The sequence below is a fragment of the Kitasatospora mediocidica KCTC 9733 genome (assembly GCF_000744225.1).
GTDB classification, from domain to species: Bacteria; Actinomycetota; Actinomycetes; order Streptomycetales; family Streptomycetaceae; genus Kitasatospora; species Kitasatospora mediocidica.
Map to the genome: position 1 here is coordinate 454,924 of NZ_JQLN01000001.1, position 114,531 is coordinate 569,454.

Below are 114,531 nucleotides of genomic sequence, written 5' to 3' on the forward strand. Positions count from 1 at the left end.
GGCCGGGGTGCGGACGGTGCGCGGCAGCAGCCGGACGCCGACGGTCAGCGCGGCGATCCCGGCCGGCACGTTGATCAGGAAGGCGGCCCGCCAGCCGCTGCCCAGCAGGTCGGCGGAGACCAGCACGCCGCCGAGGATCTGGCCCAGCGCGGCGCTGCCGGACAGGGTCGCGGCGTACAGGCCGACCGCCTGGCCCCGGCGCTCGGCCGGGAACCACTGGTGGATGCCGATCAGGACCGAGGGCACCATCAGCCCGGCCCCCACGCCCTGCACCAGGCGGGCGGCGATCAACGCCCCGGTGCCGGGGGCCAGTCCGCACAGCAGCGAAGCGGTGGTGAACAGCGCGAGGCCGCCCAGGAAGGCCCGGCGGACGCCGAGCCGGGCCGCCAGCCGGGCGCCGGTCACCAGCGTCAGCGCGTAGAGCAGCACGTATCCGGTCACCACGAGGGTGAGGTCGCCGGCCGAGGTGCCCAGGTCGGCGCGGATCGAGGGCGCGGCGACATTGGCCACCGCGGTGTCGATGTTGGCCATGGCCTGGCCCGAGAGCAGGATCAGCAGGAGCCAGGCGGCGGCCCGGGGCGGCGGGTGCACGCCCGCCCGGTCCACGGCGGGCGCGACGGCGGCGCGGGCCTGCTCGGTCATGGTGCTCCTTGCCTGCGGGACCCTGCGGCGGCGCGCAGAGGCTGTCGTGTACACGTGTCCGCGCGGACGTGCGCGGGTATCGCAGGGTGGAACACCGGTGGGGTCCGTTCGGTTGCGCGACACCGCGACTCCGCCTGCGCGAGTACAACGTCGGCCCTTCACGTTCAAGCCTTCCGATCGGCTTGCCCGGCTGGCTATGGTCTGAACATCGCTAGTGGTCTAGACCTAGAGGGGATAGGCAGCAGGAATCATGGGCAACCCGGGTCTGCACATCGACGCCTCCTCCGAACTCGCCAAGCTGGTGGCTCCGCTCTTCAGTCGCTCCGAACCACGGCGGCAGGCTCTCGCCTACATCGACGGCCTGCTGAACGCCGCCGAACGCGGGAACAGCAGGCTGCTCGCGGAGCACGCCGGCGCCCCCAGCGTCTGGAGCACTCAGCGCCTGCTCACCCGGGCCCGCTGGGACGCGGAGGAGCTGCGGGACCGGATCCGCGACTTCCTCGGTGAGCAACTGGGACGCCCGTCAGCCCAGTTGGTGCTGTGCCAGTACGAAACTCGGCGCACCGGCAACCAGGCGGTGGCCGTCGCGCGGCAGTCCACCGAACGCGACCCCCGCCCGCACAACAGCCAGGTCGCGGTCCTGCTCTGCTACGTCTCCCCTCACGGCAGCGCGCTGGTGGACCGGGAACTGTTCCTGCCGCCGGAGTGGGCCGAGGACCCGGCCCGCTGCGCCGACGCCGGCATCCCCGAGGGGCAGACCCGCTACCGCTCCAAAGCCGCACTGGGACGCGAGATGGCCGAGCGCGCGTCGGCCGGCGGACTGCCCTTCTCCTGGGTGGTGGGCGGGCCGGGCTTCGGCCGGGACTCCGCCCTGCGCGACTGGCTGCGCCGGCGCCGGCTGCCCTACGTCCTCGAACTGCCGCCCGAGATCGCCCATTTGACCCAACTGTCGTTCCGGGCGATCGAGGCCCCCCGCCCCGCCGGGATCAACTCGCCCCACCTGGAGGGCAGCTGGCAGGTGGTCGGCAGCGACACCGCGCTCTCCCGACGGCTCTGGGGACCGCCCGCGGACGGCTTCCGGTACACCGTCCTGCTGAGCCGGAATACGGCCGGCGACGAGCACGTCCACCTGGTTCACGCGCCCGAACCGACCCCGCTGGTGTCCATGGCGTACGCGGTCCTCTCGCGCCGGACCGCCGATCTGACGATCCGTCGGGCCGAGGAGGACGCCGGCCTCGGCAGCCACCAGGTTCGGGGCTGGGTCGCCTGGTACCGGCACACCACCCTGGCGCTGGCGGCAGCGGCCGTCCGCGAGACCCGGCCGACGGCGCACCGAGCGCCCTGAGCACGGGAATTGGCGCCAAGTACCGTTCCCGGCATTGATCCCTTGCCGCCCGCCGATGCGGCTGGTGTACTCAAATCATCGGTGGACAAGCAACTCCTCTGTACACCGAGTCATTCACGCTGTGCTTTTCCGGACGTCCGCCGCCGTTCAGCACCATTCGTCAGGCACCTCCCGGCGCACCTGAGCCGGCACAAATCGCACGGGTAATTCTCCGCATTGCGGCACTGCCCGACCCACCGAAACGGCCGCCGCAATTCCGCCCCCTTTTCAGGAGTGTTCACACCGCGATGGCCGAGACCACCACTCATCTTGACGCAGTCGCCGACCCGCAGCCGAGCGCGGGGCACCGCACCGCGGCGGCCGACCCCGCCACCGACCCGCATGCCCGGATCGCACTGGCGGGCCTGCACACCAGAGCCCAGGAGCTGGGCCGACTCGCCAACGTCACCATCGACGCGTTGGCCGATCCCGCCGCCGCCCTGAGGACCACCGGCCCCGACTTCGCCGAGCTGGCCCGGGAGACCGTGCCTCGCTGGCACTTCGCCATGCTCAACGACCACGAGCGCAACGACGCGCTCGCGGTGGCGCTGGAGCGGGTGGTCCCGCCCGGCGCCACGGTGCTGGACATCGGCGCGGGCACCGGACTGCTCGCGATGATGGCCGTGCGGGCCGGTGCGAAGCACGTCTACAGCTGCGAGGCCAACCCGATGATGGCCGAGGTGGCCCGCCAGGTGGTCGCCGAGCACGGGTTCACCGACTCCGTCACCGTCCTCGCCAAGCGCTCGACGGAGCTGGTGGTCGGCCAGGACCTGCCCGACCGGGTGGACGCGGTGATCTCCGAGATCGTCGACTGCGGCCTGATCGGCGAGGGGCTGCTGCCCTCCGTCCGGCATGCACGGGCCGAACTCCTGGCCCCGGGCGGCGTCCTGCTGCCGCGCACCGCGCGGGTGCTCGGGGCGCTGGTGCAGAGCGAGGCCGCGGCCCGGCTCAACCGGGTCGACAACGCCGGGGGCTTCGACGTCTCGCTGCTCAACACCTTCGCCACGGTGGGGCACTTCCCCGTCCGACTGCACACCTGGCCGCACCGCGTGCTCTCCGAGCCGGTCGAACTCGCCGCCTTCGACTGCGAGTCGGGGCCACTGGAGGCCGGCCGCCGGTCGCTGAGCGTGCCGGTGCACACCGCGGGCACCGCGCACATCCTGGTCGCCTGGTTCGAACTGGACCTGGGCGGCGGCGTGACCCTGCGCAACAGCCCGGAGAACGTCAGCTCGCACTGGATGCAGGCGATGATCCCGCTCCCGACGCCCGTCGAGGTGACACCGCAGAAGCCTCTGGCCCTCGAACTCCACTGGAGCGAGACCAAGTTCGAACTGCGCTGACCGCGCGCCACCCCCACTCCCCCGGATGGAAGGAACCCGATCGTGTCCCACACCCCGATCGCGCACGTGCCCTTCGCCCTGCACGGCGAGGAGCTGCGCCAGGCCGTCATCGCCTACGCGGCCAACCCCATCTACCGCGACAACGAGGAATGGGAGAACGCGGACAACCCGTACCACCGCCAGCTGCGTCCCCAGGTCCTGCCGCACCTGGACTTCGACCGGGTGCCCGCCCGCGACCGCGCCCTGGAATACAGCAGCCTGGCCGCCCAGCGGATCCTCACCAGCATCTACGAAGCCGACCTGGTGTTCTTCCCCAAGGCCGGCCTGGGCGAGTTGAACGACGACTTCCGCGCCTACTACAGCCCCGGCAACCGGGCCCGCGGCGAGCTGATCCGCCCGGCACTGGAGCGCTTCGCCTTCGGCTTCCTCGACGAGGAGGTCGAGGTCAGCGGCACGTGGGACCAGGCGGGCCTGGAGACCTACCTGGAGTCGCTGGACGTCGACGCGACCGGCCACGCCTCGCTCGCGGAACAGGCGATCCTCAACTCCTCGGACCCGCAGCGGGCCGCCCGGATGTGGCTGATCCAGTTCGCCCCCGATTTCCTCTCCGAAGCCTCCCCGATGGCCCGGAACGTGCTCGGCTACTACGGCAACACGCAGTCGGAATGGTTCAAGATCGTCATTGACGAATACGGCTACGGCGTCCACGACACCAAGCACAGCCAGCTTTTCGAACGCACCCTGGAATCGGTCGGACTGAGCTCGGAACTCCACCGCTACTGGCAGTACTACCTCGTCAGCAGCCTGGCGATGAACAACTACTTCCACTATCTCGGAAAGAACCACGAGCATTTCTTCCGCTACCTCGGCGCGCTGTACTACACGGAGAGCACGCTGGTCGATTTCTGCCGCCGGGCGACCTCACTGCTCGACAAGGTCTTCGAGGGGCAGGCCGACACCCGCTACTTCACCGAGCACGTGCACATCGACCAGCACCACGGCCGGATGGCCCTGGAGAAGCTCATCAAGCCGCTGATCGCCGAGCACGGCGACCAGATCATCCCCGAACTCGTGCGGGGCATCGAGGAGTTCCGGGCGCTGAGCACCCTGGCCGACGAGGACTTCGCCACCCAGATCGCCTGGATGGACGACGGCCCGCGCTACAAGGAACTGCACGGACCGGTCCACCGGGCGATCCTCGACGGCAAGGTCACCGCACCGGTCGCGCACATCGTCGAGCCGTTCGGCGAACTCTCCAACACCCACAGCCACGAGGGCGACGAGCTCTGCCACATCGTCTCCGGCACGATGCGCTTCGTCAGCGGCTTCAACTCCCACCAGATCCTGGAGGCCGGGGAGGGCACGGTGATCCAGCGCAACCGCCTGCACGGCGCGATCATCGAGTCGCACGAGTGCATCTACCAGATCCACTCCGTGGGGGACTACCAGGCATGCCTGTCCTGACCTTCGCGGTGAGCGGGCCGGGCAACTGCGTCGAGGTGGGCGGTGTGCCGTACGTCTACGCCCGTACGGCACAGGGCGGTTCGGTGATCCGGGCGTCCTGCCCGCACCGCGGCGGGCCGCTGCACCTGGCGACCCCGGACCCCACCGGCCGGCAGCTGGTCTGCCCCTGGCACGAGCGCGGCACCTCGCTGGGCCGACTGCGCAAGGAGATCCCCGCGGTGCGCCGGGGATCGGTCGTCACCGCCGTGATCCCCGGCGATCCCGGCAGCACGGTGGTCCACCGGCACCTGCCGCTCTCGCCCGGGCTCTCCGTGGGCTGTCGGGAACAGTTCTGACGATCAGTCACCATTGAATCCCTCCGGCCGGCCGCCGCACGCCCGGGCGGCCGGCCACCCACCGACAAAGGACTCGTCTTGGCCGTCCCCGACCCTCACCGACCCGCCGTCATCGTCGACCCGTTCTCCTCCGGCGGGATGTACGCCCCGGCCTTCACCGCGGCCGGTGTGCCCGTGATCGCGGTCACCTCCTACCCCGAGGTGCCGGCCGCCTACGCGGACTCCTTCCACCCCGGCGACTTCACCCGCGTCCTCGCCTTCGACGGCGACGTGGAGCGCCTGGTCGCCGAACTGCGCCCGTACGCCCCGCGCTGCGTGCTGCCCGGCGCCGAGAGCGGCGTCGAACTCGCCGACCGGCTCACCGAGCGCCTGAACCCCAGGACCGTCAACACCCCGGCGCTGGCCACCGCCCGCCGGGACAAGGGCGCGATGGCCCTGGCCGTCCGGGCGGCCGGGCTGCCGGGGATCCGGCAGATCTGCACCGACGACCCCGACGAGGTCGAACGCTGGCTGGCGGACGCTCGGTTGGGCGGCCGGGACCTGGTGGTCAAGCCCCCCAGGAGCGGCAGCACCGACGGCGTCACCCGGGTGCCCGCCGGACAGGACTGGCGGGTGCCGTTCAACGCCCAGCTCGGCCGGACCAACCAGTGGCGCAACCTCAACGACCGCATGGTGGTTCAGGAATACGCCGTCGGCACCGAGTACGTGGTGGACACCTTCAGCCACGGCGGCCGGCACACGGTGGCCGACGTCTGCCGCTACGGGAAGATCGACAACGGCGAGCAGATGGCCGTCTACGAGAGCCTGAACTGGGTCTCCCCCGAGGACCCGGCGGTCCCGGTCCTGACCGCCTACGCCGAGGCGGTGCTCGACGCGGTCGGCTTCCGGTACGGCGCCGCGCACATCGAGGTGATGCTCACCGCCGAGGGCCCCCGGCTGGTCGAGGTCAACTCCCGCCCGCACGGCGGCGGCCACCCCGACTTCTGCCGCACGGCCACCGGCGACAGCCAACTCCACCGCGCCGTCCGCTGGTTCACCGAGGGCAGCAGCATCCCCAAGAGCTATCAGCTGCTGCGCCAGATGACCGTGCTCTTCCTGATCGCGCGCAGCTCCGGCACCGTGCGCAACGTCGGCGCGCTGGCCGGGGTCGAGAAGCTGGCCTCGCACCACCGCTCCGCGGTCCGCCTCAAGGACGGCGACCGGGTGCACGCCACCCGCGATCTGCTGGACACCCTGCAGCTGGGGTTCGTGGTCCTCAGCCACCGGGATGAGCGGCAACTCAACGAGGACATCGCCGCCGTCCGCCGGCTGGAGGGCGAAGTCGTCATCGAGGAGGAGACGTCAGAGAAGCGTGGTGAGGGCTTTGTCGAGGAGCCTGCCGTCACGGAGACCGCCGAAGCGGTGGCCTCCGAGCGCGGGTGAGCGGTTCCGCGGCTCTGGCCGCCGCGTGCTCCGCGACCTTCCTCGGCAGCTGCGCGGCGGTGATCGTCACGCCGGGCCCGGACGCGGTGCTGGTGACCCAGCTGCTGCGGCGCCACCGCCGCCGGGGCCCTGCGCTGGCCGCCGCGGCGGGCATGCTCACGGCCGGCGCCGGGCACGCGGCGCTGGCCGTCACCGGGGTCGCGGCCCTGCTGGTGGCCGTGCCCGCGCTGCTCACGGTGCTGCGGGTGGCCGGCGCCGCGCTGCTGCTGTGGTGGGGCGCCCGGGCGGTGCACGGCGCGCTGCGCCGGCAGGGCGCGACGGCGGCGGCCGACGCGGCGCCGGGACCGGCCGCCGGGACCGGCCGCTGCTACCTGCTCGGGCTGGCCTCCACCGGCAGCAACCCCAAGGTCGGCCTCTTCCTGCTCGCGTTCCTGCCGCAGTTCGTCCCGCCGGGCGTCGCCCCCGCTCCCGCCATGACGCTGCTGGCCGGCGTCTACCTCACGATGGGCGCGATCTGGCTGAGCGTCCTGATCGAGTCCGGGCACCGCCTCGGCCGCTGGCTGGAGCGGCGCCGCTCGGTCCAGGCCGGGCCGCAGGCCTCGGCGCCGCGGGCGGCCCGGATCCTGGACGCGGTGGTCGGCGTGGTGTTCATCGCGCTGGCCGCCCGACTGCTTCTGGCGCCGTGAGCGCCCCCGTGACGCTGCGGTGCTCAGACGGGCAGGCCCTCCAGCGCGAGCAGCAGGCGCTTGGCGTCGGTGCCGCCCGCGTAGCCCGTCAGCGAGCCGGTCGAGCCGACCACCCGGTGGCAGGGCACGACCACGCAGAGCGGGTTGGCGCCCAGCCGCGCGCCGACCGCCCGGGCCGCCGTCGGCCGGCCGATCGCCCGCGCCAACTCGCCGTACGTCGCGGTGCGTCCGTACCCGACCCCGTCGAGCGCCGCCAGCACCTGGCGCCCGAACGCGGTGGCCAGCCGCAGGTCCAGCGGCAGCGCGAACTCCCGCAGATCGCCCGCCAGATACCCGTCGATCTGCCGGGCGGCCCGGTCGAGCACGGGGTGCGAGGCGACGGTGGCCGGTGCGGCCAGCCCCGCGCGCGCCAGCACGTCCGCCCGGGCGGGGGCGAAGGCGCAGTGGACGAGGTGCGTCTCGGTGGCGATCAGCTCCAGGGTCCCGATCCGGGTCTCGTGGGCGATGCGGAGGGTGTCGATCATTGCGGTCTCTTTCGGGTGGAACGGCGGGGAGGGCCGGAGGGTGCGGAGCGGGTGGAACAGCTTTCAGGCCGCCACCGGGCGGCAGCTCAGGCAGGCCCGGAAGCCGGCCGCCCCGGCCTGGTCCGCCGAGGCGAACGGCACCTCGTGCCGGGCGGTGATCCGGCGGGCGTGCGCACAGGTCGGATAGCAGAAGATCCGGGTGGTCCCGCTGCCGAGGAACCGGGCCCCGGCCCGCGCGAAGCGGTCGACGCGCTCCTCGTCGACGCCCTCGCGCTCCCGCAGCCGCTCGGCGAAGCCGGTGGGCAGCCCGCAGTCCGCCGGGGTCCCGTCGGGCAGGCTGAGCCGGTGGGTCGGGATCAGCGCCGGGGCCGGGTTGGCCCGCACCGCGCGCCACACCTCCTCGGGCGTCAGCGCGCCGCCGACCTCCCGGAGCAACCAGGCCGCGGGCCGCAGCTGACCGAACGGGATGGCCCGGACCGCCTCCAGCACCGCGATCTGCGTCGCGCCCAGCCGGCCGAACTCGTAGCGCAGCACTCTGTCCCGCCCGGTGCGCAGCGCGCCCAGCAGCCCCGGCGGCGGCTTGGTCACCGCCACCGCGGACCGGCCGGTCCTGGTCCGGTACGCCGTCTCGAACTCCTCCGCCGTCCCGAACCACTCCACCGCCGCCGACCCGGTCACCATGCCGCGCCCGTGCGCCACGTACAGCGCGCCGACCGGGCTCGGCACTGCCAGATAGCGGTCGTAGCGGTGCGCGGGGACGCCCGCGCGCTCCAGGATCAGGGCCGCGAACCCGGCCGGCGCGGGCTCGCGCAGCTCCGCCAGCCCGGCGACCAGCCCGGTCGCCGGCCCCGCGTCGTACGCCTCGGGCATCGTGCGGCCCAGCGGTGACCCGTTCACCCGCCGGCCCTCGTCCGACCCGTTCATCCCGTCACCTCCTCGCTGTACCGACCCTCTCCCCGACCGGACGTACCGGACCCGCCGGCGTCGGCGGCCAGCTGCGGCGCCGCCCGCAGGGCCGCCAGCCCGCGCGACACCTGGGCCTTCACCGTGCCCACCGGGCTGTCCAGGATCTGCGCGACCTCCTGGTAGCTCAGCTCGCCGATGTGCCGCAGCACCACCGGCAGCCGGTGGTGCTCCGGCAGGTCGGCCAGCGCCAGCACCAGCCGGTCGCGCCGCGTCCCGTCCAGCGCCCGCTGCTCGGGCCCGGGCGCGCGATCCGCCGGCTCGACGTCGCTCACCTGCACCCCGTCCGCCGTCGCCGGCCGGCGGGCCGCCGTACGGACGTGGTTGCGCCACACGTTGGCGGCGATGGTCAGCAGCCAGGCCCGGGGCTGGAGCTCCCGGCGCCGCTGCGGCGAGTAGTCGCGCAGCGCGCTGTAGGCGCGCAGGAAGGTGTCCTGTCCCAGGTCGTCGGCCTCCCGGGCGGACCCCGACAACCGCAGCAGCACCGCGCGGACGGCGCCGGCCTGGGTGCGGACGAGTTCGGTGAACCCGTCGTCCAGGTCGGTCGCCAGCAGCTCGGTGATCGGTGGGGGCATCTCGTCCATCACCTACCTCAACACCGCCGTCCCCGAACCGGTTGCAGCACCAGGAGCGGGTGGCAGCGGGCAGGCTACTGGACGAGCAGCGGCGCGGCGCCCGCGCGCGGGGTGGGGAGTGCCTGCGGGTCGGGGAGTGCCTGCGGGGCGGGGAGGCCGGTGGTCCGGCCGCGGTCGGGCAGCTCGATGATCGCGGTCCCGGCGGCGCGCAGGAAGTCGGTGACGGCGTCCGCCGTCCGGTCGTCCAGCGAGAAGACCCAACGGCCGGGGACCAGCAGCGTGCCGACCTGCCCCACGGCGGCCCGGGCGAGCAGCTGTCGCAGCTGGGGGCGCACGGCCCGGGAGGAGACGCCGTTGTCGAGGAAGACCTCGGGGGCGGGCAGGCCGAGCCGGGCGGCGTGCTCCTCCAGCGCGCGCAGATGGGGGGCCATCCGCCAGCTGTCGTACGGGAAGCAGCGCAGGTAGAGCGCGGTTCCCGCCGGGGTCCGCAGGGCAAGGCCGCCGGCCATGGTCGCTCCTCCTCGTCGTGCGGGCCGGTGCTGTGCGCGGCCCGCGGTAGATCCGGGCGCTGCCGGTTCTCGGCTGGGGATGCGTCCTGGGGTCCTCCGTGTGCGGACCATAGTGGCGTAGACCACTCCTCTTTGTCCACATCAGGACGGTGTGCTCACCACTCAGGACACTCGGTCATCGGGCTCAGGTCCCGTGAAGGTCCGCCGCAGGTGCTCGGCCGGCCCGCCGCCGTCGGCCGGGAGCAGCCGGGCGCCCAGGTAGCCGTCCGGGCGGACCAGGAAGGCCTCGCCGTCGCGGGCGCCGTAACCCGCGCGGAACGCGCCGTCGGCGTCGTGGACCACGGGCATCCGCAGGCCGTCCAGGCGGGCACCCGGGGCCAGGACCGCGTAGACGTCCAGCAGACCGTGCGCCGCCGCCACGGCCTCGGCCGCGCAGTCGTCCAGGACGGCCGGCCTGGCATCGGCTCCGCCGTACAGCAGGAGGGTGTGCCGCGGGCCGCGCAGCAGGTCGAACAGCCGCATCCGGTACCCGGCGAGATCGCGCAGCAGACCGCCGCAGTCCGGCGCCCGCTCGCCCGGCGCCGGGCCCGCCGCCGGTACCTCGCCCGGCGGCTCGCTGAGGGGGCTGTCCGGGTAGCCCACCAGCAGCTGCGCCTCGCGGCGCAGGAGCGTCCGCACGGACCCGGGGTCGGCCTCGATCCCGGCGCGCGCGTGCCGCACGGTGCGCCCGACCACCTCCTCGCCGACCGGGTGACGCTCGGCGTGGTAGCTGTCGAGCAGGCTTTCGTCAGCGACCAGGTGGAGCACCAGGGCGAGTTTCCAGGCGAGGTTGTAGGCGTCCTGAATGCCGGTGTTCATGCCCTGCGCGCCGGTCGGCGGGTGGATGTGGGCGGCGTCCCCGGCGACGAAGACCCGGCCGACCCGGTAGCGGTCCACCAGGCGGTGGCTGATCCGGAAGGCGGAGGACCAGCGCAGCGCGGATGCGGTGGCCGGCCGCGGTGCGAGCCGGTCGAGGACGGCCTGGAGCTGGTGCAGCTCGGGCGCGTTGGCGCTGTCCAGGCCGTGCCGGACCCCGGTTCCCCCGGCACCCCCGTGTTCGGCGACGCCGAGCTCGGGCGGCACCAGCATCGACATCCGGTAGCGCCCGTGGCCCGGCAGCGGGATGCAGACCAGGATGTCGTCGGGGCCGCCCACGGGGTCGCGGCGGGTGGCGCGGACGGCGTAGCCGGGCGGCATGTCCCAGTCGAGCTCCACATCGCCGAGCATGTACTGCTCGTCGAACGCGCCCCCCTCGAAGCTCAGGCCCAACGCCCGGCGCACCACACTGTGCGCGCCGTCGCAGCCGACCAGGTAGCGGCAGCGCACCGTCTCGACCCCCTCGGGCGAGCGGATGACGGCCCGCACTCCGTCCGCGTCCTGGTCGAGCGAGACCAGCTCGCGGCCGCGCTCGACCCCGCCGCCGTGGCTCACCAGGCAGTCGGCCAGCAACCGCTCGGTCGCGTACTGCGGCAACGCGGCGAAGCGGTACGGGACGTCGGGCGCCAGCTCCAGCTCCAGCTCCAGCCGCGAGACCTGCCGGCCGTCGACGAAGACCAGCTGCCCGCGCAGGAGCAGCGCACCGTCCAGCGCCTGGCGGGCCAGCCCCATGGCGTCCCAGATCTCCAGCGTCCTCGGCTGAACGCCCACGGCCTTGGCGTACAGCTGCGGGGCGGCCAGCCGGTCGACGACGCGGCACTCGACGCCACGGCGGCGTAACTCGGCGGCGGCCGTCAGCCCCACCGGGCCGGCGCCCACCACCAGGACATCAGTGTCGAACATGGCTGCCTCCCGGTCCGGTCGCTCCCCCGTCCAGCCTGCACCTGGCCGCGCGACCGTCGCCACCGCGACGGCCGCGTGTGCGGCCCCGGCTCTCCGCTGTCAGAAGACGATGACGTTCCGGTCCAACGGCAGCTCGTCGCGGTGCGGACCGGCGAACGGCGAGTCGTCGACCGGCAGCACGCCCGTGGGCTGCAGACCGAGGTTGTCGTCCCAGATCCGCGGCGCGACGTGGCCGACCACGTCGAACGCCCCGAACGTGTAAGGCGGGCTGTCGGTCGGGAAGAACTCCGCGGTCGTCATCACCTGGAAGTGCAGGTGCGGCGTGGTCGAGTTGCCGCTGTTGCCGATCAGCGCGAGCACCTGCCCGGGCTCGACACAGTCCCCCTCCCGCACCTGGATGGAGTCGTGCTCAAGGTGCGCGTAGAGCAGGAACCTCCCCGGCGCGACCTCCAGCGTGATGTGGTTGCCGACGGTGTCCTGGATCGGCGGCACGGTGGGCGGGACCGGCGGCGGGTTGTCCGCCAGGCCGTCCTGCACCTCGACCACCTTGGCGCGGGCCGCGGCGGTCACCGGCTGACGGAAGCTCAGGTAACTTTCCAGTCTGGCGGGATCGCCCTCCCAGACCTGGTCGTGGTCGCCGACCTTGAACCAGTCGACGGCGAAGCGCTGCGGCACGTCCAGCCGCCCGTTGATCGGCGCCAGCCCGCGCCGGTGGTGGGTGTTGCCGCAGCAGCTCTCGCTCGCGTACCAGGCACCCGGCTGCACCGGCGGCTCCAGGCGGAGCGGGGCCCGCGAGGAGAGCGGCACACGGCCGACCGTCTCCTCGAACGGCGCCGGGCCCGCGGGCGCCAGGACCGCGCCGGTGAGGTGGTGCTCCAGCGCGGTGGGCACGCTCGCGGCGGGGTCGAGCACCAGGTCCAGCCAGACCACCCACTGCTCGGACCCGGCCAGCACCGTCCCGGCCGTGGCATCCTGCCGTTCCTGCCGCTTCGGCCCGTCCGTCCCCTCCCCCGGGATCGGATCGCCGACCGGGTTCGCCGCCGCGGCGAGTGCGTCCCCGCTCAGTGACCCCACCACCTGCCCGGTCTGCGCGTCCTGGACCTCGACCCGGTCCAGCCGCACCGGCGTCCGGCTGCCGAGCGCGTTCGTCGTGAACAGCTCGTAGGACACGTGAACCCTGCCGTCGGAGGCCCTGAACGGCGCCGGCTCGGTGATCACCGACGTCACCAGCGGCGTGAACTGCGTCCCCGGCGGCAACGCCCGCGGCCCCGCCGCCTGCGCGGGCAACGCGGCCGCAGTCAGCACCGCCACCCCCAGCGCGGCCCTGGCCAGCCCGCGGATCAGCACTCCCCCGCAACGACGACGCTCCCGGTGCACCACGTCTTGCCCGCCTCTCCTCCCAGCCGGCCGACCCACCCCGGGCCGCCCACGCCCGCCGGTCCCACCGCCGCGACGCACTCACATGAAAGGCGACACCCCCCAACCCCACCCGCACGCCGCAACAGCACCCCGCGCCACACCACCCGTCCGGCGGACGGCAAGGGCACTCGGCCGACGGCGTGGACCGGGACGACGGCGACAGCCCCGGTCCGCCCGCGCAATGCCGTGGTCAGGCTCTGCGGTGGCGACCGGCGGCCTTGCGCGGGGCCGGGGCAGGCAGCATGTCCCGCATCACCCCATCGCCGATGATGCCGTTGACATGGCGCTGAGCGGCGGCGTAGTCGTCGGCGACAGTGACCGGAACCCACTGGACGCCGTCCCACTCCTGGATGAGGCGCGGGGCTCCGGGGTTGACGTGCGCGGCCCGCACGGTGCCGTCCAGAGCGACCACGCGCAGCTGTCCGACCGGACGGAGCCGCCTCTCCCACCGGGCTGCCCACTTCTCCAAGGGCTCGTCCTGGTCGTCCACCGGCTGGTCCTCTCCTCGGTACGCCGAGCGTAGCCGCAGGCTCAGGGGACGCAGGCTTCACCGGCCTACAGGCATGGGCCGAGGCGGTAGTTGGGGCGAAGACCAGGAAAGCGAGGGCTGAAAGTCACACCAGCTGCCGTCAAACGGAAACGCGCCAGCCTCGACCTGCTTCACGACGCGGATCCCTTCACCACGGATCTGTTCGGCTTCCTCGGCGGTCCAGTAGGACGGGTGGCCGATCTTGTCCGCTAAGGAGTCCTCGTCCTTCCACACCCAGGTTCGATCAACGGCGACGTTGATGTCCAGCTCTTGGTCACATGGCCCCGGAGCCGGGCACGGCAGGCTACTGCCTGTCGTGATCCACCTGTGTCGATCGGCCCCCACTACATGCCTGTTGCCCCGGCCCGCCCGATAACCCTGACCCTCGCGGAACGCGAACGACTGAAGAAGCTGGCCTACGGCCACAAGACCGAGCACCGGATGCGCCTACGTGCGCAGATCGTCCTGCACGCGGCGCGCGGACGCTCCAACGCGCGCATCGCCCGAGAGACCGGGCTGCACCTGGACACCGTGACCAAAGAGACAGAACCTAGGATTCCCCGGCCTCCTCGACGTTGGCGACCATCCTGCGCAGCACCTTGAGCGCGGCCACGTACTCTTCATCGCTGATGCCCTCGTGGACCACGGCGCGCAGCTCGGTCACCAGCTCGCGCAGCCGCACCCTGGCAGCCTCCCCGGCATCGGTAAGCTGCAGGCGCTGCCCGGCGTCGCTCCGGAGCCAGCCGCGGTGGAACAGCTGGTCGATGACACGAGCGATCTCATGCGGCCCGTCCGCGAGGGGCGTCAGCTGGATGACGACCTCCTCGCGACTCGGCGCCGCGGGGGCGCCGTTTACCCGGTTGAGCACCCAGTACTGCGGCTGCGTGACGTCGATCCTGGCCATAGCGTCACGCAGATGCCGGGTGACGGCTTCGTGGGCGAGGCCACTCCAGTAGCCAATGGGCTGGGTGGCCAGCATGTCGTCGGTGGCGGCCGGGTCAGCCGGCGCCTGGTCGGTGGTGATGTCAGTCAGCGGTCCCATGACCGCGACGCTATATCCCCCAACGCTCACACACCCCCATCCGAGGGACGAATAGTCGTACCGGGCAGGGAGGTGAACTGTCCGCGCACAAGGATCTGAGATGTCCGCTCACCCGGACGGCCCGCTGTCCGTTGACAGCGCCCTGGCCTACCTGGCCGCCTACGACGACCACCACGCGAAGGTGTTCAGCCGCACCGAACCACGAACCGGCATCGACCCGTTCATGAACCTGGTCACCGAGGACACCATGCTCCGACGCACCTTCACGGGCGGCATGTTGGCCGCCGCCGCCCCGATGCTCGATCTCGCGGCTTTGGACCACCTGACCGCCGCCGCCCGCGACGCCCACCGCCGCCCGCGATGCCAAACCGGCCATCCGCAGCGAACTCCTCGCCCTGGGCGCCCGAGCAGCGGAGCGCACCGCATGGTTGCACCGCGACGCAGGATCACCCGAGCAGACCACCTCCTACTGGTACGGCCGGTCGAAGGAGTGGGCCACCGTCACCGGCGATGGGGCGATGCACGCCTACGTGTTGCTCCGCCAGGCGCAGGCGCTGGGCCACGACGACCCGGTCCGGATGCCCGATCTGGCCAGGGCCGCGATCGCTGGTCCGTGGATGCTGCCACCCCGGCCGCGCGCCGAAACAATCCAGCAGGAGGCCCGGGGCATGGCGATGACCGGCGCAAGCGTGGACGAGATCGCTCGGGTTCTGGACCGGGCGCACGCGGCGCTCGATAAGGCCACCGTGCCACCCGGTCCGCCGAGTTGCACGGGGCCGCTCGGTGACGGCTACACGCGGGAGCGGCTCATGGTGCAGTCCGGGATCTGCCTTCGCGAGGCCAAACGCCCAGCTGACGCCGTCGTGGTGCGGCGACCCGCGTGCAGGGCGGCGGCACCTCCCGAGAACGAGGCCGCGATGACGTGCACCGGCCCCGGCTGCCCGGTGATCTCCGCCAGGTGATCGGATGCGGCCCGGACGTCGTTGGCCACTCCGGCGATGGTGACGTCCGAGAAGCGGCCTCCACTCGCACCATGCGCACGCAGGTCGAACCGCAGACACGTGATGCCGACGGCGGCCAGGGAGGCCGCGAGCCGAGTGAAGAAGCCCCCCTCCTCGCGGGTGACTCCGGCCCCGTGGGCGAGGACTGCCAAGGCTGCCGGAGGAGTTGGGGCAGGGGTGACCGTGCCGAACAGAACGGTGCCGTCCAAGGAGCGGACTTCCGTCTCGTAGTCAGTCATGCGCCGACGGTAGCCAGATGTCCGGCTGGAACCTGCCCCTGGGGGAGGTTCTACGGTTCGTCCGGCAGCACGGCAATGCTTGCGAGAAAGAGGTCAATCATGACGACGTTCCTGCTGGTCCCCGGTCTCTGCATGGGCGGGTGGGCCTGGGAGGCGGTGGCCGCCGAGCTGGTGGCGCGCGGGCACCGGGCGGTGCCGGTGACGCTCGCGGGGTTGGAGGGACGGGACGGCGCGGAGCGGGGGGCCGGTGGGCGTATCGGGCTCGCCGAGCATGCCGCGCAGGTGGTGGCGCTGCTCGACGCGCACGGGCCGGGGGTGGTGCTGGTGGCGCACAGCTACGGGATCTTCCCCGCGCTCACCGCCGCCGACCGGCGACCCGAGCTGGTCGGGCGGGTGGTGTTCGTGGACACCGGCATCCCGGAGGACGGCGAGTCGGTGGTGACGAGCCTGGTGGGCGCGGGCCTCGCCACCAGGATCGAGGACGGTGTGGTCCCGGTGCCGAGCGAACTGACCGGGTTCCCGGACGCGCAGCGGGAGCGCTACCAGCGCCTGGGCGCCCCGCACCCGGGCGCGACCCTCACCGACCCCGCCGAGCTGACCGGCGCCTGGTCCGGGCTGCCCACCACGGGTGTGTTCTGCCTGGAGAACGGCCTCAGCCTGGAGGTGGCCCGGGCCCTGCACGCCACCGGCGCCCCCAGGTTCGCCAAGCTCGCCGAGCCGGGGGTGACCTTCTTCGAGATGGCGACCGGCCACTACCCGATGTTCTCCGCCCCCGTCGAGCTGGCCGAGATCCTGGTCCGCGCGGCGGCCGGCGAGGGGGCGAGCCTCTACGGCGACTGAACGGCGAGCCCTCCTCCCCTGCCGGTCGGGACCTTCGGCCCGGCGGCCCGGTTGTCGTACCCGGGCGCTAGATTCCTTGCAGGTCAAGGCAGGTGAGGAGAACACAGGTGGGAGACGTCGAGCGCGCCGCGATCGCGGCCGCGTACCGGCTGGCGCAGCCGTCGGTGATCCGCGAGCTGCTGGAGCGGCTGCGCGCGGGCACGAGCGAGCTGCTGGAGCACGGGCAGGCGCTGCCGCGCGGGCTGACGGACGCGGTGATCGCCTCCGGGGACCGCGGGCTCCAGGTCGCGCTGGCCAAGGGCTACTACGGCGCGCCCGGGATGCGTGCGGCACACCTGGGGCTGGCCCGGCTGGGCGATCCCGTGGTGGGGCAGGCGCTCTACAAGGCGCGCCGGTGGGCGGACAGTTCGCCCGACATCCGGGCCGCCGTGCTGGCCGGCGCCGATCCGGCCGATCCGGGCTGGCGCGCGCCGGGCGGGCTGGTCGAGCAGCTGCTCGGACCGGACGGCGACAACGTCCTGGCGCCCGCCCTGCGGGCGCCCTTCCCCGAGCTGGTCGCCCACGCCCTGCAGCGGCACGGCGAGTTGCTGCCGCCGGCGATGGTCGAGGTGTCCTGCCGGGCCGTGCTCGACCACGGCGGCCGGGCGCAGCTCGCGTCGCTGGCCGATCTCGTCGAGCAGTGGGACGAGTTGGGGCATCCGGGGCTCGCCGCACTGCTGCGCCGGGCGGCGGCCGCGCCGGAGCCGGCCGCCCTGCTGCGCGGCGACCTGTCGGCGACCGACGAACTGCTCTTCGCGGTGCGCCACCGCTCCGGGCGCCGTCCGGACCTCACGGTGCGACCCGACTGGGCGCAGGTCTGGATGGAGCACCGCCGCCGGCCGCTCTCCGCCGATGCGATCATGACGCTCAACCGGTTCCCCGACTGCCCGCCGGACCTCGCGGTGGAGGGCTTCCGCTCCGATCCGTCCGGGACGCTGGCGCGCGGCACCGGCCCGCTGCCGCTGCCCGTCCTGCTGGGCACGGACCTCCCGGCGGACGTCGCGCTCGACCTGCCCGCCTACCGCCTGCACCAGGCCCTGCGGGCCGGCATCGAGGCGGGCTGGCTGCCCGTCGAGTGGATGCTGCGCGAGGTGCGGCCCGCGCAGCTCGCGCTGGAGAGCCTGCCGCAGGCCGCGGTGGCCGGCGACGCCACCCGCGCGGCGGTCGCGGGGCTGCTCGCGCCGCTGGGCGCCGACCCGGCGGCCTGGATATCCCTCTACCGCCTGGTCGGCAAGTTCCAGGGCCCGGCCGAGGAGTTGGTGGCCGCCGCCCGCACCGCGCCCGGTGGCGCCAAGGCACGGTCCTGGCCGCGCGCGCTCGACGCCACGTTCCCCTCCCGCGAGCCGGACGGCGCGCGGTGGATCTTCCAGCTGCTGTTCCGCTACGCCGAGCCGGACGTCCAGGAGGCCCTGGTCCCGTACCTCGACGCCCGCACGATCCAGCAGCTGCTGGTCTTCGGGCCCTGCCCGGGCCGGCTCCGCGACCGGATCACGGCCGTGCACGGCCGGGCGGCGCACCTCGCCCAGGCCTCCCACCGTGCGTTGCCCGCCGAGGCGCTGACGCAGCTGCTGGACCTGGACGACCCCGAGGTCAACGCCAAGCTCTACCGCTACTGCACGATCGACCAGGAGGAACGGGTACGGATCCTGGCCGGCCAGGGCCGCCGCGGCGGCACGGTCCCGGTCCACCCCGAGCTGCTGGCCGACCTGGCGGCGGTCAAGGCCACCCACCGCCGCCACTGGCTGACCGCCGGTCACTTCTCCGGCGACCCGCAGGTGCTGAGGGCCACCCTCGCCCGCTGCCAGCTGCACACCGAGGCGGGCCGGCTGCGCGCCGTGCTCCGGCTGTGGGAGCGGCACGGGCCGCAGGAGGTCGAAGCCCTGCTGGACGAAACGGAGTTCCCCGGCCGCGTCGTGGAGCGGCATCCGCTGGCCGGCGGCACCAGCCGCACCGTGCGCAAGGCGCTCAGCGCGCCGGACGGGCTCGCGGTGCTGCGCGCCCGGCTGGCCGCCGAGGAGGAGCCGGAGCGGCTGGTGGCGCTGCTGCGTCGCAAGGCCGTCGCCGCGGTCGCCGATCTGGTCCGCTACCTGGCCGCCGAGGGCACCGCGTTGCCGTGGCCGGAGCTGACCCGGGCCCACCAGGAGGAACCACTCGGCGCCGAGCTGCTGGCCGGGCTCGCCGCCCGACCGGACTGTCCGCGCGTCCTGCTGCTGGCCGCGTTGCGCACCGAGCTGACGTGGCCGCGTTCGATCGGTCTGACCTGGCTGCCCGCGGCCCTGGACGCGGGCCGGCTGACCACCGCCGACGTCCTGCGGGAGGCCTACCCGGCCCCCGCCGTGCTGGAGTACCTCGCCGCCGCCGACCTCGGGCGCCATCGCCAGGTCACCCGCTGGCGGCCGCCCGTACGGGAGGCGACGCGACTGCTGGACGAGCACCTGGGGACCGACCCGGAGGCGTTCGCGGTCGCCCTCCAGCTGCTCCCGGACTTCACCGGCTCGCTCCCCGAGTTGCTGGCCACCACGGCGGCCGTCGTGGGCTGAGCCGAACCCGCCGGGCATCCGGGAGACCACCGCCTGGCGTCCGCGTCCTGCGCGGCCATCTGGACCGGCACCTGGAGGAGTTGGAGCGCTCGGTGAGCGCGGCGGGCGGCACCGTGCACTGGGCGGCCGGCCCGGTCCCACGACGGTGTGTCGTGGCGCACCGTTCGGGCCCGGGCCGGGGATGCTGGACCGGTGCCGTCTTCCTCAGCGCTCAGCGCGCGCGCCGCCACCACCACCACCTCTCGGCGTGCGGTGCTCGGGCTCGCGGCGGCGGCCGCCGGGACGCTGGGCGTCGGGGCCGGGCCGGCCGCCGCGTCGGGCGGGGGTGTGGTGCCGACCCTGAGCCTGCTGCTGGCGGCGGACCAGGCCAGTGACCGGGTGCTGCTGCTGGATCCGAACGACCCGTCGTGGTGGCAGGGCGGCGCCGCGCAGCGGCGGGCGGCGGCGCGGGTGGCGCTGTGGTCGTGGTCGGCGCTCGACGACACCGGCCTCGGCGCGCTGGACCCCGCGCGCAGTTGGCAGCTGGTCAGCGACGCGAAGTACCGCTTCCTGCGGGGCCGGCAATGGGTGCTCTGCTGTGCCTCGGAGGGGCTGGCCGCGGTGCTGCCCTATCCGGCCGGCGGTGCCGCCTGGGCCACCACGGCCGACGGGAACCTGCACGCCATCGAGCTCCTGCCGGACGGCAATGTCGCGATCGCCGCCAGCGAGGGCGGGTACATCCGCCTCTACGCCGCCTCCCAGGGCCCCCGGGCGACCCGGAACGTCCAGCTCGACCTGGTCGGCGCGCACGGCCTGTACTGGGACGCCGTCCACCACCTGCTCTGGGCGCTGGGCAGCGAACGGCTCGTCGGGCTGGCCGTCGGCGGCACCCCGGCCGCCCCGCAGTTGTCCGTCGTGCGCGTCGTGCACCTGCCCGACCCCGGCGGCCACGACCTGACGCCGGTGGCCCAGGACCACGACCGGCTGTGGGTCGCCACCGGTCGCCGGGTGTTCCAGTACTCCGTCTCCGAGGACGCCTTCGTCGGCTACGCCGGGCAGCGGGAGATCGACCTGCGGGGGGTCAAGAGCGTCGGCGACGACCCGGTCACCGGGCAGGTCCTGACGGTGGTCCCGAGCACCGACAACCCGTGCCCGTGGTGCACCTCGACCGTCAGCTTCCACCGGCCCGACGGCAGCCGGCGGATCGAGGGGACGAGCCTGTACCGGGCCCGGTGGATGCCCCGGCCGCCTGGCGGCGTCAGGAGCGCGCCGGACGCCACATGGTCGTCACCACGTGACCGGACGGGACGGTGACCGTGCCGCTCGGGGTGAAGCCGACGGCGGCGTAGCGCGCGTTGTTGGCGGGGTTGCAGGACTCCAGGTAGGCGGGCGCGCCGAGGGCGTCGATCCGCGCCAGGCTCTCCCGCAGCAGGCCCATCCCGAGGCCGTGCCCGCGGTGGTCGCTGTGGGTGGCGAGCAGGCTCAGGAAGAAGTGCGGCTCGCTCGGGTAGTGCGCCTCCAGCCGCTCCAGGATCTCCAGGACCCCGGCGGCGGTGCTCGGGCCCGCGGCGTCGACCAGGTAGTCCTCGAAGCCGTCGGCCTCCTCGGGCGACAACTCGATGCCGCCCGGCGGGATCCACAGCGCCGCGGCCTCGACCTTCTCGGTCACCAGCATCCACGGGTAGCGCAGCGCGGAGGTGGCGAAGAGCCGCCACATCGCCGCCGCCTGCTCGGCGCGCCGCCCGACGTCGGGGAAGGCCGGTCCCCACAGCGGGTCGTCGAAGAACGCGGTGGTCAGGGCGGCGACGATCGCGTCCACGTCGGCGGGGGTCGCCACGCGCGCGGGGACGGCGGGAGGAGTGATCACCCTGCCAGGGTAAGCGCACGGCGCGGTGGGGCGGCGGCTGCCGTCCCACCGCGCCGGGTCAGCGCGTCAGCGGATCAACGCGTCCAGTGCGGGCGCAGCGTGACGCTGAGAATGGTGCGGTACTCGGCGGGCTGGGCCGCCGGGACGGTGTACGGCGCGGCCGGGTTGGTGCCGTAGACGGCGCCGGTGCCGGGCAGCGGCTTGGGGGTGGAGTAGCCGGCGAAGAGCATCGTCAGGCTGCCGTTGTCGTTCTGCACCACGGTCGGGTCGTAGACCCGGCCCGCGTAGTAGCCCGAGACGCCCAGGGCGCCGCCGGTCGCGGCCTGCTGGGCCAGCGCCGAGAAGGAGTAGTCGGTGCCGATCAGCTTCTGCGGGGCAGACCAGTTCTTCCCGTCCTTGGAGGAGGCGTAGAAGATCTGGTTGAAGGCGTCGCTGTCGCCGTCCGAGGCGTACGCGCCGGACAGGAAAAGGCCGTAGCTGCCGTCGGGGTTGGTGATGACGGTGCCGCGCGAGCCGATCCAGCGCAGCACGGAGTCGCTGGTGCTGGTCGGGTCGCCGAGGCCGCTGACCTGGCCGAGGTCGGTGAAGTGCAGGCCGTCGGTGGTGTAGGCGGCGCGGACCACGGTGTAGTCCTCGTTGTTGCCGTACAGCGACTTGGGCTTGTTCTTGCCCTCGCCGATCGCCGCCAGCTGCGCGTACGGGGTGACCGCCGCGCCGGGCGCGCCGACGCTGCTGCCCTTGGCCACCGTGCCGGTGCCGCCGGTGCAGCCGGTGAGGTGGGTGGCGTCGGCGCCGGTGCAGGTGACCTGGACGATGCCGGCCGCCGTGCCGAGGCTGACGGTGACCGAGCCGCCGGCCGGCTTCAGCGCGGTGCTGTCCGCCACCGGGAGGGTCGCGGCCGGCAGGGTGACCGCGGCCGTGGTGGTGGTCGGCGTGAAGTAGTTGAGGATCTTCTCGGTGTAGAGCACCGCGACGCTGCCCTTGGGCGCGCCCTGGTAGTGCGGGATGGTGCTGATGATGCCGTCGGGCGCGATCAGGCCGGAGGTCTGCTGCGCGGTCGCCGGGATCAGCGCGTCCGCGGTGATCGCGTCGCCCGCGGCGACGGTGACGCCGCCCGCCGTACGCGTGGTGCAGCCGGTGAAGGCCGTCGCGGTGGCGGTGGCGTCGTTGCAGTCGACCGTGACGCCGTCGACCGTGAAGTGGCCCGGCTGCTCGAAGTTCGCGGTGTTGGCGGCGGCGATGGTGACGCCGGCGCCGCCCGGTCCGGCCGGGACGGTGACGGGCGCGGTGGCGGTGGTGCTGCCGCCCTGGCCGACCGGCTCGGCGGCGGGCAGGCCGGCCAGCTGGTTGCCGTCCTTGGGGGTCAGGTGGTGGACGATCAGGTTGGTGCCCAGTGCGTCGCCGGAGGGGCGCGAGAGCGTGTAGAGCACCTGGCCGGAGTGGCCGGTGCCCGCGTAGTTCGGGACCTTCAGGACGAACGCGTGGCCCTGGCCGTCGTCGTTGGTGTTGCCGTTCGGGCACAGGCCGGCGTTCTGCTCCAGTGCCTCGCCCGCGTACTTCCAGGTCTTGCCGTGGTCGGTGGAGGTGGCGGCGACCACCGCCTCGTCACCGTCCTTGGGACGGTAGTCGAACAGGCCCGACAGCGTGTCGCCGCCGTCGTCGCTGGTCACGAACGGGAAGTAGTAGGGCTGCATCGGCAGCGTGCTGCCCTTGGGCTGGCGGACCACCGTACCGGTCTCGGGGGTGGCGCCGCCGCTGGAGCAGTAGCCCGTGAGCGGGCCGGGGGTGCCGGTGACGCCGCTGGCGGCCGGGACCGCGCCGGTGCCGGACGGGTCGACGGCCAGGTTGGGGTAGGTCACGCCGCCGACGGTGACCGTGCCGCTGCCGCCGCCCGAGTAGACCGGCAGGCTGTTGCTGTACGAGGCACCCTGCGTCGGGTCGCCCTGCGCGAGGGTCCAGGGACCGCCCTTGACCTTGTCGACCACGGGCGTGCCGACGGTGTAGCCGAGCACACCGTGCTGGTGGTGCCCCCAGTCCCAGCCGTCGCCCTGGCCGGCGGCCAGGGCGGGGCCGGCGGTGGCAGTGAGCGCGGCGAGCGTGGTCACCGCCAGAGCGGCTGCTGTCGCGATACGGCGACGAGGCATGTCTGTCCCTCCGTTAGACGTCCCGTGCCGATGCGCCGCACGGGTCAGCGCAGATCCTGACGCCCTGCCGGGACCGGCACGAGAGGTCTGCACCAGTGTTCACCGACCGTTCGCCCCACGGCCCTGCAACGCACCGCGTGGGCCACTCATCGCCTGGTTACCCGCCAGGAGTTCACCCGCCCGCTGCCCCCGGGCCACCCCAGCCCGCTACTCATGACCCGAACACAGAACCTTGCCACCGCACGTGAGTTCCCTGGAGAGCCCTGTGACCCGTCGTTCCCTTCGTCCGGCCGCCGTCCTCGGTATGGCCGGGCTGCTCGGCGGGGCGTGCCTCGCCCCGGCCTACGCCGCTCCGGCCGCGGGCCACGCCGCCGCCAAGCACGTCCTGCTGATCTCGGTCGACGGGATGCACCAGTCCGACCTGGCCTGGTACATCGCCCAGCACCCGCAGTCGGCGCTGGCCCGCCTGGTGCGTGGCGGGGTGGAGTACACCGGGGCGAAGACCACCACGCCCTCCGACAGCTTCCCCGGGATGGTTGCGCAGGCCACCGGCGGCGGCCCGGGCACCAGCGGCATCTACTACGACGACACCTACAACGCCGCGCTGCTCCCGGCCGGCACCACCAGTTGCAAGGGCGTCAAGCCCGGCGTGGAGGTGGACCTCACCGAGGACCTCGACCTCAACAAGGCCTCCATCGACGCCGGCCAGGGCCTGGCGAACCTCCCGGCGAGCATCCTGTCGATGACCGGCGACCCCACCAAGCTGCTCAACCCGGCCACGCTGCCGGTCGACCCGGCCACCTGCAAGCCGGTCTACCCGCACTCCTACCTCCAGGTGAACACCATCTTCGAGGTGGCCCGGCAGGCCGGTCTGCGCACCGCCTGGTCCGACAAGCACGCCGCGTACGAGATCCTCGACGGGCCCTCGGGCACCGGCATCCAGGACCTCTTCACCCCGGAGATCAACTCCGACGCGCTCGGCTACCCCGCGGGCAACGACTGGACCACCGACAACAAGGCCACCGAGCAGTACGACACCTACAAGGTGCAGGCCGTCCTCAACGAGATCGACGGCTACGACCACAGCCGCACCCAGAAGGTCGGCACGCCCGCGATCTTCGGCCTCAACTTCCAGTCGGTGTCGACCGCCGAGAAGCTGCCCGCCTCCGAGGGCCTGGCCGGCGGCTACACCGCGCCGAACGTGCCCGGCCCGCTGCTGCAGCGGAACCTGGACTACGTGAACACCCAGATCGGCGAGCTCACCGCCGAGTTGCGCAAGCAGCACCTCCAGGACAGCACCACGGTGATCCTCTCCGCCAAGCACGGCCAGTCCCCCACCGACCCGTCCGCGCTCACCCGCGTCGACGACGGCCCGCTGCTCGACGGCCTGAACGCCGCCTGGAAGAAGCTCCACCCGGGCACCGCGGACCTGGTCGCGCACGCCGTGGACGACGACGGCATGTTGATCTGGCTCTCGGACCGCTCCAAGGCCGCGACCGACTTCGCCAAGAGCTACCTGCTCGCGCAGAACGGCACCGGCACCGACATCAACGCCAAGCCGAAGGCGTTCACCGCCGGCGGCCTGACGAAGGTGTACGCGGGCGCCGACGCGGCCCGCTACTTCGGTGTGGCCCCCGGCGACGCCCGGGTGCCCGACCTCTTCGGGATCGGCCAGCAGGGCGTGGTCTACACCGGCGGCACCAAGAAGATCGCCGAGCACGGCGGGGCGCACGCCGACGACCTGGACGTGCCGCTGGTGGTCTCCGGTGCGGGCACGCCCGACCGGGTGCGGGACGGCGCCACCGTCCACACCACCCAGATCGCCCCGACCATCCTGTCCCTGCTCGGCCTCAACCCGCAGAAGCTGCAGGCCGTCCGCCAGGAGGGCACCGCCGTCCTGCCGGTGCGCTGAGGCACCAGAACGGCGACGTGCAAGCCCAGCGGCCTCCGGTTCAGCGCACCGGGGGCCGCTGCAGGAACTCCTCGACGAGCCGGAGCAGTTCCTCCGGCTTCTCCAGGACCGCCAGGTGGCCGGCGTCGAGTTCGACGAACTCGCTGCCCGGGATGGCCTCCTGGAACTCCCGGGCGTACCTGGGCTGGACCAGCTGGTCCAGCCGGTTGCCGATGACGAGCGTGGCGGCCTCGATCTTCGCCAGGCTGTCGCTGACGTCCAGCCGGCCGATCAGGTCGACCAGCGCGACCATGCCGGGCGAGGGCAGCAGTCCGGCCCGCAGCATCAGCCGCTCGCGCGGGGTGAGCGTGTCCAGGTAACGGTCCGAGACCGCGTGCAGGAGGGTGAACTCGGCGAAGGTGTTGGCGTCCACCTCCGCGAGCCGCTGCCAGGTGCGGGTGAACATGCGCTGCCACGGATGGCCGTAGTGGGCGAATCCTCCGCAGAGGACCAGCCGGCGCACGAGCCCGGGCTCCTGGGCCGCCGCAGCGGCGGCGACGACCGCGCCGGTGGAGAAGCCGATCACGTCCACCGGGCCGCGCGCGGTCTCCCGCACCACCGCGAGAATCTGGTCGGCCAACCGGTCGACGTCCAACTCCCCTTCGGGGAGCGGCGTGAGGCTGCTCCCCGAATAGCCGGGCACGATCACCCTGCGGGTCTTCAGCAGCTCGTCGAGCAGGTGCGGAAAGCTGGTCTCCGGGTGCCCGCTCGCGCCATGCAGGAGGACGACCTCCGGGCCCTGACCCTCGGCGTAGTAGCCGACGGACACCCCGTCGACGTCGACATGCTGCGGTTGCGTGCTGAACATGGTTCCCCCTGAGTGGCGTTGCCCCCGAGCGCGGTCCGGGCGGACCTGGGGGTTCACTTCACCGGTACGGCCACCGCGTCGGCCTCCCGGACGTCCTGTGCCTCCTGCCGGTTCGAGGACCGCTTGGACCACCAGGTGAGCGTGGCCGCGACCAGCGCGAAGCCGGCGGAGACCGGCAGCAGGTAGGCGGCGGAACCGGCGGTGGCGAGCAACGAGGCGCCGATGACGCTGGACAGGAACTGTCCCAGATAGGCGCTGGAGGTGTTGAGCGAGGTCACCAGAGGCGCGCCGCCTTCGGGCGCGTACCCGATGATGCGGTGCTGCTGCGGTCCGATGACCGAGAAGGACACCACACCGCTGAGCGCCTGCAGCACGGCCACGAGGGCGAACTCGCCCCGGACCGTGAGCATCAGCAGGACGACCACGGCGATCCCGGTGGTGGCACCCATGACGATGAGCCGCGGGTCGCGCCGGTCGGCCAGCGTGCCGGACATCAGGTTCCCGCCGGTGGCGGCGATGCCGAACACCAGGAGCAGCACGGCGAGTCGGCCCTGATGACCGCCGATGGCAGGGGCGAAGACGGCGCTCATGTAGGTGAACGGCAGGAAGATCGCGACGAAGGCCAGCACCGTGACGACCAGGACCTTCAGCACGCGCCGGTCGGTGAGCGGCGCCAGGCGCTGGCGCAGGGTGATGCTCTGGTCGAGCCTGATCTTCGGCAACAGGGTGGCGATGGCCACCGCGACCAGACCCGCCACGGCGGTGACGAACCAGATCGCCGCCTGCCAGCCCCAGGCGCTCCCGATGAACGTGCCCAGCGGGGCGCCCAGCACGAGGGCCAGCGTCGAGCCGGCGGTGACCATGGCGATGGCGCTGCCGCGTCGCTTGGGGCCGGCCAGCGTCGCGGCCGTCGCGACGGCGTTGGCCGCGAACATCGCCGCGCCGGAGCCGGCGAGGACGCGGGAGGCGAGGATCAGGCCGTAGGGCTGCGCCAGCGCGGTGATCGCATTGCCTAACCCGAGCAGCACGAGCGCGGTCACCAGGACCCGGCGCCGGGACCACTTGCTGGTGACGGTGGCCAGGACCGGCGACAGGATGGCGTACGCGAGCGTGAACACGCTGACCAGCTGGCCGGCTTCGGCCGTGCTGATCTTCAGCGATTTCGTGATGTCGGGGAGCAGGCCGACGATGACGAATCCGTCGGTACCCACCGCGAAGGCGCCGAGCGTCAGCAGGGCGGTGCGTGCGCGCCAGCCGCGCCCCGGGGAGGTGGTGTCGGTGTCGCTCATCCGAATCCTGTTCTCTCACGATCCTTCTCAGGAGACGGTACCGGTCGGTACCGAATCGGGTCAAGCAGATCCACGGCGCGCGAAGTTGACGACGGTCAGTGGTCGAGGCGAGCCCGCAGGCGGGCGTTCTCCTCCTCCAGCTCGGCCAGCCGTCGGCGCAGCGGCAGGGTGGCCTGGTCGACCTCTTCGGCGGTGTAGCGCGGGGTGATGTGCTGGTGGCAGTTCCAGGCGAGGCCCTCCACCCGGATCTCCAGCAGGCGCTCCACGCGCCCGTCCGTGCGCACCTCCTCCAGCCGCCGGGCGAGAGCGGGGTACTCCTCCGCGGACTTGACCTCCGCGCGACCGAGGATCTTCAACCGCGCCTGGCGTGCGTAGTCCATGAAGAACAGCGCCACCCGCCGGTCCTCGCGCACGTTGCCGACGGTGATGTACTGCCGGTTCCCGCGGACGTCGGCGAAGGCGAGCGTGCGCTCGTCGAGCACGTGCACGAAGCCCTGCGGCCCGCCGCGGTACTGGATGTACGGCCAGCCGGTCTCGCTCACGCTGCCCAGGTAGAACCCGTCACGGGAGGCGATGAAGCCCCGCTCGGCCTCCCCCAGCAGGTCGGGTTCGTCGGCGGGCCCGGCCAGCGCGCGGCCCACCGCCCGTGCGCTGCCCTGCTCCTCCTGCACGTGGCGGACGCTGTCGGTATAGGCCAGATGTGCATAGCGACTCATCGAATTGACTCCCAGCAGAACGGTACCGATCGGTTCCGAATAACGTCAAGGTACCGTACACTGACCACATGCCGACAGACGCACGAGAACGCCTCCTCCAGGGGGCCGAAGAGCTCTTCTACGAGGAGGGCATCCGCGCCGTCGGCGTGGAGCGGCTGCTGGCCGTCACCGGCGTCGGACGCGCCTCCTTCTACCGGCACTTCGCCGGCAAGGACGAGCTGGTCTACGCCGTCCTGAAGCGACGCGACGCCCACTGGCACGCCTGGCTGGAGGAGACGGTGACCGCCCACGGCGGCGGACCGCTCGCCGTCTTCGACGCCCTCGCGGAGTCCGCCGAGTCCGAGAACTTCCGCGGCTGCGCCTTCATCAACGCCATGGCCGAGGCCTCCGACCCGCACGGCGAGATCTTCCGCCTGGCGAACGAGCACAAGAACAAGGTGACCGCCCTCCTCGACCGCCTGATCGAGGAGCAGGGCCACCCCGACCACCGGGCGCTGGCCGAGCAGTTCATGCTGCTGATGGACGGCGCCACCGTCACCGCCATGCGCACCCGCGGCGGCGGCGCGGCCCGCCGGGCCCGGGCCATCGCCGAACGCCTGCTGGCCGCACCGCCGGTGGAGCCGGTTCCCGTTTAGACCGGGTCTGACAGCCCTCGGCCAGGGGGCAGCAGCACGGTGAACTCCGTGCGCCCCGGGCGGCTGGCGACCGTGAGGGTGCCGCCGTGCGCCTCGACGACGGTGTGCACGATGGCGAGGCCGAGGCCGGTGGTGCCCGAGCTGCGGGAACGGGCCTCGTCGCCGCGGACGAAGCGTTCGAAGGCGCGTTCCGGCGGCTGGAGGCCGATGCCGGGCCCGGTGTCGGTGACCGTCAGTCGCACGCCGCGCGCGGCGGCCAGCCGCAGGGTCACCTCGGTGCCCTGCGGCGTGTGGGTGCGGGCGTTCGTCAGCAGGTTGCCCACCACCTGGCGCAGCCGGTCGCCGTCGCCACTGACCAGGACCGGCCGCTCGGGCAGGACCAGGCACCACCGGTGCTCCGGCCCCGCCGCGCGGGCGTCGGCGGTGCAGTCCAGCGCGATCCGGGTGAGGTCGACCTCGCCGAGCGCCAGCGGGCGTCCGGCGTCCAGCCGGGCCAGCAGGAGCAGGTCCTCCACCAGCAGGCCCATCCGCCGCGACTCGGCGTCGATCCGGGTCAGCGAGTGCCGGACGGCGGGCGGGACCGGGCCGCGGTGGCGCAACGCGAGCTCGGTGTGCCCGCGGACGCTCGCCAGCGGGGTGCGCAACTCGTGGCTGGCGTCCGCGGTGAAGGCGCGCAGCCGTTCCTCCACGGCCTGGCGCTCGGCCAGCGCGTCCTCCAGGTGGCCGAGCATCCGGTTGAGGGCGTTGCCGACCCGGCCCACCTCGGTCCGCGGGTCGTCGTCCGGGGCGCGGACCGAGAGCGCCACCGCGCCGTTGGACAGCGGCAGGGCACTGACCCGCTCGGCGGTGGCGACCACCCGGCCGAGCGGGCGCAGCGACCAGCGGATCCAGAGCGCTCCGGCGACGCCGGTCACGGCCAGCGCCACGCCGAACACCAGCAGTTCGACGGTGATCAGCCGGTGCACGGTGTCCTCCACCGGGCGCAGCGGCAGTCCGACGACCAGCACGTCGCCGTCCTGGCCGGTGATCGCGTGCAGCCGGTAGTGGTGCAGCGTGGAGAGCGCGACGTCGGCGGGCGGTCCGCCGACCGCGAGCGCGGCCAGCGCCTGCCGGTCCCGGGCCGTCAGCTTGACCAGGTCGTCGGTGTCGGCGGCCATGTCGCCGGCCTCCACCGCGGCGTCGTCGGCATCGCCGTCCACCACACCGGCGTTGATGACCACGCCGTTCTTGAGGCGGGCGCCGAAGGTGCCGGGCGCCTGCGCCCGGGTGTCACTGCTGTCACCGCTGTCGTCACTGTCGTCGCTGTCGTCCATCGGATCGGAGGTCACGGTCGTGCCGTCCGGGGTCGCGCCGCCGCGGCGCTCCAGGCTGGCGGCGTAGCGGCCACCGGTGTCGGACAGTTGCTGGTCGAGCCGGACGCTCAGGAAGTGGCGCAGCGTGTCGGTGGTGGTCAGACCCACCCCGGCGCAGGTGAGGACCAGCAGGGTGAGCATGCCGGCGATCAGCCGGGCCCGCAGCGTGCGGGGCACCGGGCGGCACCGCACCGGGCGACGCCGTACCAGGCAGCGCACCGGGCGCCTCAATGCGGCACTCTCAGCACGTAGCCGGCGCCCCGCACGGTGTGGATCACCGGCGGGCAGCCGTGGTCGACCTTCTTGCGCAGGTAGCTGATGTAGAGCTCCACCACGTGTGCCTGGCCGCCGAAGTCGTAGGACCAGACGGCGTTCAGGATCTCCGCCTTGCTCAGCACCTGCCGCGGATGCTGCATCAGGTAGCGCAGCAGGGCGTACTCGGTGGGGCTCAGCTCGATCGGCCGGCCGTCCCGGGTCACCTCGCGGGCCTGGTCGTCCAGCACCAGACCGCCCACCACCAGGGCCCCCTCGCGCGGCCCGGCCGGAGCGACGGCGGCGGAGTCGGCCCGGCGCAGCAGACTGTGCAGCCGGGCCATCACCTCGCCGAGGCTGAACGGCTTGGTGACGTAGTCGTCGCCGCCGGCGGCGAGCCCGGCGATCCGCTCCTCCACCGCGTCCCGCGCGGTGAGGAAGAGCACCCGCACCTCGGGCTGCTCGCACTGGATGCGCCGCAGCACCTCGACCCCGTCGAACTCGGGCAGCATGACGTCCAGGACCACCGCGTGCGGGCGCCAGGCGGCGGCCGCGGCGACGGCGGCCGGGCCGGTGGTCGCCGCGCGGGCCTCCCAGCCCTCGTAGTCCACGGCGGCGCACAGCACCTCGACCAGGTCGGGTTCGTCGTCGACGACCAGGATCCGCCGCCGTGACCGGTCGAGGTCGGGTGCGCTGTGCATGGCAGTCCCTGCGATTCGTGTCGACGACGGGCGGACGGGCAGCGGCGCGGGCAGTCCTGACGCACTCTCAGGCTGCCCGCGCCGCGACGGGCTCAAGCAGCGACGTCAGCCGTGCGTCACGCACTTGGCGGCGCTGTTGGACCACAGGCCCTGGAGGTCGAAGCTGCCGGTGCTGAGCGCGACGAAGGCGTCCATGTTCTCGCACTCGTCGCCGATCTCACCGCCGCCGCCGTTCCAGCCGATGCTGGGCCAGGTGTCGGTCACCGTCTCGGCGTACTCGTGGGTCTCGGTGGACTCGATGCCCGACAGCGCCCGGCCGTCGGTCAGCGTGGTGCAGCCGTCCACACCGGTGTCCGGGACGTACGGCAGGTTGGTGTAGGCGAGGTTGCCGTACGACGAGGCGGTGTAGTCGTGCCAGGCGCAGAAGCCGCTGCTGGGGAAGCCGTCCGGGTGGGTGCCGGTGGCGGAGACGATGACGTACTGGGCGTTCAGGTTGGGGGCCTGGGTGGTGTTGCCGAAGTGCGCGGCGGCCTTGACGGCCTCGGCGGCCAGCTGGGCGGCGGTGGCGCTGGAGGGTGCGGCGGCCGCGTTGTCGAACCAGGTGCCGACCAGCGGGGTGGAGGTCGGGTGGACGATGTGGGTGCCCTTGGTGCCGCAGTTGCTGGTGCCCTTGGCGACGCCCTCGCAGTACTGCGAGAGGATGGTGCCCCAGGTGTCCTTGCTCCCGTACAGGCCCTTGAACATGTTCTGCATGTCGGGCGCGACGCCGGCCGGGTCCGAGGACCACTGCGAGCCCCAGAAGACCAGGTACACCTTCGGCGTGGGCGAGACGACGCCCTGGGTGGCGCTGGAGCCGACCTTGAGGGTGTTGCTCGACGCCAGCGGCCGGATGCCCTGGTGGATCGGCTTGACGCCGTGGTGGGCGGCGGCGGTGGCCGCGGAGGCCTGGCCGGCGGTGGCGAAGGAGGTCGCGCCGAGCGCGGCGAGGCCGAGGACGGCCAGGGCCCGGGCGGTGAACGAGAAGGGGCGGATACGCATGGTGGGGGGTTCTCCCGTTGTGAGGGGGGGGTGAACGGCGTGCGTGCTGCCGCCAGTTACCCAACCATTCCGCCAGGGGCGCGTCTATACGCCGGACATGACAAGGAGCCACTTTTTACGGAGTCGTCATCAGGTTTCGCCAGTATTTCCCGTCTGAAGCACCCAAGTCGGGAGAAATGCGAGGGGCGCTTCTCACGTATCGTCAGCGTTCGCCGGATTCGCGCAGGGTTGGGAAGCCGGACGCCGCACCTGCGCCCAGGAACAACTGTGGGGGCGGGCCAGTGGCCCGCCCCCACAGTTCACTGATCAGGGATCAGGAGGTGGTCACGTCGTCGTAGTAGGTGTAGGTCGGGTCACCGGGGTAGTTGTCGTCCTTGTTGGTGAGCGTGAGGGTGTAGCTGTGGCCGGCGGTCAGCGTGCCGCTGGCGGTCTTCCAACCGGCACCCAGGGTGCAGGTCTTGGCCAGCACCGTGGCGGTGGTGCCGGTGGTGTTGTCCTTGAGGGTGGCGGTCGCCCAGTCGTACGTGACGGTGTCGTTGCAGGTCACGTCGTAGGAGAAGGACACCTTGCTGGAGCCGGCCGGCGCGGTGAAGGTCTGGCTCACCGAGGAGGTGGTGCTCGGGTTGGCCGAACCGACCATCGCACCGTAGCTGCCGCTGTGGGCGGCCGCGGCGGAGGCCGAGGCCTGGCCGGTCGCGGTCCAGCTGCTCAGGCTGCCGGTCTCGAAGCCACCGTTGACGATGGCGCTGCCGCCACCGCCCGAGCCGCTGACGGTCCAGCTGAACGAGGTGCTGCCGGAGGCGCCGGTGGTGTCGGTGGCCTTGACCGTCGTGCTGAAGGTGCCGGCCGCACTCGGGGTCCCGCTGATCAGGCCCGAGGAGCTGATCGACAGGCCCGTGGGCAGACCGGTGGCCGAGTAGGTCAGGGTCTGGCCGGAGGCCGAGTCACTGGCGCTGACCTGGAGCGAGACCGCGGTACCGACGGTGCCGCTCTGGCTGCCCGGGTTGTTGACCGTGACGGTGTTGCCCTGGCCGCCGCCGCCGACGATCGGGTGCGAGATGGCGCACGCGTTGGTGTCGTTGGACCAGCTGGCCTGCTCGGAGTAGGTGCCGAAGCTGCCGAACGAGATGTTGGCCGCGCCGCCGGCGGTGCCCGGCGACAGCCAGGCGCACTCGTCGGAGTTCTCCTGGCCGTTGAACGAGCTGCCGGTGTTGTTGGTCCAGCCGCCGGCCGGGTTCTGGTCCGACATCATCTCGTGCCACTCGTGGCCGAGCGTCATCGTCCAACCGTCGAGGGTTCCGGGCGAGTTGACGAACCCGACACCACAGCCCGCACCGGAGTCCATGTTGTACGGCTGGTTGCTGAACGCGACATCGCCGTAGGGCGAGGTCACGGCGCCGCCGGTGAGCGTGCTGTCACCGTTGTAGTCGTGCCAGGCGCAGTACTGGCCCTGGTAGCTGTCCGGGTTGGTGCCGTGCGGCGAGAGGATCACGTAGTACGCGTCCCGGTTCGCGGCAGCCGTGGTGTTGCCGAAGTGGGCGGCCGCGTTGACGGCCTCCTGGCCGAGCTGGTGGCCCGAGGCGGTGGCCGGCGAGGCGGCCGCGTTGTCGTACCACACGCCGGACAGCACGCCACCGGCCTGGTACGGCACGAAGTTGGCGTTGGAGGGGCAGCTGGTCGCGCCGGTTGCCACGTTCGGGCCGTCGCACCACTGGGTCAGGTCGGCCGACCACAGCTCGTTGTTGGTGCCGATGCCCTTGAACATCTGCTGCGCCGCGCCTGCCGCGCCGTCCGCGTCACCCGAGAACTTCGCGTTCCCGTTGCTGTCGGTGCTCTGCGATCCCCACTGGTTGCCGTAGAACACCAGGTAGACCTTGGAGTGGCCACTCTGGACGCCGATGCCGTCGACACCGCCGCCGTACGAGAGCGTCTCCGTCCCGGTCGCCACGTTCGGCGTCGCCTGGCTGGCGGCCCACGACTTCATCTTGGCGTTCTGCTGGATGGTCGGCATCGCCCCGTGCCGGTACGGGTGGCCGAACGCGGGGCTGTAGGGGTCGGTGACGGTGCTGCTGACCTGCGTGGGGTGCGCAACCGGCGCGGCCACTGCCTGGGGTGCGGCGGCGGCGAGCATGGCACCGGTTACCAGGGACAGCGACGCGAGGCCGGTCAAGGCAACTCTGGCCGCGCCGCGGATGTGGGGGGTACCCATTTGTGGGGGATCCTCTCTGCTGCTGACCGCCCGTTGCCGGGTTCGGCGTGGGCGGTCGGCTCTGGGGGTCAGGACAGCGAGGCGCACCAGGGCGTTGCACAACCCGGACGTCGCACCGTGTCCGCGCAGGGCTCTGCGCAGGGAGGAACCCGGCAGGTGCGCTGGTGGGCCACGGCGTGGCTATCTGCGGACGTCCGTCCGTCTCCGACGGCGGGTGGAACCAACCATGCCGACTCGCACGGTCTCTGGCGGTATGACAGGTGGTGCGCCGTTCGCTGCCGTGAAGCAAAGCAGAGTTGACAAGAGAGGGTCAACGGGGTTGCACGGGCCGATCGGGCTGCCGCCGATATTCAGAGAGAACTGAGAAGTTGGCCCCCGCGGAAGGCGCCGGACCGCATTCCGGCGGGAATCGAGCGGCCCCCGGGCATTCGCCCTCACCATTCAGAGGATTCTCAGAGCCCTGCGGGACTGGCAGCCGGGCCGACGGTGGGTCAGGATTGGTCCAACCGCAGTGGCGTCCGTGCGCCGACGGCGGTTCGATCGGGCGCCCGGAGTGGGGTGTACACCGGCCCGACCGGGAAATGCGCGGGCTGTTCGGCCGATCGCTATTTCGCGACGTCCGGGCAATCTGCGGCAGGGAGTTCCCAGCTGCCGCGATCCGTCGATCGGAGGTCTCTTGCGCGGAGATCCGTGACCCGGATCCAGGCTCCTGGGCGATCGTCGACAGTTCCCGTCGGGCCAGCCCGCGGGGTCGGGTGCGATGGGGTCGCACGTCCGACGGGAACTGTCGATCAGGCGGTGCGCCGTCCTACTCGACCATCGTGGAGCCGGCGGCGGCGGCCATGGCCTCGCCGACGCCGACGCCGCTCGAACCGCCGTCGACCGAGCCGACCGTGTTGTCGTGGCCCGCGTTGAAGATGTCGTCGCCGGCAAGCTGGTTGCCGTTGCCCATCACGAACGTGCTGCTGGCGACCGCCTGCGCGTCGTCGCCGGAGGCCATGCCGTCGCCGACGCCGACCCCCGACTGACCGCCGTTGTACGAACCGACGGTGTTGTCGTGGCCCGCGTTGAAGATGTCGTTCGCGGCGAGCTGGTTGTCGTTGCCCATCACGAACGTGTTGTTCGAGGCGGGCACCGCGCCGTCCGCGAAGGCGGCGGTGGGCAGGCAGACAGCGCCGAGGGCGGCGAGCACGACTACCGCGATTCTGACCGGGCGTCCCATGTCGGATCCCTTCCTTTCCTGGTTCGAATTCCTGCCACGGAGAGTAAGGTTCGCAGGTCCGCGCCTTGCGGACCGTCCCCCGGATGGCCCGTGTCGGCCCTTGCGTCCGACTATCGGACTGTCGGCGCCGGTGATCGGCCACGAGCCGTGCGCGGCACGGATGACCCGGATGGTCCGCGATGATGGCGGTATGTCACGTTCGATGAGCCAACACCAGCACCGGCACCGGCAGGCCGGGGAGGAGCCGGCCACCGGGTCCGCCACCGGATCGGCCACCCGTCCGGGTGGGACACCGTCCCCGCGGCCGACCGGGACGCGGGCGCGGCTGCGGGCGGCCCGGCACTGGGTGGGGGCGTGGGTGGCGACCGCGCCCGGCAGCTACATCTGGCTGCTGATCCTGACCGTCACGGCCCTCCAGTTCGCCCAGCTGCCGAAGCGGACGGCCAACGTCGTCCTGCGGGTGGACAGCACCAACCTCTCGGAGCTCTTCCACCACCCGGTCGCGGTGTTCATCCTCAGTGCGCTGTGGACCCAGACACCGTCGCTGCTGAGCTACATCGTGCTGTTCCACCTCTCCCACATCCCCGTCGAACGCTGGGTGGGCACCGCGCGCTGGCTGATCACAGTCGCCAGCGCCCACGTCGGCGCCACGCTGATCAGCCAGGGCACCGTCTGGCTGGCGATCCGCTGGGGAGCCGACCCGGCGCACATGGCGCACACCCTGGACGTCGGCGTCAGCTACGGCCTCGCCGGGGCGGCAGGCCTGCTGGGCTACCGCTTCACCCGGCCCTGGCGGTGGGTCTACTTCGTCGTGGCGCTCGGCTACCTGGCGGCCAAGGTCGCCACCGGGCAGACCTTCACCGACGTCGGCCACCTCTCGGCGCTGGTGATCGGCATGCTCTTCTACCGCTTCGCCCGGGGCCGCCCGCTGTGGGACCCGCCGCAGCTGGTCCGCGCCCTCGTCACCAGGGCGCGGGCGCGGCACTAGGAACCGCGCGGGTGGCTGCGCTTCACGTTGCCCTTGGTGTCGGTCTCCAGGTAGCCGCTGCCGTCGTAGGCGTCGGAGAGGTAGACGCTGATGCTCGGGGTGCCGTCCAGGATGTCGGGGCCGACGATCACGTAGCGGCTGGTCGGGTTGGCGACGTTCAGCGTCGCCTGGGCCTTCTGCAGCAGGGACGGCAGGAGGTCCCAGTCGTAGCCGCGCAGGTCCACCGTCGTGTTCTCGCCGGTGTCCACCGAGCCGCCGGGCGAGTGGGTGACCGCGCCGTCGCGGTAGTCGACCTGGTCGTAGTGCAGCGGGTCGGCGGCGGTGGGCACCTCGGCGCTCGCGTAGCCGGGGTAGACGACGAGTTCGACGACCCGGCCGTTGGTCATCAGCGGGCTGATCGCCGCGACCGTGGCGCGCATGCCGTCGGGGGTGAGCAGGTCCTTCGGCGCGGGTGTCGCGGCGGCGCCCGCGGACGCGGGCGGGGCGGCCTGCGCACCGCCGGAGGCCGCCGTCCCGGGGGTCGCCGTGCCCGGGGCGACCACACCGGGGCTGCCGCTGCCGGAGGCGCGCAGCGAGGTGTGGCCGGTGCTCGGCTCCATGGTCCAGACGAGGGCGCCGATCACCGCCGCACACACCACGACGGAGGTGGTGCCCAGCACGGTCCGCCCGCGCCGGGAGCGGGCCGGCGGCCGGAGCGGGCCGTCCTTCGCCAGCGGCACCGGGGGGCCGAAGACGCTGGAGGGCAGCCGGTCGGTCGGCGCGGCCGCGCCGGCCGCCGGACCGAAGGGTGACGGGGTGTCCAGGAACGTCGGTGCCCAGGGCGCCGGGCCGGGGCCGGCCTGGCCCGCGCCCTGCTCGGCCGCGGCGAGCAGCCGGTCGAGCTGGTCGGCGTCCGGGCGCTGTGCCGGGTCGCGGGCCAGCAGCGCGGACAGCATCGGGCCGAGCTGCCCGGAGCGGACCGGCGGCGGCAGCGGCTCGTCGAGCACCGCGGCCAGCGTGGCGAGGGTGGTGGCCCGGCGCAGCGGGTGGTACCCCTCGACGGCGACGTACAGCATCATGCCGAGCGACCAGAGGTCGGAGGAGGGGTTGCCCTCCTCACCGCGGATCCGCTCGGGCGCGATGTACTCGGGTGAGCCGATCAGCGCGCCGGTCGCCGTCAGCGTCGCGGAGCCGTGCACGGCGGCGATGCCGAAGTCGGTGAGCACGGGGGTGCCGTCGGTGCGCAGCAGGACGTTGCCGGGCTTAACGTCCCGGTGCTGGATGCCGGCGGCGTGCGCGGCGCGCAGGGCGGAGAGGACGCCACGGCCGATCCTGGCCGCCTCCGGCACGGTCAGCGGGCCCTGGGCCAGCCGGTCGGCCAGGCTGCCGCCTCCCACCAGCTCCATCACCAGCCAGGGGTGCGGGTGCTCGGCGGTGTCGACGATGTGGTGGATGATCACGACGTTCGGGTGCTGGAGGCGGGCCAGCGACCGCGCCTCGCGCAGCACCCGTTCGCGCATCTCCAGCTGGCCGGCCGGGTCGGCCGCGGCCATCGCCGGGTCGCCGGTGCGGACCTCCTTGAGCGCGACCTCGCGGTGCAGGGCGCTGTCGCGGGCACGCCAGACCAGGCCCATGCCTCCACCGCCGAGTTGTTGCAGCAGTTCGAAGCGGCCGTCGATGAGCCGTGTCTGCGGCCCGCCATTGTTCATGGCGGTCATCGTAGGAGACGGGAGTGACGGGTCGGCGCCGGGCTCCCCGCTGCTCAGCGCCGCCCGCCGCCGTGCCGGCCGCCGCTTCCCTGGCCGGGACCGGGTGGTGGGGCGAAGGCCCGTTCCACCGCGGGTACTTGGCAGGCCCGAGCGCACGTGTGAGAATTCCCCGGACTCCCGCACAGGCTCACCGGAGTTCCGCACGCCCGTCCCCGTCTCGGCGGATCCCGCCACGTCATCTCCGACCGGAGGACCGACGTTGAACAGGCTCGGCACACGCGCCCTGGCGACCGTCGCGGCGCTCTGCTCCGTGCTGGCGCTCTCCACCGGCAGCGGGGAGGCCGCCCCCGCGACTCCCGCCCCCGCCGCGCAGTCCCACCCGATGACCGGCCCGCAGCTCGCCGCCTCCTGGACCGGCCCGCTCAGCACCCGTGGCCGCTACGTCGTCGACGCCGACAGCCGGCGCTTCAAGCTGGTCTCCGGCAACTGGGAGGGCGCCCAGGGCACCTGGCTGGGCAGCGGCGACCCCGCGGACCCCGCCGAGAACCAGAGCGGCGAGGTCTCCGCCAACCTCCCGCTGGGTCTGGACCGCGCCCCGATGGCCGAGATCCTGGCCGGCTTCCACAGCCTGGGCCTCAACAGCATCCGGCTGCCGTACTCCAACGCGCTCGTGCATGACACCACCACCGTCCCCGACTCCGCGGTCGCCGCCAACCCGCAGCTGCGCGGCGACACACCGTTGCAGGTGTACGACGCGGTGGTCGCCGCACTGACCGGCGACGGCTTCGCGGTCGTCCTCAACGACCACACCACCACCGCGCGCTGGTGCTGCGGCCTGGACGGCAACGAGCGCTGGAACAGCGGGCAGAGCACCGCGCAGTGGGAGGCCGACTGGCTCTTCATGGTCAACCGCTACCGGGCGAACAAGCGGGTGGTCGGAGCCGACCTGCGCAACGAGGTCCGCCGGGACGTCACCGACGACCCGAACTGGGGCTGGGGAGACGCCCACGACGAGAACGCGGCGTTCGAGGAGGCCGGGAACCTGATCCTGCGGGCCGATCCCGACCTGCTCGTGATCATGGAGGGGATCAACTGGCAGGGCATCCCGCTCAACGGGCTGCCGCACGGCCGACCGATGCTCACCCCCGTCCAGAACCTCTCCAACACCCTGATCGAGTCGGACAAGCTCGTCTACTCGGCGCACTTCTACGCCTACACCGGCCCGGCCAACAGCGGAGCCGGCAGCGGCCTCGGCGCCACCAGCGACCCCCGGTACGAGGACTTCACGCCCGCCCAACTCGCCCAGGTGGTCAACCAGGAGGCGCTCTTCGTCACCCAGTCCGGCCAGCACTTCACCGCCCCGGTCTGGGTCAGTGAGTTCGGCGCCGCCGGGCGTGGCGAGAGCGACCCCAAGGAGCAGGCCTGGTTCGACGCGTTCACCGACATCCTGGCCGCGAACGACACCGACTTCGCCGTCTGGCCCCTGGTCGGATGGACCACGAACGGGACACCGCAGGACAGTTGGGCGCTCCTCGACTACGCCGCAGACGGCACGCAGCTGAGCGTCGACGACCCGGGCGACTGGCGGGCCGCCGACTGGCACAAGCTGCTCTCGGCGCCGAGCCTGACCGGCGACGTCGCGCCGGCACCGCGCTGGAACATGCTGAACCTCGACCACGCCGACTACGACGTCTCCGCCCGGATGCTCGCGCTGCCGGACTGGGACCCGGGTGCACGCAAGGGCGACTGCCCGGACACCGAACGGCTCGCCGGGCTGAGCCGCAGCGACAGCCGAGGCCTGTGCACGGACGCCGGGCAACCGCCCGTCGCGCCCGGGCCGTACGTCACGGTCACCGACGAACGCTACGTCACCGAGGGCGACTGGGCGCCCGGTTACAGCAAACTCCAGTGCCCGGACGCCTCCTTCGCCGTGGGCTACAGCGTGCGCGGCAACGCCATGTCGTCGCTGCTCTGCGCACCGGCCGGCGGCCCGCTGCCGACCGGCGGACGGGACGTCTGGTTCGACCACGGCGACAACCGGCCGCCGACCGGCGGCGCCACCGGCGCCGACTGGGCGCCCGGCTACTACAAGGGGCAGTGCGCCGACGGCGAGTACGTGGCCGGTGTCGCCTACACCTGGCAGTGGAACGACGGCGGGGTGCCCGACGCCCTGCTCTGCCGCCCGCTGACAGCTGCCGGCGGCTGACCGGCGGCTGACCGGCCCGGCGTCACACCCCTTGAGGGATCGTCAGCCGCCGGGTGCTATCAGGTGATAGCTTACGGCCATGGCGATCGTTCTGCATGTGGACCTCCCCTGGGTCCTCACGGTGACCGAGCGGGCCGGGGTGAGCGACCCGGCGCCACTCGACTACGGCGTGGCCGTCGCCGCCGTGGAGCGCCACCGCGCCGTCCTGGCCGGCCAGGACGTCTACGGCGGTGCCTTCGCCCGCGCCGCCGCGCTCACCCACACGCTGGGGCGGCTGCCCTGGCTGGAACGCTCCAACCTGCGGGTCGCCGTCGCCGTCGCGCACGGGTACCTGCGCGACAGCGGCGTCCCGGTCACCCTCGACCGGGACCGCGCCGACGCCCTCGCCCGCGCCCTGGAACGCCCGACCGGCACCGCGACCGAGATCGCCGAGATCCTGCGGACCTGGCGCAGTTGACGGCGCGCGGGCCGCTGGGCGCGGTCCGGGTGCGGCACCGACCACAGGCCGCGAGGCTACCCGTTGGCGAACACGGCGCCGCACTGCGACAGCACCCGGTTGCCGTGCTCGGTCAGCGCGGCCGTGTGGGCGCCCAGGGTGCCCACGGCCTGGCGGCCCTGCGTGAGCAGCCGCTCCCGGCGGGCGTCGACGGCCGGAGCACCGCCCCCCAGAGCACTGCCGGCCAGCCGGCCGTAGAGCAGGACGCTGCGCGCCAGCACCACGGTCTGCTGGAAGAGCCCGGACAGCGGCCGGGGATCGGCCCGCAGCGGTGTGGGGACCAGCAGTTCGGCCGGCGCGTCCGCTCCGGCGGCCGGCCGCTCGGGGACCAGGAACGGATCGGCCGCGGCAGCCGCATTGCAGCTGGTGTGTGCGCCCTCGTGCACCAGCGCCTCGGCGAACCGGACCGGACCGGGCAGCCCGGCGGCGTTGGCCCGCAGGCGGGCGCGGTGGATGAGGACGGCGCCGTGCACGGCGAAGTCGGTGAACCCGTCGATCGCGTCGCCGTCCAGCAGGGCGATCTCGACGACCGACTCCCGGACCTCGGCCGCGCTTTCCGGCCAGGTCACCGTCAACAGCTCCAACGCCGCCGCCAGCGCCTCGCGTTCGGATTCGCGCCAGCCGACGACCTCGGCGGCGGCCGGCCGTTCGCCGTCCGCACGGGCCGGGACCGAGCGCATCGCGCGGGCCAGACTGCGCCGCAGGTGGTCGCGCGGCTGGGCCGCACCGAAGCCGGCCGACGGCAGCCGCGCGAACTCGCGCTCCAGCGCCCGCCGCCGCCCGGGGGGCAACGGGCCCGAGCGCAGCGCACGTTGGACGCTGTGCACGAGCTCGACCGCGGCCGGATCCCGCAACACGCCGTCCCCCGGCGCCCGCAACTCCGCCCGGTCGAGCACCGAGCCCATCCGCTCCAGCAACCTCACCCGGTCACCGACGGCTTCCCGGGCATCCGGCTCGACCTGCACCTGCGCCTCCTCGGGACGTGCCCATCGGCATCTCATCCTCAGCGACGGCGTTCAGCGCGGGCAAGGACCGGCGATCGGTCGTAGTGGTTACGCGTCCTTCTGGCGACGGCCGGAACTCGCCTTGCCAGCGGCGCCCGTGTGCGCCGGCGAGCGGATGGCGAATGCACTCCCGCCCCGCTGCTCGCCGTGCTCCCCCGGCGCCGCAGCGCCCACGGCGGCCCGCGGGCCGACGCACCGCCTTTGCGCCCCACACCAGCCCCCCGCGGTCACCACGATGGCCCGGATCTCGATCTCGATCTCGGACGACGCGAGCAGCCGGCCCGCTACTCCCCCACCGGCGTGACCGCCACCAGTTCGCGGCGTCGGCGCCCGATCTCCCCTGGGTCCCAGCCGGCGTGCGGCACGGACGCCAACAGCAGCTGTGTGTAGGGGTGTTGGGGCGCAGCGAGGAGATCGGCGACGCCCTGCTGCTCCACGGTCCGCCCCCGGTACATCACCAACGCCTCGTCGCAGACATAGCGCACCACCGCCAGGTCGTGACTGACGAAGACCAGGCCGATACCGGTGTCGCGCCGGATGTCGGACAGCAGGTTGAGCACCTGCGCCTGCACCGACACGTCCAGCGCCGACACCGCCTCGTCCAGCACCAGGACGGCCGGCTCGACGGCCAACGCCCGCGCGATCGCCGCGCGTTGACGCTGCCCGCCGGAGAGTCCGCGCGGCAGCGCGGCCGCCTCGCGCTCGCCGAGGCCGACCTGGGCCAGCAGTTCGCGCACCCGCGCGGCCCGCACCGCGCGGTCGGCGCAGCCGTGCAGCCGCAGCACCCCGTCCAGGGTGGCCCCGATGCTGATCCGGCCGTCCAGCGAGAGGTACGGGTCCTGGAAGACGATCTGCACCGCCTTGGCGCGCGCCAGCCGCTCGGCGCGCCCCCGGGTGCGGGCGGCCAGCGGCGCGCCCTGGACCAGGATCTCGCCCTGGTCGGGACGCTCCAGGCCGACCAGCATCCGCGCGGTGGTGGTCTTGCCGGAGCCGGACTCGCCGACCAGCCCGAGGGCCCCGCCCGCGTGCAGCGAGAAGGACAGGTTCTCGACGGCGACCAGCCGGCTCCCGCCGCTCGGATAGGTCTTGCGCAGGCCCACGGCCTGAAGCAAAGGGGTGGTGTTCAACGGTCCACCTCACTGAGGATCGAGTCGGCCAGGTGACAGGCGACCAACCTCTCGCCCACCGGGGCCAGTTCGGGCGGCGACTGGTCGCACAGGCCGGGGCGGGCGAAGCGGCAGCGCGCGGCGAAGGCGCAGCCGGGGGCGCTCTCCAGCAGGCCCATCGGCACGCCGGGGATCGGGGTCAGCCGTTCGGGGGCACCGTGCAGCGGCGGCGAGGAGCCGAGCAGCCCGGCCGTGTACGGGTGCCGCGGTGTGGCGAGCAGCTCGGCGGCGGTCGCCGTCTCCACGATCCGGCCCGCGTACATCACGTAGATCCGGTCGCAGCCGGCGGCGGCGAGGTCCAGGTCGTGGGTGATCAGCAGCAGGCCCAGACCGCGGTCCTGCTGCAGGGCGCGCAGGACGGCCATGATCTCGGCCTGGGTGGTGACGTCCAGGGCCGTGGTGGGTTCGTCGCAGAGCAGCAGCCGGGGATCGGCGGTGAGCGCTCCGGCGATCATGACGCGTTGGAGCATGCCGCCTGACAGCTGGTGCGGGTACTGGCGCAGGTGCCGGGGCGGGTCGGGCAGGCCGACGGCGGCGAGCAGGTCCAGCGCACGGGCCTCGGCCTCGGCCCTGCCGCGCCCGTCGACCAGGCGCAGCGCCTCGGTGAGGAAGTCGCCGATCCGGCGCACCGGGTTGATCGCCGCCCGCGGGTCCTGGAAGATCATCGACGCCTTGCCGGTGCGCACCGCGCGCACGGTGGCCGGGTCCGCGCCGATCAGGGCGCAGCCGTCCACGGTGACCTGCCCGGCGGTCGTGGCGCCGGGCGGGAGCAGGCCGAGGGCCGCGCGGGCGGTCACCGACTTGCCCGAGCCGGACTCGCCGACCAGCGCGACGGCCTCGCCGGCGGCCACGCTCAGGCTGACGCCGTCCAGGACCGGACGGGCCATGCCGGGCAGCAGGACGCTCAGGTCCTCGTAACTCAGCAGCGGCATCAGGACTCCCTCCCCGCGAGGCGGTCGCCGAGGTGCTCCCCGACGACGTTGAAGGCGACGACCACCAGGACCACCGCGACGGCCGGCACGATCGCCGACAGCGGCTGCCCGTCCAGCACGGCCGCCTGGCCCTGGTTGATCATGGCTCCCCAGTCCGGGGTCGGCGGCTGCACGCCCAGGCCCAGGAAGGAGAGCGCCGCCAGGTCGAGCAGCGCGTAGCCGAAGTTGACCGTCGACTGGGCCAGCACGGTGGGCATGATGGTGGGCAACAGCCGGCGGAGCGCGACGAACACCGCGGAGTGGCCCTGCACCTGGTAGGCCGCGACGTACGGCCGCACCTTCTCCTGCGCGGCCAGACCGCGCACCAGCCGCGCGGTGTACGGCGTGTAGGCGACGGCCATCGCCAGCACCGGCGCGGTCAGCCCCTTGCCGAAGAGGGCGACCGCGAGGATCGCCAGCAGCAGGGCCGGGAAGGCGAACAGGATGTCCAGCACCCGGCCGAGCACGGTGTCGATCCAGCCGCCGCGCCAGGCGCTGAACAGGCCGACCGCGATGCCGAGCACGGTGCAGAAGACCACCACGGCCAGCGGGCCGACCAGGCTGGTTCGGGTGCCCTCGATCAGGGCGGAGAAGGTGTCGTGCCCGCCCTTGTCCGTCCCCAGCCAGTGGCCGGCGCTCGGGCCGGCCAGGGTGCTGGCGAAGTCGCCGAAGGTCGGGTCCTGCGGCGCGAGCCAGGGCGCCAGCAGCGCGACCAGCACGAACAGGGCCAGCAGCAGCACGCAGACCTTCAGCAGCGCTCCGCCGCCCAGGCGCCGCAGCCAGGTCAGTGGTCCGCGCGCAGGGGAGCGCGGCGCGGTGGGGCTCAGGGCGCTCATCGGGCTCCTCCTGCCGCGCGCACGCGCGGGTCGATCAGCGGATACACCAGGTCCACCGCGGTGTTGACGACGACGAAGGCGGCGACCACCAGCAGCACGATCGCCTGGACGACCTGGAAGTCCAGCTCGTCCACGCACTGCACCAGCAGCGACCCCACCCCGGACATGCCGAACGCGGTCTCGACGATCGCGGTGCTCACCAGCATCCCGGAGACCAGCAGCCCGCAGACGGTGACGATCGGTCCGAGCGCGTTGCGCAGCACATGGCGCCGGATCACCGCGCCGCGCGGCATCCCCCGGCTCAGCGCGACCTCGACGTGCTCGCGGCGCAGTTCGTCGAGCATCGCCGAGCGGGTTACCCGGGTCACCAGTGCCATGAAGGTGACGGACAGCGCGATCGCGGGCAGCACCACGTGGTGCAGCTGGTCGACGAAGCCGGTGCCGTTGCCGATGGTCGGGAACCAGCCCAGCTTCACCCCCAGCACCGAGCGCAGCACGATCGCCGCGACGAAGGACGGCACGGCCGCGCCGACCGTCACCATCAGCAGGACGGCGGAGCCGGTCCGGGTGCCGCGGCGCAGCGCCCCGACGATGCCGGCGCCGACCCCGACCACCGCGATCATCAGCGTCGAGACGCCGACCAGCAGCAGGGTGGCCGGCAGCCGGGACCACAGCACCGAGGCGACACTCTGGTGGAACAGGTAGGAGCGCCCGAAGTCACCGTGCAGCACGCCGTCCAGCCAGTGCCAGTAGCGCACCGGGAACGGGTCGTTGAAGCCGTACTGCTGCCGGATCGCGGCCAGCTCGTCCGGGCTGGGGCTGCGCCCGCGGACCAGGAACGCGGCCGGGTCGCCCGGCGCCAGGTAGAGCGAGGAGAACACCAGGAACGAGGTGACCAGCAGCGTCACCGCCATCCCCAGCAGCCTGCACAGCGCGGAGCGGGCCGCCGCCCGCACCGACGTCATCTGCTCGCCCCGATCTGCGCGGCCCACGGGTAGTAGAGGTAGGCGATGGACGGCTGGACGCCGGTGATCCGCTTGCCGAGGAAGACGCTGACCGGCTCGGTGTACAGCGGCAGCCAGGGCAGTTGCTGCATGGCGATCTGCTGGGCCTTCGCGGTGGCGGCGGCGTGTTCGGCGGGATCGTAGGCGGCGACGGCCTGGTCGACCGCCGCGTCGAACTGCGGGTTCGACCAGCTGCCGTAGTTGCTGAACGCGCCGGTCTGCAACGAGCCGTACATGTCCAGCGGGTCGGTGATGGAGGTATACCAGAAGGTCAGGAAGAGGTCGACGTTCTGGCGGGCGGCCGGGTCGGTGAAGAGCGCGGTGTACTTGTCCGCCGAGATGGTGTCGATCTCGGGCTTCAGGCCGATCGCGGTGGCGGCCTGGGCCACGGCCTGGGTGATGATCGTGGTCTGCGAGTCCAGCGGGCTGGTGGCGATCACCACCTTCTGCCCGTTCACTCCCGCCTGCTGGGCCAGTGCCTTGGCCTTGGCCGGATCGTACGGGTAGGCGGGCAGCGCCAGACGCGCGTCGGCGGCCGCCGAACCGGGCGCGCCGTTCCAGTTGTTGGCCGTCACCAGCGACTCGGCCACGTCACCCACTCCGCCCGCGCCGGCCTTCACGATGCCCTTGCGGTCGATCGCCATCAGCAGCGCCTGGCGCACCCGGGCGTCGCCCAGCGGGCCCTTGAGGTTGTTGACCACCTCGTCGGCGACCGTGGTGTTCTGGCCGAAGTAGAGGGAGCCGGCCGGGGTGGACTTCAGCTGGTCGTACGCGTCGGCCGGGACCATCCAGCCGCCGTCCACCTCGCCGGTGCGGAAGGCGTTGACCCGGGTGGTCGGGTCGGAGAGGAAGACGAACTTCACCTGCCCGGCCTTGGCCTTGAGCTGCGGGTCCCAGTAGTCGTCGAAGCGCTTGAGCACCAGCGACTGGCCCGAGGTCCAGGAGGAGAAGGCGAACGGGCCGGTGCAGTTCACGCCGTCGGCGGGGTTGCCGTAGTCCTTGCCGTCCTTGGCCAGAGTGGCGGCCGACTCGACGGTGCCGGGGCTGGCTGCCATGTACTTGTTGAAGGTGGAGTCCGGCGTCTTGAGGGTGACGGTGACCTGTAGCGGGCCGGACTTGTCGACCGACTGGACGTTGCGGAACGGGTAGGCCCAGTCGCCGGCCACCGCGGGGTCGAGGTTGCGGCGCAGGGAGGCGACCACGTCGTCGGCGGTGAGCACGGTGCCGTCGTGGAAGTGCACGCCAGGGCGGATCTGGTAGACCCAGCTGGTGGGCGTCGGGTTGCTGTAGGAGGTGGCCAGGCCCGGCGAGGTGGTCAGGTCGGGGTTCCAGCGCAGCAGGCTCTCACAGACGTTGGAGAGGATCTGGTTCGGCGGGAAGTCGAAGGAGTAGGCGTAGTCGATCGAGGCCGGTTCGGCGAAGAGCGACCAGGTGAACGAGTCGATGGGCCCCGCGGCGGCCGGCGTCGTGCTGCTCAGCTTGTAAGCGGCCGCCACGGCGCCGCCGCCGGGGTGGGCGGTGCCGCCGCACGCGCTGGTGGTGAGCAGGACGGCCGCGAGCGCGCCGAGGGCCAGGCTGCGCGGGGCGGTTCTGGAAGGGGTGTCCGGCATGGGGGTTCCTTAGGAGTGGGGGGCGACGAAGACCGCGCGGCCCTCGATGTAGGTGCGCAGCACCCGGGTCAGGCCGATCTCCTGGACCGGATGCTCGAAGGGGTCGCGGTCCAGCACCACGAGGTCGGCGTACTTGCCCACCTCGACGGTCCCGGTGAGGTCGTCGAGGTGGTTCACCCAGGCGCTGCCGGCGGTGTAGGCGGTCAGCGCCTGGGCCAGCGTCAGGGCCTGTTCGGGGTAGAACGGCGCGCGCGGCCGCCGGTCCGGCGCGGCGTTGGGTGCCTCCGGCGGCACGGCCCGGTTGACCGCGACATGGATGCCCCAGAGCGGGTTGGGGCTGCTGACCGACCAGTCGCTGCCGGCCACCAGCGTGGCGCCGGCCCGCTGGAGATCGCCGAACGGGTACTGCAGGGCGGCGCGTTCGGGGCCGAGGAACGGGATCGTCAGCTCGTCCATCTGCGGCTCGTGCGCGGCCCAGAGCGCCTGGATGTTGGCGGCGGCGCCCAGTTCGGCGAAGCGCGCCAGGTCGTCGGGGTGGATCACCTGGAGGTGCGCGAGGTGGTGGCGGTTGTCGCGTACGCCGTTGGCCGCCCGGGCGGCGGCCAGGGCGTCGAGCGCCTCGCGCACCGCGCGGTCCCCCAGGGCGTGGAAGTGCACCTGGAAGCCTGAGCGGTCCAGCGCGCAGACCGCCTCGGTCAGCACCTCGGGGCCGACGAAGGTCAGGCCGGAGTTCCCGGTGGGGCAGCCGCAGCGGTCCAGGTAGGGCTCCAGCATGCTGGCGGTGAAGTTCTCCGCGATGCCGTCCTGCATGATCTTGACGGTGGTGGCGTTGAACCGGCCGACCTGCCCGCCGCGGCGGCGCTCCTCCAACTCGGGCAGTTGCTCCAGCCCGCGCTCACGGTCCCACCAGAGCGCCCCGACCACCCGGGCCTTCAACGAGCCGTCGGCCGCGGCGCGCAGGTAGACGCCGTAGTTGTCGGGGTTGCCGGGGAAGGCGCCGATCATGGCGTCCTGCCAGCCGGTGACGCCGAGCGAGAACAGGTGCTCCTGGGCGACGAGCAGGCCGGCCTGCGCCTCCTCGGGCGTGGCCACCGGGACGTGCGCGGCGACCAGGTCCATCGCGCCCTCCTGGAGGGTGCCGACCGGGCTGCCGTCCGGCGCGCGCTCGATCCGGCCGTCCGCCGGGTCGGGGGTGTCGCGGTCGACGCCGGCCCGGTCCAAGGCCGCCGAGTTGACCCAGGCGCCGTGTCCGTCCCGGTTGGTGAGCAGCACCGGCCGGTCCGGCACGACCGCGTCGAGCATGGCGCGGGTGGGGATGCCGCCGGGGAAGACGTCCATCGACCAGCCGCCACCGCAGATCCACTCGGCGTCCGGGTGGCTGTCGGCGTACGCGGCGACCGTCGCCAGGTAGCCGTCCACCGAGCGCTCGGCGGAGAGGTCGCAGCGCAGCATCTGGACACCGGCCACCGCCGGGTGCACGTGGGCGTCCTGGAAGCCGGCGACGAGCAGGCCGCCGGCCAGGTCGACGATCTCGGTGGACTCGTCGGCCAGCATCCGGACGACCAGCTCGTCGGCGACGGCCAGGATCCGGCCTCCGGCCACGGCCACCGCCGCGTCGATCGGGGCCGCGGAGGTCCCGGTGAAGACCCGGCCTCCGGTGAAGACGGTGTCGGCGCGCTGCCTGCGGTGTGCCATCGACGATTCCTCCGGCTCGGCGGGCGGGGCCCGCTCGGCGTGTTGTTGAGGAGGAGTGAACGGCAGCGCAACACTGTTGTCAACAGTGTTGTCATTACTGTTGCGCTGGGCTGCCCGCAGCTCGATACACTGGCGGCACCATGTCGAAGTCATCCGTCACCCCCACCCGCACCAAGCGCGTCGGCACCCAGCTGACGCCCGAGGCGATCATCGAAGCCAGCCTGCGGATCGCCGCCCGAGGCAGCGCGGACGCGTTCACCGTCCGCCGCCTCGGCGAGGAGCTGGGCGCCGATCCGACCGCGGTCTACCGGCACTTCCGCGACAAGGACGAGCTGCTGCTCTCCGTCGCCGACCGCACCCTGGGCGAGGTGCTGGACAGCATCCCGCCGGGCCTGGGCTGGCAGGACCGTCTGCGGGCGCTGGCCGACGCCTCGCTGGCGGTCGCACTCAAGTACCCGGTCGTCAGCTCGGCGATGGCCAGCCGCACCACCCGGCGCGCCAACGAGTTCCGGGTCGTCGAACTCATCCTCGGCGCCGTCACCGAGGCCGGCCTGGACGGCGCCGACGCGGCCGTGCACTACCGCATGGTCGGCGACTCGCTGCTGGCCTACGTCGGCCAGCGGGCCGCCTACCTGCTCTTCGACCCCGAGGTGCGGGCCGCCGACGAGTCGTCCTGGACCCGCGAGTACCGGTTGGTGGACGCCGGCGGGTTCCCGCACATCACCCGGCTGGGACAGCAGCTGGCCGAGGTGACGCACGACCAGATCTACCACGCCCGGGTCGAGGCGCTGATCACCGCGATCTCGCAGCGGGCCGAGGCGGTCCGCGGGTCCTGACCCCGACGGGCGGGCGGCACCCGGGGTGCCGTCGGGCGGCGCAACACTGTTGACAACACCGCTGCGCCAGCGGTTCACTCCCCTGCAACTCGGAAAACGCGACGGGCGGCACGCCGTCGCACGAGCCTCTCCGTCCTGCCCCGCGCCGGGAAACCCCGGCAGCGCCGGGAGCACCCCACCGCTCCCGGCGCACCGCGCCGCAGGGAAGCCCTCACCACGAGACGAGGCACCACATGCACCGCGAACCCACCCGCTCCCCCGCCGGCGGACACCGGGCCGGCCTGCCCGAACCGCTGCGCGCCGTCCTGGCCACCTACGGCGAGGCCCGCCGACGCGCGATGCCCGTCGCCGAGGTCGCCGGCGAACGCGCCGAGCGGGCCGAGCGGGCCCTCAGCCGTCGCCACCTGCTCGGCGCCGCAGGCGCCCTGGCCGCCGCGGCCACCGTGCCGGCCGGGCTGATCGCCCCGACCCGGGCCGCCGCCTCGACGCCCGCGGCCGCACCCCGGGTGGTGATCGTCGGCGCCGGACTGGCCGGGCTGCGCTGCGCCCACCAGCTGTGGAACCGGAACAAGCCGGTCGCCGCGACGGTCTACGAGGCCGACACCAGCCATCTCGGCGGCCGCTGCTGGTCGCTGCGCGGCTTCTTCGCGGGCGGCCAGGTCAGCGAACACGGCGGCTCGTTCATCAGCTCCACCGACACCGCGGTGCTCAGCCTGGCAAACAGCCTGGGCCTGCAACGGGAGTACGCGGGCGGCGGCGCGCTCGACTCCGGCGCCTACACCTCCTGGATCAACGGCGCGCTGTACGGCGGCGCCCAGCAGCAGAGCGACTGGGCCGCCGAGGCCTACACCGCCTTCAACGCCTCCTACCAGGCCATCGGCACCCCCCGCTACAACAGCTTCACCACCGAGGCCCACCGCCTCGACCAACTCTCCTGCCTGGACTACCTCGCCGAGATCGGCCTCCCGGCGACCTCCTCGCTCGGCCAGCTGATCCAGTCGATCCAGCTCCAGTCCGGCGGCGAACCCGCGCAGTCCTCCGCGCTGAACATGATCAGCTTCCTCGGCGCCTCCACCACCTTCGACGGGGGCGGCGGCTTCGACGAGAAGTACCACCTGACCGGCGGCAACGACCAGCTGGTCAGCGGGATGATCGGCCAACTCCCGGCCGGGGCCGTCCAGCAGGGCTACGAGCTGATCGCCGTCTGCCGCAACGGCGACGGCAGCTACACCTGCACCTTCAACCACGGCGGCAGCACGGTCTCGGTCCCCGCCGACCACCTGGTGCTGGCCCTGCCGTTCAGCACCCTGCGCAACGTCGACCTCTCGCGCGCCAACCTGTCCGCGCTCAAGACGACCGCGATCACCCAGCAGGGCATGGGCCAGAACGCCAAGCTGGTCACCCAGTTGACCAGAAAGACCTGGCCCGCGCTCGGCTACAACGGCATCACCAACACCGGACCGGCCGGCTACCAGACCGCCTGGGACGGCTCGGTCAATCTCGGGGCGAAGGGCGCCCCCGCGCTGCTGGTCAACTTCCCCGGCGGCAACGGCGCCCGCGACACGCTCACCGGCGCCGCGCACGGCCCGGCGCCGACCACCGACGTCCACGGGTTCCTCAGCCAGATCGAGCTGATCTACCCCGGCACCACCGCGGCCTGGAACGGCAAGGCGTACGAGGACCACTGGTCGCTGGACCCGTGGCACCTGGGGGCGTACCACTACTACAAGACCGGCCAGTACACCTCGTTCGCCGGTTACGAGGCGGTCCAGGAGGGGCAGATCCACTTCGCCGGCGAACACACCGACGTCGACAACGCCACGCTGAACGCGGCGCTGGCCTCCGGGGTCCGGGTGGCGGGCGAGATCACCGCGCAGATCTGAACCGGTCACGCTGACAGGCGGTCGGGCCGATTCCATACACTTCCGACCGCCCCACCGGCGGCGATCCGTGAATGAATGCAGCAACGGACAGCAGCAGTCTCACGAACAGTCTCACGAAGGACTAAGGGCACATGAGCACCGTCAACGGCGGCATCTCGTTCTGGTACGCGCAGACCGGCCTCCCGGCGCCGCGTGCGCCGCTGCCCGGTGACGCGAGCGCCGACGTGTGCATCGTCGGTGGCGGCTACACCGGCCTGTGGACGGCGTACTACCTCAAGAAGGCGCTGCCCTCGCTGCGGATCACCGTGCTGGAGCAGAAGTTCTGCGGCTACGGCGCCTCCGGGCGCAACGGCGGCTGGCTCTACAACGGCATCGCCGGCCGCGACAGCTACGCCCGCCGGCACGGCCACCGGGCCGCGACGGCACTCCAGGAGGCGATGAACCACACGGTGGACGAGGTGGTCCAGGTCGCCGCCGCCGAGGGCATCGACGCCGACATCCACCGCGGCGGCGTCCTGGAGGTCGCCTACACCCCCGCCCAACTCGCCCGCCTGAAGGCCTTCCACGAGGCGGAGGTCGGCTTCGGCGAGAAGGACAGGCTGCTGCTGGACGCCGAGGAGTCGGCCGCCCGGATCCGGGTGGCCGGCACCCTGGGCGGCGCCTGGACCCCGCACGGCGCGCGGATCCACCCGGTCAAGCTGCTGGAGGGCCTGGCCCGGACCGTCGAGCGCCTGGGCGTCGTCGTGCACGAGTCGACGACCGTGACGGAGATCGCGCCGCACCGCGCGGTCACGGCGCACGGCACCGTCAGCGCCACGTACGTGCTGCGCTGCACGGAGGGATTCACCGCCTCGCTCAAGGGCCAGAAGCGGACCTGGCTGCCGATGAACTCCTCCATGATCGCCACCGAGCCGCTCCCCCAGCACGTCTGGGACAGCATCGGCTGGGAGGGCCGCGAGACCCTCGGCGACATGGCGCACGCCTACATGTACGCCCAGCGCACCGCCGACGACCGGATCGCGCTCGGCGGGCGCGGCATCCCCTACCGCTTCGGCTCGCGCACCGACAACGACGGCCGCACCCAGGACGCCACCATCGAGGCGCTGCGCGAGATCCTGGTCCGCTTCTTCCCCGCCACCGCCGGCGCGGCGATCGAACACGCCTGGTCGGGCGTCCTCGGCGTGCCGCGCGACTGGTGCGCCGCCGTGGAACTGAACCACAGCACGGGCATCGGCTGGGCCGGCGGCTACGTCGGCAGCGGCGTCGCCACCGCGAACCTGGCCGCCCGCACCCTGCGCGACCTCGTCCAGCTCGACTCCGGCGAGGGCACGGCCACCGAACTCACCACCCTGCCCTGGGTCAGCCACCCCGTCCGCCGCTGGGAACCCGAACCCTTCCGCTGGCTCGGCGTCCACACCCTCTACGCCGTCTACCGCGGCGCGGACCGCCGCGAGCTGACCGGCCGCAGCGCGGGCACGGACTGGGCCGCCCGCCTCGCCGACCGCATCTCGGGCCGCTAGGCCGACACGGCCTGGGCGCGGGCGACGGTGATGATCTCGCGGCTCGCGGCGGTGACGGGTCCGTGGTGCCAGTCGCCGTACCGCGCCTCGATGGCGAAGCCCGCGTCGGCGAGGAGGGCGTCGAGCGCCGCGACGTCGAGGAAGCGCAGGCGTTCGCGATCGACGCGCAGGACGGTGCCGTCGGGCTCGGCCAACGTCCCGTGGAAGGTGACCACGCCGTCGCGGACGGACTCGACCTCGTGCCAGACGCGCAGGGCACGGCCGAGGGCCTCGATGTCGGCCGCGTTCGAGGGGTTCCACTGCTCCCAGGCCCGCGCCTGCGGATGACGGGTCTCGAACGCGAAGCGGCCGCCCGGGCGCAGCGCCGCGTGGATCGCCGCCAGTGAGGCGCGCAGCTCGTGGTCGGTGACGAGGAACTGGAAGGCGTGCCCGGTCATCGTCGCCAGCGCGAAGCCAGCGCCGGCCGGCGCGTCCGCCGCCCGGCCCTCGACCCACTCGACGTCACCCCGGCGCCGGGCCCGGTCGAGCGCGGCGACGTCCGGGTCCAGCCCGACGAGCCGGCCGGCATGGCCGTGCTCACGCGCCCAGTGCAGCATGGCGCCCGTGCCGCAGCCGACGTCCAGGACCGACTCCGCGCGCGTCAGCAGGTCGTCATAGAAGCGGTCCCCGGCGTACCCGTCCGGGTCCCAGGGATTGAGCACGTCGTACAGCGCGGCGGCGTCGGCATCGGAAATCATGGCGACAGTGTCCGCTCGCCCCTTCCGGCGAACAACCGGTTTTCCCGCGGCGCTCCGAACGGCAGCAGGCCCGGTGCACGAATGCACCGGGCCTGCTGTTACTACTGAGTAGCGGGGACAGGATTTGAACCTGCGACCTCTGGGTTATGAGCCCAGCGAGCTACCGAGCTGCTCCACCCCGCGTCGGTGAACACGACTCTACGGCACCGGCTGCTCAGCGCGAAATCGATATCGCATGCCACTCGTCGTCGAGGATGCTGAACACCTCCGAGTCCCGCCAGCCGTCGCGGATCAGCAGGGCCTCGCGGTGGCGGCCCTCCCAGGTCATGCCGAGTTTGCCGAGTACTCGGGCGGAGGCGGGGTTGCGGGGGTCGCAGGTGGCGTGGATCCGGTGGAGGCCGAGATCGCCGAAACCACGGGCGAGCAGCTCGTGGCCGATCGCCGTCGCCACGCCCCGGCCCCACAGCCGGGGGTGGACGAGGTAGCTGATCTCGCCCTGCCGGTGGGTCCGGTTGCGGATGTGCAACTCGCCGAAGCCGACCGCCTCGTCGCCGATGCGCGCCAGGTAGGCGAAGCGCTGCTGGGGTTCCTCGGACCACGCCTGGACGGCAGCCGCCACATGGGCGCGGGTCTCCGCCTCGGTGTTCGGCCCCCAGGGCTGGTAGCGGCAGACCTCGGGCAGGCGCGCCCAGGCGTGAACGGCTTGCCAGTCCGCGAGTTCGACCTTGCTCAGTGTCACCACGGAGCGATCCTGCCCGCGCGGTCCGCGGCCCACACGCCGAGCGCGTGGGCCGCGGACCGGTTGCTAGTGCCGCGTCAGGCACTAGACGACTGATTCATCCGGGCCCCCATCTGATCGCCGGTTCACGAAATCGCACTGGCGTACCAGCCCGTGCTATTTTTGTGAGCAATCGTTCAACTACGGAGGCAGGGATGGGGCGCAGACAGCTCTGGGACCAGGACGAGGTGCTGGCCTCGGCCATGCGGCTCTTCCGCCACCGGGGGTACCTCGGCGCCTCACTGCGGGACATCGAGGAGGCCACCGGACTGCACCCGGGGAGCCTCTACCGGACCTTCCGGAACAAGGACGGCCTATTCCACGCCGCCCTGGACGCCTACAACGAGCGGGTGGTGCAGGGCCGGGTCCGGGTCCACCTGCTGGAGCCTGCGGACCCTCTGGCCGGCATCCGCTCGTTCTTCACCTCGGCGATCGAGACCGGCGCCGAGCCCGACCCGGGCTGCCTGCTCACCAACACCGCCGTCGAGTCCTTCACCCTCCCCGAGACCGCCGCCGGCGTGCACCACGGCCTGGCAGCGATCGAAGGCGGCTTCGCCGACGCGCTGACCCGCGCCCGGCACCGCGGCGACACACCGCCGGACCTCGACGTCGCGACCACGGCCGCCCATCTGCTCGCGCTCTACCAGGGCCTGCTGGTGCTCGTCCGGGCCGGCCTGCCCCGCACCACATTGCACAGCGTCACCGACGGCGCGATGGCGTCGATCGGCTCCCTGAGGACCGTACGAAAGCAGGACGACCATGAGTGACACCCAGCGGCTCTGGAACGACTACGCCGCCTGCTGGTCGGCCGACCCCGCCGACCGGCTCGCCGCCCTCGGCGCGGTCGCGGTGGACGAGGTCGCCTACCGCGACCCCGGGACCGAGGTCGCCGGCCTGACCGAACTCGCCGCCTACATGGCCGGCTTCGCCGGAGCCTTCCCCGGCCACCGGTTCCGCATCGACGAGGTGCTGGAGCACCACGACCGCTCCCTCGCCCGCTGGACACAGCTCGGCGGGCAGGGCGAGACCGCGTCGACCGGCATCAGCACCGCCCGCCACCACGAGGACGGGCGCCTCGCCGACATCACCGGCTTCTTCCTCCCCGCATAACCGACCGCAGGAGCCGGACACCGGTGGCCGCCGGCTCGTGGTCGGACGCGCGGGCCCTGGTGGTTCAGGTCGGCGAGCAGCGTCCGGCCCGGCCACTGTCGGGCAGTGTCCCGCCCGCCGCGAGGGTGTCCAGCTCGGCCGTCACAAGCCGAGCCCGGACACCCTCGTGCTGTCTCCGCAGCTATCCCTTGGAATCAATCATCTAGTTGTGCCCATAGAGGCGGCCGGCGAAGCGGCGGGCGAAGCCGTCGCCGGTGTTGGCGGTGACGGTGTAGTCGTAGCGGCCCGCGCTGGTGGCGTGCAGGGTGGCGTTGGCGGAGCCTCCGGCTGCCACGGTCAGCTGGGTGGCGGTGCCGCCGGAGGCGAGGTAGGCGGTGTTCGGGTTGATGGTGAAGACGGCCGGGACGGTGCCGGCGTTGGTCACCGTGAGGGTGAGGGTCGCGCCGTCCAGCTGGTCGACGGCGTACGCCTCGGGGTGCGCCTTGCTGCTGTTGGACCAGGTCAGCACGTTGCCCTGGAAGCCGCGCAGGTAGCCGTCGGGGCCGTGCAGGTCGATGTCGTAGAGGCCGGCGCCGTAGGTCTTGGCGGAGAAGTAGTCGGAGATCGACCCGCCGGCCGCGCAGGTGTACGGCCACGCCGCGTACGTCCGGTCGTTGACGGTGTAGGCGGTGAACGCGGCGCCCAGGCCCGCGGAGACCGTCTTGAACCAGATCCGGCCGGTCGAGGTGTCGGTCCAGGAGGTGGTGTTGAAGACGTAGTCGACCGCCTGCGCCGGGCGGTCGCCGGGCTCCTGGGCCGGCAGCGCGCCGGCCGCGGGGACCTTCGGCGCGGGCAGCGACTTCTCGTTGTTCGCGGCGGTGACCAGGGCGGCCGTGTTCGGCAGGCCGGTGGGGAAGGCGACCGGGCTCACGCCGAAGTTGAAGGCGCTGGTGAGGTCACCGGCGACCTGGCGGCGCCAGGCCGAGATGTTGCCGCACTCGACCCCGGTGACCAGCTCGGCGAACTGCAGCGGCGAGGTGTGGTCGAAGGTCTGCGAGCAGACCCGGCCGCCGGTGCTCCAGGGCGAGATGACGGTCATCGGGACACGCGGGCCCATGCCGATCGGCGCGCCGCTGATGAACTCGTCCGCCGTGCCGGAGGGCGCGGTGGGCGGCGGGACGTGGTCGAAGAAGCCGTCGTTCTCGTCGAAGTTGTAGAAGACGACGGTGGAGTCCCAGGTGGCCTGGTTACTCGCGATCGCCGCCAGCACGCCGCTGACGAAGTCGGCGCCGTCGGCCGGGCGGGAGGCCGGGTGCTCGCTCAGCGCGGTCGGGGCCACCACCCAGGAGACGGTGGGGAAGGTGCCGGCGGCGATGTCCGCGGCGATCGCCGACTTGACGGAGCCGACCCGGGCCATGCCGTTGGTGTAGAGCGGGGAGGAGACCGAGGCGCTCTTGAACTGGGTGAACCAGGCCAACGGGTTGTCGTCGAAGTTGTCGGCCTGCTGGTAAACGCGCCAGGAGACGCCGGCGTCCTGGAGCATCTCCGGGTAGGTGGCCCAGGAGTAGCCGTGCTCGCTGTTGTCGGTGACCGGGCCGCCGGCGGTGCCGTTGGGGTCGATCATGCCGGTCCACTGGTAGAGCCGGTTCGGGTTGGTCGGGCCCTGGACGGAGCAGAAGTACTGGTCGCAGATGGTGAACGCGTCGGCGAGGCCGTAGTGGAACGGGATGTCGGCGCGGTTGTAGTAGCCCATGGTGAACCCGGTCTTCTCCGGGATCCAGTTGTTGTACAGGCCGCCGTTCCACGCGCCGTGGGTGCCGGACCAGCCGTGGTCCAGGTCGCCGACCTGCTGGGCGTCGGTGGTGGCGGTGTTCAGGTGCCAGGGCTGCAGGATGGTGCCGCCGGTGGCGCTGCCCTTGGTGGACTGGTTCCACACGGTCGAGTTCTTGGGGAAGCGCAGCAGCGAGGTGTCGCTGAAGCCGCGCACGCCCTGGAGGGTGCCGTAGTAGTGGTCGAACGAGCGGTTCTCCTGCATCAGGATCACGACGTGCTTGACCGAGGAGAGCGCGCCGCTGCCGGTGCTCGCTGCCATCGCGCGACGGACCGAACCGGGCAGCACACCGAGCGCGCTGCCGGCGCCGAGGGCGGCGGCCGAGCCGAGCAGTGTACGGCGGGAGATCGGAGACATGCAGGGACCTTTCGTCAGGGACGCGCGGGGGCGGGAGACGCGCGGCACTCGTGGGTCACGACTACCGAGAAGGGTGCGGCAACCCCCAGCAACTTGTCTGGACAAGTTCGCTGTACGGCACATGACGCACAGACAACGAAACGGCGAGCGGCCGTATGCTGCTCGCTGTCCCCCTCACCCCCTCGGAGCCCCTGCCTTGCTCACCCTGGACCTGCACCCGATCTTCCGGAACAACCGCGACATCGAACTCGCCCTGCGGGAAGCGCTGTTCAAGGCGCTGCGGACCGGCGAGCCGGTCGTCGAGATCATTCCGGGCAAGGGGACCGGCCAGCTGAAGAAGCGGGTCCTCGCCTTCCTCGGGCAGCGCCACATCAGGAAGCTGTACGACCGAGTCGAGGCTGATCAGAGCAACACCGGCCGGATCCTGGTGCACCTCAAACAGCCGTAGGCGTCAGCCGGTCACCCGCCGCAGCCAGGCCAGCGCCTGCTCGGACGAGTTGAGCACCGAGATGTGTCCGTCGTCGGGGCGCGCCCACAGCTCGGCCGCCGGGCCGCAGTTCCGGGCCAGCCAGGCGCCGTGCCCGCTGGGCACGACCCGGTCCCGGTCGCCGTGCAGGACGAGCGTCGGCGTCGTCACCCGCGCGGGGTCGAAGCCCCAGGGCGCGACATAGGCGAGGTCGTCGTCCACCATCCCGCCGATGCCGCCGCGCAGCGCCTCCCCGGCGACCGTGGCGAGCCAGCGCCACGCCGCGCCGAGGGCGGCGTGATCCGCCGGCGTGAAGATCTCCGGGTCGAACTCGCTTGCCGCCAGCAGCTTCTCCAGCGCCTCCCGCCCCCGGACGGCGGCCCGCAGCTCCGCCGCACCGGCGGGGGCCATGCCGGCGAACCAGTCCAGCCCCGGCGCGTCGAACGGCGCGAGCCCGGCCGCGCAGACCACGGCCTGGACGCGCTCGGGCAGCAGCGCGGCGCAGGCCAGCGCGTGCGGACCGCCGCCCGAGGAGCCCATCACCGCGAACCGGTCCACGCCCAGCGCGTCGGCGACCGCCGCGACGTCCGCCGCCGCCGACCCGACGTCCCGGCCCGGGTGCGGGGTCGAGCCGCCGTAGCCGGGCCGGTCGTAGGAGATCCAGCGGATGCCGTGCCGCGCGGATGCCGCGAACAGCGGCTCGGGCGGCGTGCCCACGTTCGGCGTGCCGTGGTGCCAGACCACGGCGAGGCCGGACTCACTGCCCTCGGGGCATGCTTCGTACGCGCGCAGCGTGCGGCCGTCGCGCAGCTCGACGTCGGTCTCCGTCAGCGTCACCCTCACTGTCACCATGCGCCGAGCGTACTGACCGTCACTGACAGTCGCGCGCAGCCGGGGCTCACTGGACGACGCACTGGACGGGGAGGGCCGGAGCGGGCCAGAGTGACCCCAGCCCGCCGAGATCCGGTGGCATCGACGCCCGCCGGAGGCAGCATGACCATCCGTCACCTGGACTGTGCCAGCATGTGCCCGATCGGCGGCCGCCTGCTGCTGGGCAACGGCGGACGGCTGACCGGGCGCCTGGTGGCCCACTGCCTGGTGGTGGAGTCCGCCGACGGCCTGGTCCTGGTGGACACCGGCCTGGGCACCGATGACGTGGCCGACCCGCACCGGCTGGGCCGCTCGTTCCTGGCGGTGGTGCGCCCGCGGCTCTCCCTCGCCTCCACCGCCGTGCACCAACTGCGCGCCCTCGGGTACGACCCGCGGGACGTGCGCCACATCGTGCTGACCCACCTGGACGTCGACCACGCCGGCGGGCTCGCCGACTTCCCGGACGCCCGGGTGCACGTCCTCGCCGACGAGCTGCGGGCCGCCCGGGTCCGCGCGACCCGGGGCGAGCGGGATCGCTACCGCCCGGTGCAGTGGGCGCACGGGCCGCGCTGGGTGGAGCACGAGAGCGGCGGGGAGTCCTGGTTCGGCTTCCAGGCGGTCCGCCCGCTGTCCGGGGTGGACCCGGAGATCCTGCTGGTACCGCTGCCGGGACACACTCGCGGGCACAGCGGCGTCGCGGTCCGGCAGGGCGCGGGCTGGCTGCTGCACTGCGGTGACGCCTACTTCTCACACACCGAGATCGAGCCCGGCGCCGGGCGCCGCCCGCCCGGCCTCCTCGCCTTCCAGCGCATGGTGGCCCTCGACGACCGGGCGCGGCTGCACAACCAGGAGCGGCTGCGCACGCTGCGCCGCGAGCACGGCGACGAGGTCCGGCTGCTCTGCGCCCACGACCCCGAGGAGTTCGAGCGCGCGGACCGTCTCCAGCGGAGCACGGTCCGGTAGACCGACGGCGCACGCGCGCACGCGCGCGTGGGGAGAGCGGGGAGGGCGGCCGGGATCGGGGGCGGTGGCGATCCGACCCCGGCCGCGGCGCGGCCGGTGCACAGGCCGGCCCGCCTGGCAGCCCCGCTCTTGGGGGGTGGAGGGCTGCCGTGACCGGGAACTCTAGACCCGCGCGGGCAGCGTGAACAGGCCTATGACCAGCGGTTTTTCCGGACACGGACATGCCAGGCAGGCGGCCGTCCGGCAGGCGCTCAGGACGTCGGGCACAGGCCCCTGGTGTAGTCGAACGTCGCGGCCGCCTGCGAGTACTGCCACTCGGGCGCGAGCAGGCCGGCGTCCAACTGCGCGGCGGCTTGCGGGTCTTCGACGATGTACCCGAAGTCCTGCAGCCAGGCCGGGTAGAGGTTCTTCGAGCCGACGTAGAACGCCGAGCCGTCCACCGAGACCAGCTTGTGGTGCAGCGCGAACGGGTGGCCGTCCGCCCAGGTGCTGCCCGCGGCGGCCCGGAACGAGGCGAGCTGGAGGTTCTGGCACATCGCGGTCTGTGCGCTCGCCGGGTCGCCGGTGAGGGCGGTGAGGCGGTTGCGGAGCGTGTCGCTGACCTCGGAGAGCGACTTCATCTGCGAGTAGCCACCGCTGCCGACCAGGCCGCGGTTGGCCGGATCGCTCACCGTGATACGGACCTTGACCCCGGCGGCGAGCTTGGCCGCGAGGGTGTCGTAGAGCCGGACGTCGTAGCGCGGCAGCGGCGGGCAGGTGCCGTTCACGTCCTGCTGGGAGATCTCGACGTGGCCGGTGGCACTCGCCACCAACGCCCGCAGGGCGTCCTCCTCGGGATTGACCGTCTCGTAGTCGCGGTCGTTGTTGGTGTGGTCGGGCAGGTGCAGCGGGCCGCAGGCGGTGTCGGGCGCGGTGGCCGGGGACGGCTGGTAGGCCGAGGCCGGATCACCTCCGCGGATGCCGATGCCCAGCCCGCCGACGGCGAGCACCGGGACGCCGCCGGTCGCGGCGGCGGGGGCGGGGTTGGCGTCCTGCTCCAGCGTCGGCCGGCACGGCGCGCCGCCGGTGGAGGCGAACCAGGCGGCGGACAGCGGGCCGGTGTTGGCGCAGGTCCAGGTCCACAGCGTGTCGAGGTAGGCGCCGGCGGCGGAGGCGGCCGGGCCGGTCAGGGCGATGTCGACGTCCGACACCGGGTGGGTGGTGTCGATGTAGTCGTCCTTCCAGTTGTTGATGCCGCCGGTGATCACACTCTGCCCGTCGACCACCAGGAGCTTGGAGTGGTTCCAGGAGAAGGAGGTCTTGGCGGTGGTCATCGAGGCGACGTTCAGCGTGATGCTGCCGGCCGCCGCCGGGCCGAGCTTGCCGACCAGGTCGTCGCGGTAGGAGGAGGGCAGGGCGCTGATGTTGTAGAGCGGGGCGGCCCCGACCAGGATCCGGACCGTCAGCCGGTGGCCGGCGGCGGTGGAGGCCTTGAGGCCCGCGACGATGGCGTCCTCGAACTCCCCGTTGGGGAACGGCGCGAGCGAGGAGATGTCCACGGTGCGGGTGGCCGCGGAGATGTTCGCGGTCATCTTCGCGAGCAGCCGGTCGGTGCCCGGGCGCTGGGCGCAGCTCGGGTCGCCCCAGCAGCCGGGTGTCTGGAGCAGCCAGCCGGCCGGGTCGCCGGCCGGGGTGTCCAGGCTGTTGCCGCCGGTGCGCTGCCAGACGGACCCCTCCAGACCCGGCGAGACCTGACGCAGCGTCTGCTCAACGGCGTCCAGGTGCGGTGCGGCCGAAGTCGCAGCCACGGTGGGCGGGGTGGCCGCCAGCGCCGGGGCCGCGGGGAGCGAGGCGAGGACGGCGGTGACCGCCAGGACGTGGCGCAGGGATATCCGGTGGCGAAGCAAGAGCAATTCCTCCATGGGATCGACGAGTCCCCCGCAAATGACCCCTGGAATCTACCTGATAGTAACCTTCTGTTGCGTCAGGAACGCGTCAAGCTACCCGCCTTGACCGAGGAGAGCCGCGAGTCGACTCAGTGGCAGGTGTAGGTAAAGCTCGTGGAGGCCGAACGGGCCTGCGGGGAGAGGACGTCCAGCGTCGCGGTGGCCCGCATCGTGCCGTGGCCGTCGAAGGTCCAGCGCAGGACGACGTCGGTCCGGTGGCTGCCGCGCGCGACCGGCTGGGAGAGCTCGTCGGAGACCGTGCCGTCGCTGCGCTCCCAGCGGTAGCGGACGGTGCCGGCGCCGCCGTCCGTCTCCAGGGTGCCGGTGACGACCGCGGTGCCGTCGCAGGCGGGCCCGGCCGCGTCGCTGCTCACGGCTACCCCGGTCACCCGGACCGCCGGCGTCCAGCGCTGCCAGGCCAGGTAGGCCAGCACCGCCAGCAGGACGACGATCGGCAGCAGCCAGCCGCCGAGCGCCCGACGGCGGCGGCGCGCCACGGGGGCGTCGGCTCCCGGCTGCGCGGGGGCGGTGGCGTCGCCGTGCCAGACGGCGGCGGCGAGCGCCGGGACGGCCACCGCGGCGGCGGGGACACCGGGCCCGAAGCGGCGCAACTCGCCGGGCGCGAGCGGCTCGTGGGCCGGGACGGGGTCGGGGGCCTGAAGAGGGGCCGGGGCCGGGTGGGCGACGGTCGGCTCGACCGGCGGCTCGGCGAGCTCGACCGTCACCGCGTCGACGACGACCGCATCGAGCACGACCGTGGCGTCGGCATCACCGTTCTTGAGCAAGCTGACCCTTGCGGGGGCGACCGGGATGCCCGCGGCCGGGGTCGGCCATGCCGAGCTGTCGAGCAGGGTGGCACTGTCGTCGGCGGTGACCGCGTCCAGCCGGACCGTGCGGTCGAGGTCAGGGGCGGAGTCGGCGGCGGAAACGGCGGTGGTCTCGGGAGCGGAGTCGGCGGCGGGCTCGGACTCGGCGGCGTTCGGGAGCTGCTGAGGGCTGGTCATGAGGGTTCCCTGGGCGAAGGCGGTACGGGTACGGGAGGGCGGCGCGCGCGGATGCGCTCAGCGCGCCGGGTTGCAGAGCATCGCCACGATCCGGGTCGAAGCGGCGGGCTCGGCCGGGGTGGTCTGCGCGCCCCAGTACTGCGCGCCGTCGCCCGAGCCGAACATGTGGACGACCGCCACGGTGCCGCGCTGCGGCAGCGCGACGGACGTGCTGGCGACCACGGTGACCCGGCCGTTGCTGTCGGTGTCGGTCCAGTCCAGGATCAGCTGCCCCTTCCCCGCGCCACTGGTCGCGACCGTCACCGGGACGCTGATCCCGTAGTTGGTGCAGGTCGGCGTTCCCAGCGAGACCCGCAGGATCCGCAGCGCGGGAGCGACCGTCGGCGTCGGCGAGGAAGACGGCGGCGGCGGGGTGGGGGTCGGCGAGGGCGCGGCGAAGGTGGGGGGCGGCGCGATGGTGCCGGGGGCCGTCGTCGGCGTACCGGGGACCGAGGGGTTCCCGGTCGGCGCGGCCGTCTGCGCACCGGGCTTCGGCGCGGCGGACGGCGTGGTCGACGCGGCGGCGGAGGCGGAGGCGGACGGCGTGGGGGTCGGCGAGACAGTGGCCGAGGCCGACGGCGACGCCGCGGCCGACCCGGACGGCGCGGGCGCCGACGCGGTGGCGTCGACCAGCGGCGCCAGACTCGTCGTCAGCTCCGGGGCCGGCCCGGCCACCGCGCTGCGCACGTCCGACGCGTTCTCCCCCGCTATGGCGATCCCGCCGACCCCCGCCGTGAGCAGCACCGCAGCCGCGACGCCGGCCGTCAGTCGGGTACGGCGCCCGGACCGCACCCACGCCTGGCGCGCAGAAGCGCGGACACCGGCACCAGCACCAGCACCAGCACCGGCACCGGCACCGGCACCGGCACCGAGCGTGGTGGTGGCCAGCGCCGTGGTGCCCGCACCCGTCGCGGCCCCCGCCGTCGGGAGCAGCAACGGGAGCAGCGCCACCAGCGCGGCGAGCTTGCGCTGCCCGCGCTCCTCCCAGTCCTCGCCGTAGCCGGCCGCCGCGACCGCCTCCAGCTCGGCCACCAGCTCGGCAGCGCTGGACGGGCGGCCCTGCGGCGTCTTGGCCAGCCCCTTGCGGATCAGCGGCCGCACCGGGTCGGGCGCCAGCTCGTCGGGGATCGGCGCCTCGGTGTGCTGGAGCGCCAGTTCGACCAGCGTGGTCCCGCCGTACGGCTTCGCGCCGGTCAGGCACTCGAAGAAGGTCACGGTGGCCGCGTACACGTCGGCGGCCGGCGAGGCCGGGCGCCCGGCCCACTGCTCGGGCGCCATGTAGGCGGGCGTGCCGGAGATCGTGCCGCTGTCGCCGCTGCGCACCGCGACACCGAAGTCGACCAGCTTGGACGAACCGTCCGCGGCGACCAGCACGTTGGCCGGCTTGTAGTCGCGGTGCACGACCCCGGCGGCGTGCGCGGCGGCCAGGCCGAGCAGCGAGCCCTTGAGCACCACCAGCGCGGCCTCCGGCCCGGTGGCCCCCTCCTGCTGGAGCAGCGTGCGCAGCGCGATGCCGTCCACCAGCTCCATCACGATGGCGGCCCCGAGGGCGCTCTCCACGTACTCGTACAGCTGGGCGACGTACGGCGAGCGCAGGTCGCCCAGCAGGGCGGCCTCCGAGCGGAAGGCCTCGCGGCCCTCGGCCGCCCGGCTGAGGTACTTGATGGCGACGGGGGTGCCGGTCGCCTCGTGCCGGGCCAGCACGACCCGGCCGCTGGCGCCCGAGCCGAGCACCCGCCCGTGGGCGTAGCCGGGCAGCTCCCAGAGCGAGGGTCTGTGGGATGCGTCGTTGCCGTTCATGGCCGTTCGTTCCTTCTGTCTGCCACCCTCGCACTGCCCCCGACCTGCTCGGGTACGACGGTGGTCGCCGATCGCCGACCGCACAGTAGTACGTGCCGCTGCCATCGACGCGCCCGCGCCGCCCCGGAGTTCCGGTCCGCGGGTCACGGTTCGGGTGCTTCGTGCACTACCGCCGCAGCGCCCCCGTCCGCTGCTCCGCTCAGCCCGGCGGGGGCCTAGTCTTCGGCACGGGAACGGACGTCGACGCGGAACGCGCGGTCGACCCAGAGGCGGAGGCCGGGCATGGGCGAGGGGCAGGCGGTGATCCGCCCGATCGGCGCGCCGGGGGACCTGGGCTGGGTGGTGATGGCCCACGGGGAGCAGTACGCGGCCGAGTTCGGCTGGGACGGCAGCTTCGAGGCCCTGGTCGCCTCGATCGTCGCGGACTTCGCCACCGACCGCGAACCGACCCACAAGGGCGGCCCGGTGCGCGACGCCGGGTGGATCGCCGAGCTGGACGGCCGGCGGGTGGGCTGCGTGCTGTGCGTGGGCGTCGACGCGCAGACCGCCAAGCTGCGCCTGCTGCTGGTCGCCCCGGCCGCCCGTGGACACCGGCTCGGCACCCGGCTGGTCGACCAGTGCGTGGAGTTCGCCCGGGACGCCGGCTACCGGCGGATGCAGCTGTGGACCAACCACCCGCTGGTGGCCGCGCGCCGCATCTACCTGACCGCCGGCTTCCGGCTCGTCCAGGAGGAGCCGCACCACAGCTTCGGGGCCGAACTGATCGGCCAGGTCTACGAGCTCGACCTGCCACGCGCCTGACCTCAACGCGTCACTAAGACCCTCGGGTAGCCGCGGGCTTGCGCCGGCGATTGCGCAGGCCCTCGCCGCGGGCGAAGCGGCGGAGCCGGCCGAGCCCGGTGAACCGCTCGCGGTTCGCCACCGAGGCCCGGTCCAGCTCCTCCATCAGGCGCCGGGAGCGGTGGTCGAGGTCCAGCTCGTCCAGGATCCGGTCGATCTCGGCCAGCAGGGAACCGTGCAGCTGCCAGGCCTTGGGGTGCTCCTGGACCCGGCGCAGCAGCAGCTGGGCGACCTTCTCCCGGCTGGCCCAGGCGGCGGCGAGTTCGGACGCCAGCCGGTCCTCGGCCTCCGCCGCGTTACGGCTCACCTGGGTGGACACCAGGACGGCGAAGCTGACCAGCGCCCCGCCCAGGTGGCCCAACAGCTCCTCCAACTCCACCGCCACCTCCGGCGGGAAGAGCTCCTCGCCCTCGTCGCGGCGCTTGGCCAGGTCGGTGAGCGAGCGGGCCAGGACCCGGATGACGACGACGCAGATCTCCAGGGTGTCCAGCCCGGTGCGCAACGTCACCCGGGAGACCAGGCCCTCGGTGATCCTGGGGTTCAGCCGCAGGCTGTCCTCGGCCTGCCGCAGGGCGCCGTCCACGTCCGCGATGGCCTGGTCGAGACGGCGGGCCTCGTGCAGCCGGGCGGCGGCCTGCTCCACCGGGGTGTGGCCGCCCAGCTCCTCGCCGATCCGCACCAGCAGGTGGCGGGCCCGCCGTGCCAGGTCCTCGATGGACTCGCCCGCCGTGTCCACCCAGACCGGCGGCGCGAACAGGAGGTTGAAGAGCAGGCCCACCCCCGCCCCGATCAGTGTCTCCAGCACCCGGTCCCAGGCCTGCGACGCCAACCGGGTGACCCCGAGCACCAGCATCGCGCTGATCGCGACCTCGTTGACGAACTCGTCGACGCGCACGAACCGACCGATCGTCAGCGAGGCCAGGATGATCAGCCCCAGGCTCCACCAGGACAGCCCCACCACGGAGCTGAAGCCCACCGCGATCAGCACCCCGACCACGACGGAGTTCACCCGCCGGATGCTGGTGGTCAGCGTGGAGTACAGCGTCACCTGGACCACGAGCAGCGCGGTGAGCGGCGCCGTCAGCGGCGCGGGCTCGCTGCTCAGGTGCACCGCGACGGCGTAGGCGAGCGTCGCGGCCACCGTCGCGCGCACCGTCTGCACCACGACGGGCTCCTTGAGCCGGCGGCGCAGCGTCTCGACGGGTTCCACGGGAAGAGCAGGCATCCTCCCCTTCTTCCCCCGAAGCCGCCCGCCCACCGCGAACCCCGCATCCCGCACCCGGATGCCCGCCCGGGCGGGGTCACAGCTCCTGCGGTCGGCCCAGGTCCTGGCGGGAGTGCCGGCCGAGTTTGCGCATCGCCCGTGCCACGTGCTGCTCGACGGTGCGCGGTGAGAGGTGCAGGGTCCCGGCGATCTCGCGGTTCGTCAGGCCGGTGCCGGCCAGCTCGGCGACCTCCTGCTCGCGGGGTGAGAGCTGGTCGCCGTAGCCCGGGCGGCCGGGCGCGCGGCGGTCCTCGGAGGGCTGGTGGGCGCGCAGGGTGGCCCGGGCGCGGGCGGCGTCCCAGACCGCGCCGAGGTCCTCCAACCGCTGCGCCGCGCCGGTCAGCTCCGCGGTCGCCGTCCCGTCCGCGACCGGGCCCAGCGCGCAGCGGCCGGCGCCCTCCACCGCCAGGGCCTGCGCGTAGGGCCGCGCCAGCTCCTCGTACGCCGCGGCCGCCTGCCGGAAGAAGCCCGCCGCGGTCTGCGGGTCGCCGGCCGCCTCGGCGAGCACCGCCCGGCAGCAGAGCAGCGCGGCGGAGGCCGACGGCGCGTCACGGCCCTCCAGTCCGGCGGCGAACTCCGCCACGAGCGCCTGCGCGGCGGCCGCCCGGCCGTCGGCGGCCAGCGCCTGGGCGGCCCACGGCGCCAGCTCGGCGCCCCACACCCAGACGCCCTTGCGCCGCAGCCCGGCCCAGGCGCGCTCCGCCTCCTGGGCGGCGGCCGCCACCTCCTGGCGGGCCAGCGCGAGGCGGATCCTGGCACCCGAGGCGGTCGCGGTCAGCGGCACCGCGCCGTCCTCCCCCGCCGGGGAGCCCGCCATCGCCAGCCACTCCTCCACCTGCGCCCACTCGCCCCGGGCCAGCGCGAGCAGGCCGAGCACCACATGGGCGTCCGCGGCGATCACCGGCATCTCGCCGGCGTCGGCGACGAACTCCCTGGCCCGCGCGGCCAGGCCGCTCCACCGGCCGCCCGCCCAGTCCAGCAGCAGGACGGTGCTGCGCCCGGTCTGCTCGGTGTACGCCGCACCGGACCGGACGGCCAGCTCGACCCCCTCGGCCAGCAGCTCGTCGGCGCGCCGGTAGTGGCCCAGCCAGACCGCCGCGTCCGCCGCGTTGCAGAGCCCGCGGGCCACGTGCTGGCGACAGGCCAGCTCCTCGCTGTCGCGCGGCAGTGCGTCCAGCAGCTGCCAGCAGGAGGGGTCGCCGACGTTCATCAGGACGGCCACCCGGTTGACCCGCACCGCCATCCGCACCACCGGGTCGCCGCTGCGCTCGGCGGTGGCCTCGGCCCGCTCGATCCAGGTCAGGTTCTCCTCCCAGGACGCGCCCGGCCAATACGGCATGGCCAGCGCCGACATCGCCCGGGCCGCCAGCACCGGCCGCTCACTCAGCTCCTCCACCGCACGCAGCAGCTCGACCGTGCCCTGGGCGCGGCGGCCCACCTGGTTGCAGAGCAGCAGGCCCAGATCGAGCCGGACCTCGCCGCGCACGGCCGGCGCCAGCTCCTGGTCGTCGACGATCTGGCGCAGCACCGTCACCGTCTGCTCCGACCCCAGCCCGAGCACCGCGCTGCGCGCCAGCAGCGGCGCCAGCCGGGCCCGGGCCTCGCCCGGCAGGCCCGGCGCGGCCAGTGTCTGTTCCAGCAGGGCGGTCGCCGCCTGGTGCTCGCCGACCCGGTCGGCCAGCCGCGCCGCCCGCTCCACCGCGCGCAGCCAGGCGCCGCGCGGGCCGCCGCTGCGCCGGTGGTCGGCCACCGTGGCCCAGGGCACGGGTTGGCGCCGGCTGAGCACCTCCGCCGCGCGGCGGTGCAGCTCCTGGCGGACCGGCCCCGGCAGCTCGCGGTGCACCGCGGCGCCCGCCAGCGGCTCGCGGAAGCCGTAGCGGCCGTCGCCGTCCTCGCTCAGGGCCGCGCCGCGCAGGGCCGCGAGCAGGGCCTCCCGGCCCTCGTCGGCGTCCAGCCCCGCCACCGTGACCAGTTCGGCCGCGCTCACGTGCTCGGCCAGCACGGCCGCCGCCGCCACGACCCGGCGCGGCCGCTCGGCCAGCGCCGCCGTCCGGACGAGCACGGTCTCGGCCAACCGGACGGGCACGCCCACCGCGTCCACGTCCCGGGCCGCGAACCGCTCGCGCCCGCCGCCCGCCATGGCCAGCAGCTCGACCAGGTCGGCGACCACCCGGGCCGTGCCGCCGGAGCGTTCGTGCAACCGGGCGGTGAAATCGGCGGGGCAGCGGGCCTCGCCCAGCGCGGTCACCGCGATCCGGCGCACCTGCGCCGGATCGAGCGGCGCGAGGCGGATCCGCAGCACGGCGACCCCGGCGGGGTACGCGATGCCGCGACCCAGCGGGAGGCCGGGCGCGGCCAGCTCCTCGGGCCGGTAGGTCAGCACGCAGGCGACCGGCGCGGGCCGGCTCTCCAGCAGCTGCCGCAGGGCCGCCAGCGCGGCCGCGTCGGCCCGGTGGACGTCCTCGGCGACCAGCAGGCCCGGCCCGGCGGCGGCGCGCCAGCGCGCCAGCTGCTCGGACAGCGGCGGGTCCGGGTCCCCGGGGTCCGGCGAGGGGCCCACAGGCCCCGAGCCGGCAGCGAGGCCGCCCGCGCCGAAGGCGACGACCAGCCGCGGGACGGCCCGTGCCTGCGGCAGCCCCAGCAGCCGGTCCGCCAGTCGGCTCTTGCCCGTCCCCGCCGTCCCCTCGACGAGAAACACGACCGGCCCGGCTCCCCCGGACGCGTCGCCCGCCGGGGCGAGGCTGCGCGCCAGGCGCTGCTCCCAGGTCGCCTCACTCACCATGGCCGTCCGCTCGCTCCCTCACCGGCTGTTCCGCCACTGACCGTCACCGCCGACCAGCACCCGGGCACGATCCGGGGGTTCTGGTTTCTTTGCGTATCCGTACTTCAGTGTCCCCTGATTGTGCTGATGGGGGGCGGGCGGCGACGGTAGCGGTTGGAGAGGCCATCAGGCTTCCCCGACTGCGAGGGGGATCGGCCCCAGTGGCCCTGCGTGACTGCGGCGAAGCCCGCCGCACCGCGACCCAGCCATCTCCCCACGATGAAGCCGGACCGCCACGGACCGGCGCGCAGGAGTTCCTCTTGACCGCCTCCGCCCCCGCTACCGCCTCGATGACGCCGGTACTGCCCCACCCGCTCGTGCTTCCGCTCCCCGCCGACCGCCCACCGGCCGCCGCGCGGGGTTCGGCGTTGTGCGCGATGACGGCCGTTCCCGAGGCGGTGCCCGCGCTGCGGCACTTCGCCCGCGACCTGGCGCTGCGCTGGCAACTGCCGAGCGACACGGTCGACGCGGTGAGCGTGATCGTCACCGAGCTGGTCGCCAACGTGGTGCTGCACAGCGGCAGCCAGGACGTGGTGCTGCTGGTCACGCTGCAGACCGAGGCACTGACGGTCGAGGTCAGGGACTCCGGCCGCTGGCGTCCGCGCACCACGCCGCGCAGGGCCGCACTGGACGCGGACGCGGTCTGCGGACGCGGTCTGCGCCTGGTGGAGGCGTACGCGAGCCGGGTGGCGGCCCGGCTGACGGGGACGGGCACGCTGATCGCGGCCGAACTCGCCCTGGGCTGAGTCCCTGCCGTTGAGTCCTTGCCGTTGAGTCCTTGCCGTTGAGTCCCTCGGGGTGGCCGGAAGGCGCCGGTGGACATGACAGAAGCATTGCTGCGTCACGCTGTGCACTGACATGATCACACCAGCTGATATCGGGCCTACCCAAGGACTCCCATGCCACTGCGCCGCCTGTTAGCCCTGCCCGCCGCCGCAGCCCTGCTCGGATCCGCCCTCTCGCTAGCAGCCGCCCCCACCGCCTCGGCGACCCGCACCGGGGCAGCGCCCACCATCTCCTCCCCGCGGCCTCCCTCTCCATCCGGACGTCGGCCCGCCTGCGGCACACGGCCGACGCCGGCGACCCGGTGCTGGCGGCACCGATCGCCACCAGCGCCTGTGTCACCCAGCTGAAGCGCGCCTGCTACTCCCCGCTGCAGTACCGCTCCGCCTACAACCTCAACCCGCTCTACGCTGAGGGAATCACCGGCAAGGGCCGGACCATCGTCATCGTCGACTCCTTCGGCTCGCCGACCATCCAGCACGACCTGGACGTCTACTCCACCCAGTGGGGACTGCCCAAGAGCCAGGTCCAGGTGGTGAAGTGGGGTCAGGTCCCGGCCTTCGACCCCACCAACGCGGACATGGACGGCTGGGCCGGTGAGACCACCCTGGACGTGGAGGCCGCCCACGCGGTCGCGCCCGGCGCGAACATCGTGCTGCTGGAGACCGGCGTCTCGGAGACCGAGGGGCCGGTCGGCATCCCCGAGATGATGAGCGGCATCAACCACCTGGTGAACGCGGGTCAGGCCGACGTCGTCTCGATGAGCTGGGCCACCAGCGAGGCCGAGTTCCCGGGCTTCGATGTGGGCGACTACACCAGCCTCACCACGCTGCGCTACGCGTTCACCAACGCGGCCCAGCACGGGGTGACCCTGACCGCCAGCTCCGGCGACGGCGGCGGCGACTCGACGAAGCTGGACGCCGCCTGGCCGGCCGGCGACCCGCTGGTCACGGCCGTCGGCGGCACCGAACTGCAGCTGAACGACCAGGGCGTGCGCACCGCGCCGGACGCCGCGTGGTCGGGCAGCGGCGGCGAGCAGTCCCAGGTCTTCGCCCGGCCGGGCTACCAGGACCCGGTCCGCCAGGCCGTCGGCGACCACCGCGGCACCCCGGACGTCAGCATGGCGGGCTCGCCCAACGGCGCGCTCTGGCTGTACTCCAGCTTCGACCCCGCCAACACCGGCTGGACCGCCGACGGCGCGGGCACCAGCGAGTCCTCGCCGCTCTTCGCCGCCGTGGTCGCGCTGGCCGACCAGGCCGCCGGGCACCGGCTCGGCGTGATCGACAACGACCTCTACCGGCTGTACGCCCAGCACTCCGCCGGACTCGTGGACGTGACCACCGGCTCGACCGGCACCAGCGGCTACACCGCCGGCCCGGGCTACGACCAGACGACGGGCGTCGGCACGGTGGACGCCACCAAGCTCGTCCACGCCCTGGCCCACCGGAACTGACGACCGCTCGGGCCGGTGCCACGGGCGCGGCCCGTCGGGGATCCCGGCGGCCGCGCCCGTGGCACCGGCCGGAGACATCGTCACAGGCCCAGCAGCCGAACCCGTACCAGACCCCGCAGCCCCACCCGCAGGACGCGGCGCCCGCCGGAGCCCAGGAGCGCTGACGCCGGCGCGCCGCCCGTCCGACCCACCTGTACCACTCGTGCCGCTGGTGCCGCCGGTTCCCCAGGACCCGCCGGTGCCAGCGGTAGCCTGCTGAACGGTCCCCGGGAACGACGAGCAAAGGACACGACAATGGTGCACTCACGGGCCGGCGAGCCGGCAGGACCGAGCGATCTGGTCGACGTCGCCAGGCTGGTGACGGCCTATTACACCCTGCACCCCGACCCGGCCGAGCCCGGCCAGCGGGTCGCCTTCGGCACCTCGGGCCACCGGGGCTCCGCCCTGGACCACGCCTTCAACGAGGACCACATCGCCGCGACGACCCAGGCGATCTGCGACTACCGCTCGGCCCAGGGCACCGACGGCCCGCTCTTCCTCGGGGTGGACACGCACGCGCTGTCGGAACCCGCGCGGGCCACGGCACTTGAGGTGCTGGCCGGCAACGGCGTCACCGTGCTGATCGACAGCGCGGACGGCTACACCCCGACCCCCGCGGTCTCGCACGCGATCCTCACCCACAACCGCGAGAACCCGCACGGCGCGGCGGACGGCATCGTGGTCACCCCGTCGCACAACCCGCCGGCGGACGGCGGCTTCAAGTACAACCCGCCGCACGGCGGCCCGGCCGGCTCCGAGGCCACCGGGTGGATCCAGGACCGCGCCAACGCGCTCATCACCGACGGCCTGGCCGGCGTCCGCCGGGTGCCGTACACCCGGGCGCTGGGCGCCGAGACCACCGGGCGCTACGACTTCCTCGGCCGCTACACCGACGACCTGCCCTCCGTCCTCGACCTGGACGCCGTGCGCGCGGCCGGGGTGCGGATCGGCGCCGACCCGCTGGGCGGCGCCTCGGTCGCCTACTGGGGCCGGATCGCCGAGACCCACCGCCTCGATCTGACAGTGGTCAACCCGCTCACCGATCCCACCTGGCGGTTCATGACCCTGGACTGGGACGGCAAGATCCGGATGGACTGCTCCTCCCCCTACGCGATGGCCTCGCTGATCGGCCGTCGGGACCAGTACACGATCGCCACCGGGAACGACGCCGACGCCGACCGACACGGCATCGTCACCCCCGACGCCGGGCTGATGAACCCCAACCACTACCTGGCCGTGGCGATCGACTACCTCTACCGGCACCGCGGCGACTGGCCGGGCCGCGCGGCCATCGGCAAGACCCTGGTCTCCTCCTCGATGATCGACCGGGTCGCCGCCGACCTCGGACGCGAACTCGTCGAGGTCCCGGTCGGGTTCAAGTGGTTCGTCGAGGGACTGCTCGGCGGGGACGTCGCCTTCGGCGGCGAGGAGTCCGCCGGCGCCTCCTTCCTGCGGCGCGACGGCCGAGTGTGGACGACGGACAAGGACGGCATCCTGCTGGCCCTGCTGGCCGCGGAGATCACCGCGGCCACCGGCCGCACCCCCTCCGAGCACTACACCGACCTCACCGACCGCTTCGGCGCCCCCGCGTACGCCCGGGTGGACGCTCCGGCCGACCGTGAGCAGAAGGCCGTGCTGGCCGCGCTGAGTGCCGACCAGGTCCGCGCCGACGAGCTGGCCGGCGAGCCGATCACCGCCATCCTGACCAAGGCGCCCGGCAACGGCGCCGCCATCGGTGGGTTGAAGGTCTGCACGGAGAACGCCTGGTTCGCCGCCCGGCCGTCCGGCACCGAGGACGTCTACAAGATCTACGCGGAGAGCTTCCAGGGCCCCGACCACCTCGCGCAGGTCCAGGACGAGGCCCGCGCCCTGGTGGGCCAGGTCCTGGCCGGCGGGTCGTAGGCGCCAGGTCGTAGGACCGCCGCGGCCTGCTCAGGCGCAGATCGCGGCCGTCTGCGCGGTGGAGATCACATCCGTCTTGGGGAAGGGCAGTTGCTGCTGCAGGTCCTTGCCGAGGTCGAATACGGTGCCCACCAGCACCAGCTGGCGCACGCCGTCCGCGCTGGTCAGCGAGATGCTGGTGTAGCCGGGGCCGCCGCCGTCCGTCTCCCAGACGGTGACGGACCGGCCCCGGCAGTCCAGCGTCGCCCGCTGCACCCCCAGTGCGTAACCGGGTGAGTCCGGCAGCTGGACCACCGTCTCCAGCTCGCGCTGCTCGGCCGGGGCCAGCAGCTGCCCGCCGAACAGCGCCCGGTCGAAGCGGGCGAGGTCGTCCAGCGTGGAGATCATCGCCCCGGCCGTCCAGTCGTAGGACGGGCTGAAGGTGGTCATGTCCTGCCGGTCGAGATCGTAGCCGTGCAGGTGCGGGCCGTGGATCTGCGGATCGGTGAGCGGCAGCGTGGTGTGGGTCAGACCCAGCGGGACCAGCAGGCGGTCGTGGATCTCCTGCCCCGCGCTGTGGCCGGTGACGGCCTCGATGATCAGCCCGGCGACCAGGTAGTTGGTGTTGGAGTAGTTCCAGGCGGCGCCCGGCGCCGCCAGCGGCGGGTGCGCGACGGCCTGCGCGCCGCGCGCTGCGGACCACTGACCGGGGCCCCGATCGGGGGCCACCGATCGGGCCGGCGAGCAACCGCTTCACGGCGGCCCCCGGGTGCATGCTGGGTGTATGCCCGAAGGTGACTCCGTCTTCCGCACCGCCGCACAGTTGCACGAGGCTCTGGCCGACCGGACGCTGAGCGTCGCCGACCTGCGCGTCCCGGCGCACGCCACCGCCGTCCTGGCCGGCCGGCAGGTTCTGGACGTGACGCCGCGCGGCAAACACCTGCTCACCCGGCTGGAGGGCGACCTGACCCTCCACACCCACCTGCGCATGGACGGCCGCTGGCAGGTCTACCGCACCGGCGACCGGTGGACGGGCGGCCCGGGGCACCAGATCCGGGCCGTGCTCGGCCACGAGGAGCTCACCGCCGTCGGCTACCGCCTCCCGGTGGTCCAACTCCTGCGCACCAGCGACGAGTCCACGGCCGTCGGCCACCTCGGCCCCGACCTGCTCGGCCCGGACTGGGACCCCGACGAGGCCCTGCGCCGACTCCTCGCCGATCCCGCCCGGCCGGTGGCCGAAGCCCTGCTGGACCAGCGCAACCTGGCCGGCATCGGCAACATCTACGCCAACGAGCTGTGCTTCCTGGGCAGGACCACGCCCTGGCAGCCGGTCGGTGAGCTGGCCGGCCTGGAGCTGATGGTCGGCTGGGCCCGCCACCTGCTGCTCGTCAACCGGCTGCGCCCCGGCCACACCACCACCGGCGACCTCCGCTCCGACCCGATCGGCTGCCCGGGGCATGCCGCCCCTGCCAGCCGCTTCCGGGAGCGCAACTGGGTCTACGGCCGTGGCGGCCGCCCCTGCCTGCGCTGCGGCAGCACCGTCCGCGCGGCGCAGCGCGGCGCGGCGCCGCAGCAGCGGGTCACCTACTGGTGCCCGACCTGCCAGCAGGGCCCGACGCCCGGCGGGTGACCGCCTGCCACCCAGGCGGGCGACCGGGCGGGAAACTTCTGTCGGACTGTCAGGAGCGTGTGCCAAAAAGGCTGTTGATACCCGCATCGAGGTCGGTAGCCTGGGCGAAATCTTCGTTTCCGGCACGACAAACTGGGGGGCCAGTGTCACACGTTCGATTGGCAACAGCGGCTGCCGTACTGGCAGCCGGCGTCGCCCTCATCCCCGGACCGGCCCAGGCGACCGGTTCACCGGGTGCGGCCACCAGGGCGGACATCCCGCTCACCAACACGCCGGCCGCAGCCACGGCCGCAGCCACGAACCTCATGACCTTCAGCAGCCCGGCGGCTGCGTCCACCCGCCGGGGCGAGGGCCGGCCCGCGTCGGCCAACCCCACACTCGCCCTCGGACTGAGCGCGCAGGACACCAGCGCGTACGGGCTCACGCTCACCGCTGCCGTCACCAGCGCCGCCGTGCCGCTCACCGCCACGGTCAGCTGGGGCGACGGCACCACCAGCACCGAGAACTTCACCGGTGCCGGGCCGCAGAGCTGGCCGCACAGCTACGCCAAGCTCGGGCAGTACACCATCGCCGTCAGCGTCGCGGACACCGGCGGTGACACGGTGAGCAACTCCGTCCTGATCCTGACGGCGGGTTCGGGCTACACCCCGTACGGGCCGACCCGGCTGCTGGACACCCGCGACGGCACCGGCGCGCCCGCCGCGCGGCTGGGCTCCGACAAGGCGGTCCAGCTGCAGATCGCCGGCAACGGCGCGATCCCGTCGAAGGTGACCGCGGTCGTCCTCAACATCACCGTCACCAACCCGACGAACAGCGGCTTCATCACCGCCTACCCCGACGGCACGGCCCGCCCGACCACCTCGAACGTCAACTTCACGGCCGGCCAGACCGTGCCGAACATGGCGATCGTCCCGGTCGGCGCCGACGGCTACGTCGACCTGTACAACAGCGGCCTGGCCTCGGTCGACCTGATCGCCGACGTCACCGGCTACTTCACCCAGAGCTCGGCCAGCGGCTACACCTCGCTGACGCCCACCCGCATCGTCGACACCCGTGACGGCACCGGCACCGGCTCCGCCGCCCAGGTCCCCGGCCTCGGCGCGATCTCCGCGCAGGTCGCGGGCAACGCCGGCGTGCCCGCCTCGGGCGCCACCGCGGTGGCCCTGAACGTCACCGTCACCAACCCGCGCAGCGACGGCTTCCTGACCGCCTTCCCCGACGGCCAGGCCACGCCCAACGCCTCCAACGTCAACTACCTCGCCGGCCAGACCATCGCCAACTCGGTGGTCGTCCCGATCGGCGCCGACGGCAAGATCGACATCCACAACGGCGGCGGCCTCGGCGCCGACGTCGTCATCGACGTGGTCGGCTACTACAGCCCCGACAGCAAGAGTGCCTACCTGCCGATCAAGCCCACCCGGCTGCTCGACACCCGCGATCCGGCCTGGACGCACGGGCCGCTCCAACCCGGCGGCTACATCTACATGCCGCTGAGCGACACCGAGCCCGACATCACCGGGCTCGCACTCAACACCACCGTCACGAACACCAGGGGCGGCGGCTTCCTGACCGTCTCGCCCGACCCGAACACGCTCAACCAGTACAGCACCGGCACCGCCGGTTGGCCGGCCCGTCCGAACAGCTCGGTGCTCAACTGGCTGCCGGGCCAGACCGTTCCGAACCTGGTCCAGGCCGGCACCGGCGCCAACGGCATCATCGACGTCTGGAACACCGGCTCCGGCAGCACCGACCTGGTGGTCGACGCCTTCGGCTTCTACCAGAACGACTGACCTGACCTGACCCGCATCCGCTGGACCGCCGGGCCCCGGGGTAGACGTGTCGCGTCGCCCCGGGGCCTGACGCTTGCGCGCGCCCGTGGCCACCCCCGTACTGGCGTGCGGATCGGGCAGGATGGCAGCTGACGGACGACGAGGAGGCGCGCGTGGCGGATGAACCGGGGTCGGGGTCCGGATCGGGGAAGTACCGGGGAGTACTGGCGGTACTGGCCGCCGTGCTGGTCCTCTGGCTGGTGACGCGCGGGCACAGCCCGGGCTCGGGGGCGTCCGCGCCGTCGGGATCGGTGTCTGGGTCGCCGTCCGCAACACCGTCGGCGTCGGCCACGTCGTCCAGTGCGGCCTACGACCCGGCGCAGCTCGGCGCGCTGGTGCGCGAGTACGCCGGAAAGGCCGGGATCGACGCGCAGCTGCTGATGGCCATCCTCTACAACGAGTCGTACAAGCCGCACGATCCCGCCTTGGAGCGGGCCTGGCAGCAGCTCAAGCCGGACGCCGCCTTCGGCGTCGCCAACATGCACCGGGCCGCGTTCGACGAGACCAAGCAGGGACGCGACTTCGCCGCACGCGCGTGGGACGAGCTGCCCGACGACCACGCCCTCGCGGTCGAGGCCGCGGCCTGGTACCTGCACGACCTCGCCACCCAGCTCCCCGCGCACCGGTCCGTCCCGTACACCGAGGACGAGCTGCTGGCCCTCGGCTACAACACCGGCCCCGGCAACATGCTGGCCTTCGCGCGCGGCACGGCGCTGGGCTCGGCGGCCCGCTCCTACCTCGACCAGCTGCACGCCAACTGGTCCAAGTCGGCTACCGCCGTCAAGAGTTGACCAATCTGGGGAACCCGTTCCGCGGTACCGGACGCAGCCGGCGCAAAGGACGGTCGTCCACTCCACGAGCAGGGTCGGAGCGATCAACGCGCGGCCTACAGGGCTTGGCCGCCGCGCTGGACCTCCTCGATGTAGGTGAAGAGCAGCGTCATGACGGGCTTGATCAGGTGGACCGGAACGGTTGGGACAATCGTCAACGACTTGTCGGCAAAGTCGTACTGGCCGAGTGTGGCGCCGGTGTCGCCGTCGATGACCGAGACGGTTCCCTGAGGGCCCCGGTGCGACACCGCAAGCTGCAGATCACCCATGATCATGACTCCGATCTCTCGTCTGTCGTCTGTCGTGGACTTGTTCGGCTGTTGATCCGGCAGGGCCTGGGCCTACTGCACAGGAGGCGGCGCGGACGGCCTCGTGCCGAGCGCCGTTGGCGGCTTGGGACGCAGGTGGTTCGTGATCGCCGCGCCGCGCTCATCGGCCGGCACGTCGGCTGCCAGCCCCAGCTGCTCGGCGAGGTCGCCCAGGTGGAGGTCGAGCGTGGCTTCGAGGAGGTCGGCGAACGCGCTCGCGGTGGACCTTCCACGGACGCAACCGGTGATCAGGAGGACGACCGCCACGAGTGCCGCCGGCCACCAGAGGAAGGCGAGGACGGCGTACAGCAAGCCCCAGCCGCAGAGCCGGGCCGCGTCGGAGTAGGCGTCGCGCGCTGCGGTGATGTCGGTGCGCAGTGCGTCGGGAAGGCGCGGCCACAGGCGCGGCCACACGAGGTCGACGTCGTCGATGCCGTTCACCTCGCGGGCCCGGTCCGCTGCCAGCGCGAACCGGTCGCCGATCCAGGTGGGCCGCTCGGGCCTGCGGACCGACACCCGCAGCCGGCTGTGCCGCCGGGCGAGGACGACGCTGTCCGCGTAGTGGGGATCGGTCTGCTGCTCACGGGCGGTCATCGCTTCGCGCACGGCCTCGCGCAACCGGGTCGAGGCGAGCTGCCACCTCCGGTGGCGTCGGCGGATGAGCCAGCGGGCCGCGGGCGTCGTTCCCCGGGAGCTCCAGAACCACTCGAACGATGTGCCGATGCCGCCTGCCGCGAGACCGGCCGCGCTGCTGACCACGAGCAGGCCGACCACACCTATCGCGATCGTGGACAGCGTGTGGCCGGCGGGCTGTCCGGTGGCCGTCTCCCGGTCGATCCAGCCGGAGAGGCGGCCGAAGGCGAGCGCCTGCCCCCAGCCCAGCCGTCGGCCGGCTATCAGGCAGGCCGTCCAGAGCAGGCCGGGCAGCGTGACGGCCATCAGTACGCGGTCGCCGAGCTTGGTTCCGAGCTCGCTCAGGAAGGTGCCCATCAGCTCAGCTGCCCCTGGCAGGCGGGTAGGGCGCGAGCGGTGTGCTTCCGCTCATCACGCAGGTCGGCACGCCGTCCTCGTCCTCGACCAGCTCGACGCGGCCGCAGCGGGCCGCCGGGCAGACCCAGGCTATCTGCGCGTGGGAATACGATCCGCCGGGAAGCCGCGGCACCGGCCCTCGTAGCTCGGACGTCAGCGAGGGCAGTCCGATGGCGTCGCCGATCTGCGCGATCTCGTCCAGCAGTTCCTTGACACGTGCGTCGTCCGGCGGCTGCGGCGCCCGTGTCACCGCGGCGAGCAGTTCATCGAGCGTCGCGCCGCCGCCGACCGTCTCGATCCGCTCACGGATCGTCGGCCAGCGGCTGAGCTCCTGGCAGAGCACCGCGATACGGGTCCGGAGGTGCCGGTTCAGTGAGTCCCCCATTGGTTCCGTGCGCCTGGTCGAACGATTGTCGGCGGTCTTCTCCGCGGTCTTCTCCGCCTTCTCCGCGGATGCTACTTTAGCCGAACTCAAGGCGTAATATGCTTTTCTGACGGTCTGTCATCATCGCAGCTCGGAGGAGCTCCAGTATCGTCCTGGCCGTCCTGGCCTCGGAGGGGCTGAAGGGGAGACCGATGTCGGGATCGGAGTTCGAGGACGATCCGCGCGGCCGTTCCGATGTGCCAGGCGTGATGGTCTCCGTCATGGCCGATTTCTGCGCCCGTCAGCAGGAGGAGTACCTGCGTTCGGGCGATCCCGAGCGCCTGATCAGGGCCGTGCGCTACGGACGCGCGGCGGTCGCCGCCGCAGCCCTCGACAACCCCTATCGGCCCCACGCACTGAGCAACCTCGGCGGCGCACTCGCGTTCCTGCACCAGGTCAACGGCGATCCCGCGCTGCTCGACGAAGCGGTCGGCCTCGAGCGCGAAGCGGTGCGGTTGACGCCTACGTTCGCGCCGGAACGCGCGATGCGGCTGTACAACCTCGGCACCGCGTTGTTCCGCAAGCACCGCAGTACCAGGCAGATCCGCTTCCTGGAGGAGGCGGTGACGCTCCTTCGAGAGGCTGTCGCGATCGCGCCTCCCGCCGATGGCCACCGCTCCTCCTACTTTTCCGACCTAGGCGGCGGGCTGCGCGAGCTCTACCTGGAGACGGGCCGCTCGGCGTACATCGAGGAGTCCGTCCAGGCCCAGCGCCAGGCGATCGCACTGGCACCGGACTGCTGGCAGCGAATCCGCACGACCAACAACCTCGCCGGAGCGCTGGAGAGCCTCTGGATGCGGACCGGCAGGGTCGAGGTGCTCGAGGACTCGGTGGAGCTCCTGCGTACCGTCGTCGCCGAGACCGATCCGCAGGACCCGGCCAGGGCCCAGCGAATCATCAACTTAACGTTGGCTCTGGGCCGCCTCCACGCTCGGACCGATCGTCTCGAGCTGGTCGAGGAAGCGATCCCGCTGGCTCGCGAAGCACTCCGGCTGACACCCAGGCACGACAGCTCGTACCCACGGCAGGCGCAGGACCTCGCCGCACTTCTCGTGACGGCCTTTCAGAACGCCCGACACTTCACCGACTCCCAGGCGATGAGTTCCGGCGACCCGGTCCGGGACGCGGTGAGGCAGCTGATCCGTACCGGCTGGATGCAGGATCCCGCCCTGCTCCGCGAAGCCGAAGCGCTCGCCCGAACAGCGGTCGACGCGACACCGGCGAACGACCCGTCACTCCCGGTGCGCCTCAGCGGTCTCGCCGTCGCGCTGGAGGCGGTCCACGGGATGACCGGGTCCGGGCAGGCCCTGGACGAAGCCCTCCGACTCTTCCGAACGGCCGCCAATCATCCGCTCACCCACATCACCCAGCGGGTGCCGTTGCTCCACCGGATCGCCGGCACCGCCGGCGCGACCGGACGCGCGACGGTCGCGATAGCCGCGGTCCGGGATGTCCTCGAACTCCTGGAGCCACTGGCGCCGCTGGACCTCGACGCGCCGGATCGCGAACACCGGCTCTCCCTGCTCGGCGAACTGCCGGGCATAGCGGCTGCAGCGGCCATGGAAGCAGGCGACCCAGACCTCGCGCTCGACCTCCTGGAGCGCACGCGCGGCATCACGGCCAGGGAGTTCATGGCGCGTCGCAAGGGCTCCGGCACGGCAGCGGACCGCGCGCCGATCGGTCACCGGATCGCCGAGGCGCCGGCCGACGGCACCGTGGTGATCCTGACCGGAAGCACCAGTCGGTGCGATGCCTTGGTGGTCGGCGCCGGACGAGGCGTCTCGGTCGTGCCGCTTCCGCAGGTCACCTACAAGAAGCTGATCTTTCAGGCCAGGCTGTTCCGGATGGCGTGGAGCGCGGTCGCCGACAGGCGTGTCAGCCCCGAAGGACGCGACGCGGCGCACCAGGAGATGGCGGACGTCCTCGGCTGGCTGTGGCAGGCCGTCGCGGAGCCGGTGCTGGCGCATCTCGGACTGACCCGCCCGCACCGACCCGGCCGGCCGTGGTCACACGTCACCTGGTGTCCCGTCGGAGTGTTCGGCCTGCTCCCGGTCCATGCCGCCGGCCGCTACCCGTCGCCCGCCGACCTCTCGCCCGCTCCCGGCCAGACGGTGCTCGACCATGTCGTGTCGTCCTACACCACGACACTCACCGCGCTCTTGCACACCCGCTCGCGCGGACTCGCCGAGCCGGGGCGAGAGATGCGGAGGAGGAAGATACTGATCGTTCCATCGCCCGACACCGCAGTCGGCGCCTTGCCGGGCGCGGAGGACGAGGCGGACGAGCTGACACAGCTGCTGCCATCGGCCGAGGTGCTGCGTCAGCCTGGCCGCGCCGAGGTGCTCCGGGTACTCCCCGACGCACCGATCGTCCACTTCGCCTGCCACGCCGTCACCCATCCGGTCGACCCGAGCCAGAGCCACCTGGAACTCGGCGACGGAGACGAGTCGTCCGTGTCCGTGTCGGAGATCCGCGACCTCGATGTCCGCGGTTCGCTCGCCTACCTGTCCGCCTGCCAGGCGAGCGTAGGCGCGGACCACCTCCTCGACGAGGGAATCCACGTGGCCGGCGCCTTCCAACTGGCCGGCTACCGCCATGTCATAGGCACACTGTGGCCCATCGACGACCGAGTGGCCGGGAAGGTGGCAGCGGCCTTCTACCAGGGTCTGCTCGTTGGCGGAACCGGGCCGATCGACGTCGGCCGCTCCGCGCTCTCCTTGCACCGGGCGACGCGGCGGATGCGGGACTCGTACCCCCGGATGCCCTTCCTGTGGGCGGCGTTCGCCCACTGGGGACCCGAAGACTGAGAGTTGTGATTCTTCACGGCTGTCGAGTGGCCTGGCACCGGTAATGGCAGGTGTGGGCTCGCGCTTGCTTGGTGTGTAGAGCTTCCGCCCCACCGCACCCGCCACCGCGCGGTAGCCCGATCTCGCTCGGGCCCCGTACGGATCTTCGCCCGTTCACCGCTGACGGGGTGACGTGGTGCCGCCGACAGGGTGATATGTACGCGATCCATTTGCTCAACTCGATCACCCTCGAACGTAATTGCTCCTGCATGAAGTGTGCCCGAACCAAATCGGGCAGACGTGCACACCATTCCGTACAGGGAGATTCGATGACCTCTCGACAGTTCCGCCGCGCCGCTGCAACCACCCTCGCCTGCCTGGCAGTCGGCACCGCCATGATGAGCGGCTCGGCCACCGCCGCCCCCCAAGCAGCCGGCCTGCCGCGCATCGGGGTGCTGACCTCCGGCGGCACGGCGCTGGTGAAGGAGGGCGGCCTGAGCACCAACTGGGTCAACGAGAACGACAACGTCATCCAGGTCGTCGTCGCCGGTGACCGGATCGGGGTACTGAAGGCCGACGGTACGGCGCTGGTGAAGGAGGGCGGCCTGAGCACCAACTGGGTCACCGAGAACACCGGCGTCAAGCAGATCGCCCTGTCCGGCGACCGGATCGGGGTCCTGAAGGCCGACGGTACAGCGCTGGTGAAGGAGGGCGGCCTGAGCACCAACTGGGTCACCGAGAACGACAACGTCACGCAGCTGGCCCTCTTCGCCACCCGGATCGGGGTACTGAAGGCCGACGGTACGGCACTGGTGAAGGAGGGCGGCCTGAGCGCCGACTGGGTCACCGAGAACGACAACACCACGCAAATCGCTCTGTCGGGCGACCGGATCGGGGTGCTGAAGGGCAACGGTACGGCGCTGGTGAAGGAGGGCGGCCTGAGCACCAACTGGGTCACCGAGAGCACCGGCGTCAAGCAGATCGCTCTTGCCTTCCAGCGGATCGGGGTGCTCGCGGCGGACGGCACCGCCCTGGTCAAGGACGGTCCACTGGACGCCGGTTGGGTCAACGAGTACTCCAGCGTGACCCAACTCGTCCTGGCCGGGGACCGCATCGGTGTGCGGGTCTCCGACGGTACGGCGTTGGTCAAGGAGGGCGGCCTGAGCACCAACTGGGTCAACGAGTACAGCAACGTGATCCAGCTCGCCCTGACCAACGGCGCCGACTGAGCACCCGTCGCCCCTGGCCGCCCGCACCCGATCACGGGCGCGGGCGGCCGGCCGTAGGGGCGGAGCAACGGGGCCTGCGCACCGGTCGGAAGATCGGTGGGCCGGCCGAGGGGCTTCGGGCATGATCGACCTGTAGACACCTACGCCCACCCAGAGCCCTGAACACCCCCGAGCCGCCCCCCACAGCCAGCCACTCCCCTAGGATCACGCATGACGTTGCGTCATGCACATTGCCAGGAGGAGCCCATGACCGAGGCAGCGCAGTGGATGCGGACGGGAGGCGACGAATCGTCGCTGCCCACCGACCTGCACACCGAACGCCCGCACCCTGCCCGGATGTACGACTACTTCCTGGGTGGCAAGGACAACTTCCCCGCCGACCGGGCGGCGGCCGAGCGGGCGGCGGCGGGGTGGCCCAACGTCCGCAAGGCCACCCTGGAGAACCGGCGGTTCCTGGGGCGGGCGGTGCGGTATCTCGCCGCGGAGGCCGGGGTGCGGCAGTTCCTGGACATCGGCACGGGCATACCCACGGCGAACAACACCCACGAGGTCGCCCAGTCGGTCGCCCCGGACTCCCGGGTGGTGTACGTGGACAACGACCCCATCGTGCTGGCACACGCCCGGGCGCTGCTGGTCAGCACGCCGCAGGGGATGACCAGTTACCTCGACGCCGATCTGCGCGATCCCGAGAAGATCCTCGAGCACCCGGATCTGCGAAGCGTGCTGGACTTCCGGCAGCCGATCGCGCTGATGCTGATCGCCATCCTGCACTTCCTCCCCGACGACCAGGACCCGTACGGCATCGTGCGCCGGCTCGTGAGCAGCCTGCCCTCCGGGAGCTACCTCGCGCTGACCCAGGTCACCGGGGACTTCGACCCGTTCGAGACGGGCCGGCTCGTGCAGAGCTACCGCGAGTCGGGCGTCCAGTTGCAGGCCCGCACCCACGCCGAGGTGGAACGGTTCTTCGACGGGCTGGACATCGTCGAGCCCGGCATCGAGGTCGTCTCGGAGTGGCGCCCGGACGCCGCACAGGTCGAGCGCTTCAGCCGCCGCGAGGTGTCGGTCTACGGCGCGGTCGCCCGGGTTCGGTAGACACGGCCAGAGGCGGTCGGCGTAGCCGTCAGTCCTCGTCGGCGTCGGTTCCGTCGGCAGCGATGTCCAGGGCGCGGGTCAGCCGTTCGAGTCGGGTGCGGAGTTCGACGGCCTCGGCGGGGGCCAGGCCGCTGGCGGCGATGATGTCGAGCGGGATCCGCTCGGCCCGGGCGCGCAGGGCCGTGCCCTCGCCCGTCGGGCGGACGATCACCGAGCGCTCGTCGTGCGGGCTGCGTTCGCGCTGGACGAGTCCGGCGGTGTCCAGGCGCTTGAGCAGCGGGGAGAGGGTGCCGGAGTCCAGGCGCAGCAGCTCGCCCAGCTGCTTCACGGGCATGGCGCCGTGCTCCCAGAGCGCCATCATCGCCAGGTACTGGGGATAGGTGAGGCCGGTGTCGCGCAGCAGCCGCCGGTAGACCCGGTCGAAGGCGCGGGCGGTGGCGTGCAGGGCGAAGCAGACCTGGATGTCGAGCTGGAGCAGGTCCGCGCCGGTGGGCGGCAGAGGCTGTACGGCGGGCTGCGGTGGCTGCGATGTCGTGGGGGCCATAACTCCAGAGTACAACTTGGTTGCGCACAATTTAGTTGTGTGCAACCATCTACTCATGCGGCCGACCGGTCGCGGCGACGACCAAGTGTCGACACTCCGCACTCTGCGAAATGGGATGGTTCCGATGGACGCGCTCTACACCGCTGTTGCCACCGCCAACGGCCGCGAGGGCCGCACGGTGAGCTCGGACGGCCGGCTCGACCTCCAGCTCGCCTTCCCCCAGGCGTTGGGTGGCAACGGTGAGGGCACCAACCCCGAGCAGCTGTTCGCCGCCGGGTACGCGGCCTGCTTCGCCAGCGCGCTGGGCGCGGTCGGCCGGGCGGCGAAGGTGGACACCAAGGACGCCTCGGTCACCGCCGAGGTAGGCATCGGCAAGGACGGCGACGACGGCTTCGGCCTCACCGTCACGCTGCGGGTCGAGCTTCCCGACTCCCTGCAGACCGAGGCCGGTCGCGCGCTGGTCGAGCAGGCGCACGCCTACTGCCCGTACTCCAAGGCCACCCGCGGCAACATCCCGGTCGCGCTCGTCATCGAGTAGCAGCCACACCCCGCTCGGCGGGCGCCCCCACGGTCGTTGACCGTGGGGGCGCCCGCCGTCGTGCCACCTTGGACCAGGTGATCCAGGGCGGGAACGCCGACGGCCCGGTCGTCCCCCCACGTAACTACGGGGGACGACCGGGCCGTCGGCGTCAGGCTGTGGTGGCGCGGATCAGGACAGGCCGGCCTTGACCGAGCAGACCGGCCAGGCGCCGGGGCCCTGAGCGGCCAGGACCTTCTCGGCCACCGAGATCTGCTGCGCCTCGCTGGCGTGCGCGGCCTTGTCGGCGAACGCGGTGCCACCGAACGCGGCCCAGGTCGACTGGGTGAACTGCAGGCCACCGGAGAAGCCGTTGCCGGAGTCGATGCTCCAGTTCCCGGTGCTCTCACACTGGGCCACCTTCTCCCAGGTGGAGGCCGACGCGGCCGAAGCCGTCGTCGCCGTCACGAGACCCGCAACCGGCAGGGCGACGATGACGCCACCCATCAGCGCCATCCGCAGACGGCCACGACGACCGGCCTTCACGGAGTTACCGGCGACAGCGGAAGCGGAGTTCTCGGTACGGAAGGTCATGTACATCCTCTCGACAGACCCCGGGCGGACACACGGAACCAGACCCCGACGAAAGGGCCTCGAAATCCCGCTTGCCTCTCCAACAGACGACCGGCGCGTCCTCGACGCGCCGTGCCGCCCCGGCCACCCATCCACACCCGCACACCCCGGACAGGGGGCCGTACGAGAGACACCGACAGAACACGGTGCGCCGGGGGTGAACCCGAGTAGTGCTCGCTGCACTGAGAACGAAGTTAGGCGCCACCCCCACCCAGCACAAGCAATTCCACAAACCCCCAGCTCAGAACAGCGTTACCGCCGGTAAAGATCTCCCCCGACACCCCCACACCCCGTCAACCCCAAGCACCACCCACCCCCACCCACCCCCCGAAAGTGGCCCACCCCACACCACAAAACCCCACCACCCCCACTCCCCGTCCACCCACCCACCACCCACCGCCACCAACGACCCCACCCCCCAGTGGCCCCCACCACACCACCCCGGATCGATCCGTCAGGGCTTGGGCTCCCAGCCCGGCGGCGGGCCGATCGTGGCGGCCTCGGGGCCGAAGGCGGCGACGTAACTCGGGTGGATCGCGCTCCACTTCGCGCCCGGGCTCCACAACACACCGGCGCCGTCGAGGTGGGCGGCGAGGAGGTCGAGGCACTCGTGCCAGCCGGCGCCGTCGCGGGCGGCCTTGCCGCGCTCGTCGAGGGTGTCCAGCAGGACGAGGGTGCAGCCGCCCGCCCGCGCGGAGACCTCCAGCCGGATCACGTCCGGTCCCCAGCTGAACTCCAGCAGGGACGGCGGCGCGTAGGCGAGTACCTCGCCGTGGAAGTCGGGCCCGCGGCCCTCCGGGTCGGCGAAGATGAGGGTGCCGCCGACCGTCCACTCCCCGGTGATCAGGTGCGGGAACCAGGCGGCCAGGTGCTCGCGCTCGGTGATCGCCCGCCAGACCTTCTCGGGCGGATGGTCGAGGTCGCGGGTGAAGCGCAGGCGCCAGCGCGCGCCGGTCCGCTCCAGCGTGCCGATGTCGTTCGTACTGCTGTCGTTCGTACTGCTGTCGGTCATCTGGGCCTCCGGTGATCGAGGTCGTCCATGGATGCGAGGTGACGTTCGAGCCGGTCCAGGCCGGCGCCCCACGCGGCGCGGTACGGCGCCAGCCAGGCGTCCAGTTCGAGCAGCGGTTCGGGCCGCAACCGGTAGAGCCGGCGCTGCTCCGCGACCCGGACCTCCACCAGCCCCGCCTCGCGCAGCACCCGCAGGTGCTTGGAGACGGACGGCTGGCTGGCCTCCAACTCGGCGGCGAGTTCGCCGACCGAGCGTTCTTCGGCGCGCACCAGGTCGAGTATCCGGCGGCGGCGCGGTTCGGCGAGTACTTCGAAGACCGATGTCACACGATCGAGCATGCCTCTGTAGTTATATGCCTGTCAAGGAATGTAGGACCCGGGAGCCGAACATGCCGCCGGGCCGGCCGCTCCCCTGATCAAGGGGGGCGGCCGGCCCGGCGGTGGGGTGGGGCTCGGTCAGACGGTGAGGACCTGGCCCGGCAGGATCACGTCGGGGTTGCCGCCGATGACCTGGGTGTTCTTGCTGTAGAGCGTGGCGGTGTCGGTGCCGTGCGCGGCGGCGATGCCACTGAGGGTGTCGCCGCTGTGGACGGTGTAGCTTCCGCCGGCCGCGGGGGCCTTGGTGGACGGCGCGGCGGGCTTGGCCGGGGTCGCGGGCTTGGCGGCCTTCGGGCCTGGGCCTGCGCCGGGGCCTGGGTCGGCGCCTGGGTGTCCTGGCTCTTGGTGGTGCCAGTGGTGCCGCTGGTTCCGGTGGTCGCAGCGGCGCTGCCGGTGTCGACGGAGGCGGCGGCGCCACCGGCGGTCAGGCCGGCCTTGACCGAGCAGACCGGCCAGGCACCGGGGCCCTGAGCGGCCAGCACCTTCTCCGCCACCGCGATCTGCTGCGCCTCGGTGGCCTGCGACGCCTGAGCCGCGTACTGGGTGCCACCGAAGGCCGCCCAGGTCGACGGGGTGAACTGCAGACCGCCGGAGAAGCCGTTGCCGGAGTCGATGCTCCAGTTCCCGGTGCTCTCACACTGGGCCACCTTCTCCCACGTGGAGGCCGACGCGGCCGAAGCCGTCGTCGCCGTCACGAGACCCGCAACCGGCAGGGCAACGACGACGCCACCCATCAGCGCCATCCGCAGACGGCCACGACGACCGGCCTTCACGGAGTTACCGGCGACAGCGGAAGCGGAGTTCTCGGTACGGAAGGTCATGTAAATCCTCTCGACAGACCCCGGGCGGACACACGGAACCAGACCCCGACGAAAGGGCCTCGAAATCCCGCATGTCTCTCCAGCAGACGACCGGCCACGCCTTGGACGCTCCGTGCCGCCCCTGGTCACCCACCCACACGAGAAGCACCGGAAGACGGTGCGTGGCGTGGGGTGAGGCGAACCCGAGCAGTGCTCGTTGGCACTGGGAACGAACTTAGAGAACGCCCGCCCCCCGCCACAACCACGCGGACAAACCCGCAGGCCAGAGGCCTGTTACCGGCAGTACTGATCATCGACCGGGCCCGCACGGCCCGTCAGCCGCAAGGCGCCGCCCCGGCCACCCGTGCCCCGAAGTGGCCCACCACACACCGAAATCCCGCGCCGCGGCCACGCTGCGTGGAGCACCGCACCACCCGCCGCGACCGACCACCCCACCTCCCAGTGGCCCCCACCACAGAGCGCCCCCGCAGGCCCCGCGACACGGGGTGCCGGGACGCCGGCACCCCGCGCGGCCCCGCTCAGCTGCGCAGGATGCCGCCGACGATCGAGCCGATCCCGGCGCCCTCGGCACCGGCCGTCGCCGCGTCGCGTGCCAGGTACGGCTCCAAGGCGTGCGCCAGGCCGGACAGCGGCATGCTCTGCAGCCAGATCTGGCCCGGGCCGGTCAGCGCCACCAGGTGGTAGCCGTCGCCGCCGAAGATCTTGTTGGCGATGCCCGGCACCCGCGTGATGGTGAACTGGACCTGCTCGTCGAACATCCCCACGTGCCCGGGGTGGACCAGCATCGTCTGGCCGGGGGCCAGGGTGTACTGGGTGAGCTCGCCGGACAGTTCGATCCAGGCCCGGCCCTGCCCGTGCAGGCGCTGCAGCACGAAGCCCTCGCCGCCCCACAGTCCGCCGCGGAACGACTGCTGCAGGGCGACCGTCGGGCTGATCCCGGGGGTCCCGCAGACCCAGCCGTGCCGGTGCACCAGGACGCCGCGGCCCGGCGCGATGTCCACCGGGACGATGTGCCCGGGCACCTTGGCCGCGAAGGCCACCAGGCCGGTACCGCCCTGCGCCTGGTACTGCGTCAGGAAGATCCCGCCGCCGCCCACCGCGCGCTTGATCGCCCCCATGAACCCGCCACCGCCGGGGCCGCCGGTGTTCGTGGTCTGCGACATCTGCATGTTCGCCGACATCCACGACAGCTCCCCGTGGGCAGAGATCACCGCCTCTCCCGGCGCCAACTCGATCTCCAGCACCGGCATCGTGCTGCCCTTGACCACAGCCTGCATCTCGGTCCCCTCCCCCCTGCGCGCCCCGGGCCGCTCCCGGCCGGGGTCGGGCGGTCCGACACCGCCCCCGGGGCGCACGGTATCGCTGGATTCCGACACCGGCCAGGGTGGGTGCGGATCCGGCCGTCCGGCGGTCAACGGCCCGTCCGCACCGGCGAACCGGGGACCCGGAGGCCACCCGTCCGTACAGTAGTCCGAGGCTGCCGCTATGCTTCCCCCCACCGCGACGCGGTGGCCGGGTGACGAGGGGAAGCACGTGCAGCAGTCAGCGAACGAACGGGACATGACGGGCCTTCAGGCGGATCGTCCGCACCCCGCCCGCATCTACGACTACTGGCTGGGCGGCAAGGACAACTTCCCGCCCGACCGGGTGGCCGCGGAGCACGCGATCAGCGTGTCGGCGGACATTCCGGCGGCGGCCCGCGAGAACCGCGCCTTCCTGCAGCGCGCGGTGCGGATGTGCGCGCAGCAGGGCATCCGCCAGTTCATCGACATCGGCGCCGGCCTGCCCTCGCCGGGCAACGTCCACGAGGCGGCCCAGTCGGTCGCCCCGGACTCCCGCGTGGTCTACGTCGACAACGACCCGATCGTCCTCACCCACGGCCGGGCGCTGCTCGCCGACAACCGGTCGACCACAGTGCTGACCGGGGACGTCCGCGAACTGGACGAGCTGCTCGACCGGCCCGAACTGCGCGCCCTGGTCGACCTCTCGCAGCCGGTCGCCGTGCTGCTCGTCGCGGTCCTGCACTTCGTCACGGACGACGAAGCGCGCGAGGCGGTGGAGAAGGTCAGAAGCCGGGTCGCGCCGGGCAGTTACCTGCTGCTGTCGAACAGTACCCACGAGGGGAACCCGGAGCGCGCCGCGGCGGCCGCGAAGACCTGGGACAAGACGGCCTCCGGCATCCGGCTGCGCGACCGCGCGCACGTCGAGACGTTCTTCGAGGGCTGGGAGCTGCTGGAGCCGGGCGTCACCTTCGTCCCGCTCTGGCGCCCGGAGGGTCCCACCGACCAGAGCACCCGCTGGATGTACGCGGGCGTCGGCCGCAAGGCCTGACCCCACCCGTGGTGCGGGGGTCGCCGGCTTGAAACCCGTCGGAGCGGGCAGGCGACCACCATGCCAGGAAACGCCGCACCCGCGCCGAGCTTTCGGCGTGCCTTCGTCCTCGGCGGCGGCGGATACCTCGGCGCCCACGAAGTCGGCATGCTCAAGGCCCTGCTGGAGGCGGGCATCCGCCCCGATCTGGTGGTGGGCACCTCGGTGGGCGCCATCAACGGCGCGCTGGTCTCCGCCGACCCCACCCCGGCCGCCGTCGACCGCCTCACCGAGGTCTGGACCGGCCTGGCCTCCTCGGCCGTCTTCGCGGGCTCGGTGCTCCAGCGCGCCAGAACCGCCGCCCGCAGTCGCACCTACCTGCACTCCAACACGCAGCTGCGCGCCCTGCTGGAGGCCGACCTGCACGGACGCCGGATCGAGGATCTGGCCGTCCCCTTCCAGTGCGTGGCCGCCGGCATCGAGTCCGCAGCCGAACACTGGTTCACCGAGGGCCCGGTCGTCGACGCGCTGCTGGCCTCCTCGGCCGTCCCCGGGCTGCTGCCCGCCGTCCGGATCGGCGACCGGCACTACCTCGACGGCGGCCTGGTGAACAGCATCCCGGTGGGCCGGGCGGTCACGCTGGGCGCCCGCGAGGTCTACGTCCTCCAGGTGGGCCGGGTCGAGAAGCCGTTGCGACCGGCCCGGCGGCCCTGGGAGGTCCCGCTGGTCGCCTTCGAGATCGCCCGGCGGCACCGGTTCGCGCGCGAGCTGAGCGACCTGCCCGCCGACGTCACGGTCCACGTCCTGCCCACCGGGTCCGCCGACGACGCCGTGCCGGGGCCGATCGGCCAGCTGCGCTACCGGGACGCCGAGCGGGTCACCGAGCGGATCGACCGCGCTTACGCGGCCTCCGCCCGGTACCTGGCCGCGCTGCCCGCGCGGCACGGCTGAGCTCCCCCGCGATGAGCCGCGCGCGCAGCGTCCTGCGCCGGACCGTCACCGTCCCGGCGCTGCTGGCCGCCATTGCGGTGTCGGCCGCGGTGTTCGTCCTGCTGCTGGTCCTCACCCTGCCGGTGTCCCTGCTGCGCCGCGGCCGGCAACGGCCCGTACGGCTGTCCGGCTTCCTGCTGCTCTACCTGGTCACCGACCTGCTCGGACTGCTGGCCGCCACCGGCATCTGGGTGCGCTGCCTGCCGCTGGGCCGGGACGACCCGCGGCGCGACGCGCTGAACCGGACGCTGCTGCGGCGCCTGCTGCGCTTCCTGCACCGCGCCGGCGCACGGATCTTCGGCCTGCGGCTGCTGGTGGACCCGCCCCTGCCGTCCGCGCCGGCGGCCGGCCCCGGGGCCTGCTGGTCCTGGCCCGGCACGCCGGCCCCGGGGACTCCTTCCTGCTGGTCGACGCCCTGCTGACGGAGTGCGGCCGGCACCCCCGGATCGTCCTCAAGGAGCGGCTGCGGCTGGATCCGTGCCTGGACGTCCTGCTCGGCCGGCTGCCCAGCTGCTTCGTCCCGGCCGGGAACGACCAGGAGAGCGGGACGGACGAGAGCGGAACCGACGGGAGCCGGGCCGACGATAGCCGGACCGTCGAGCGGATCGCCGACCTCGCGCGTGGCATGCGCGGCGCCGACGCGCTCGTCCTCTTCCCGGAGGGCGGCAACTTCACCGAGCGGCGCCGGCGCCGGGCGATCCGCTGGCTGCGGCACCACGGCGAACACCGCCGGGCCGCTCACGCGGCGCTGGACCGCTACGTGCTCCCGCCCCGCACCGCGGGCACCCTGGCGGCGCTCGCCGCCGCGCCGGGGGCCGACGTGGTCTTCGTCGCGCACACCGGGCTCGACGGCATCGACTCCCTCGCCACCGCCTGGAACGGGATTCCGCTGCGCCACCGGGTCCACGCGCACTGGTGGCGGGTGCCCGCGGCCGACCTGCCGACGGACGAGGACGCGCGCACGCTCTGGCTGTTGGATCAGTGGGACCGGGTGGACGACTGGGTGCGCCGGCATCGCGAGGCGGGCGAAGCCGATGAAGCCGGAAAGGCCGGGCGGACGCGGCCAACCGGCTGAAGCCCGCGTCCGCCAGGTGTCGACGGCCCGATGCCGGGCAAACGGTGGGCCATGCAGAGTGACACCGGACGCACCGCGTCCTCGACCAGCGCCCGGGACAACGCCGACAACGACACCGAGCCGATCCGCACCCAGGTGCCGGCCAGGCTGGACCGCCTGCCGTGGTCGCGATGGCACTGGCGGATCGTCATCGGCCTGGGCACCGTGTGGATCCTGGACGGCCTGGAAGTCACCATCGTCGGCAACATCGCCGGGCGGCTCTCCGAACAGGGCAGCGGTATCGCGATCACCTCCGCCCAGGTGACCACCTGGGCGGCGGCGCTGTACGTGGCCGGCGCGTGCTGCGGTGCGCTCTTCTTCGGCCGGCTGGCCGACCGGCACGGCCGCAAGAAGCTCTTCATGGTGACGCTGGCCGTCTACCTGGGCGCCACCGCCGTCACCGCCCTCTCCTGGACGGCGTGGTTCTTCCTCCTGTGCCGGTTCGTCACCGGCTTCGGCATCGGCGGCGAGTACGCGGCGATCAACTCGGCGATCGACGAGCTGATCCCGGCCCGGGTCCGCGGCCGGATCGACCTGATCATCAACGGCACCTTCTGGATCGGCGCGGCGGTCGGTTCGCTGGCCTCCGTCGTTCTGCTGAACACCTCGCTCTTCGCCACCGACCTGGGGTGGCGGCTGGCCTTCGCGATCGGGGTCGTGCTGGGTCTGGTGATCCTGCTGGTCCGCCGCCACGTGCCGGAGAGCCCCCGCTGGCTCTTCACCCACGGCCGGGCCCAGGAGGCCGAGGACCTGGTCGCCGACATCGAACGGACGGTCACCGAGCAGACCGGCGAGGCCCTGCCCGAGGCCGAAGGCACCGTGGTGATCCACCCGCGGCGCTCGATCGGCTTCGGCGAGGTCGCGAGCACCGTCTTGCGGACCTACCCCCGGCGGACCGTCCTCGGGCTCTCGCTCTTCGTCGGCCAGGCGTTCCTGTACAACGCGGTGACCTTCGGCTACGCGGTGATCCTGACGACCTTCTTCCAGGTGCCGAACGGCAGCACGGGCTACTACTTCGTGGTGATCGCCGTCGGGAACTTCCTCGGCCCGCTGCTGCTCGGCCGGCTCTTCGACACCGTCGGCCGCAAGACGATGATCGCCGGCACCTACGTGCTGTCCGGGCTGCTGCTGTTCGGCACGGCCGCGCTCTTCCAGCAGGGCGCGCTGAACGCCACCACCATGACGGCCTGCTGGACGGTGGTGCTCTTCTTCGCCTCGGCGGGCGCCAGTTCGGCCTATCTGACGGTCAGTGAAGTGTTCCCGCTGGAGATCCGCGCGCTGTGCATCGCGTTCTTCTACGCGGTTGGCACGGCACTGGGCGGCATCACCGGCCCGCTGCTCTTCAACGGCCTGGTGAGCAGCGGCAAGCCCGCCGACACCACCCTCGCCTTCTGCATCGGGGCCGCCCTGATGGTGGCGGCCGGCCTGGTCGAGGCCGCGATCGGGGTCAGGGCGGAGGGGCGCAGCCTGGAGGACCTCGCCGCGCCGCTCAGCTCGGCCGCCCCGGGCGACGGCTGAGGCCCGCACGGCGGTCGTCGGGTCAGCTGCCGTTCAACGGACCTTGACGCCGATCAGGCAGGTGTCGTCGTCGGTGTCCGCGCTGCTGTACGTCAGCAAGTGGTCGAGCCGGTGGTCCAGTTCGGCCGGATCGTCGGACGGCTCCGGATGCCGGGCGGTGGCGAGCAGGTCGTCGAGCGACTCCTGGAGGGAGCGGTCCCGGCGTTCGATCAGGCCGTCGGTGTACATCATCAGGGTGTCGCCGGCCTTCAGCTGGATCTCGCCCTCCTCGTAGGCGCTCTCGCCGATCGCACCGAGCAGGATGCCGCCGAGGCTGGGCAGTTCACTCGCCCGGCCGTCCCGCAGCAGGATCGGGGGCAGGTGACCGGCTCTGGCCCAGCGCAGCCGGTGGGTCTGCGGCTCGTAGAGCGCGCAGACCGCGGTGGCGGTGACGTTGTCGGTCAGATGGTGCGTCACGGCGTTGAGCCAGCCCAGGAGTTGGGCCGGTCCGGCCCCCGTGGCGGCCAGGCCGCGCAGGGCGTTGCGCAGGGCGACCATACCGGTGGCGGCGTCGATGCCGTGCCCGGCGACGTCGCCGACGCACAGCAGCACCTGGCCGGTCGGCAGGCTGACGGCGTCGTACCAGTCGCCGCCCACCAGATGGTCCTTCTCCGCGGGACGGTAGCGGACGGCCACCCGCAGGTCATGCAGGTCCGACGGGCCGCGACTGGGCGGCATGATGGCGTGCTGCAACTGCAGGGCGAGCCGACTGCGTTCCGCCGACTCCTGCTCGGTGTGGGCGAGTTGGTCGCGGGTGGCGGCCAGTGCGACCTCGGTCCAGTGCTGGGAGGAGACGTCCTGGTAGGCGCCCCGGACGGCGCCGAGGTACCCGTCCGCATCGAGGACGGGCTCGGCGACGACGCGGATGTGGCGGGCCACCCCGTCGGCGCGCTGGAGCCGGAAGGCGGTCGAGGCCGGGCGCCGGTGATGCAGCAGGGTGCGCAGGAACCGGCCGATGGTGTGCTCGTCGTCCGGGTGCGCGTGAGCCGCCAACTGCTCGATCGAGACGGGTTCGGCGCCGCGCGGCAGACCATGGAGGTCGAACAGCGTGTCGTTCCACGCGATTTCGTGGGTGCGAAGGTTCTCCTCGAAGCCGCCGATGCGCCCCAGGCGCTGGGCGTGCTGGAGCAGGCCGGCGACCTTGGCGGTCTCGTCCCGGGTGCGCCACAGGACCACCACGTGGGACCCGTGCCGGCTGATGCTCACCGCGGCCTCGGTGGTCAGCGGGACTCCGTCGACCAGTGCGGAGAGGTTCATCGCCGGTGCGCGGAAGGTCTCGCCGGTCGCCAGGACGTGCCCGACCTTCTCCCAGAGCCCGCCCGCCTCGGCGGACAGCGGGTAGGCCTCCAGCATCCGGGCGCCGACGACGGCACTGCGCGGCCGCCCTGCGAAGTCCACGAAACCCGCGTTGACGTACCTGATCAGGTAGTCGGCCGGCAGTTCGGCCGTGTCGAAGACGGGTTGCAGCACGAGGCAGGGGTCCGGCAACGCGTCGACCAGCTCCAGCAGTTCGGCCGTCCGGTGATCGGCCGCCCGGTCCGCGCCGGCGTCGACTCCGGCGGGCGGCGTGGTCTCCAGCGCGGTGGCACACAGCGAAGCCAGCGTCTCGAACTGCCGCTGCAGCGACTGCGACTGCGGCGGCAGGGCCTCGGGCCAGCAGATCTCCAGGACGCCGATGATCCGGCCGCCCGCACCGGCGGGGACGGCCAGTCGTCCACCGGCCAGTTGCCACTGACCGATGGAGGGCAGGCCTGCCGCGCCGAGCGACCGGTAGCTCACGGCGGCCCGCTCGGTCAGCGCCCGACGGGCCGGCGTGGGGACCCCGGGCGGGACATGGCGCCAGAGCGTCGCCTCCTGCTCGCCGAAGCCGGCGCAGCCCGCCAGGGTCAGGGTCTGGTCGGCGTTGGCGGCCCAGATCGCCACCGCCTGCGCCCCCAGCGGCCGCAGGGCGTGTTCCAGAGCCGACTGCGCGACGGCCTGAACGTCACCGGCACCCAGCATGCCCGTCTCGGCCCTGCGCAGGCGCAGGGCCGGCGACGGTTCGGCCGCGGCGGCGACGAACTCGCGGGCGATGTCGGCGATGTGGTCGTAGGAGGCCTGGTTGACGAGGTCGGCCGCCAGCTCCAGCACGGACAGGTTCGACTGGGCCGCCAGATCGTCCAGCTGTCGGGCCGCGTCCGCGGGTCCGTAACCCAGTCGCTCGACCAGGATGCCCTTGGCGAGTTCGACCAGGGCCCGCCCGTCGGCCCGGGCCTGCGCCTGCGACAGTTCGCAGCGCAGCCGCTCCACGGTGGAGGCCAACCGGCCCACCACACCGGTGTCCACCGGGGCCGCCGGCTGCGCCTCGGGGCCTTCGACGGCAGGCCGAGGCGGGTGGGGGTCGCGCATCGGTCTCTCCTCGGCTGGCTGGTCGGCGACGGGCGGATCGGTGGGCTGGTCGGCGACGGACGGATCGGTGGGCTGGTCGGCGACGAACGGATCGGTGGCGCCGGGCGCTACGGCTGGAGGCACCGTTCGATGCAGGCGATCAGGTCCCGTGCGTCCACCGGCTTGGTGATGTAGTCGCTGGCGCCCGACGCGAGGCTCTTCTCCCGGTCTCCGATCATGGCCTTGGCGGTGACGGCGATGATCGGCAGGTCGGCGTGGGCCGGCATCGCGCGGATCGCGGTGGTGGCGGCGTAGCCGTCCATCTCGGGCATCATGACGTCCATCAGGATCAGGTCGATCCCGGTGTTGGCGGTGAGGGTGTCGATCGCGGCACGGCCGTTCTCGGCCTGTAGGACGCGCATGCCGTGCAGTTCGAGGATGCCGGTGAGCGCGTACAGGTTGCGGTCGTCGTCGTCGACGACGAGCGCGGTACGGCCGGCGAGCGACCCGTCGACGTCCTGGGTGAACGGCGTGGCCGCGTCCTCGGTGCGGACCAGCGGCAGCACGTCGCCCGGCTGCTCGGCGCTCATGTGCAGGGCGATGCGCTCGCGCAACTCGTCCAGGCTGGAGAGGAGTTCGAGCGACTGGACGGTGGCACGCTCCTGCAGGGCGTGTTCCTGTTCGGCTCCGAGGCGGCGGTTGTTGTGCGCCAGGACCGGGACGTTGTGCAGCGCGGTGTCGCGGGCCGTCTCCTCCAGGAACCGCAGCGCCGCGCCGTCCGGCAGGTCGAGCTCCAACACCACGCAGTGGCACGGCGTCGCCGCCAGGGTCGCAGCGGCCTCCTGGGCGCTGACGGTGGTGATGACCTCCACCGGCCCGCGCGGGTCGCCGAGGTTCGGGTGGGCGGCGAGGTCGGCGACCGCGCTCTCCGCCACCAGGGACAGCAGACCGCGCGGCCGCTCCTCGATGACCAGCAGCCGCTTGGGCTGGAGCGCCTCCGCCACGCCCGGGCCCGCCGGCTGCGCCTGCCCGCCGAACGCGGTCGCCGCCTCGGTCACCGTGGGCTCCAGCGCCGCCCGCGTGCTCTGGCCACTCAGCTCGACGAACTCCGGCCGTGCGACGGGCAGGTAGAGGGTGAAGGTGCTGCCCTGGCCGGGCACGCTCTCGGCCGTGATGGCTCCGCCGAGCAGGAAGGCGATCTCCCGGCTGATGGACAGCCCCAGACCGGTGCCCCCGTACTTGCGGCTGGTCGTCCCGTCGGCCTGCTGGAAGGCACCGAAGACGCTCTCCAGGTGCTGGGGGGCGATCCCGATCCCGGTGTCCGAGACATGGAAGGCGATGACCGGCCCGCCGTGCCGCGCGGACCGCGGGGTGCGTGACTCCTCGGCCATCTCGATCCGCAGTTCGACGCTGCCCTTCTCGGTGAACTTGACCGCGTTGGAGAGCAGGTTGCGCAGCACCTGGCGCAGCCGGTAGTCGTCCGTGAACAGATCCGCCGGCACCGTGGCCGCCGTCGACACGGAGAACGTCAGGCTCCGCTGCGTGGTCAGCGGGCGGAACGTCGCCTCGACGTAGTCGAGCAGCTTGCGCAGCGGGATGCGCTCGGGGGTGACGTCCATCTTGCCGGCCTCGACCTTGGAGAGGTCGAGGATGTCGTTGATGAGTTGCAGCAGGTCGGAGCCCGCGGAGTGGATGATGCCCGCATACTCGACCTGCTTGGCGGTCAGGTTCCGGCTCGGGTTCTGCGCCAGCAGCTGGGCGAGGATGAGCAGGCTGTTGAGCGGGGTGCGCAGCTCGTGGCTCATGTTGGCCAGGAACTCCGACTTGTAGGTCGACGCCAGGGAGAGCTGGTGGGCACGGTCCTCCAGCTCCTGACGGGCCTGCTCGATCTCCAGGTTCTTCGTCTCGATGTCGCGGTTCTGCGAGACCAACAGGACTGCCTTCTCCTCCAGTTCCGCATTCGAGGACTGCAACTCCTCCTGCCGGGCTTGGAGTTCGGCTGAACGTGCTTGCAGCTCGCCGGTCAACCGCTGGGACTCGCCGAGCAGTTCGTCGGTGCGCGCGTTGGCCATGATGGTGTTGACGTTGACGCCGATGCTCTCCATCAGCTGTTCGAGGAAGTCCCGGTGGACCGGGGTGAAGTCGTGCACGGTGGCCAGCTCGATGACTCCCAGGACCTGCTCCTCCACCACGATCGGCAGCACGATCAGCGAGTTGGGCTGGGTACGGCCCAGGCCCGACGACAGGCTGATGTAGCCGGCCGGAAGGGCGTCCACGGTGATCGTGCGCCGGCTGCGGGCCGCCTGGCCGACGAACGACTCGCCGAGTCGGAAGCGGGTGGGGGTCGCGCCGGGAGGGCAGGCGTAGGACTCGATCAGATTGAGGTACACGGTGTCGTCGCTCTCGTCCGCCAGGTAGAAGGCACCGTACTGGGCCGACACCAGGGGCGTGAGTTCGTCCATGATCAGCTCGGCGACCACCGCGAGGTCGCGCCGGCCCTGCATCAGGGCGGAGATCCGGGCCAGGTTGGACTTCAGCCAGTCCTGCTCCTCGTTGGCCCGGGTGGTCTCGCGCAGCGACTCCACCATGAAGTTGATGTTGTCCTTCAGGTCGGCGACCTCACCGGAGGCGTCGACCGTGATCGAGCGGGTCAGGTCCCCGGCGGCCACCGCGCTGGTCACCTCGGCGATCGCGCGCACCTGGCGGGTGAGGTTGCCCGCCAGTTCGTTGACGTTCTCGGTGAGCCGCTTCCAGGTGCCGGAGACGCCCTCGACTTCGGCCTGCCCGCCGAGCCGGCCCTCACTGCCGACCTCGCGGGCCACCCGGGTCACCTCGGCGGCGAACGCGCTCAGCTGCTCGACCATCGTGTTGATCGTGGTCTTCAGCTCCAGGATCTCGCCCCGGGCGTCGACGTCGATCTTGCGGGTCAGGTCTCCCCGGGCGACGGCGGTGGTGACCTGGGCGATGTTGCGGACCTGGCTGGTGAGGTTGTGGGCCATGAAGTTGACGTTGTCGGTCAGGTCCTTCCAGGTGCCCGCGACATTCGGCACCCGAGCCTGTCCGCCGAGGGTGCCCTCCGTGCCGACCTCGCGGGCCACCCGGGTCACCTCGTCCGCGAACGCCGAGAGCGTGTCGACCATCGTGTTGATCACGCCGGCCAGCGCCGCGACCTCGCCCTTGGCCTCGACGTTGATCTTCTGCGACAGGTCGCCCTTGGCCACCGCCGTGGCCACCTGCGCGATCGAGCGGACCTGGCCGGTCAGGTTGGAGGCCATCACGTTGACGTTGTCGGTCAGGTCCTTCCAGGTGCCGGAGGCGCCGCGGACGGTGGCCTGCCCTCCGAGGTTGCCCTCGGTGCCGACCTCGCGGGCCACCCGGGTCACCTCGTCGGCGAACGCGCTCAGCTGGTCGACCATCGTGTTGATGGTCTCCTTCAGCTCCAGGATCTCGCCCCGCGCGTCCACCCGGATCTTCTGCGACAGGTCCCCCTGGGCGACCGCGGTGGTCACCTCGGCGATCGAGCGGACCTGCGCGGTGAGGTTGTCGGCCATCACGTTGACGGACTCGGTCAGGTCCCGCCAGGTGCCGGACACGTCGCGTACGTCCGCCTGACCGCCGAGCTTGCCCTCCGTGCCGACCTCGCGGGCCACCCGGGTCACCTCGCCGGCGAAGGACGAGAGCTGGTCGACCATCGTGTTGATGGTGTTCTTCAGCTCCAGGATCTCGCCCTGCGCGGTGACGTTGATCTTCTGCGACAGGTCGCCCTCGGCCACCGCGGTCGCCACCTGCGCGATCGAACGGACCTGCGCGGTGAGGTTGCCGGCCATGAAGTTGACCGAGTCGGTCAGGTCCCGCCAGGTCCCCGACACGCCCTTCACGTCGGCCTGGCCGCCGAGGATCCCCTCGGTGCCGACGTCCCTGGCCATCCGGGTGACCTCGTCGGCGAAGGCGCTGAGCTGGTCGACCATCGTGTTGACGGTGTTCTTCAGCTCCAGGATCTCGCCACGCGCGTCCACGGTGATCTTCTGCGACAGGTCGCCCCGGGCCACCGCCGTGGCCACCTGTGCGATGTCACGGACCTGCGTGGTCAGGTTGCCGGCCATGAAGTTGACCGAGTCGGTCAGGTCCCGCCAGGTACCGGCGACGCCGGGCACCTGCGCCTGTCCGCCGAGCCTGCCCTCACTGCCCACCTCGCGGGCCACCCGGGTCACCTCGTCGGCGAAGGCGCTGAGCTGGTCGACCATCGTGTTGACGGTGTTCTTCAGCTCCAGGATCTCGCCACGCGCGTCCACGTCGATCTTCTGCGACAGGTCACCCCGGGCCACCGCCGTGGCCACCTGCGCGATGTCACGGACCTGCGTGGTCAGGTTGCCCGCCATCGCGTTGACCGAGTCGGTCAGGTCCTTCCAGGTCCCCGAGACGCCGGGCACCTCGGCCTGGCCGCCGAGCTGTCCCTCGGTGCCGACGTCGCTGGCGACCCGCGTCACCTCGGAGGTGAACAGCGAGAGCTGGTCGACCATCCCGTTGAAGACGGTGGCGATCTCACCCAGCAGGCCGTCCGCGTCATCGGGCAGCCGGGTGCCGAAGTCCCCGTCGCGCACGGCGGTCAGCCCGGCCAGCAGGCGCCGCAGATCCGGTTCGCCGACCTGCGCGGGACCATCGCCCTGGTTGCGCTGGGCGCTCTGGGGCTTCGCCGAGCCAGCCATCCGGATGCCACCTTCCTCGTCGTGCACCAGGCCGCCGGGCCCACCACAGAGCATGCCCGCAGGCTCCACGCGCGACGAAGGGGTGCCGCGCCAGAACCGTTCCGGGCACCTGAACGTACCGCCCTGGACGCTACCGCACCCCCTTCGCGGAGGGCTAACCCCAGCACCGAAAAGCCCTGCCACGATGCCTCCCTTCTGCTCGCACGCCTCACCTGTACCTATTTCGCGGAATTCGCGGAATTCGCTGAACCGACAGGAATCGAATCGGCCGCAGCGGGCAGGCGTGGTGCGAGGTCGACTCCGTACTCCCCCCTCCGGAGAGCGGCCCGCGGAAGGCCTCGGATCCCCCTCCGAGGCCTTCCGCCCGTCCGTACGTCCGCCGCCGGTCCGTCTGCCGGCCCGCCGGGCGCATGAAGGACTCGAAGGCGGGCAGCCGACCTCCCGGAAGCCCTCCGCGTAAAGCATCTGACGAAACGTCAGACCAGCGGGAGCGCCTGCCACCCGAGAGGAGGACCTGTGAATCACACAGGCTCAGTACAGTCGGTACAGAAGGCCGCGGGCCAGGCCCGCGGCGCCATCGCCGAAGAAGTCGCCGTCGCCACGCGCGCGGTCGTGCAGGCCGGGCAGCCGGCCCTGGACCGGCTGCTGCCGCCGGTCACCTCGGCGGCCTCGGAGTTGGGGAACGACCTCGGTCGTGCCGCCGAGCAGACCCGTCGCGGCTACCGGCGCCACGTCGCGCCGCGGCTGGCCGCACTCCCCCACCTCACCGGACCGAGCGCGGCACAACGCTCCCGGACGCGCAGGCGCCGCGTCACCGGTCTCGTCTCGGCCGGCCTGCTCGGGCTGGCCGGCGCCCTGACCTGGCAGCGGCTGCGCAGCCGTCAGGGCGCGACGGAACTGGACGACGCGTCGGAGCTGGCCGCCTGGCTGGGCCGCGCCGACGACCGCCCGTCGCCCTGCGACGCGGTGGCCGCCGTCTCGGACCGCGGGATCGCCGCCGCCGAGTCGCTGGAGGAGGACACCCTGACGACGGGGGCCGTCCCGCCGAAGTCGGCGGAGCTGGACGGCTAGTACCGCGTCAGGTCCAGCAGTGAGCCCGCCGCGCGTTGGCCACGCGCGGCGGGCTCACTGCTGCTCCGGCCGGTGCCGGCACGGGGTGCTACGACTGCGCCGGGGCCTCGTCGGTCAGCAGGGCCTCGCGGAACCGCTTCAGGACGCGGCTCAGGATGCGCGAGATGTGCATCTGGGAGAGCCCGAGCTGCTCGCCGATCTGCGCCTGGGTCAGCTCGGCGCCGAAGCGCATCGACAGGATCGTCCGCTCGCGCTCGGGCAGCGCCGCGATCAGCGGCTTCAGGGCTTCGAGGTCCAGTGCCCGCTCGAAGGCCTTCTCCTCGAACGCGAGGCGAGCGGCAAGGACGTTCTCGCCCTCGTTGCCCTCGGGCGCGGCGTCCAGCGAACGGGCGGTCTGGGCGTTGCTCGCCTTCAGGCCCTCGATGATCTCCTGCTCGGGCAGGTCGAGGCGCTCGGCGAGTTCGGCGACCGTCGGCAGCCGGTCCAGCACCTGCTCCAGCTCGTCACTGGCCTTGGCCAGCGCCAGCCGCAGCTCCTGCAGGCGGCGCGGCACGTGCACCATCCAGCCGGTGTCCCGGAAGAACCGCTTGATCTCGCCGCTGATGGTGGGCAGCGCGAACGTGGAGAACTCGACGTCGAAGGCCGGGTCGAAACGGTCGATCGCCTTGATCAGGCCGATCGTGCCGACCTGCACGATGTCCTCCATCGGCTCGCTGCGGTTGCGGTACTTCCCCGCCGCGAACCGCACCAGCGCCATGTTGAGCTCGATCAGCGTCCCACGAACGTAGGAGTACTCCCGCGTCCCCTCCTCCAGCGTGCGCAGCCGGGCGAACAGCTCCTTGGACAGCGCCCGTGCGTCCGCCGGTCCCACCGTGCGCGGGTCCTCGATCTGCGGCAACGGCTCCCCGGGCGCGGCAGGCGCGACGTGAACGGGCGCTGCGGCGATCTCACCGGTCAGCGGTGTCAGGTCCTGAAGGGTCGGCATGAAGATCTCTCCCTGGTTGACATCCGTCGTTACCGTCGGCGCTTACCCCGCTTCCCGCCGACGATGCACGGCAGTTCACAACTGGCCCCGTCTACCCCTTTTTGTCCCGATATACCCCACCGCACAGCGGCCCCGCGAGCCGTGTCACGGCGCAGCACCGGCAGAGCCGGACAGGTGTCGGCGGGGCCGACTACGATGCCGTTAGGCCCGCGCTCGCATGCATCGCTGACGCCGGGGCAGAGGAGCACCGGCGACAGAGACGTGAGGGGCGTGGCTACGCATGGACATCGAGCAGACAGCTGCTCCCCTGCACACCACCCTCGCCCTGGACGGCCTGGCGGGATCCATCGCCGCTGCCCGCACCCACGCCCGCGCCTTCCTCGCGGAGTGCCGCCATCCTCCGCTGACGCAGGCGACGGCCACCGACGCCCTGGTGCTGATCAGCGAGTTGGTCACCAACGCCGTACGCCACTCCCCCGGGCCGTGCGCCCTCGGCCTGGTCTACGACGGTGACGCCCTGGTGATCGCGGTGAGCGACACCGGCCCCGACCTGCCCCGGCGCCGCCCGGGCGACCTGATCACGGGCGCCGGGGGATTCGGGTGGAACGTGCTCACCAGCCTGACCAAGGACATCCGGATCACCGGCCACGTCGGCGGGTGGAAGACCATCGTGGCGCTCCTGCCCGTCCAGCCCGCCTGACCGCCTGCCCGTCCAGCCCGCCTGACCGCCTGACCGCCTGCGTTACGCAGGGTCCCGCAGGCGGGCCGCGGCCGAGGCAAGGACGGCTTCCGCGGTGTGAACGACCTTCAGACGGCCCACCTCCTCGTCCGTCATGAGCAGCACGAACAGCGGGTCGGGGGCCGGCCGCCGCAGGGCCACCCGCCACACCGTGGCAACCGCGCGCCGGACCAAGCCACGCGCACGCGCCCACCAGGCGCACAGCCCGGGCCACACCTGTTCCACGAAGACCACCGCCGCTACCGCGAGCAGCGCTCCCAGGTCGGCCATGTCAACATCGCTCATCACGTGTCCCCTTCGCTCCGTCCCCGATCCCGTCCCCCGTCCCCGGCCCTGATCCCCGGCCCTGATCACCTCGCGGGTCGCCTTCCCCAGGTCGCCCGCTCCAACCGCTCCCCGGGGATCGCCTCACGGCTCCTCGGGTTCTCCGGGCACGGCCTGGTGGAAGTCGACCGTGACCTCCTCGCTGGCCGAGCGCAGTCGCCCTTGCGAGGCGCAGCATGGAGGCGTCGGCCGACCAGTGAGGTGTGTCATGGACCGTGTCGTTGTCGGTGGCCAGCAGCGATGACCGGGGAGCGTCAGCCGTCCCTCGCGGTCGGCCCCGATGAGCTCCTGCTTCCGGCGCGGGCGCGCCGTCCCGAGGATCTGGTGCGCTTCGTCCTCGGAGCGGTCCTGATCGCGCTGACGCTGCTGGCGGCGGACGCCGCCCAGAGCACCGCGGGCGGATTGAACGCCGACGCCGCCCGCGGGGCCGGCCGGGCGCCGCAGGTGCTGCTGAGCGTCGCCGGATCCTTCTCCACCGTCGCGGTACTGCTGGTGCCGGTGGCGTTCGTCGGCCAGCAGATCCTCCGGCGCGATGGTCGCCGGATCGCCGCCGGCGTGCTCGCAGCGGTGCTCGCCTACGGGACGTCCCTGCTCGTCGACCTGTGGGCCATCCATCTCGCACCGCACGCCGTCCTCGCCGCGCTGACCGGTCCGGTGCCGGGAGGGACAGGCTCCACCGAGCCGGTCCTCAGCTATCTGGCCGCCGTGCTCGCCTGCATGACCGCGGCCGGTGTGGCGCAGCAGCCGCGCTGGGCGGCAGCGATGGCGGTCCTGCTCGGTCTGAACGCCCTGACGGTCCTGGTCGGTGGGTCCGTCGGCGTGCTGTCGCTGCTCCTTGCCCTGCTGATCGGGTGGACCCTCGCGCACGGAGCGACCTACGCGCTCGGGTCTCCCAACGCGCGCCCCACCGCTGCGGATCTGTTCGCCGGCCTGGACCAGCTCGAGTTCAGTCCGGTGACGGCCCTTCGCACGCCGGGGACGGGAGCTCACGCCCGGCACCACTACCTGGTGGGCCAGGCGGACGGACAGCCCGATCTGGATGTCGTGGTGCTGGGACGGGAGTCGTCGGGGTTCGGCTTCCTGCGACGGACCTGGCAGCGCGTGCGGCTGCGCACCGCGCCGCAACGTCGCAGCCTGCTGTCCCTACGCGGCGTCCTGAAGCAGGAGTCCCTGCTCTGCTACGCCGTCCAGGCGGCCGGTGCCCGCTCCCGGCGGCTGCTGGCCGTCGCGGAGCTGGGACCGGACGCAGCATTGATCATCTACGAACCGCTCACCGGACACACCGTGGACCAGCTCCACGACACCGATGTCACCGACGCGCTCCTGAGAGACACCTGGCGGCAGGTGAAGCTTCTGCACTCCCGACGGATCGTCCACCGCAACCTGGTCGCCTCCTCCCTGCTCGTGGACGAACGCGGCACCGTCCATCTGGTCGGCCTCGAAGACGGCGACGTCGCGGCCGGCGACCTGGCACTGCGAACCGACGTCGCCCAACTACTGACCACCGCCGCTCTGCGGGTCGGTCCCCGACGCGCCGTCGCCGACGCGTTCGCCGTGCTCGGACCGGACCGGATCGCAGCGGCTGTGCCACTGCTCCAGCCGCTCGCGCTGTCCCGCGGCACCCGGACAGCGCTCAAGTCGGCAGCGCTCAAGTCCCAGGGCGAAACGAGCCCGTCGGCACCCGAAGCCGCTCCCGGCCCCGACCTTCTCGGCCGGCTCCGCGACGAGATCCTGCGCACCCGCCCGCAGGCTCCGGTGGAGCCGGCCCGCCTGGAGCGACTGCGCCCGCGCACCCTGGTCACCGTGCTCGGCGGCGCCACCGCCGGCTACTTCGTGCTCCTCCAACTCTCCAGCAAGAGCGCCAATCCGCTGACCGCCTTCCAGCACGCGCAGGCCGGCTGGATCGTGGTGGCAGCCCTCGCCTCGGTGCTCAGCTACGGCGCCGCCACCATGAGCTTCGTGGGGTTCGTCCCGGAGCGGCTCAACCTGCGCCGGGCCGCCCTGGTTCAGCTGGCCGGCTCGTTCGTCAACCTCATCACCCCCAGCGGGGTGGGCGGAATCACGATCAACACCCGCTCCCTGGAACGCTCCGGCATCCCACCACGCAAGGCGATCGCCAGCGTCGGCGCCTCCCAGGTGATCGGACTGGTGCTGCACGCCCTGCTGTTGCTGGTCTTCGGCTTCCTCGCCAGCACCCCGCGCAGCCCTTCACTGCCGGCCCCGCCCGTGCTGATAGGCGGCCTGCTGACCGTGGCCGTCCTCGCCCTGGCCGCGACCGGCATCGCGCCGGTGCGGCACAGGCTCGCCGCCCGCCTGCAGCCGCTGGTGACCGGCGTGCTGCCACGGCTGCTGGACCTGCTGCAGCATCCGTACCGACTGGCCGTCGGGATCCTCGGGCAGCTCCTGGTCTCGCTGACTGCTGTGGCCTGCCTCTACACCTGCGCGCTCGCCCTCGGACAGCATCCGAGCTTCGCCGCCGTCGCGGTCGCCGACCTCGTCGGCGGCGCCCTGGGATCCGCCGTCCCGACGCCCGGCGGGGTCGGAGGCGTGGAGGCCCTGTTGAGCGGCGCCCTGGCGCAGGCCACCGGAGTGACCTACCCCGCCGCGCTCAGCGCCGTCCTGCTGTTCCGGCTGCTGACCTTCTGGCTGCCCGTGCTCCCGGGCTGGCTGGCCTTCGCCTGGTTGCAGCGCCGCCGAGCACTCTGACCACGACCTACGGGTGCGGGACGACGGCGGTCGGCGCCTTGGCGTGGTGGATCACCGCGTGGGTGACCGAGCCCATCCGCGCGCCGAAGCCGTGCGCGCGGGTGCGCCGCCCGACCACCACCAGGGCGGCCCCTGCGGAGGCGCCCTCCAGAGCCGCGGCGGCCCCGCCGACCCGGACGTCCTCGACGACCTCGATGTCGGGAAACCTCCCGCGTCACCGGCACCCGTGGGTCGGGACGGTTCAGCGGCCGCCTGCACAGACCGGGACTTCGGCGTCGACCCAGTCGCTGATGACGTCGGCCCTGTGCAGGTGCCCGTAGGGCAGCGCGATCCGGGCCTTGGCGATCGCCTCGCTCTTGGACAAGCCTTCCCTGACCATGTACTTCATCGTCAGCCGGGCCAGTACGGCGAGTTCCTCGCCCCGTACCTGACCCGTCCGTCCCTCGGTGCTCAGCGTGCTACCGAACATGGCTCCTCCGTCAGTTGTCAGGCGGCCCGGGGGAAGACCGGCCCGCAGGCGTGGGGGCCGCCTTCCAGATCCCAGTCGCCGACCCGGGACGCTCCGACGACCGCATAGGCGTCTTCGTCGGTGTCGGCCAACAGAGCGGTGGCACTCTGGGTGTTGTGCACGTCCGCGGCGGCGGCCATCAGCTTCGCGGCCCGCGCGGGCTCGCACTCGGGCGGGATCACCAGGAGGTCCCAGCGCCCGGTGTGGTAGGAGAGCAAGCAGAGGTCGGCGGGGTCCTGCTCCGCGTCGAACCAGCCCACGCGCAGGATGTGACTGCCCGTCGGAACCTCCGCCGGGATGTGCGGCCACATCCGCACATTCACCGTGACGCGGGTGATCCGTGCCCAACACTCGTCCAACACGGCTATCAGTGAAGGCAGTTCACTGGTGAGGTCACGTGAGCGGGGCCACCAGGCGCCGTCCACCATCCCCCGGGTCTCGCTGGGCGGTTTCAAGGACATCCGAACCGCATGCGTCGAACCGGGGACCGGCTCGGTCGGCATCGGGCGGACGGTGGTCGTGGTCATGGTGCGAACCCGTCTCCGGGCCGGTGAGGGCCCGGACTGGTCGTTCGCCGGAGACGATGCCGCCCTGAATGGCGATGTACGAAAAGCCCTCGGTAGTTCAACCGTACTCCGGCGCGATCCTGCCCGGAGCGTCCCGAGGGTGCCGACTGCCACAACACGCCACGCGACCGACGAACCCCGGTGACGGGCGCCCGATCAGTCAAATGGCCACCTTCCCCTGCGTCGCCGGCGGGAGACGCACGACCGAGAACCCACATCCGCGAGAGTGCGGCTGCTCAGCGGGGGCCGCCCCAGGTCCAGTCCCGGATTTCGGGCAGGTCCGTTCCGTGCCGGTCGATGTAGCGGTCGTGTTCGACGAGCTTGTCCCGCATCTGCTGCTTGAGGTAGTCGCCGCTGGCGCCGAGTTGGGGCAGTCGGTCGATGACGTCCTGGACGAGGTGGAAGCGGTCCAGGTGGTTCTGTACCCGCATGTCGAAGGCGCTGGTGATGGTGCCCTCCTCGTTGTAGCCGCGCACGTGGAGGTTGTGGTTGGTGCGGCGGTAGGTGAGCCGGTGGATCAGCGAGGGGTAGCCGTGGAAGGCGAAGATGATGTGCTTGTCGGTGGTGAAGAGCGAGTCGTAGTCCTGGTCGCTGAGACCGTGCGGGTGGACCGTGTCGGGCTCCAGCTTCATCAGGTCGACGACGTTGACCACCCTGACCAACAGGTCGGGCAGGTGCTCGCGCAGGATGGACACTGCGGCCAGGACCTCCAGGGTGGGTGTGTCCCCACAGCAGGCCAGGACGACGTCCGGCTCGCCGCCCTGGTCGTTGCTCGCCCAGGGCCAGATGCCGATGCCCTCGGTGCAGTGCACGACCGCGTCCTCCATCGACAGCCACTGCGGCATCGCGCGCTTGCCCGCCACGACGACGTTCACGTAGTGCCGGCTGCGCAGGCAGTGGTCCATGACGGAAAGCAGGCAGTTGGCGTCCGGCGGGAGGTAGACCCGCACGACGTCGGCCTTCTTGTTCACGACGTGGTCCAGGAATCCCGGGTCCTGGTGGGTGAATCCGTTGTGGTCCTGCTGCCAGACGTGCGACGTGAGCAGGTAGTTGAGGGACGCGATGTCGCGGCGCCAGGGCAGCTGCCTGGTGACCTTCAGCCACTTGGCGTGCTGGTTGAACATCGAGTCGACGATGTGGATGAACGCCTCGTAGCAGTTGAACAGGCCGTGCCGCCCGGTGAGCAGGTAGCCCTCCAGCCAGCCCTCGCACTGGTGCTCGCTGAGCATCGAGTCCAGCACGCGGCCTGACGGAGCAAGGAACTCGTCGCCCTCCACCGTGATGGTCTCGGGGTCGTCGCCCGAGACGAAGTGCGGCTCCCAGCCGCAGCCGCGCAGGTACTGCGTCAGTTCCTTGTCCCCGATCCGGGCCAGGATGGTGGGGTTGCTGATCTTGTAGCCGTTCAGGTGCAGGATCGGCAGCACCGCCCCGTCGCCGACCGGGTCGAGGAACCTGGTGGACTGCCAGGAGGTGGCCAGGGGTCCGGTCTCGGCCTCGCCGTCACCGATGACACAGGCCACGATCAGGTCGGGGTTGTCGAAGACCGCCCCGAAGGAGTGGCTGAGGGAGTATCCGAGTTCGCCGCCCTCGTGGATCGACCCGGGCGTCGTGGGTGCGACGTGGCTGGAGATCCCGCCGGGGAAGGAGAACTGGGTGAACAGCCTCTTCATCCCCGCCTCGTCCTGGCTGACGTCCGGGTAGATCTCGCTGTAGGTGCCCTCCAGGTAGGTGTTGCCCACCAGCGCCGGGCCGCCGTGTCCGGGGCCCGCGACATAGAGCATGTTCAGGTCGTACTCGGTGATGACCCGGTTCAGATGCACGTAGAGGAAGTTCTGCCCCGGGGTCGTGCCCCAGTGGCCGACGATCAGCGGCTTGACGTCGGCCAGTTCCAGGGGGCGCTTCAGCAGCGGGTTGTCGTAGAGATAGAGCTGGCCGACCGACAGGTAGTTGGCGGCGCGCCAGTAGGCGTCCATCCGCTGGAGCAGTTCGGGGGTGAGGGTTGGGGTGTTCATGGGGTCAGCGCTCCTTGTCGGCCACCGACGGCGGGGCGCTGGGGGCGCTCGGTGTTCGCATGTTCCTTGAGGAGGGAGCCGAGGTGGCGGGTGGCGGCCAGGAGGGCGGTCATGGGGTCCTTGCCTTCGGATGCCGTCGCGTTGGACGGGGAAGGTCATGCAGCGGGCTCCGGGCGATCAGGTGTGGTGACGCTGGGGCGGCTTGCAGGGCCGAGGCTTCGAGACGGGCGGCAGGTGCTGCTGCGGCCGGCTGCGCTCTGCACGCTCCGCTCGAAGCCTCGGATCCTCGGTGGCTACCTCTGCGGGACGGCGCGTCCTCCGTTGACTGCTGCCTCTTGGGCCGGCAGGGGGTGGGTCGGCTGCTTGATGAGCGGCAGCGCGGTCCCAGCCTTCGCCTTGTCCAGCCCCACCACGGGAACCGGCGGTGTCAGCGGGGTTGCGGCAGCGGTCTCGCGGGCGAGGAAGGAGCCGAGTTCGCCGATGGTGCTCATCAGCGGTGCGGGGAAGACGACGGTGGTGTTCTTGTCCACGCCGATCTCCACCAGGCTCTGCAGGTTGCGCAGTTGAAGCGCCAGCGGGTGTTCCATCATGATGTCCGAGGCATCGCCCAGCGCGGCGGCGGCCAGCGACTCGCCCTGCGCGTTGATGATCTTTGCCCTCTTCTCCCGCTCGGCCTCGGCCTGACGGGCCATCGCCCGCTTCATGGACTCGGGCAGCTGGATGTCCTTCAACTCCACGAGCGTGACCTCGACGCCCCACTCCACGGTGGTCACGTCCAGGATCTCGCGAATGCCCAGGTTGATCGTGTCGGTCTCGGAGAGCGTCTCGTCCAGCGTGTGCTGTCCGACGACCTTGCGCAGCGTGGTCTGGGCGATCTGGTCGATCGCGGCGTAGACGTTCTCGATCGCCACGACGGACTTCACCGCGTCGACGACTCGGAAGTAGGCGACCGCGGACACGTCCACGCTGACATTGTCGCGGGTGATGATGCCCTGGGACTGTATCGGCATGGTGACGATCCGCATCGAGATCCGGTGCAGGACGTCGACGATCGGGACGATCAGGGTCAGGCCGGGCTTCTTCGAGCCGCGGACCCGGCCGAGCCGGAACAGCACACCCTGCTCGTACTGCTTGACGATCTTCACGGACATTGCCAACGCCAGCAGGAGGACCAGTACGACGAGGACGAGGACGATGATCAGGGCTTTCATGGTGTGCCTCTGTTCAGTTGTTGGCGGGACAGCCCGCACGGGCCCGCCTGCTCGGGCTGCGGTTGCGGGGGGCGGCGGCCGGCCGGCCCGGCCGATGTCGGCCGGTCGGCCGGGAAGCGCGACGGGTCGTCGGCGGGAGCTGCCGGGTCGGCCTCGTGTACGGCGGTGTCCGGGGCACCTGCCGCATGGGCAGCTCTGCGAGACGATCCGTTCATCGGCCGGGCCGTCGGAGAAGGTGGGTCGCCAGAGGTGGCGGGCAGCTGCATGAACATGGTGATCCTCACGTGAGGAGGTCACCGAATGTGCCCGGTTGCGAGCTGATCGCTCCCGAGGCGAGCGCAAGGCTGGCCGTCGTCTCCGGGCTGGCTGCTAACTCAACCACCATCGACAGTACTCGCGGCCCGCGCATACTGTCGATGCCGCCCGTTCAGGGCCGGCCGGGCGGACAATGGGCACCAGGGGCCGCCGAGTCCGGAAAACCCGCGCCGGGCCGCGAGCGGTGCTGCGCAAAAGGGGTGCCCATGACCGAGACGACGACCTCCGGCGCATCCGAGCGACCGGACGCACCGCCGCCGGGCGACGAACCGGACCGGGCGGACCGGGCAGCCGCCGACGACGCAGACCTGCGCGAGAGCCTGGCCGACCTGTCACGGCTCGCCACCGGCCGGTTGGACCTGCGGGCGATGCTGACGCACGTCGCCGAGTTCGCCGTGCGCGCGATCCCGGGCGCGGACGGCGCGGGCCTGACCCTGCTGGAGAACGACCGGGCGGACACCATCGTGGCCAGCGCGGACTTCGTCCGGGAGGTGGACGCGGTCCAGTACGGCATCGGCGAGGGACCGTGCATCACCGCGGCAGCCGAACGGCGCACGGTGCGCTCCGCGCACCTGGGCAGGGACCCCTCGTGGCCGCGGTTCGGGCCGCGGGTCAGCCGGCTGGGGGTGCACAGCGTGGTGTCGCTGCCGCTGCTGGCCGGCGACGGGGTGCTGGGAGCGATGAACGTCTACGCCCGCACCGAGGACGCCTTCGACGCGCGGGCCGTGGAACTCGGCGAACTGTTCGCCGTCCCGGCCGCGATCTCCGTCCAGAACGCCCAGGCCCTCGCCCAGGCCCAGCGGTTGGCCACTCAGCTGCAGTCCGCGCTGACCCACCGCGCCGCGATCGACCAGGCGTTGGGCATCCTGATGAGCCGCAGCGGCTGCAGCCCGGCCGAGGCCTTCGACAAGCTCCGCGTGATGAGCCAGACCCAGAACCGGAAGGCCTCGGCGGTGGCGCAGCAGCTGCTCGACGAGGCGGTCGCCCGAGCGCGCGCCCGCCACAGCGCTGACTGACCACGGTCCGCTCCGGTGATACTGGCCCGCTCAGCGACGGCGGCGTAGCGTCGAAGATACGGAGGCCGCGAGACGACAGGTCCCGACCCGCCGCCAGTCTCCGCCCACCGCGCGCCGCGTTCCGCCGCGAGCGGACCAGGAAGTGCTGCCGGGCGTTCGGGACGTCCGGAGTTCCCGTCGTGGACATCTCCGGCTCACTTGCCGCCGAACTCAAGACCCTCACCGACGCCCTCGGACGCCCCAGCACCGACCTCACGGACTCGGTACGGAAGCTGGCCGACGGCCTGCGCTTTGCCGTGCCGTCCTGGCTTGGCCTCACGCTGACCCTCGTCCTGAACGGACTGCCGCTGGCACTCACGGTCCTGGACGACGGCATGACCCCCCGCCGCATCGCCACCTCCGCCGCGATGCCACTGACACCCGTCCACGGCGCCGAACACGGCAGCTCGATCGTGTTCTACGCCGGCACCTCAGGCGCCTTCGTCGACTTCGCCGCCGATGCCGCCTACGCACTCGGCCTGGAGCTCGACGACGTCGCGCTCGACCAGCACCTCACTCCTGCGAGCAGAACCTCGGGCGTCACCGGACTGGCCGATATCGCTGGGCTCAACCAGGCGATCGGCATCCTCGTCGACCACGGACACACCCCGGACGAA

The 114,531-nt window shown here is 72.5% G+C and carries 97 protein-coding genes, 1 tRNA gene and 1 pseudogene (2 of these 99 cut by a window edge); 42 read left to right on the forward strand and 57 right to left on the reverse strand.

What is annotated here, in order from left to right; translation table 11 throughout:
- A protein-coding gene (locus BS80_RS02085) for an MFS transporter (RefSeq protein WP_051965702.1) crosses the window boundary here: on the reverse strand, positions 1-642 show its beginning. The gene continues 846 nt to the left of window position 1, outside the view; only the first 642 of its 1,488 coding nucleotides appear in the window; the start codon lies at positions 640-642; its stop codon lies beyond the left edge, outside the window.
- 250 nt (positions 643-892) lie between these two features.
- On the opposite strand from BS80_RS02085, the gene BS80_RS02090 reads away from it, so the two are divergent.
- The 6 genes from BS80_RS02090 to BS80_RS02115 all read left to right on the forward strand — a co-directional run bounded on the left by BS80_RS02090 (position 893) and on the right by BS80_RS02115 (position 7,273).
- Entirely contained in the window at positions 893-1,987 is a 1,095-nt protein-coding gene (locus tag BS80_RS02090; RefSeq protein WP_035791939.1) for an IS701 family transposase, read from the forward strand.
- A 287-nt stretch (positions 1,988-2,274) separates the two neighbouring features.
- Positions 2,275-3,366: a 50S ribosomal protein L11 methyltransferase gene (locus BS80_RS02095; protein ID WP_083974082.1), complete on the forward strand. Its 1,092-nt coding sequence runs from the start codon at positions 2,275-2,277 to the stop codon at positions 3,364-3,366.
- A gap of 42 nt (positions 3,367-3,408) precedes the next feature.
- The gene (locus BS80_RS02100) at positions 3,409-4,830 is read left to right on the forward strand and encodes an iron-containing redox enzyme family protein (RefSeq protein ID WP_051965704.1); all 1,422 of its coding nucleotides are present in this window, start codon (positions 3,409-3,411) and stop codon (positions 4,828-4,830) included.
- Positions 4,818-5,165: a Rieske 2Fe-2S domain-containing protein gene (locus tag BS80_RS02105; protein ID WP_051965706.1), complete on the forward strand. Its 348-nt coding sequence runs from the start codon at positions 4,818-4,820 to the stop codon at positions 5,163-5,165. The genes BS80_RS02100 and BS80_RS02105 overlap by 13 nt, the downstream gene beginning before the upstream one ends.
- 78 nt (positions 5,166-5,243) lie before the next feature.
- Entirely contained in the window at positions 5,244-6,587 is a 1,344-nt protein-coding gene (locus BS80_RS02110) for an ATP-grasp domain-containing protein (RefSeq protein WP_063771865.1), read from the forward strand.
- The gene (locus tag BS80_RS02115; RefSeq protein ID WP_051965708.1) at positions 6,584-7,273 is read left to right on the forward strand and encodes a LysE family translocator; all 690 of its coding nucleotides are present in this window, start codon (positions 6,584-6,586) and stop codon (positions 7,271-7,273) included. The genes BS80_RS02110 and BS80_RS02115 overlap by 4 nt, the downstream gene beginning before the upstream one ends.
- A 23-nt stretch (positions 7,274-7,296) precedes the next feature.
- On the opposite strand, the gene BS80_RS02120 is transcribed toward BS80_RS02115, so the two are convergent.
- The 9 genes from BS80_RS02120 to BS80_RS38925 all read right to left on the reverse strand — a co-directional run bounded on the left by BS80_RS02120 (position 7,297) and on the right by BS80_RS38925 (position 15,892).
- Positions 7,297-7,797, reverse strand: a complete 501-nt coding sequence (locus tag BS80_RS02120; RefSeq protein WP_035791941.1) for a methylated-DNA--[protein]-cysteine S-methyltransferase — start codon at positions 7,795-7,797, stop codon at positions 7,297-7,299.
- Positions 7,798-7,860: 63 nt separating this feature from the next.
- The gene (locus BS80_RS43400) at positions 7,861-8,721 is read right to left on the reverse strand and encodes an Ada metal-binding domain-containing protein (RefSeq protein WP_269676086.1); all 861 of its coding nucleotides are present in this window, start codon (positions 8,719-8,721) and stop codon (positions 7,861-7,863) included.
- A complete protein-coding gene (locus BS80_RS02130; RefSeq protein WP_332262139.1) occupies positions 8,718-9,335 on the reverse strand; it encodes an RNA polymerase sigma factor in 618 nt (205 codons plus the stop codon). Before BS80_RS02130 ends, BS80_RS43400 begins: the two co-directional genes overlap by 4 nt.
- A gap of 74 nt (positions 9,336-9,409) precedes the next feature.
- The gene (locus BS80_RS02135; RefSeq protein ID WP_035791946.1) at positions 9,410-9,844 is read right to left on the reverse strand and encodes a recombinase family protein; all 435 of its coding nucleotides are present in this window, start codon (positions 9,842-9,844) and stop codon (positions 9,410-9,412) included.
- A gap of 162 nt (positions 9,845-10,006) precedes the next feature.
- Positions 10,007-11,662, reverse strand: a complete 1,656-nt coding sequence (locus tag BS80_RS02140) for an FAD-dependent monooxygenase (protein ID WP_035791948.1) — start codon at positions 11,660-11,662, stop codon at positions 10,007-10,009.
- Between the two features lie 99 nt (positions 11,663-11,761).
- Positions 11,762-13,042, reverse strand: coding sequence for a M23 family metallopeptidase (locus BS80_RS02145; RefSeq protein WP_157535770.1), 1,281 nt, complete (start codon positions 13,040-13,042; stop codon positions 11,762-11,764).
- A gap of 229 nt (positions 13,043-13,271) precedes the next feature.
- On the reverse strand, positions 13,272-13,571 hold the full coding sequence (locus BS80_RS02150; RefSeq protein WP_035791953.1) for a DUF6087 family protein: 300 nt from the start codon (positions 13,569-13,571) through the stop codon (positions 13,272-13,274).
- Between the two features lie 589 nt (positions 13,572-14,160).
- On the reverse strand, positions 14,161-14,652 hold the full coding sequence (locus tag BS80_RS02155; RefSeq protein ID WP_035791955.1) for a MarR family winged helix-turn-helix transcriptional regulator: 492 nt from the start codon (positions 14,650-14,652) through the stop codon (positions 14,161-14,163).
- 790 nt (positions 14,653-15,442) lie between these two features.
- Complete coding sequence (locus BS80_RS38925) at positions 15,443-15,892, reverse strand: alpha/beta hydrolase (protein WP_083974088.1); 450 nt, start codon at positions 15,890-15,892, stop codon at positions 15,443-15,445.
- A 99-nt stretch (positions 15,893-15,991) separates the two neighbouring features.
- Here BS80_RS38925 and BS80_RS02165 point away from each other — a divergent pair, with 99 nt between their 5' ends.
- The 3 genes from BS80_RS02165 (at position 15,992) to BS80_RS02175 (ending at position 20,604) form a co-directional block, all read left to right on the forward strand.
- Positions 15,992-16,732 carry an alpha/beta fold hydrolase gene (locus BS80_RS02165; RefSeq protein ID WP_035791957.1) on the forward strand — a complete coding sequence of 247 codons (741 nt, stop codon included), beginning with the start codon at positions 15,992-15,994 and terminating at the stop codon, positions 16,730-16,732.
- Positions 16,733-16,839: 107 nt separating this feature from the next.
- The gene (locus BS80_RS02170; RefSeq protein ID WP_035791960.1) at positions 16,840-19,311 is read left to right on the forward strand and encodes a hypothetical protein; all 2,472 of its coding nucleotides are present in this window, start codon (positions 16,840-16,842) and stop codon (positions 19,309-19,311) included.
- A gap of 192 nt (positions 19,312-19,503) precedes the next feature.
- Positions 19,504-20,604 (forward strand): DUF6528 family protein, encoded by a 1,101-nt coding sequence (locus BS80_RS02175; protein ID WP_051965710.1) that lies wholly within the window; start codon positions 19,504-19,506, stop codon positions 20,602-20,604.
- Here BS80_RS02175 and BS80_RS02180 read toward each other — a convergent pair.
- Complete coding sequence (locus BS80_RS02180; protein ID WP_232246312.1) at positions 20,549-21,157, reverse strand: GNAT family N-acetyltransferase; 609 nt, start codon at positions 21,155-21,157, stop codon at positions 20,549-20,551. The two genes, BS80_RS02175 and BS80_RS02180, sit on opposite strands and share 56 nt — an antisense overlap.
- 74 nt (positions 21,158-21,231) lie before the next feature.
- Positions 21,232-23,301 carry a glycoside hydrolase family protein gene (locus BS80_RS02185; RefSeq protein ID WP_157535772.1) on the reverse strand — a complete coding sequence of 690 codons (2,070 nt, stop codon included), beginning with the start codon at positions 23,299-23,301 and terminating at the stop codon, positions 21,232-21,234.
- 265 nt (positions 23,302-23,566) lie between these two features.
- Here BS80_RS02185 and BS80_RS02190 point away from each other — a divergent pair, with 265 nt between their 5' ends.
- A complete protein-coding gene (locus BS80_RS02190) occupies positions 23,567-25,213 on the forward strand; it encodes an alkaline phosphatase family protein (protein ID WP_232246313.1) in 1,647 nt (548 codons plus the stop codon).
- Positions 25,214-25,253: 40 nt separating this feature from the next.
- Here the strand turns inward: BS80_RS02190 and BS80_RS02195 are convergent, their stop codons facing one another.
- The 3 genes from BS80_RS02195 to BS80_RS02205 form a co-directional block, all read right to left on the reverse strand.
- Entirely contained in the window at positions 25,254-26,060 is an 807-nt protein-coding gene (locus BS80_RS02195) for an alpha/beta fold hydrolase (RefSeq protein WP_051965715.1), read from the reverse strand.
- A gap of 53 nt (positions 26,061-26,113) precedes the next feature.
- On the reverse strand, positions 26,114-27,349 hold the full coding sequence (locus BS80_RS02200) for an MFS transporter (RefSeq protein WP_035791966.1): 1,236 nt from the start codon (positions 27,347-27,349) through the stop codon (positions 26,114-26,116).
- Positions 27,350-27,444: 95 nt separating this feature from the next.
- Positions 27,445-28,065 carry a pyridoxamine 5'-phosphate oxidase family protein gene (locus BS80_RS02205; protein ID WP_035791968.1) on the reverse strand — a complete coding sequence of 207 codons (621 nt, stop codon included), beginning with the start codon at positions 28,063-28,065 and terminating at the stop codon, positions 27,445-27,447.
- Positions 28,066-28,133: 68 nt separating this feature from the next.
- On the opposite strand from BS80_RS02205, the gene BS80_RS02210 reads away from it, so the two are divergent.
- Positions 28,134-28,700: a TetR/AcrR family transcriptional regulator gene (locus BS80_RS02210; protein ID WP_035791972.1), complete on the forward strand. Its 567-nt coding sequence runs from the start codon at positions 28,134-28,136 to the stop codon at positions 28,698-28,700.
- Here BS80_RS02210 and BS80_RS02215 read toward each other — a convergent pair.
- From BS80_RS02215 to BS80_RS02235, 5 genes are all read right to left on the reverse strand, one after another.
- Positions 28,697-30,193, reverse strand: a complete 1,497-nt coding sequence (locus BS80_RS02215) for a sensor histidine kinase (protein ID WP_051965933.1) — start codon at positions 30,191-30,193, stop codon at positions 28,697-28,699. The two genes, BS80_RS02210 and BS80_RS02215, sit on opposite strands and share 4 nt — an antisense overlap.
- 86 nt (positions 30,194-30,279) lie before the next feature.
- The gene (locus tag BS80_RS02220; protein WP_035791978.1) at positions 30,280-31,005 is read right to left on the reverse strand and encodes a response regulator transcription factor; all 726 of its coding nucleotides are present in this window, start codon (positions 31,003-31,005) and stop codon (positions 30,280-30,282) included.
- Positions 31,006-31,110: 105 nt separating this feature from the next.
- Positions 31,111-32,043, reverse strand: a complete 933-nt coding sequence (locus BS80_RS02225) for a hypothetical protein (protein WP_051965717.1) — start codon at positions 32,041-32,043, stop codon at positions 31,111-31,113.
- Positions 32,044-32,356: 313 nt separating this feature from the next.
- Positions 32,357-34,252, reverse strand: coding sequence for a putative Ig domain-containing protein (locus BS80_RS41485; protein ID WP_063771866.1), 1,896 nt, complete (start codon positions 34,250-34,252; stop codon positions 32,357-32,359).
- Between the two features lie 808 nt (positions 34,253-35,060).
- Positions 35,061-35,474 carry a hypothetical protein gene (locus tag BS80_RS02235; RefSeq protein WP_035791980.1) on the reverse strand — a complete coding sequence of 138 codons (414 nt, stop codon included), beginning with the start codon at positions 35,472-35,474 and terminating at the stop codon, positions 35,061-35,063.
- Positions 35,475-35,676: 202 nt separating this feature from the next.
- On the opposite strand from BS80_RS02235, the gene BS80_RS02240 reads away from it, so the two are divergent.
- Positions 35,677-36,462, forward strand: coding sequence for a rhomboid-like protein (locus BS80_RS02240; RefSeq protein WP_157535775.1), 786 nt, complete (start codon positions 35,677-35,679; stop codon positions 36,460-36,462).
- On the opposite strand, the gene BS80_RS02245 is transcribed toward BS80_RS02240, so the two are convergent.
- Positions 36,459-38,150 (reverse strand): serine/threonine-protein kinase, encoded by a 1,692-nt coding sequence (locus BS80_RS02245; protein WP_035793031.1) that lies wholly within the window; start codon positions 38,148-38,150, stop codon positions 36,459-36,461. The genes BS80_RS02240 and BS80_RS02245 overlap by 4 nt on opposite strands.
- A 259-nt stretch (positions 38,151-38,409) precedes the next feature.
- On the opposite strand from BS80_RS02245, the gene BS80_RS02250 reads away from it, so the two are divergent.
- Both BS80_RS02250 and BS80_RS02255 read left to right on the forward strand, forming a co-directional pair.
- On the forward strand, positions 38,410-40,356 hold the full coding sequence (locus BS80_RS02250; protein WP_035791983.1) for a glycoside hydrolase family 5 protein: 1,947 nt from the start codon (positions 38,410-38,412) through the stop codon (positions 40,354-40,356).
- Positions 40,357-40,435: 79 nt separating this feature from the next.
- Complete coding sequence (locus BS80_RS02255; RefSeq protein WP_332262140.1) at positions 40,436-40,813, forward strand: fic family toxin-antitoxin system, toxin component; 378 nt, start codon at positions 40,436-40,438, stop codon at positions 40,811-40,813.
- A gap of 56 nt (positions 40,814-40,869) precedes the next feature.
- Here BS80_RS02255 and BS80_RS02260 read toward each other — a convergent pair whose 3' ends face one another.
- The 7 genes from BS80_RS02260 to BS80_RS02290 form a co-directional block, all read right to left on the reverse strand.
- Positions 40,870-41,817: an HEXXH motif domain-containing protein gene (locus BS80_RS02260; RefSeq protein WP_035791985.1), complete on the reverse strand. Its 948-nt coding sequence runs from the start codon at positions 41,815-41,817 to the stop codon at positions 40,870-40,872.
- Between the two features lie 323 nt (positions 41,818-42,140).
- Positions 42,141-42,983, reverse strand: coding sequence for an ABC transporter ATP-binding protein (locus tag BS80_RS02265; RefSeq protein WP_035791988.1), 843 nt, complete (start codon positions 42,981-42,983; stop codon positions 42,141-42,143).
- The gene (locus BS80_RS02270) at positions 42,980-43,954 is read right to left on the reverse strand and encodes an ABC transporter ATP-binding protein (protein WP_035791989.1); all 975 of its coding nucleotides are present in this window, start codon (positions 43,952-43,954) and stop codon (positions 42,980-42,982) included. Before BS80_RS02270 ends, BS80_RS02265 begins: the two co-directional genes overlap by 4 nt.
- A complete protein-coding gene (locus BS80_RS02275) occupies positions 43,954-44,829 on the reverse strand; it encodes an ABC transporter permease (protein ID WP_035791991.1) in 876 nt (291 codons plus the stop codon). Before BS80_RS02275 ends, BS80_RS02270 begins: the two co-directional genes overlap by 1 nt.
- Positions 44,826-45,794: an ABC transporter permease gene (locus BS80_RS02280; protein ID WP_035791994.1), complete on the reverse strand. Its 969-nt coding sequence runs from the start codon at positions 45,792-45,794 to the stop codon at positions 44,826-44,828. Before BS80_RS02280 ends, BS80_RS02275 begins: the two co-directional genes overlap by 4 nt.
- Positions 45,791-47,443, reverse strand: a complete 1,653-nt coding sequence (locus BS80_RS02285) for an ABC transporter substrate-binding protein (protein ID WP_035791996.1) — start codon at positions 47,441-47,443, stop codon at positions 45,791-45,793. The genes BS80_RS02280 and BS80_RS02285 overlap by 4 nt, the downstream gene beginning before the upstream one ends.
- 9 nt (positions 47,444-47,452) lie before the next feature.
- Positions 47,453-49,138, reverse strand: a complete 1,686-nt coding sequence (locus tag BS80_RS02290; RefSeq protein WP_035791999.1) for an amidohydrolase — start codon at positions 49,136-49,138, stop codon at positions 47,453-47,455.
- 140 nt (positions 49,139-49,278) lie between these two features.
- Between BS80_RS02290 and BS80_RS02295 the strand changes: the two genes are divergently transcribed.
- The 3 genes from BS80_RS02295 to BS80_RS02305 all read left to right on the forward strand — a co-directional run bounded on the left by BS80_RS02295 (position 49,279) and on the right by BS80_RS02305 (position 53,377).
- On the forward strand, positions 49,279-49,974 hold the full coding sequence (locus BS80_RS02295) for a TetR/AcrR family transcriptional regulator (protein ID WP_051965727.1): 696 nt from the start codon (positions 49,279-49,281) through the stop codon (positions 49,972-49,974).
- A 233-nt stretch (positions 49,975-50,207) separates the two neighbouring features.
- Positions 50,208-51,857, forward strand: coding sequence for a flavin monoamine oxidase family protein (locus tag BS80_RS02300; RefSeq protein WP_035792001.1), 1,650 nt, complete (start codon positions 50,208-50,210; stop codon positions 51,855-51,857).
- 131 nt (positions 51,858-51,988) lie between these two features.
- Positions 51,989-53,377: an NAD(P)/FAD-dependent oxidoreductase gene (locus BS80_RS02305; protein ID WP_035792004.1), complete on the forward strand. Its 1,389-nt coding sequence runs from the start codon at positions 51,989-51,991 to the stop codon at positions 53,375-53,377.
- On the opposite strand, the gene BS80_RS02310 is transcribed toward BS80_RS02305, so the two are convergent.
- The 3 genes from BS80_RS02310 to BS80_RS02320 form a co-directional block, all read right to left on the reverse strand.
- Positions 53,374-54,114: a class I SAM-dependent methyltransferase gene (locus tag BS80_RS02310; protein WP_035792006.1), complete on the reverse strand. Its 741-nt coding sequence runs from the start codon at positions 54,112-54,114 to the stop codon at positions 53,374-53,376. The two genes, BS80_RS02305 and BS80_RS02310, sit on opposite strands and share 4 nt — an antisense overlap.
- Positions 54,115-54,223: 109 nt before the next feature.
- A tRNA-Met gene (locus BS80_RS02315) sits at positions 54,224-54,297 on the reverse strand.
- A gap of 31 nt (positions 54,298-54,328) precedes the next feature.
- Positions 54,329-54,856, reverse strand: coding sequence for a GNAT family N-acetyltransferase (locus tag BS80_RS02320; protein WP_051965728.1), 528 nt, complete (start codon positions 54,854-54,856; stop codon positions 54,329-54,331).
- A gap of 191 nt (positions 54,857-55,047) precedes the next feature.
- Between BS80_RS02320 and BS80_RS02325 the strand changes: the two genes are divergently transcribed.
- Both BS80_RS02325 and BS80_RS02330 read left to right on the forward strand, forming a co-directional pair.
- Entirely contained in the window at positions 55,048-55,659 is a 612-nt protein-coding gene (locus BS80_RS02325) for a TetR/AcrR family transcriptional regulator (RefSeq protein WP_035792009.1), read from the forward strand.
- Positions 55,652-56,002: a nuclear transport factor 2 family protein gene (locus BS80_RS02330; RefSeq protein ID WP_035792012.1), complete on the forward strand. Its 351-nt coding sequence runs from the start codon at positions 55,652-55,654 to the stop codon at positions 56,000-56,002. Before BS80_RS02325 ends, BS80_RS02330 begins: the two co-directional genes overlap by 8 nt.
- 202 nt (positions 56,003-56,204) lie before the next feature.
- On the opposite strand, the gene BS80_RS02335 is transcribed toward BS80_RS02330, so the two are convergent.
- Positions 56,205-58,169, reverse strand: a complete 1,965-nt coding sequence (locus BS80_RS02335) for a phosphocholine-specific phospholipase C (RefSeq protein WP_035792014.1) — start codon at positions 58,167-58,169, stop codon at positions 56,205-56,207.
- Between the two features lie 196 nt (positions 58,170-58,365).
- On the opposite strand from BS80_RS02335, the gene BS80_RS02340 reads away from it, so the two are divergent.
- A complete protein-coding gene (locus BS80_RS02340) occupies positions 58,366-58,617 on the forward strand; it encodes a Smr/MutS family protein (RefSeq protein WP_035792017.1) in 252 nt (83 codons plus the stop codon).
- 3 nt (positions 58,618-58,620) lie between these two features.
- On the opposite strand, the gene BS80_RS02345 is transcribed toward BS80_RS02340, so the two are convergent.
- On the reverse strand, positions 58,621-59,487 hold the full coding sequence (locus BS80_RS02345; RefSeq protein WP_035792018.1) for an alpha/beta fold hydrolase: 867 nt from the start codon (positions 59,485-59,487) through the stop codon (positions 58,621-58,623).
- Between the two features lie 141 nt (positions 59,488-59,628).
- Here BS80_RS02345 and BS80_RS02350 point away from each other — a divergent pair, with 141 nt between their 5' ends.
- A complete protein-coding gene (locus BS80_RS02350; protein WP_035792020.1) occupies positions 59,629-60,468 on the forward strand; it encodes an MBL fold metallo-hydrolase in 840 nt (279 codons plus the stop codon).
- Positions 60,469-60,719: 251 nt separating this feature from the next.
- Here BS80_RS02350 and BS80_RS02355 read toward each other — a convergent pair whose 3' ends face one another.
- The 3 genes from BS80_RS02355 to BS80_RS43405 form a co-directional block, all read right to left on the reverse strand.
- Positions 60,720-62,369 carry a phospholipase D-like domain-containing protein gene (locus BS80_RS02355; RefSeq protein ID WP_157535777.1) on the reverse strand — a complete coding sequence of 550 codons (1,650 nt, stop codon included), beginning with the start codon at positions 62,367-62,369 and terminating at the stop codon, positions 60,720-60,722.
- A 113-nt stretch (positions 62,370-62,482) separates the two neighbouring features.
- The gene (locus tag BS80_RS37410) at positions 62,483-63,397 is read right to left on the reverse strand and encodes a hypothetical protein (RefSeq protein ID WP_051965730.1); all 915 of its coding nucleotides are present in this window, start codon (positions 63,395-63,397) and stop codon (positions 62,483-62,485) included.
- Positions 63,398-63,454: 57 nt separating this feature from the next.
- Positions 63,455-65,236, reverse strand: coding sequence for a protein kinase domain-containing protein (locus BS80_RS43405; RefSeq protein ID WP_051965737.1), 1,782 nt, complete (start codon positions 65,234-65,236; stop codon positions 63,455-63,457).
- 282 nt (positions 65,237-65,518) lie between these two features.
- On the opposite strand from BS80_RS43405, the gene BS80_RS02370 reads away from it, so the two are divergent.
- Positions 65,519-66,037, forward strand: a complete 519-nt coding sequence (locus BS80_RS02370) for a GNAT family N-acetyltransferase (RefSeq protein WP_035792023.1) — start codon at positions 65,519-65,521, stop codon at positions 66,035-66,037.
- A 13-nt stretch (positions 66,038-66,050) separates the two neighbouring features.
- Here the strand turns inward: BS80_RS02370 and BS80_RS02375 are convergent, their stop codons facing one another.
- Together BS80_RS02375 and BS80_RS43410 are read right to left on the reverse strand one after the other, a co-directional pair.
- Positions 66,051-67,301 carry an FUSC family protein gene (locus BS80_RS02375; protein WP_035792026.1) on the reverse strand — a complete coding sequence of 417 codons (1,251 nt, stop codon included), beginning with the start codon at positions 67,299-67,301 and terminating at the stop codon, positions 66,051-66,053.
- Positions 67,302-67,377: 76 nt separating this feature from the next.
- Positions 67,378-70,122 (reverse strand): LuxR C-terminal-related transcriptional regulator, encoded by a 2,745-nt coding sequence (locus tag BS80_RS43410; RefSeq protein WP_035792033.1) that lies wholly within the window; start codon positions 70,120-70,122, stop codon positions 67,378-67,380.
- A gap of 299 nt (positions 70,123-70,421) precedes the next feature.
- Here BS80_RS43410 and BS80_RS02385 point away from each other — a divergent pair, with 299 nt between their 5' ends.
- From BS80_RS02385 to pgm, 3 genes are all read left to right on the forward strand, one after another.
- On the forward strand, positions 70,422-70,907 hold the full coding sequence (locus BS80_RS02385) for an ATP-binding protein (RefSeq protein ID WP_063771867.1): 486 nt from the start codon (positions 70,422-70,424) through the stop codon (positions 70,905-70,907).
- Positions 70,908-71,248: 341 nt separating this feature from the next.
- Entirely contained in the window at positions 71,249-72,397 is a 1,149-nt protein-coding gene (locus BS80_RS02390; RefSeq protein ID WP_232246314.1) for a S53 family peptidase, read from the forward strand.
- 294 nt (positions 72,398-72,691) lie between these two features.
- Complete coding sequence (pgm, locus tag BS80_RS02395; RefSeq protein WP_035792040.1) at positions 72,692-74,338, forward strand: phosphoglucomutase (alpha-D-glucose-1,6-bisphosphate-dependent); 1,647 nt, start codon at positions 72,692-72,694, stop codon at positions 74,336-74,338.
- 30 nt (positions 74,339-74,368) lie between these two features.
- On the opposite strand, the gene BS80_RS02400 is transcribed toward pgm, so the two are convergent.
- Positions 74,369-75,046, reverse strand: coding sequence for a serine hydrolase domain-containing protein (locus BS80_RS02400; protein WP_051965738.1), 678 nt, complete (start codon positions 75,044-75,046; stop codon positions 74,369-74,371).
- 55 nt (positions 75,047-75,101) lie between these two features.
- On the opposite strand from BS80_RS02400, the gene BS80_RS02405 reads away from it, so the two are divergent.
- From BS80_RS02405 to BS80_RS02415, 3 genes are all read left to right on the forward strand, one after another.
- Positions 75,102-75,947: a DNA-formamidopyrimidine glycosylase family protein gene (locus tag BS80_RS02405; protein WP_035792042.1), complete on the forward strand. Its 846-nt coding sequence runs from the start codon at positions 75,102-75,104 to the stop codon at positions 75,945-75,947.
- 158 nt (positions 75,948-76,105) lie between these two features.
- On the forward strand, positions 76,106-77,737 hold the full coding sequence (locus tag BS80_RS38470; protein WP_157535779.1) for a hypothetical protein: 1,632 nt from the start codon (positions 76,106-76,108) through the stop codon (positions 77,735-77,737).
- 152 nt (positions 77,738-77,889) lie between these two features.
- Complete coding sequence (locus BS80_RS02415; RefSeq protein WP_408607329.1) at positions 77,890-78,567, forward strand: transglycosylase SLT domain-containing protein; 678 nt, start codon at positions 77,890-77,892, stop codon at positions 78,565-78,567.
- A 95-nt stretch (positions 78,568-78,662) separates the two neighbouring features.
- On the opposite strand, the gene BS80_RS02420 is transcribed toward BS80_RS02415, so the two are convergent.
- From BS80_RS02420 to BS80_RS02430, 3 genes are all read right to left on the reverse strand, one after another.
- A complete protein-coding gene (locus tag BS80_RS02420; RefSeq protein ID WP_157535781.1) occupies positions 78,663-78,875 on the reverse strand; it encodes a hypothetical protein in 213 nt (70 codons plus the stop codon).
- Between the two features lie 72 nt (positions 78,876-78,947).
- The gene (locus BS80_RS02425) at positions 78,948-79,904 is read right to left on the reverse strand and encodes a hypothetical protein (RefSeq protein ID WP_035792048.1); all 957 of its coding nucleotides are present in this window, start codon (positions 79,902-79,904) and stop codon (positions 78,948-78,950) included.
- 4 nt (positions 79,905-79,908) lie between these two features.
- The gene (locus BS80_RS02430) at positions 79,909-80,328 is read right to left on the reverse strand and encodes a hypothetical protein (RefSeq protein ID WP_035792051.1); all 420 of its coding nucleotides are present in this window, start codon (positions 80,326-80,328) and stop codon (positions 79,909-79,911) included.
- A 191-nt stretch (positions 80,329-80,519) separates the two neighbouring features.
- On the opposite strand from BS80_RS02430, the gene BS80_RS02435 reads away from it, so the two are divergent.
- The 3 genes from BS80_RS02435 to BS80_RS02445 all read left to right on the forward strand — a co-directional run bounded on the left by BS80_RS02435 (position 80,520) and on the right by BS80_RS02445 (position 85,474).
- Positions 80,520-83,174: a CHAT domain-containing protein gene (locus tag BS80_RS02435; protein ID WP_035792053.1), complete on the forward strand. Its 2,655-nt coding sequence runs from the start codon at positions 80,520-80,522 to the stop codon at positions 83,172-83,174.
- 308 nt (positions 83,175-83,482) lie between these two features.
- Positions 83,483-84,382 (forward strand): hypothetical protein, encoded by a 900-nt coding sequence (locus BS80_RS02440; protein WP_051965741.1) that lies wholly within the window; start codon positions 83,483-83,485, stop codon positions 84,380-84,382.
- Between the two features lie 246 nt (positions 84,383-84,628).
- The gene (locus BS80_RS02445) at positions 84,629-85,474 is read left to right on the forward strand and encodes an SAM-dependent methyltransferase (RefSeq protein ID WP_035792055.1); all 846 of its coding nucleotides are present in this window, start codon (positions 84,629-84,631) and stop codon (positions 85,472-85,474) included.
- 28 nt (positions 85,475-85,502) lie between these two features.
- Here BS80_RS02445 and BS80_RS02450 read toward each other — a convergent pair whose 3' ends face one another.
- Positions 85,503-86,018: a MarR family winged helix-turn-helix transcriptional regulator gene (locus tag BS80_RS02450; RefSeq protein ID WP_083974094.1), complete on the reverse strand. Its 516-nt coding sequence runs from the start codon at positions 86,016-86,018 to the stop codon at positions 85,503-85,505.
- 124 nt (positions 86,019-86,142) lie between these two features.
- Between BS80_RS02450 and BS80_RS02455 the strand changes: the two genes are divergently transcribed.
- A complete protein-coding gene (locus BS80_RS02455; RefSeq protein WP_035792057.1) occupies positions 86,143-86,556 on the forward strand; it encodes an organic hydroperoxide resistance protein in 414 nt (137 codons plus the stop codon).
- Between the two features lie 174 nt (positions 86,557-86,730).
- Here BS80_RS02455 and BS80_RS02460 read toward each other — a convergent pair.
- The 5 genes and pseudogenes from BS80_RS02460 to BS80_RS02475 all read right to left on the reverse strand — a co-directional run.
- Positions 86,731-87,051: pseudogene (locus tag BS80_RS02460) on the reverse strand (transglycosylase family protein); the annotation flags it as partial.
- A 571-nt stretch (positions 87,052-87,622) separates the two neighbouring features.
- The gene (locus BS80_RS02465) at positions 87,623-88,180 is read right to left on the reverse strand and encodes an SRPBCC family protein (protein WP_051965744.1); all 558 of its coding nucleotides are present in this window, start codon (positions 88,178-88,180) and stop codon (positions 87,623-87,625) included.
- A complete protein-coding gene (locus BS80_RS02470; RefSeq protein WP_083974100.1) occupies positions 88,177-88,518 on the reverse strand; it encodes an ArsR/SmtB family transcription factor in 342 nt (113 codons plus the stop codon). Before BS80_RS02470 ends, BS80_RS02465 begins: the two co-directional genes overlap by 4 nt.
- Before the next feature lie 146 nt (positions 88,519-88,664).
- Positions 88,665-89,378, reverse strand: a complete 714-nt coding sequence (locus BS80_RS43990; RefSeq protein WP_198045405.1) for a transglycosylase family protein — start codon at positions 89,376-89,378, stop codon at positions 88,665-88,667.
- Between the two features lie 518 nt (positions 89,379-89,896).
- On the reverse strand, positions 89,897-90,655 hold the full coding sequence (locus BS80_RS02475; RefSeq protein WP_035792059.1) for an AIM24 family protein: 759 nt from the start codon (positions 90,653-90,655) through the stop codon (positions 89,897-89,899).
- A 283-nt stretch (positions 90,656-90,938) separates the two neighbouring features.
- On the opposite strand from BS80_RS02475, the gene BS80_RS02480 reads away from it, so the two are divergent.
- The 5 genes from BS80_RS02480 to BS80_RS02495 all read left to right on the forward strand — a co-directional run bounded on the left by BS80_RS02480 (position 90,939) and on the right by BS80_RS02495 (position 95,310).
- Entirely contained in the window at positions 90,939-91,709 is a 771-nt protein-coding gene (locus BS80_RS02480) for an SAM-dependent methyltransferase (RefSeq protein ID WP_035792061.1), read from the forward strand.
- Positions 91,710-91,769: 60 nt separating this feature from the next.
- Positions 91,770-92,639 carry a patatin-like phospholipase family protein gene (locus BS80_RS02485; protein ID WP_035792063.1) on the forward strand — a complete coding sequence of 290 codons (870 nt, stop codon included), beginning with the start codon at positions 91,770-91,772 and terminating at the stop codon, positions 92,637-92,639.
- A gap of 11 nt (positions 92,640-92,650) precedes the next feature.
- Entirely contained in the window at positions 92,651-93,100 is a 450-nt protein-coding gene (locus BS80_RS37415) for a hypothetical protein (protein ID WP_051965746.1), read from the forward strand.
- A gap of 203 nt (positions 93,101-93,303) precedes the next feature.
- Positions 93,304-93,753 carry a hypothetical protein gene (locus BS80_RS37420; protein ID WP_051965749.1) on the forward strand — a complete coding sequence of 150 codons (450 nt, stop codon included), beginning with the start codon at positions 93,304-93,306 and terminating at the stop codon, positions 93,751-93,753.
- 51 nt (positions 93,754-93,804) lie between these two features.
- Positions 93,805-95,310, forward strand: a complete 1,506-nt coding sequence (locus BS80_RS02495) for an MFS transporter (protein WP_083974104.1) — start codon at positions 93,805-93,807, stop codon at positions 95,308-95,310.
- A 33-nt stretch (positions 95,311-95,343) separates the two neighbouring features.
- Here BS80_RS02495 and BS80_RS02500 read toward each other — a convergent pair whose 3' ends face one another.
- The gene (locus BS80_RS02500) at positions 95,344-97,737 is read right to left on the reverse strand and encodes a SpoIIE family protein phosphatase (RefSeq protein WP_035793079.1); all 2,394 of its coding nucleotides are present in this window, start codon (positions 97,735-97,737) and stop codon (positions 95,344-95,346) included.
- Between the two features lie 107 nt (positions 97,738-97,844).
- Positions 97,845-102,422, reverse strand: a complete 4,578-nt coding sequence (locus BS80_RS02505) for a HAMP domain-containing protein (RefSeq protein ID WP_035793081.1) — start codon at positions 102,420-102,422, stop codon at positions 97,845-97,847.
- Between the two features lie 516 nt (positions 102,423-102,938).
- Between BS80_RS02505 and BS80_RS02510 the strand changes: the two genes are divergently transcribed.
- Positions 102,939-103,493: a hypothetical protein gene (locus BS80_RS02510; RefSeq protein WP_035792065.1), complete on the forward strand. Its 555-nt coding sequence runs from the start codon at positions 102,939-102,941 to the stop codon at positions 103,491-103,493.
- An 88-nt stretch (positions 103,494-103,581) separates the two neighbouring features.
- Here BS80_RS02510 and BS80_RS02515 read toward each other — a convergent pair whose 3' ends face one another.
- On the reverse strand, positions 103,582-104,478 hold the full coding sequence (locus BS80_RS02515; RefSeq protein ID WP_083974108.1) for an RNA polymerase sigma factor SigF: 897 nt from the start codon (positions 104,476-104,478) through the stop codon (positions 103,582-103,584).
- A gap of 280 nt (positions 104,479-104,758) precedes the next feature.
- Here BS80_RS02515 and BS80_RS02520 point away from each other — a divergent pair, with 280 nt between their 5' ends.
- A complete protein-coding gene (locus BS80_RS02520; RefSeq protein WP_051965751.1) occupies positions 104,759-105,178 on the forward strand; it encodes an ATP-binding protein in 420 nt (139 codons plus the stop codon).
- 42 nt (positions 105,179-105,220) lie between these two features.
- Here BS80_RS02520 and BS80_RS02525 read toward each other — a convergent pair whose 3' ends face one another.
- Positions 105,221-105,502, reverse strand: a complete 282-nt coding sequence (locus tag BS80_RS02525; RefSeq protein ID WP_157535782.1) for a hypothetical protein — start codon at positions 105,500-105,502, stop codon at positions 105,221-105,223.
- 279 nt (positions 105,503-105,781) lie between these two features.
- Between BS80_RS02525 and BS80_RS02530 the strand changes: the two genes are divergently transcribed.
- Positions 105,782-108,247 (forward strand): lysylphosphatidylglycerol synthase transmembrane domain-containing protein, encoded by a 2,466-nt coding sequence (locus tag BS80_RS02530; RefSeq protein WP_051965754.1) that lies wholly within the window; start codon positions 105,782-105,784, stop codon positions 108,245-108,247.
- 7 nt (positions 108,248-108,254) lie between these two features.
- On the opposite strand, the gene BS80_RS38945 is transcribed toward BS80_RS02530, so the two are convergent.
- The 5 genes from BS80_RS38945 to BS80_RS02550 all read right to left on the reverse strand — a co-directional run bounded on the left by BS80_RS38945 (position 108,255) and on the right by BS80_RS02550 (position 112,544).
- Entirely contained in the window at positions 108,255-108,443 is a 189-nt protein-coding gene (locus BS80_RS38945) for a universal stress protein (protein WP_083974110.1), read from the reverse strand.
- 45 nt (positions 108,444-108,488) lie between these two features.
- Positions 108,489-108,716: a hypothetical protein gene (locus BS80_RS02535; protein WP_035792070.1), complete on the reverse strand. Its 228-nt coding sequence runs from the start codon at positions 108,714-108,716 to the stop codon at positions 108,489-108,491.
- Between the two features lie 17 nt (positions 108,717-108,733).
- On the reverse strand, positions 108,734-109,216 hold the full coding sequence (locus BS80_RS02540; protein WP_157535784.1) for a DUF5994 family protein: 483 nt from the start codon (positions 109,214-109,216) through the stop codon (positions 108,734-108,736).
- Positions 109,217-109,557: 341 nt separating this feature from the next.
- Positions 109,558-111,333 (reverse strand): phosphoketolase family protein, encoded by a 1,776-nt coding sequence (locus BS80_RS02545; protein WP_035792073.1) that lies wholly within the window; start codon positions 111,331-111,333, stop codon positions 109,558-109,560.
- Positions 111,334-111,626: 293 nt separating this feature from the next.
- Complete coding sequence (locus BS80_RS02550) at positions 111,627-112,544, reverse strand: slipin family protein (RefSeq protein ID WP_051965757.1); 918 nt, start codon at positions 112,542-112,544, stop codon at positions 111,627-111,629.
- A 521-nt stretch (positions 112,545-113,065) separates the two neighbouring features.
- On the opposite strand from BS80_RS02550, the gene BS80_RS02555 reads away from it, so the two are divergent.
- A complete protein-coding gene (locus tag BS80_RS02555; protein WP_035792076.1) occupies positions 113,066-113,875 on the forward strand; it encodes a GAF and ANTAR domain-containing protein in 810 nt (269 codons plus the stop codon).
- 179 nt (positions 113,876-114,054) lie between these two features.
- A protein-coding gene (locus BS80_RS02560) for an ANTAR domain-containing protein (protein ID WP_035792079.1) crosses the window boundary here: on the forward strand, positions 114,055-114,531 show its 5' portion. The gene runs 111 nt beyond the window's last position; the window shows 477 of its 588 coding nt (coding positions 1-477); its start codon is at positions 114,055-114,057; its stop codon lies beyond the right edge, outside the window.

Coding starts and splice junctions, on each gene's coding strand:
- BS80_RS02345 (WP_035792018.1), bottom strand. CDS start 59,487: ATGGTGACAGTGAGGGTGACGCTGACGGAGACCGACGTCGAGCTGCGC.
- BS80_RS02325 (WP_035792009.1), top strand. CDS start 55,048: ATGGGGCGCAGACAGCTCTGGGACCAGGACGAGGTGCTGGCCTCGGCC.
- BS80_RS02515 (WP_083974108.1), bottom strand. CDS start 104,478: ATGCCGACCCTTCAGGACCTGACACCGCTGACCGGTGAGATCGCCGCA.
- BS80_RS02330 (WP_035792012.1), top strand. CDS start 55,652: ATGAGTGACACCCAGCGGCTCTGGAACGACTACGCCGCCTGCTGGTCG.
- BS80_RS02465 (WP_051965744.1), bottom strand. CDS start 88,180: ATGACCGACAGCAGTACGAACGACAGCAGTACGAACGACATCGGCACG.
- BS80_RS02305 (WP_035792004.1), top strand. CDS start 51,989: ATGAGCACCGTCAACGGCGGCATCTCGTTCTGGTACGCGCAGACCGGC.
- BS80_RS02140 (WP_035791948.1), bottom strand. CDS start 11,662: ATGTTCGACACTGATGTCCTGGTGGTGGGCGCCGGCCCGGTGGGGCTG.
- BS80_RS02090 (WP_035791939.1), top strand. CDS start 893: ATGGGCAACCCGGGTCTGCACATCGACGCCTCCTCCGAACTCGCCAAG.
- BS80_RS02550 (WP_051965757.1), bottom strand. CDS start 112,544: ATGAAAGCCCTGATCATCGTCCTCGTCCTCGTCGTACTGGTCCTCCTG.
- BS80_RS43400 (WP_269676086.1), bottom strand. CDS start 8,721: ATGAACGGGTCGGACGAGGGCCGGCGGGTGAACGGGTCACCGCTGGGC.
- BS80_RS02295 (WP_051965727.1), top strand. CDS start 49,279: ATGTCGAAGTCATCCGTCACCCCCACCCGCACCAAGCGCGTCGGCACC.
- BS80_RS02445 (WP_035792055.1), top strand. CDS start 84,629: ATGACCGAGGCAGCGCAGTGGATGCGGACGGGAGGCGACGAATCGTCG.
- BS80_RS02130 (WP_332262139.1), bottom strand. CDS start 9,335: ATGCCCCCACCGATCACCGAGCTGCTGGCGACCGACCTGGACGACGGG.
- BS80_RS02545 (WP_035792073.1), bottom strand. CDS start 111,333: ATGAACACCCCAACCCTCACCCCCGAACTGCTCCAGCGGATGGACGCC.
- BS80_RS02530 (WP_051965754.1), top strand. CDS start 105,782: ATGACCGGGGAGCGTCAGCCGTCCCTCGCGGTCGGCCCCGATGAGCTC.
- BS80_RS37420 (WP_051965749.1), top strand. CDS start 93,304: ATGCGCGGCGCCGACGCGCTCGTCCTCTTCCCGGAGGGCGGCAACTTC.
- BS80_RS02220 (WP_035791978.1), bottom strand. CDS start 31,005: ATGCACAGCGCACCCGACCTCGACCGGTCACGGCGGCGGATCCTGGTC.
- BS80_RS02470 (WP_083974100.1), bottom strand. CDS start 88,518: ATGCTCGATCGTGTGACATCGGTCTTCGAAGTACTCGCCGAACCGCGC.
- BS80_RS43990 (WP_198045405.1), bottom strand. CDS start 89,378: ATGACCTTCCGTACCGAGAACTCCGCTTCCGCTGTCGCCGGTAACTCC.
- BS80_RS02505 (WP_035793081.1), bottom strand. CDS start 102,422: ATGGCTGGCTCGGCGAAGCCCCAGAGCGCCCAGCGCAACCAGGGCGAT.
- BS80_RS02440 (WP_051965741.1), top strand. CDS start 83,483: ATGACCTCTCGACAGTTCCGCCGCGCCGCTGCAACCACCCTCGCCTGC.
- BS80_RS37410 (WP_051965730.1), bottom strand. CDS start 63,397: ATGACCAGCCCTCAGCAGCTCCCGAACGCCGCCGAGTCCGAGCCCGCC.
- BS80_RS02520 (WP_051965751.1), top strand. CDS start 104,759: ATGGACATCGAGCAGACAGCTGCTCCCCTGCACACCACCCTCGCCCTG.
- pgm (WP_035792040.1), top strand. CDS start 72,692: ATGGTGCACTCACGGGCCGGCGAGCCGGCAGGACCGAGCGATCTGGTC.
- BS80_RS02270 (WP_035791989.1), bottom strand. CDS start 43,954: ATGCCGCTGCTGAGTTACGAGGACCTGAGCGTCCTGCTGCCCGGCATG.
- BS80_RS02430 (WP_035792051.1), bottom strand. CDS start 80,328: ATGGGGGACTCACTGAACCGGCACCTCCGGACCCGTATCGCGGTGCTC.
- BS80_RS02205 (WP_035791968.1), bottom strand. CDS start 28,065: ATGAGTCGCTATGCACATCTGGCCTATACCGACAGCGTCCGCCACGTG.
- BS80_RS02275 (WP_035791991.1), bottom strand. CDS start 44,829: ATGAGCGCCCTGAGCCCCACCGCGCCGCGCTCCCCTGCGCGCGGACCA.
- BS80_RS02455 (WP_035792057.1), top strand. CDS start 86,143: ATGGACGCGCTCTACACCGCTGTTGCCACCGCCAACGGCCGCGAGGGC.
- BS80_RS02375 (WP_035792026.1), bottom strand. CDS start 67,301: ATGCCTGCTCTTCCCGTGGAACCCGTCGAGACGCTGCGCCGCCGGCTC.
- BS80_RS02485 (WP_035792063.1), top strand. CDS start 91,770: ATGCCAGGAAACGCCGCACCCGCGCCGAGCTTTCGGCGTGCCTTCGTC.
- BS80_RS02435 (WP_035792053.1), top strand. CDS start 80,520: ATGTCGGGATCGGAGTTCGAGGACGATCCGCGCGGCCGTTCCGATGTG.
- BS80_RS02135 (WP_035791946.1), bottom strand. CDS start 9,844: ATGGCCGGCGGCCTTGCCCTGCGGACCCCGGCGGGAACCGCGCTCTAC.
- BS80_RS41485 (WP_063771866.1), bottom strand. CDS start 34,252: ATGGGTACCCCCCACATCCGCGGCGCGGCCAGAGTTGCCTTGACCGGC.
- BS80_RS02300 (WP_035792001.1), top strand. CDS start 50,208: ATGCACCGCGAACCCACCCGCTCCCCCGCCGGCGGACACCGGGCCGGC.
- BS80_RS02215 (WP_051965933.1), bottom strand. CDS start 30,193: ATGCTCACCCTGCTGGTCCTCACCTGCGCCGGGGTGGGTCTGACCACC.
- BS80_RS02450 (WP_083974094.1), bottom strand. CDS start 86,018: ATGGCCCCCACGACATCGCAGCCACCGCAGCCCGCCGTACAGCCTCTG.
- BS80_RS02235 (WP_035791980.1), bottom strand. CDS start 35,474: ATGGGACGCCCGGTCAGAATCGCGGTAGTCGTGCTCGCCGCCCTCGGC.
- BS80_RS02095 (WP_083974082.1), top strand. CDS start 2,275: ATGGCCGAGACCACCACTCATCTTGACGCAGTCGCCGACCCGCAGCCG.
- BS80_RS02120 (WP_035791941.1), bottom strand. CDS start 7,797: ATGATCGACACCCTCCGCATCGCCCACGAGACCCGGATCGGGACCCTG.
- BS80_RS02405 (WP_035792042.1), top strand. CDS start 75,102: ATGCCCGAAGGTGACTCCGTCTTCCGCACCGCCGCACAGTTGCACGAG.
- BS80_RS02280 (WP_035791994.1), bottom strand. CDS start 45,794: ATGACGTCGGTGCGGGCGGCGGCCCGCTCCGCGCTGTGCAGGCTGCTG.
- BS80_RS02420 (WP_157535781.1), bottom strand. CDS start 78,875: ATGGGTGATCTGCAGCTTGCGGTGTCGCACCGGGGCCCTCAGGGAACC.
- BS80_RS02195 (WP_051965715.1), bottom strand. CDS start 26,060: ATGTTCAGCACGCAACCGCAGCATGTCGACGTCGACGGGGTGTCCGTC.
- BS80_RS02350 (WP_035792020.1), top strand. CDS start 59,629: ATGACCATCCGTCACCTGGACTGTGCCAGCATGTGCCCGATCGGCGGC.
- BS80_RS02185 (WP_157535772.1), bottom strand. CDS start 23,301: ATGCCTCGTCGCCGTATCGCGACAGCAGCCGCTCTGGCGGTGACCACG.
- BS80_RS02155 (WP_035791955.1), bottom strand. CDS start 14,652: ATGGGACCGCTGACTGACATCACCACCGACCAGGCGCCGGCTGACCCG.
- BS80_RS02495 (WP_083974104.1), top strand. CDS start 93,805: ATGCAGAGTGACACCGGACGCACCGCGTCCTCGACCAGCGCCCGGGAC.
- BS80_RS02290 (WP_035791999.1), bottom strand. CDS start 49,138: ATGGCACACCGCAGGCAGCGCGCCGACACCGTCTTCACCGGAGGCCGG.
- BS80_RS02355 (WP_157535777.1), bottom strand. CDS start 62,369: ATGGAGGAATTGCTCTTGCTTCGCCACCGGATATCCCTGCGCCACGTC.
- BS80_RS02525 (WP_157535782.1), bottom strand. CDS start 105,502: ATGAGCGATGTTGACATGGCCGACCTGGGAGCGCTGCTCGCGGTAGCG.
- BS80_RS02210 (WP_035791972.1), top strand. CDS start 28,134: ATGCCGACAGACGCACGAGAACGCCTCCTCCAGGGGGCCGAAGAGCTC.
- BS80_RS43410 (WP_035792033.1), bottom strand. CDS start 70,122: ATGGTGAGTGAGGCGACCTGGGAGCAGCGCCTGGCGCGCAGCCTCGCC.
- BS80_RS38925 (WP_083974088.1), bottom strand. CDS start 15,892: ATGACTGACTACGAGACGGAAGTCCGCTCCTTGGACGGCACCGTTCTG.
- BS80_RS02540 (WP_157535784.1), bottom strand. CDS start 109,216: ATGTCCTTGAAACCGCCCAGCGAGACCCGGGGGATGGTGGACGGCGCC.
- BS80_RS02370 (WP_035792023.1), top strand. CDS start 65,519: ATGGGCGAGGGGCAGGCGGTGATCCGCCCGATCGGCGCGCCGGGGGAC.
- BS80_RS02535 (WP_035792070.1), bottom strand. CDS start 108,716: ATGTTCGGTAGCACGCTGAGCACCGAGGGACGGACGGGTCAGGTACGG.
- BS80_RS02500 (WP_035793079.1), bottom strand. CDS start 97,737: ATGCGCGACCCCCACCCGCCTCGGCCTGCCGTCGAAGGCCCCGAGGCG.
- BS80_RS02225 (WP_051965717.1), bottom strand. CDS start 32,043: ATGCGTATCCGCCCCTTCTCGTTCACCGCCCGGGCCCTGGCCGTCCTC.
- BS80_RS02425 (WP_035792048.1), bottom strand. CDS start 79,904: ATGGGCACCTTCCTGAGCGAGCTCGGAACCAAGCTCGGCGACCGCGTA.
- BS80_RS02480 (WP_035792061.1), top strand. CDS start 90,939: ATGACGGGCCTTCAGGCGGATCGTCCGCACCCCGCCCGCATCTACGAC.
- BS80_RS37415 (WP_051965746.1), top strand. CDS start 92,651: ATGAGCCGCGCGCGCAGCGTCCTGCGCCGGACCGTCACCGTCCCGGCG.
- BS80_RS02285 (WP_035791996.1), bottom strand. CDS start 47,443: ATGCCGGACACCCCTTCCAGAACCGCCCCGCGCAGCCTGGCCCTCGGC.
- BS80_RS02475 (WP_035792059.1), bottom strand. CDS start 90,655: ATGCAGGCTGTGGTCAAGGGCAGCACGATGCCGGTGCTGGAGATCGAG.
- BS80_RS02240 (WP_157535775.1), top strand. CDS start 35,677: ATGAGCCAACACCAGCACCGGCACCGGCAGGCCGGGGAGGAGCCGGCC.
- BS80_RS02200 (WP_035791966.1), bottom strand. CDS start 27,349: ATGAGCGACACCGACACCACCTCCCCGGGGCGCGGCTGGCGCGCACGC.
- BS80_RS02310 (WP_035792006.1), bottom strand. CDS start 54,114: ATGATTTCCGATGCCGACGCCGCCGCGCTGTACGACGTGCTCAATCCC.
- BS80_RS43405 (WP_051965737.1), bottom strand. CDS start 65,236: ATGAACGGCAACGACGCATCCCACAGACCCTCGCTCTGGGAGCTGCCC.
- BS80_RS02335 (WP_035792014.1), bottom strand. CDS start 58,169: ATGTCTCCGATCTCCCGCCGTACACTGCTCGGCTCGGCCGCCGCCCTC.
- BS80_RS02105 (WP_051965706.1), top strand. CDS start 4,818: ATGCCTGTCCTGACCTTCGCGGTGAGCGGGCCGGGCAACTGCGTCGAG.
- BS80_RS02245 (WP_035793031.1), bottom strand. CDS start 38,150: ATGAACAATGGCGGGCCGCAGACACGGCTCATCGACGGCCGCTTCGAA.
- BS80_RS02255 (WP_332262140.1), top strand. CDS start 40,436: ATGGCGATCGTTCTGCATGTGGACCTCCCCTGGGTCCTCACGGTGACC.
- BS80_RS02555 (WP_035792076.1), top strand. CDS start 113,066: ATGACCGAGACGACGACCTCCGGCGCATCCGAGCGACCGGACGCACCG.
- BS80_RS02165 (WP_035791957.1), top strand. CDS start 15,992: ATGACGACGTTCCTGCTGGTCCCCGGTCTCTGCATGGGCGGGTGGGCC.